Source organism: Pseudoxanthomonas wuyuanensis (assembly GCF_900215535.1).
GTDB classification, from domain to species: Bacteria; Pseudomonadota; Gammaproteobacteria; order Xanthomonadales; family Xanthomonadaceae; genus Pseudoxanthomonas_A; species Pseudoxanthomonas_A wuyuanensis.
Window position 1 is genome coordinate 1,088,242 of the sequence record NZ_OCND01000001.1, and the last position, 88,923, is coordinate 1,177,164.

Sequence of the window (88,923 nt, forward strand, 5' to 3'; positions counted from 1 at the left end):
TTGCAGGTATTTGGGGCTGGCGACCAGCAGTTCCTGGATCTGGCCGAAGCTGCGCATCACCAGGCTGCCGTCGTCGTCCAGCTTGGCGCGCACGCGCAATGCCACGTCGTAGCCTTCATTGATGATGTCGACGCGGCGGTTGTTGACGTGCAGTTGCAGGCGCACCTTGGGGTACTTGTCCAGGAACATCGGCAGGATCTTGGGCAGCTGCATCTGCGCCACCGCCACCGGCACGCTGACCCGCACCACGCCGCGCGGTTCGGCGCTCAGACGGTCCACCACCTCGCGCGCGGCCTGCGCCTCGGCCAGCATGGTCTGGGCGTGGCGGTGCACGCTCATGCCGACATCGGTCACCGCAAAGCGGCGGGTGGAACGCTGCAGCAGGCGCACGCCCAGGTCGGTCTCCAGCTGGCTGATGCGCCTGCTCAGCCGCGACTTGGGAATCCCCAGCGCGCGCTCGGCCGCGGCGAATCCGCCGTGGTCCACCACCATCGCAAAGTAGTACAGGTCATTGAGGTCATGCATGCCCATAGTTCCGAATTTAGAACAATCAGTGATATTTAATCGTATTTATTGCACAATCGCAACAATCTAACGTGGCATCCAACGCGGCAACGCCGCAGACCTGGACCTAGCCACCATGAAACTTCTTCATATCGACAGCAGCGCCCTGGGCGCCAACTCCATCAGCCGCGAACTTACCGCCGCCATCGTAGCCCGTTGGCAGGACAATGTGCCCGGGTTGGAGGTCACCTACCGCGATCTGGACAACAATCCCCTGCCCCACCTGACCGGACAGGTGCTGGCCAAGACCGACCCGGCGGTGGCCGAAGCCGGCGAGATTGCCATCCAGCAATTCCTGGAAAGCGATGTACTGGTCATTGGCGCACCGATGTACAACTTCTCGGTGCCGTCCACACTGAAGGCCTGGATAGACCGCATTGCCGTGGCAGGACGTACGTTTCGTTATACCGAAGCCGGCCCACAAGGTCTGGCCGGCGGCAAGAAGGTGGTCATCGCCAGCGCCCGCGGCAGCATCCACGGCGACAACGCACCGACCGATTTCCAGGAAGCCTACCTGCGCCAGGTATTCGGGTTCCTGGGCATCACCGACATCGAATTCGTCCGCGCCGAAGGCATCGGCTACGGGCCGCAGCAGCGCGCCGACGCCCTCCGCGGCGCATTGGCCGCCATCCCGGCGCCGCTGTTGCAGGCCGCCTGAACCCCATAACCAGAAAGCTGTCGTCTCTCTCCCCCTGGGCCTGCTTTGCAGGCCCTCTTTTTGCGGCGTGTGGTCCGGATCTTTTCCCGGCTGCCCGCCCGGTTGTCTCAACAAGCACCAAAGCATCCTGTGGGAGCGACGTCAGTCGCGACGTGCGCGTTGACGGTCGCGACTGACGTCGCTCCTACAACACAAGACGAACGCGCGGGCTCCTGCCACCGTTTCAAAACCCTGCGCAAGCGCACGCTACTCCGGCAGACAGCAACCACAGCCGGCAGTACCATGCGGGCATCCCGGGGGCGGAGAGCGGCGCATGTCCAGTGATATCACCCGCCTGTTGCAGCGGCATCATCAGGGCGACCGCGAGGCTTTCGACCGGATGGTGCCGCTGGTCTACGAGCGCCTGCGGGTACTCGCGCGCGGCCAGCTGGCGCGCGCCGGGCGCCGCACGCAGGCGCTGGACACCGTTGGCCTGGTCAACGAAACCTACCTGCAGCTGATCGACGAATACGGCGTGGACTGGCAGGACCGCGGACATTTCTTCGCCGTCTGCGCACGCGCCATGCGCCGCATCCTGGTCGATCACGCACGCCGCCGGCAGGCCGACAAGCGCGGCGGCGGGGCCACCCACCTGACCTTGCTGCCCGATGCCGTGGCCATGGAGCAACCCTCGGAACAGATTCTGGCCGTGGATGCCGCACTGGAAGGGCTGGCCGAATTCAACCCGCGGCTGGCGCAGGTGGTGGAGTGCCGCTATTTCGCCGGCATGACCGAGGAAGAGACCGCGCGGGCGCTGGACAGTTCGCTGCGCACGGTGCAGCGCGACTGGATGCGCGCGCGCGCCTGGTTGTTGAAGGCGCTGGCATGAACCGGCCCCCGCCGGAGGACCCGCGGGTACGCATCGATGCGCTGTTCGAACAGGCGCTGGACCTCGAAGGCGCCGCGCGGCAGGCATTCCTGGCCCAGGCCACCGCCGGCGAACCGGAACTGCGCGCCGAACTGGAACTGCTGCTGCAACTGGCAACCCAGCCGGCACCGCACCTGGATGCGGTGACCGGGAATCCGCTATGGCAGGCGCTGGCCGCCGAAGCCGAGCCCCAGCCGCCCGCGCTTGCAGGGCATCGCCGCATCGGCGCCTGGCGGTTGCTGCACGAGCTTGGCGCCGGCGGCATGGGCATGGTGTATCTGGCCGAACGCGTCGACGGCGGCTTTCAGCAGCACGGCGCGCTGAAACTGATCCGGACGGCGTTGGACTCGGACGAGTTTGCCCGCCGTTTCGCACAGGAACGGCAGATTCTGGCCACCCTCACCCACCCCGGCATCGCGCGCCTGCTGGACGGTGGCCGTGACGCCGATGGCCGCCCGTACCTGGTGATGGAATACGCGCAGGGGCTGCCGTTGGACCGCTACTGCGACGAACACCGGCTGAGCATCGAGCAGCGGCTGGAACTGTTTCTGCAGACCGCCGAAGCCGTCGCGCACGCGCACCGGCACCTGGTCGTGCACCGCGACCTGAAGCCTTCCAACATCCTGGTCACCGGCGAAAACACGGTAAAGCTGCTGGATTTCGGCATTGCCAAGGTGCTGGCGGTCGACGCTGCGCCGATGGAGCCGGTCACCCGCACCGCCGTGCGGCTGTTCACGCCCGAATACGCCGCACCGGAGCAGGTACTGGGGCAGCCGGTGGCCACCGCCGCCGATGTCTACCAGCTTGGCCTGCTGTTGTACGAACTGCTGTGCGGACAGCGCGCCCAGCAGGTGAGCGGCAGTTCGGCGGCGGAGATGGAACGGGCGATCTGCCACAACGAGCCGCTGCGTCCCAGTCTGCGCGTGCTTGCTGACATGGCCGCGCTGCGGCGCAGCAGTCCCGCCGCATTGCGACGCAAGCTGCGCGGCGACCTGGACAACATCGTGCTGAAGGCGCTGCGCAAGGCGCCGGAACGGCGCTACGCCACGGCCGCCGAACTGGCCGACGACATCAGGCGCTGGCAGCAGGGCCGGCCGGTGCGGGCGCGGCCGGAAACGTTGGGCTACCGCACCGGCAAATTCGTGCGCCGGCATCCGTTCGGCGTCACCGGCGCGGCAACCGCGCTCGCGTTGCTGATCGCCTATGCGGTCACCGTGACGGTGCAGGCAGACACCATTGCCCGCGAGCGCGACCGCGCGCGCGCCGAAGCGGTCAAGGCGCAACAGGTCAAGGCTCTGGTGCTGCGACTGTTCGAAGGCGCGGACCCGCAACAGTCCGGCGGCGCGCAACTGAGCGCGCGCGAACTGCTGGACCGCGGCTGGGCCAGCATAGAAACCGAACTGGCCGGCCAACCGGAAGTGCGGGTCGAATTGCTGGACACCGTGGGCGAAGCCTACCGCCAGTTGGGTCTGTACGACCGCGCGCAACCGTTGTTCGAACAGGCGCTGCAGCTGGCGACACCGCTGGCCGGCAGCGATCCGCTGAGGCTGGCGCACGCCCTGCGCAGCCGCGCCCGCCTGCATACCGACATGGGCGAGTACCCGCAGGCCGAAAAGTTGTTGCAGGACGCGCTGGAGAACTACCAGCGGCTACTCGGCAGCCCCCATGCGGAAGTGGCCGACACCATCAGCGACATGGGCATGCTGCGGTTCCGCATGAGCGATCTGGCCGCCGCCGAGCGCGAGCACCGCGACGCGCTGGCGATGCGCCGGCAGTTGTTCGACGAAGAGCACCCCGATGTGGCCGACAGCTTGGACAAACTGGGCACGGTACTGCGCCATCGGGGCGACTATGCCGCCGCGGAGCCGCTGCTGAGCCAGGCGCTGGCACTGCGCCGCCGGCTGTTGCCGCCCACCCATCCGCAACTGGCCAGTAGCCTGTCGAACCTGGCCGTGACCCGGGTCAATCTGGCCGAATACGATTCGGCCGATGCGCTGTACCGCGAGGCACAGACGGTGATGATCCAGGCCAGCGGCGCGCGCCACCCGGCGGTGGCACGGGTGATGAACAACCATGCCCTGCTGATGCAGGCGCGGCGCGATTTTTCTGCGGCCGAGCAACTGCTGCGGCAGGCACTGGCGATCCGCCGCGAGGCGCTGGGCGAACGCCACCCCGAAGTGGCGATGAACCTCAACGACCTGGGCCTGGCGCTGTACGGAAGCGGCGATATCGATGCCGCCGAAGCCCACTACCGGGAAGCGCTTGCCGCCTACCCGGACGATCATCCGTGGCGTTCGGCCACCGTGTTCAACCTGGGCGAACTGGCGGAAAAACGCGGCGATCTGAAGGCCGCCGAACAACACTACCGCGAGGCACTGGCGCGCCAGCGCAAAGACTATGGCGAGGAACACGAACGGGTCGGCATCGATCTCAACCGAATCGGCATTGTGCTGCATCGCCAGGGGCGCCTGGATGAGGCCGAAGCCTACTTCGAACAGGCACTGGCGATATTCCGCAAGCGCCTGCCCGAAGGCCATCCGCGCCTGGCCGTGGTGCTGGTGCCGATGGGCAATCTGCTGCTCGACCGCAGCCGTCCCAGCGAAGCCAGGGCGCTGCTGCAGGAAGCCTGGCAGGTGCGGCACGCCGCATTCGGCGCCAGCGACGCCCGCACCGTCGAAGCCGCCGAAGCGCTTGCCGCCGCCGGCGGCAAGCTGGCGAAGCAGGACGGCTAGGATGGGCTTCCCTGTAGGAGCGAGGTGAGTCGCGACAGAAACCCACACCGGTCCAGACACGGATAAAGGCAAAAAAAAGCGGATCAAAACATGAATGTCTTGATCCGCTTTCATCTGCTCCGAGCGGTGTCGAAACGCATTAGGTTTCTGTCGCGACTCACCTCGCTCCTACAGACACATACGCCATCGCCCTACCCGCACTTGCCCTCGACCGTCACCTTGACCCGGCGAAGATTGTTGGTCTCGTTGCTCTCGGCCACCGCCTGCGGGTCGTCGGCATGCACGTACAGCATCCAGGTGCCGGGCTTGAGCGACAGGTGGCCATCGGAAACGGAAGTCGCAGCCGGCGCCAGCGCCGGCAGGGGGTTGCTTGCCAGCACGGGTCCGTTCTGGATGTCGCGGCGGATACGGTTGGCCGAAGCGCCGGCCGCCACCCCGCCCTGGTTGGCGGTGAGGTACTTGTAGCGGAAGCTGCAAACGCCGTCCTTGCTGGACGAAGCATCGGCCGCCAACACCGTGGCGGCGGTTCCCCACGGAATGGTGGCATTGGCAAGCTGGAAGGCATCGACCAGCAGCAGATCGGGCATTGCCGCATTCGCCAGCGCTTGGCGGCCCTGTCCGCCGCCGCCGGGATCATCCTTTTGCGGTTTGGTCGGCGCCGCAATCGTCCCCTGGGCGGGCGACTGGGCGTCGATGGCCACCTGCGCGGCCTTCTGTTCGGCAGCGTCTGAAACGCGCGTCGTTTGCTCGGCAACCCGTTGCTGGGCGCCGGCCACGCCGGCGGCGGCAAAAAGGACAAGAGTGCTGGCCGCAACGGCCGTCATGGTTCTGGACATGCTGTTCTCCCTGAAAAGTTGGCAAACCGGCGCAATGGCGCGCCTCCCCCTGACAGTCGCAAAACCGTGCCGGATCCCGCCACGGCGCTTCCTGCCCTGGGTGTAACCCCGCCGGCACGGCCACGCAAGCCGTCACGTCCCGTTTCCGATGATTGGCGGGGTCTTCCGCGCAAATCCGACTTCAACGGTGCGGGCGGACATGCGTCCGTGTCCCGCTGGCGTCTCCAACCGAGGAACCCGACCATGGCCACACTGTCCCATCCCTACCGCCCCACTCCGTCCCTGCTTGCGGTCTGCGTGCTGCTGTTGAGCGGCCATGCCGCTGCCCAGACTCCGTCCAAGGGCGTTTACCGCATTCCCTACGCCGACGGCACCGATATCAAGGTCACCAACGACCACATCAAGCACGACCCGCCCGGCCGCATCGACATGAGCGGCAAGGGCGGCGGCCCGTACAGGATCGTTGCCGCCGCCGATGGCATCGTCCGCCATGTCGTCGATGGCTTCGACAAGCGCATCAGCGGTTGCAAGGACCTGGCCGCCAGCGAGAAGAAAAACAACTACGTCTGGATCGAACACCCCAACGGCGAATGGACCAAGTACACCCACATGACCAAGGGCTCGTCCAGCGGCAAGGCCAAACTCAAGGTGGGCCAGTCGGTGACCGCTGGAACCTATCTGGGCGATGAAGGCGATGTCGGCTGCGCCAGCGGCGATCACCTGCACTTCGAAGTGGGCGTGCCCAAGGCCAGCGGCGGCATCAGCACCGTCGGCGGTTTCCTGACCGACAACGACGGCAGCAAACGCAACCGGATCCCGCGCATCTGCGGCATCGGCGGCAACTATTTCGTCAGCGGCCAGAGCTATCAGGCACGCAAGGTACCGGGCAATCTCAAGCCCGGTGCCAAGGAAGTGGCCCGCCACGGCGTGCCGGCGCGCGACTACCAGTGCCTGTTCGATCAGGCGGTCAATGCCGGTTATGTGCTGGAGTGGATCGACGGTTTCGACGTGGGCGGCAACGTGTACTACAACGCCGTGTTCCGCCCCAAGGGCAACGCCGGCTGGGCCGCCTTCCATGGCCTGACCGCCGCGCAGCACCAGCAGCGCTTCAACGAATACACCGGCAAAGGCTACCGCCCGCATCAGGTCGAGAGCTATCTGGGCCAGGGCGGCGTGCGCTACGCGGCCATCTACCGCAAGCAGTCCGGGCCCGCCTACTCGGCCTACCACGGCCTGGATGCCAACGCCCATCAGGCCAGGATGGACGCGCTGACCAAGGATGGCTACCGCCCGCGCAATGTGTCGGTGGTGTCCAGCGGCGGCCAGCGGCGCTACACGGCGCTGTACGAAAAAGCCGATATCGGCAGTTGGCAGGCCAAATCGCAACTGAGTGCCGGCGAGTACCAGCAGGCCTTCAACAGCAACGCCCAGCAAGGCCGACAGGTCGTCTATCTCAATGCCTATGTGCATGGCGGCCAGCCGTATTTCTCGGCCATCTGGAGTTCCAAGGCCAACGGTCCATACAAGGCCAGGCACGGGCTGAGCAGCGATCAGTACCAGAGCGAGTGGCAGGGCAATACCAGCGCCGGACTGCTGACCCGCGACGTGACCGGTTACAGCAGCGGCGGCTCTGCCCGCTATGCGGCCATCTGGCGCAAGTAAGCCGCGCGCGGCGGATGGCTCCCGGCGCCGCCGGGAGCCATTGCGGCCGGGTGGCGGGATTGCGCCATTTCTTGCGACTACTTCAAACGAGCAGGAATTGCGGGTCGGCCGCAAACCGGATCGGCCAGGTTCCCGCTCCCCATATTCACTTTCAGGAGAGAAACCATGCCTTCAAGGACTACCGCGCATCCCGCGCAGCAGTCGCAGCGCCCGGCTCTGAACGGGCGCTGCACCTCCAGAACCTCCCCCTCCCTGGCCCGGTGCGCTTCGTTGGCGGCCAGCGCCTTGCTGACCGCCGGCCTTGCCTTGGGCAGCGCGTCGGCCATGGCGGCCGAATGGGCCGCACGGCATGGCCTGACCGGCGCGCAGTACCAGCAGGCATTCAACGACTACAGCAAGAAGGGCTATCGCCTGACCTCGGTCTCGGGTTACGAGAGCGGCGGCAGTGCCCGTTATGCCGCGCTGTGGAGCAAGCAGTCCGGCGCAGCCTGGGGCGCGCGTCATGGGCTGACGCCGCAGCAGTACCAGGCCGCGTTCGAGGATTTCGCCAAACAGGGTTACCGGCTGACCTTCGTCAACGGCTATGCCATCGGCGACAAGCCCTACTACGCCGCCATCTGGGAGAAGAAGGCCGGCCCCGCGTGGCAGGCCCGGCATGGCCTGACTGCCGAGCAATACCAGGCCGCGGTCACCGACATGTCCAAGCAAGGCTTTGGGCTGTCGCACGTCAGCGCGTTCAGCGTCGGCGGTTCACCGCGCTTTGCGGCAATCTTCGAGAAAGGGGGCCCGGCCTGGGTGGCGCGCCACGGACTGAGCCCGTCCGACTATCAGAAAGCCTTCGATGACTTTGCCAAGCAAGGCTACCGGCTGAAAGTGGTCAGCGGTTACAGGCAAGGCAGCGGCGACCGCTATGCCGCGCTCTGGACCAAGTCCAGCGGCCCGCAGTGGTCGGCCCGCCACGGCATCGCCGCCGGCAACTACCAGGCCGTCTTCGACAACTATCTCTACCAGAGCTGGCAACCGCGCTACATCGAGGCGTTCAATGGCGCCAGCGGCGTACGCTTCAACGGACTGTGGGAAAACACCACGTTCAAGGCCCAGGATCTGGCCCTGATCGAAAACAAGGTGCGCGCCTACATGAAGAAGAACGACATTCCCAGCATGTCGGTCGCCATCAGCAAGGACAAGCGGCTGGTCTACGCAGCGGCCTTCGGCAATGCCGACGTGGAAAAGAACGAACTGGCCGGCCCGAAGCACCGCTACCGCATCGCCAGCGTCGCCAAGCCCATCACCGTGGTGGCGGTGAAACGCGTCATCCAGGACACCACGCTGACCGACAGTTCCAAGGTCTTTGGCAGCAACAGCGTGCTCGGCAGCCAGTACGCCACCCCGTCCGACAACAAGCAGATCGAGGACATCACCGTCGATCACCTGATCCGGCACCGTGCCGGCTTCCTGCGGCTGGACATCGATGATGACGGCAAGGCCGACGACCCGATGTTCAAGTACACCGGAACCACCCATAAAGGACTGATCGAATGGGCGCTGAAGAACTATCCGCTCGGCTATGCGCCCGGCACCGACCCCGGCCTGCCGCCCGAGGAAACCTATTCCAACTTCGGCTACTCGCTGCTGGGCCGGGTCATCGAAGCCAGGACCGGCAAGACCTATGAGAACTATGTCCGCGACACCATCCTCAAGCCGGCCGGCGCCAGCGGCATGGTGATCGGCGGCGACAAGGAAGCCGACCGCAAGCCCAACGAAGTCAAGTATTACGGCCCCGGCGCCTATTCCAGCGTCAAACCGCAGCGGTTCGATTCGCATGGCGGCTGGATTGCCACGCCCATCGACCTGCTGCGCTTCATGCGCCATGAGACCGTGCTGAGCAAGTCGTATGCGCATTTCGGCTCGATGTCAGGCACCAACTCCGTCTACCGCCGCCGCAGCGATGGCCTGGGCTATGCGGTTACCGCCAATTCGAACAACGGCGATGTCAAGGAAATCGACGCGATGATGAAGGAGATTGTCGAAGGCGTTTCCAACTGGCCCAACGTCAATCTGTTCTGATTCCGCCAGTTTGAACCAGGACCGGCGGGGCCATCCCGCCGGTCCGCTAACCTTGGGTCCGCACACGCACAGCGCACGTCCCCCCACTGTGGGAGCGACGTCAGTCGCAACAGAGACCCGGACACTGATCATGCGGATGAGCGCGTGCAAACACCCGGTGCCCAATCCGCGCCTTGCCGCGGCAAGCTCATGCCACAGAGGTTTTGGCTGCTTTTCGTCGCGACTCACGTCGCTCCCACAGCAGCCGATCGACCTGGTCGATCAGGCGATGCTTTCCACGCCGCCCATATACGGACGCAGGACCTCGGGCACGGTGATGGAACCATCGGAGTTCTGGTAGTTCTCCATCACCGCAATCAGTGCCCGGCCCACGGCGGTGCCGGAACCGTTGAGCGTATGCACCGGCTCGGGCTTGCCGGTGGCCGGGTTGCGCCAGCGCGCCTGCATGCGGCGGGCCTGGAAGTCCCCGCAGTTGGAGCACGAGGAAATCTCGCGGTAGGTATCCTGCGATGGCAGCCAGACTTCCAGGTCGTAGGTCTTGCTGGCGGCAAAGCCCATGTCGCCGCTGCACAGCAGCATGCGCCGGTACGGCAGGCCCAGCTTTTCCAGCACCGCTTCGGCGGCGCGGGTCATGCGTTCGTGCTCATCGTCGCTCTCGGCCGGGCGTGCGATGGACACCAGTTCCACCTTCTCGAACTGGTGCTGGCGGATCATGCCGCGGGTATCGCGGCCATGGCTGCCAGCCTCGGCGCGGAAGCACAGCGAGTGCGCGCTCATGCGCAGCGGAAGTGCGTCGTCCTCGAGAATCTCGTCGCGGACGATATTGGTCAGCGACACTTCCGAGGTGGGAATCAGATAGCGCCTGGTTTCGCCCACGTCGGTGGAAAACAGGTCTTCCTCGAACTTCGGCAACTGCCCGGTGCCCTGCATCGATTCCTGGTTGACGATCAACGGCACATTGGTCTCTTCATAACCATGCTCGCCGGTGTGCAGATCCAGCATGAACTGCGCCAATGCCCGATGCAGGCGGGCCAGCTGGCCGCGCAGCACGGTGAAGCGCGCGCCGGACAGCTTGGCGCCGGCATCGCCGTCCAGCCAGCCGTGGCGTGCGCCCAGTTCCACATGGTCCTTGACCGGGAAATCGAATGCGCGCGGCGTGCCCCAGCGATGCTGTTCGACATTGCCGCGCTCGTCATCGCCAATGGGCACGCTGGCGTGCGGCAAATTGGGAATGCCCAGCGCGATGGCTTCGATTTCGGCGCGGATTTGCTCCAGCCTGGCTTCCGAAGCCTTCAGCTCGTCGCCGAAACCGGCCACTTCGGCCATCAGCGCCGAGACGTCTTCGCCCTTGGCCTTGGCCTGGCCGATGGCCTTGGAGCGGGTGTTGCGCAGGTTCTGCAGTTCCTGCGTGCGGGTCTGCAGTTGCTTGCGCGCCGATTCCAGCGACTCCAGCGAGGACACGTCCAGCTCGAAGCCGCGGCTGTCCTTCAGGCGTTGGGCGAGTTCGGCGGTCTGGGTGCGGAGCAGGACGGGATCGAGCATGAAAGCGGCTGCAAAGCGGAAGGAAGCCGGCATTATCGCCCATCCGCGCGGCGATGCCTCGCCCGGTTGACCGCGCCTGTGCCAGAATCGCACCGAGTCATCCGGTGAACCCCATGTCGAGCCCCAGCGAACGTTCCAGCTCCAGCGCTCCCTCCGAATTCGTGTTCCGCCTGCCGCGCCGCGCTCTGGTCATCGCCGGCATCGCCTTCGGCGTGGGCCTGCTGCTGTTTCTCGCGGTCTGGTGGGCCGGACGCGACAAGCGTTTCTATACCGCCGAACCGGTGGCCACCGGCACCCAGGACAGCATCGTCGAGGCCCTGCCCGAGCCGATGCCGGCAGGCGAAGGCGCCAGCGGCATGGAAGAACCGCGCCAGCCGCCGCCGGAGGAGGAACGTCCGCAACTGGTCGAAACTGCACCGCCGCCGGCGCCCCCTGTCGAACCTGCCACGACCGTTGCGCCGCCGGCTCCCGGAACTTCCCCGATAGCGTTGGCGCCGGGCGCCAGCCCGGTTCCCATCCCCGGGCAGACGCCGGCCCCGGCCTACCCGGCCTCGGCGATGCGCCGCGGCGAAACCGGCACGGTGCTGTTGCGGGTGGACGTGGATACCGACGGCATGCCGCGCAAGGTCAGCATCGAGCACCGCAGCGGCTCGCGCGCGCTTGACCGCGCCGCGGTCGATGCGGTCAAACGCTGGCGCTTCCATCCCGCCCAGCAGAACGGCCAGCCGGTGCCGGCCAGCCTGATTGTTCCGATCGATTTCAATACCCGTTAGCGCGTTTCCGCACTGGACCCCCCGCAGCCGGTGGCCAAAAACTGAACCGGCTTTCGACATCGATGAACCTTTGGCCATCGCTGACGCGGCCTTCACCGCGCGGTCACGCGCTGGCAACAAACCTCCATGCAAGACTCGACGCGTAGCAAAAACGCGTTCAGCGAAACAGGAGGTGGTTATGTCGCAGGTTCCCAACCAATACCATGTTGACGACACCGCCGCGGTCGAATCACGGCACGATTCCAGGCCGGTCCGGCCGCTGCTGTGGTGGCTGCTGGCGGTAGCGGCCGTGGCGGCCGCCGCCATCTGGTTCACCAGCCAGCGCAGCGCGGGCGATATTGCTCCGCTGGTGGAACAGGCGCCCGTCGAGGAAACCGTACCCGTCGATGAGCCCGCAGCGGCCACGGCACCGCGCCCCGCCGCAACCTCCACCGCAAGCAAGCGCACCGCCAAGCCGGCGGTCGCCCAGCACCGTCAGGCGCGCCCGCTGGCCAGCAACGTCACCCCGAAATACCCGCCGGCCGCGTTGCGTTCCGGCATTGGCGGCACGGTGCTGGTGCGCGCCGAAATCGACGCCAGCGGCAAACCGGTCGAGGTGAAGGTCGCCCGCCGCAGCGGCAATCGCGATCTGGATCGCGCCGCGCTCAATGCCGTGCGCAGCTGGCGCTTCGAACCGGCCATGCGCGACGGCAGGGCCACGACCAGCGTGGTACAGGTGCCGGTGGACTTCAAACCGATCTGACTCTCTCTCCGCCGCACCCTGTATGCCGGGGAAGCCGCTGGGCTTCCCCGGCTCTTTTTTTGCGTCAACTATCGTAGCGGACCGGAATCAACCGTTGCGCAGCGCAAACCCCGCGCCGGTCGCCAACGTATCGAAGCCCGGGAAGGAAGTCGCCACATTGGCGATATCGTCGACCCGGACCTCGCCGACGGCGCGCTGCGCGGCAACGGCGAACGCCATCGCGATGCGGTGATCGCCATGACTGTCGATGCTGCCGCCGTGCAGCGGGCCGGGAAAAACGGTCGCCCCATCGGCAGTTTCGTCCACCCGCAGGCCCAGCGCACGCAGGCCGTTGGCCATCGCTGCCAGCCGGTCGGATTCCTTGACCCGCAGCTCCGCCGCGCCACGCACCACGGTCGGGCCGTCGGCGCAGGCTGCGGCCACGAACAGCACCGGGAACTCGTCGATCATGTCCGGCACCAGCGCCTGCGGTACCTCGATGCCGCGCAACGGCGCATGGTTGACCACCAGGTCGGCGACCACCTCGCCGCCATGCTCGCGCCGGTTTTCCTCGCGGATGTCCGCGCCCATCATCCGCAGCGCGGTCAGCAGGCCGGTGCGGCGCGGATTCAGGCCCACCGCACGCAGGCGCAATTGCGAATCCGGCACGATGCTGGCGGCCACCAGAAAAAAGGCGGCCGAGGAAAAATCCGCCGGCACCGCGATATCGGCGGCGCGCAGGCGCTGGCCGCCGCGCAAGCGCGCGAAGCCCGGCGAGAATTCGATCTCCACGCCGAATGCGGCCAGCATACGCTCGGTGTAGTCGCGGGTCGGGTGCGGCTCGCGCACGATGGTTTCGCCTTCGGCATACAGCCCTGCCAGCAGCAGCGCCGACTTGACCTGCGCGCTGGCCACTTCCAGCGTGTAGTCGATGCCGTGCAGCGCCTGTCCGCCGTGGATGCGCAGCGGCGGCAACCCGCCTTCCCCGGTATCGATGCGCGCCCCCATCTTCGCCAGCGGCCCGGTGATGCGGCGCATCGGGCGCTTGGACAGCGACGCGTCGCCGATCAGCACGCTGTCGAAGCGCTGCGCCGCCAGCAGTCCGGCCAGCAGGCGCATGCCGGTGCCGGCATTGCCGCAGTCCAGCGGCTCGCTGGTCGCCTGCAGGCCATCGATGCCGACGCCATGCACGATGCGCTGCGAGGCCGACGGCGTTTCGATACGCACGCCCAACTTCGAGAAGATGGCCGCGGTGGCGCGGGTGTCCTCGCCTTCCAGGAAGCCGTCGATCTTCGAGACGCCGTCGGCCAGCGCCGCGAACATCACCGCCCGGTGCGATACGGATTTATCGCCGGGAATGTCCAACTCGCCGCGCAACGGGCTGCCGGGGGACGCTATCCAATCTTGCTTTGTCATTGGGAATCGGAAATAGGGAATGGGGAATGGAAAAAAGCGAGGCCAAAGGAACGCGGACGTCGGGATCGCTTTGCCGATTCCCTATTCACGCTTTCCTATTCCCGCCTCAAGGCACCGCCACCGGATACGAGCCCAGCACCTTGATCTGCGCCGAATGCGCCTTCAGCTCCGCCAGCGCCTGCTTCATGCCTTCGTCCTCGACATGGCCGGCCAGGTCGATGAAGAAGCCGTACTCCCATTTGGCATGGTGCGAGGGCCGCGACTCGATGCGGTTCATGCTGATGCCGTGCCGCGCGAACGGGCTGAGTACGTCGAACAGCGCGCCGGGCTTGTCGTGGATGAAGACCAGCACCGAGGTGCGGTCATGGCCGGACGGCGGGAAGATGCTGCGGCCGATGACCAGGAAGCGGGTGGTGTTGTCGGCATCGTCCTGGATAGGACTCATCACGACTTTCTTCAGGCCGTAGACATGGCCGGCGCTTTCGCCGCCGATGCTGGCGGCATCGTCGGCATTGCGGGCGCGGCGCGCGCCTTCGGCGTTGCTGGAGACCGCAATCTTCTCGACCTTGGGCAGGTTGGCGCGCAACCACGACGAGGTCTGCGCGAACGACTGCGGGTGCGAATAGATGCGCTCGATGTCCTCGATGCGGCCGCTGCGCGAGAGCAGGTACTGGTGCACGCGCAGTTCGACTTCGCCGCAGATCTTCAGGTCGGAAGTCAGGAACATGTCCAGCGTGACCTGGATGGTGCCCTGCCCCGAGTTCTCCACCGGCACCACACCGAAATCGGCGTTGCCGTTTTCCACTTCCTGGAACACTTCCTCGATGCTGGCCAGCGGCAGCCCGTGCGCGGAGCGGCCGAAGTGCTTGAGCACCGCCTGCTGGCTGAAGGTGCCTTCCGGCCCCAGGAAACCGATCTTCAGCGGCTCCTGCTGGGCCAGGCAGGCCGACATGATCTCGCGGAATACGTGCACCAGCACTTCGTCGCTGAGCGGGCCTTCGTTGCGATCCACCACCATCCGCAGCACCTGCGCCTCGCGCTCGGGGCGGTAGTAGTCCACCGCCGCGGCCAGCTTGCCCTTGGCCTTGCCGACCTGGTGGGCAAAACGGGCACGCTCGGCGATCAGCGCCTGGATCTGGCGGTCGATGCTGTCGATCTGGTTGCGCACGTCGGCCAGCGCCGGTGGTGGCACAACCGGCTGGGCGGTTTTTTTCTTCGCCGGTTTTTTGGGCTTTTCTGCCATGAGGCTTATGTTCCTTTCGATCTGCGTCCGTAGGAGCGAGGTAAGTCGCGATGTGGCTTTACCGGTAAATCCGGTCGCGACTCAGGTCGCTCCCACAATCCACATCCATCTCAACCATTGCGCTGCTGGAAATCGCGCATGAACGCCACCAGCGCCTGCGCGCCTTCCACCGGCAGCGCGTTGTACAGCGAGGCGCGGATGCCGCCGACCGCCTTGTGGCCCTTCAGCGCCAGCAGGCCGGCGTCCTTCGACTCGCTGACAAAGCGCGCGGTCAGCGTTTCGTCCGGCAGGAAGAACGGGATGTTCATCCGCGAACGCACCGCCGGCGCCACATGGTTGCGGTAGAAGCCGCCGGAGCCGTCGATGGCCTGGTAGACCAGCTGCGATTTCAGCGCATTGCGGCGGGCGAATTCCTCCACTCCGCCCTCGGCCAGCATCCACTGGAACACCAGTCCGGCCAGATACCAGTTCCAGGTCGGCGGCGTGTTGAGCATCGAATCGCGGGCCGCGTGCGAACGGTAGTCGAAGATGTCCGCGCGCGGCTGGCCGCTGCGCTCCAGCAGGTCGCGGCGGATGATCACCACCGCCACCCCCACCGGCCCCAGGTTCTTCTGCGCGCCGGCGTAGATCACGCCGTACCTGGACACGTCGAGCGGCTCGGAGGCGATGCTGGAGCTGAAATCGGCGAACAGCGGCGCGGTTCCCACGTCCGGCGTATCGCGGAATTCCACGCCGTGGATGGTCTCGTTGGCGGTGATATGCACATAGGCCGCGTCGGGACTGAGCTGCCAGCCGGCCCGCGGCGGAATGTCGCGAAAGCCGCCCGGCTCGCCGTCGGCGGCGACGTGGACGGTCACATACGGCTTGACCTGGCGGATCGCGGTCTTGCCCCAGTGCCCGGTGACCACATAGTCGACCACCTGGCCGGGCGCGGCGAAATTGAGCGCCAGCAGCGCCTGCTGGGTGGTGGCGCCGCCGGACAGGAACAGCACCGCATAGTCTTCGGGGATGCCGATGAGCTTGCGCAGGTCGGCTTCGGCCCGGCTGGCCACGGCGATGAACTCGGCGCTGCGATGGCTGATTTCGACGATGGACGCGCCGACGCCGTTCCAATCGAGCAGTTCGGCCTGGGCCTGGCGCAGCACCGGCTCGGGCAAGGTGGCGGGACCGGCACTGAAGTTGTACGCGCGCGTCATAAAGCACCTGAATGGGGACGCCGTAGTATGCCGCAGCGCATCAGTTGCAGGGGCAACCTTTCCCAACAATGCGCCGCCGGGCGGGCGATTGCGCAGGATCCGCGTCCTCGCCTCTCCGCTTCGGGATTAACCTTGCGTCAGCGGCCGGCAGCCGGCGCGAAACCTTTTGCCCTGCCGCTACCTCTATCCCAGGTCAGGGCCACCAGGAGACCCCCATGTCCATCCGCGATGCGCTACGGATTCCCGCCTCGGAAATCACCGACGAGGCGGTTTACCGCGACCGCCGCAACCTGTTGCGGCTGTTCGCGATGGCGCCGGCGCTGGGCCTGGCCGGCTGCGCCGATGCCGAACCCCCGCCAGCCCCCCGGCCAGCGGTCACGCCCGAACAGGCCCGCTCCGGCTTCCGCACCAGCGAGGAGCTGACCCGCTACGAGGACGTCACCACCTACAACAACTTCTACGAGTTCGGCACCGGCAAGGCCGATCCGTCCACCGCCCGCAAGACCCTGCGCACCTCGCCGTGGAACGTGGCGATCAGCGGCGAATGCGAGAAGCCCGGACGGATAGCGCTGGAGGACCTGCTGTCCGGGCTGGCCCCGGAGGAACGGATCTACCGGCTGCGCTGCGTGGAGGGCTGGTCGATGGTGATTCCGTGGCAGGGCGTGCCGCTGGGCGAGGTGCTGAAGAAGTTCGCACCCACTTCCAAGGCCAAGTACGTGGCCTTCACCACGCTGGCCGACCCGGTACAGATGCCCGGTATCCGCTACCGCTCGATCAACTGGCCGTACCGCGAAGGCCTGCGCATCGACGAGGCCATGCATCCGCTGACGCTGCTGGCCACCGGCCTGTACGGCAAGCCGTTGCCGCAGCAGAACGGCGCGCCGCTGCGGCTGGTCGTGCCCTGGAAGTACGGGTTCAAGAGCATCAAGTCGATCGTCGAGATCAGCTTCGTCGAGAAGATGCCGGAAACCGCATGGCACGATCTGCAGCCCTCGGAATACGGCTTCTTTTCCAACGTCAATCCATCCGTGGACCATCCGCGCTGGAGCCAGAAGACCGAACGCCGCATCGCCGGCACGTCAAGCAAGCTGTTCGCCGAGCGCATCCCGACCAAAATGTTCAATGGTTATGCGGACCAGGTGGGGTCGATGTATGCGGGGATGGATCTGAAGAAGTGGTATTGAGTGGAGGCATGGTGTTACTGGTGCAGTGATTCCACACCTCCTAGGACCGAATGATCTTGCGCGCCGCCTCCCCCCGCCTCATCGCCGCCAAAACCCTGGTCCATGCCCTGGCGCTGACGCCGCTGGGCATCCTGGCCTGGCAGTTCTACGACGTCTGGCAGACCGGCAGCGACGCCCTGGGCGCCGACCCGGTGGCGGAAATCGAGCATCGCACCGGCCTGTGGGCGCTGCGGCTGCTGATGATCACGCTGGCAGTAACGCCGCTGCGGCAGCTGACCGGGCAACCGGTGCTGATCCGGTTCCGCCGCATGCTGGGCCTGTATGCCTTCCTCTACGCCAGCCTGCACCTGAGCGCGTACCTGGTGCTCGATCTGCGCGGCTACTGGACGCAGATCTTCGAGGAAATCGCCAAACGCCCCTACATCACCGTCGGCTTCAGCGCCTGGCTGCTGCTGATCCCGCTGGCCGTCACTTCGACCCAGGGCTGGATCAAACGGCTCGGCCGCAACTGGGGCAGGCTGCACAAGCTCATCTACGCCATCGGCGCGCTGGCGGTGCTGCACTTCTGGTGGCTGGTGAAATCCGACATCCGCGAACCGCTGCTGTACGCGGCCATTCTTGCGGCGCTGCTGGGATGGCGCCTGTGGAAACGCCTCAGCGCGCGCCGAACAACAGCAGCGCGCTGAGCGCCGCCGCCAGCAGCGCTGCGGCCAGCAGCAACCACGGCCAACGCCTGGACGAAGCCGCGACCTGCGGCTCGGGCGCGGCCGGCGGGGCACTCGCATCGTCGTCTTCGGTCCTCTCCTGCGCGCTACTGGCCGACGCCAGCCAGGGGATTTCCACGACAAAGCGGTGTTGCGGGCCGAACACGACCTGATCGCCCGCCGCCAGCATCGCATCGCGCACGCGAACCCCGTTGACGGCGCTGCCTTCGCCCCCGGCCAGATCCCGCAGCAGCACCCGCTCGCCGCGCAATTCGAGCTGTGCGTGGCGTTCGGCGCACAACGGATCGTCGATGCGGATGTCGGCGTCGCGGGCGCGCCCGACCAGCAGCGGCTGCGACAGCGGGAAGCTGAGCCCATGGTAGGGTCCGCCGACCCCGCGCAATACGATGCGCGGGTCGCCGGCCTGCGCCGGATTGCGCTCGGGCACCGCGTCCACGTCCTGGTGCGAGGCCTGTACCAGGATTTCGGCGCCATCCAGGTAGACCGAATCGCCGGCGCGCAACAACGCCATCCGTTGTACCGGACGCCCGTTGACGTGGACGCCGCGCATGCCGTTGGCGACCTGCAGCCACAGGCCGCGGCGGTCCACGCAGATGCGCGCCATCAGCGCGCCCTGCGCCTGATCGCCCACGCCCAGGGTGCCGGCCGCTTCGCGGACGACGCGGTGCACGCCCGTATGCAGCGGACGATCGGGCTGTTGCCGGTTGACGAAATGGAGTCGCAGGTTTTCCACGCCGCAGCAGACTATCAGTTTGCGGGCAAACGTAAAGCCGGCCGTTGCCGCGCCGCGGCTTGGAGTCGGCGGTCCGGTTGCGCACAATACCGCCCCCGCTCCAGGAAACGGCCTCATGTCCCATATCGACATCCATCACCCGCACAGCAAGAGTCCGAGCCAGGCGCGCAAGGCCGTCGAGGATGTCGCCAGGAAGCTGGCGGAACGGTTCGAGATGAGCTACGAATGGCAGGGCGACACGCTCAACTTCAACCGCTCCGGCGTGGAGGGGCATATCGCGCTGCTGCCGAAGGCGCTGCACGTCACCGCCCGCCTGGGATTTCTGCTGTCGGTGATGAAGGGCCCCATCGAATCGGAAATCCGCCGGGTGCTGGACGAGAAGTTCGACTGAACCGGGGACAAATCAGGCGCTGACGGCGGCCGGGCCGCGTCTTCGATACGCGGCCGGGAATGCGCTAGAGCGTGTTATGGCCTTTGGGGTGAGTGCGAAGGCCATAACACGCTCTAGCCGGCGAAGGGATCGGCCTCGCCGGCAAACAGTCTTCGCGAGACCTCGCGCTCGGACCGCTCGATGTCCGCCACAAAGGCCTTGCCGTCGCCCAACGCGGAAAACGCGGCAAAGCCGCGCTCCAGAAATCCCTGCAGTTCGCCCAGGCCGGTGGCCTTGGCCGGGCCGCGCGACAGGCGCAGCAGGGTCGAAACTCCGGGCATGCGCACCGCCCTGGCCAGCCCGACGCCCAGGTGGGCGATCAGATCTATCTGATGGCCACGCAGGCGGGGATAGCCCACCTCCCGGTATGCGCGCGCGTACAGGTCCGGGTCCAGCCGCTTGCGGTTCGGCGCCAGCCGCTGCAAGGCCGCGGCCATGCGCAGGTCCAGCGCATGGGTCAATGCGCCCAGTTCGATGCCGTCGGCAACGGTCTCCAGCACCGTCGCCGGCAGCAACCGCTGCATCATCGGCACCACCTTGGCCACGTTGGCGTCGCGCCGGCTGAAATCGTGGTCGCCATAGACATCGGTCAGGAAGAACAGCGCAGCGGCGCGACGGCGCGGGTCGTTCAGGAAGTGCTCGAAACTGGCTTCCAGCCGCGCCGCCTGCCAGCGCCGCAGTTCCGGCAACCAGCGCAGGCCATTGCGGGGTTCGCATCGATGGTCGTGCAGGGTCCGGTGCCAGGCCAGCCGGCGTTCCAGCCGTTCGATCAGGGGGTTGTTGCGCGCCATGCCGCCATCATCCGGAGCCGCGCCCCCCGCCGCAAGCGCAACGGCAGGTCGGCTACACTCCGGCATCGGTCGGTCAACGGGTCATGCATGCTTTCGATTCACAGCGCCAGAAAACGCGGCAGCGGCGGCCGTATCGGACTGGCCGTCGCCGGCGGCGGCCCGATCGGCGGCATGTACGAACTGGGCGCCTTGCGCGCGATGGACGAAGCGCTGGACGGCCTGGATCCGACCCGCCTGGACTGCTACGTGGGGGTCAGCTCGGGGGCGTTCCTGGCCGCGGGCCTGGCCAACCGGATGGATACCGCCGAGATCTGCCGCATCTTCATCACCGGCACCAGCGACGACGCGCAGTTCCGGCCCGAGACGTTCCTGCGCCCCAACCTGGACGAATACCTGCAGCGCGCCGCCACCCTGCCCGGCCTCTATGCCGACTGGTTGCGGCGGCTGCTGCGCGACCCGCGCAAGGCCACGCGCTGGTCGGACCTGCTGCTGCGCTTCGGCGGGCTGGTGCCTACCGGGCTGTTCGACAACACCGGCGTCGAAAGCTTCCTGCGCGACATCTTTTCCCGCCGCGGACGCAGCAACGACTTCCGCAAGCTCGATGCCGATCTGTTCGTGGTGGCGGTGGATCTGGACAGCGGCGAAGCCGTGCGTTTCGGCGAACCCGGCTGGGACGAAGTGCCCATTTCGCAGGCGGTGCAGGCCAGTTCGGCGCTGCCCGGATTGTATTCGCCGGTGGAAATCAACGGCCGCCATTTCCTGGACGGTGCGCTGCGCCGCACCATGCATGGTTCCACCGTGCTGGATCGCGGCATCGATCTGATGATCGGCATCAATCCGCTGGTCCCGTTCGACGCCACCCATGCCGCGCCGCGGGCCGGCGAAGCCGAACAGATCCGGCTCACCAGCGGCGGATTGCCGGCGGTGCTGTCGCAGACGCTGCGCACGCTGCTGCAGTCGCGCATGCAGATTGGCATGGAGAAGTACCCGCGCCAGTACCCGAACATCGACCAGTTGCTGTTCGAACCCAACGCCCACGACAGCGAGCTGTTTTTCACCAATCTCTTCAGTTTTTCCTCGCGCCACCGCGTCTGCCAGCTGGCCTACCGCAACACCCTGGACGATCTGCGCAAGCGCGCCGATGTACTGCGGCCCATGCTGGCCGCACACGGCATCGGCCTGCGCGAGGACATCATCAACGATCGCCAGCGCTCGATTCTCGACGGCCTGGGCAGGCCGCCGCGGATGACCGAAACCACCGCGCGTCTGCGCCGCGCGCTCGACGATGTCGATAACCTGCTTGCGCAAAGACGCGCGCCGAAAGCCCGCCAGCAGCGTCATGCCTGATCCCCGCCGCTGGTGTGAAAGCTCTAGACAAGCCGCCGATTCTGGCGCCACATCTCCAACCGGCAACGGAAACCCATGGCCACTTTGAAAAAATCCGCACGCAAGAAGTCCGCCTCCTCGCAGAACGACAACCTGCAGGCGCAGGCCGAGCGTCTCTCCAAGAACCTGGGCGAATCCGCGCAGCAGGTATGGCTGGCCGGCGTTGGCGCTTTCGGCCGCGCGCAGGCCGAGGGCACCAAGCTGTTCGAAACGCTGGTCAAGGAAGGCCTGTCGCTGGAGCAGACCACCCGCAAGCTGGCCGGCGGTCGCGTCGATGCGGTTCGCGATGCGGTTGAAACCACGGTCGGGCAGGCGCGCGAACGCGCATCCGATACCTGGGACCGGCTGGAGAAAGTCTTCGAGGAGCGCGTGCAACGCGCCCTGCGCCGGCTGGAAGTACCCAGCCGCGAAGATCTTGGCGCCCTGCTCGACCGCGTGGATGCGCTCAACAGCGAACTGCGCAGGCTCGGCGGCGCAGCAGCGCCGAAGAAGCGTCCGGCCGCCAAGAAAGCCAGCAAACGCCCCGCCAAGAAAGCACCAGCAAAGCGCGCGGCGAAGAAATCGGCCCGCTAAACGCACTGTTCCGGTGCAGTCGCGGTTGCCGAGCAATTTGTTGTTGCAAGGCAACATGGAAAGCGTAACAATCGTTCTGGGCCCGCCAGTCCAGACGAAGTACGTATGCTCCCCTCCCCTTACGGCTTCGGACTGGCGGGCCTTTTTCGTCTGCGCTCGGCGAACCTGGCATGGCGCCGGCAGCAAGGTTTCGGCGCCCTTCGCGTAGTCATCCCCCCGACAGGCAGCGCCCTCGGCGGCCGGTTAGAATGGCCGGCTTTCTACCCTGCGTTTTTGCCTGCACCTTATGCTCGCCTGGCTCTCCGGATTGGCCGTTACGTTGCTGAGCGGCATCATCGCAACGCTTTATCTCTGGCTGTTCCGCCGCCGTAGCGACGAATTGGCCGCAGGCCTGAAGGCCCTGTCGGCTTTACGCTGGCGCGAGTTCTCGCGGCTCGTGCTGGCCGCCATGGCCAGCCGCGGCCTGCACCCGATCAATCCGCAGCAGGATGAATCGCGCGAACCGCAGTCCAGTTTCATGCTGGCCAAAGACGGCAAGCGCTGGCTGCTGGCCTGCAAGCATGGCTCGGCCTACCGCATCGGCGCCGCCCCCGTCGTCGAACTGGCCTCCAACATCCGCCTGCGCAGCGCCGCCGGCGGCATCCTGGCCACCGAAGGCCACGTCGAGAAGGAAGGCCGCGACGCCGCCCAGAACAACCACATCGAAGTGCTGGATGGGCCGCGCCTGTGGCCGGAAGTCAAATCGCTGCTGGACGAGCCGCTGCGCGAATCGACGGTCGGCGCGGCGGCCACCCGCGCCAAGCGCCATATCGCCATCGCCTGGCTGGCCGCGGTGGCCATCGGCCTGTTGGTCGCGGTGACGCTGGCCAGCCGGATGCCGGCAGAGCGGCAGGCCGCCGCCCCGGTCGGCAATGCCCTGCCTGCCGCCGCCGCTCCACCCGCTCCGGATGCGCCGGCGCCTGCGCTTGTAGAGGCCACCGAGGAAGAAATCGAGGGCCAGCGGCTGGCGGTATCGAAAGCGCTGGCCCGCGCGCCGGGCATCAAGCGAGGGGTATGGCAGACCAAGCTGACGCTGTCGGTGGACCGGGTTGCCTCCGAGGCGGAAGTCTGGCCCATCATCTGCCAGCAGGTCGAGCTGTATCCAGATCTGCGCACGGTGCGCATCCAGCTCAATCCGCCGCCTGGCAGCGACGAACCGACCCGCTGGCGCCAGTGCAAGACGATGTAGGCAGCGGCCTGCGACATTTCGCCGCTGTGCCGGGAGAGCGGCGGCGGCGATCATGGCCACTTCCTTTCCGCGCCGCTGGCATCGATGAAATCATCTTCCGCACTTCCCTATGAACGCATCGGTGGCGAAGCGGGGCTGCGCCGGATGACCCGGCGCATGTACGCGCTGATGGATACGCTGCCCGAAGCGGCGGCAGTACGCGCGCTGCACCCGGCCGATCTGTCCGGCAGCGAACAGAAACTGTTCGAGTTCCTCAGCGGCTGGCTGGGCGGACCGCCGTTGTTCGTGCAGCGCCACGGCGCGCCGATGCTGCGCGCCCGCCACCTGGACTTCGCCATTGGCATGGAGGAAGTCAACGGCTGGCTGCTGTGCTTCCACCAGGCGCTGCACGAAACCGTGGACGATCACGAACTTCGCGAGTTCATCTGGCCTCGCATCGAACCGCTGGCCCTGCATATGCGCAATACGCAGGCGCTGCCGGTCGGATGGAGCGCTGCGCCTTAGAAGGCGTCCACGATCTCCTGCGGCACGTCAATGGCTCCTTTTGTGGGAGCGACGTCAGTCGCGAGGAAGCAGCACGTCGCAACTGACCGGTACCGCACGTTGGCGCCACTCTCACAAAGAGCCTGCTCGTGGCCTTGTATGGCTAAAGATGGCTTCTCTCCCGGTGAGGGATGGTGGCGCCCCCGGCAGCCGGTCTGTGTGCGGGCTTCGGAAGCAGGCGGCGCCCCGACCGGAGCATGCTTTTCGGCTCGGTCAGCCATCCCTGGCTGACTCGCCGCCGCAGGCCATCGTGGCCTGCTTTCCGCATACCCCGGTCGGGACGTCGCATCGGCGATGGCGATTGGTTGTTGCCGCTCCTAGGGCCTGTCACCGAAGCGCCGATGGCAGGCCAAGCTGCGCTGTGTCCTGGGGGCCGCGCAGAGCGCGCCAGGGATGGCGCGCGCCCGAGTCAGGGCACGACGCCCTGACCGAGGGAAAAGCGGTTCCCGGCCGCCAGGATCCGGAGCCCCGCACGAGCCACCCGGTAATGCATCACCTTACTTGAGAGAAAAACCTCAAAAAAATAGGAAAAGCGACACAGAAGCCATCCCCGGTCCCGAGTCCCTGGTTCCTGGCCCACTACCAATGCACGCCGCGCATCAATGACGCGAAGGCGATCTGCTCGTGGCTGGGCGCCTCGTCCTTCAATGCCTTGCGGTCGCCCTTGGCGGCGGCCGAATCCGGAAACAGTTCGAACGCGGTGTTCATCACCACTTCGTAGGCCTTAGGCGCCACCGCGTTGAGCAATGCCGCGAAGATGCCCAGGCGGGTGGCGATGCGGCTGGGCTTTTCGATGATCGCCCTGACCAGCAGATCCGCCGCCTCTTCCGGGCTCAGCGTCGGCACGCTGTCGTACATCTTGGTCGGGGCGATCATCGGCGTCTTGACCAGCGGCATGTTGACGGTGGTGAAGCTGATGCCCTTGCCCGACAACTCGCCCTGCGCGCAGCGGCTGAACGCGTCCAGCGCCGCCTTCGACGCCACATAGGCCGAGAACCGCGGCGAATTGGCCAGCACGCCAATCGAACTGATGTTGATGATGTGGCCCTTGCGGCGCTGCGTCATCGCCGGCATGAAACCCATGATCAGGCGGATGCTGCCGAAATAGTTCAGCTGCATCGTGCGTTCGAAGTCATGGAAACGGTCGTAGCTGGCCTCGATGGAGCGGCGGATGGAACGGCCTGCGTTGTTGATCAGGATGTCGACCTGGCCGTGCTCGTCCAGCACCTTCTTGACCAGGCGGTCGCAGTCGGCCATGTCGGACAGATCGGCGGTGTAGGCGAACACCTTGCCGCCCCTGGCCTTCATCTCGTCGCGCGCCTTGAACAGTTCCTCCTCGCCGCGGGCGACGATGACGGTCACCGCACCGGCTTCGGCCACGCGCTGGGCGGTGGACAGGCCGATGCCCGAGGAACCGCCGGTGATGACCACCACCTTGTTGCGCACCTTGCCCTTGAGCGTGCGGTCGATGAACAGATCCGGATCCAGGTGGCGTTCCCAGTAGTCCCACAGGCGCCAGGCGTAGTCGTCCAGCCGCGGCACCGAAATCCCGCTGCCCTTGAGCGCGCGCTCGGCTTCGCGGCTGTCGAAACGGGTGGGATAGGTGATGAACTTCAGCACTTCCTTGGGAATCTTGAAATCGCGCAGCAGCATGCCGATGAAGCGCCGCACCGGCGGCAGGTTGCCGACCGCGGTACGGATGCTGCCGGGCACGAAGGCGAACATCCGCGCATCCAGCCGCATCGTCATTTCCGGCGCATGGCCGGCGCGGCAGAAGGCATTGAGCACCTCGCCGACCCGCATCGGTTCCGGATCGGTCAGATGGAACGTGTGTCCGTCCAGCTTGGGCTTGTGCGCGATGTGGTCCATCGCATCGGCGACGAAGTCGACCGGCACGATGTTGATACGCCCGCCCTCGATGCCCAGCACCGGCATCCATTGCGGCAGCAGTTCGCGCAATTTCTTGATCAGGGTGAAGAAGTAGTACGGCCCGTCGATCTTGTCGATCTCGCCGGTCTGCGAGTGCCCGACCACCATGCCCGGGCGGTAGATGCGCCATTTCAGCCTGGTTTCCGCGCGGACCATGCCTTCGGAATCGTGCTTGGTACGCAGATACGGATCGTCCAGGCCCTCGGCTTCCTCGAACATGTCCTCGCGGAAGATGCCCGGGTACAGGCCGGCGGCGGCGATCGAACTGGTGTGGTGGAACGTACCGGCCTTGATGGCCGCGGCCAGATCCAGCGCGTGCCGGGTGCCGTCGATATTGGCGGCCTGCTGCGCCTGCGCGGTCGCGGTCAGGTCGTAGATGGCGGCCAGGTGAAAGAAATGTTTCACCTTGCCGGACAGGGTGCGGATCTGCGCCGGCGTCAGGCCGCACCTGGGCTTGGTCATGTCGCCGTGCACCACGGCGATTTTCTTCATGTCCCAGCCGGCCTTCTTCGCGATGGCATCGAACTTCTTCTGCGAATCCTTGCGCACCAGCACATGAACGGTACCGCTGCGCTTCAACAGGTTGCCGACCAGATAGCGCCCGATGAATCCGGTGGCGCCGGTAACGAAGTAGCTCATGACCTTCCGTCCCTAGTTGTGCGGGCGCCGCCCCTCCGCCGCGCCCTGCCGGCCTAACTTGCCAGACCGGCCAGCATTCGACAATCCCGGGCCGATTGACCGCCAATGCCGCCCGTGGTGTGATGAAGCGGTCTCTCGGGAGGGAACATCCATGGCCGATCTGAAAACCGCGTTCGAGCAGGCATCAAAAGACATCCAGGGCCTGTCCGAACGCCCCGACAACGACACCCTGCTGCGGCTGTATGCGCTGTACAAGCAGGGCTCGGAAGGCGACGTCAAGGGCGACAAGCCGGGCTTCTTCGATTTCGTCGGCACCGCCAAGTACGAGGCCTGGAGCAAGCTCAAGGGCACCGCGCCGGAGGATGCGCAGAAAAAGTACGTGGATCTGGTGAAGAAGCTGACGGCGTGATCCTACGTTAGTGGCGCGCGATACCCGCCAGCGCATCCTCGATGCCTCGCTTGCGATGTTCAATGCGCAAGGCGAGCCTCACGTCACCACCAACCATATCGCCGATGAGCTGGAAATCAGCCCGGGCAATCTGTACTACCACTTCCGCAACAAGGACGACATCATCGAGCAGCTGTTCGCGCGCTATGAGGAGCGCATGGACGCCGCCCTGGCCACGCCCAGCGAGCGCCTGCCGGGTCTGGAAGACATCTGGCTGCAGCTGCATCTGATCTTCGAGTGCATCTGGGACTACCGCTTCCTGTACCGGGACCTGGTCGAAATCCTCAGCCGCAACCGCCGCATCCGCCTGCGTTTTGCCCGCATCCTCAAGCGCGCCGACGACAGCGCCCATGCGGTGATGCGCGGCATGGGACAGGCCGGGGTGATGCGCGCCACGGCCGACGAACTGGCCGCCACCGCCACCAATATCCTGGTCATCGCCACGTTCTGGCTCAACTATGCCGCCGCCCGCGGCGACAAGGACGAACAGATCGCGATACGCCGCGGCATCGTGCAGGTGATGATGCTGGTGGCGCCATTCCTGCGCGATGCCGAGCGCGTGCATCTGAATACGCTGACCCAGGCTTACCTGGACTGAAACGGCAATAGCCCCTAGCGCAGCAGCAACACCGGGATCTGACAGGTGCGCAGCACTTGGGTAGTGGTGCTGCCGACGATCATCGTGCGGATGCGCGAGTGGCCGTAGGCGCCCATCACCAGCAGGTCGATGGCGTACTCCTCGACCTGCTGCGGGATGACCGTGTCGGCAGCGCCAGCGACGATTCGCGCGGCCGGTTCGAAACCCGCTTCCTGCAGCCGCGCCTGCGCCCACTGCAGATGGCCCTGATGGGCGGCGTCATTTTCGCCGACCATCAACAGTTCGCAGGCCAGACCTTTCAACAACGGGCTGGCGCAGACCATCTCCACGCATTTGCGGGTGGTGGCGCTGCCGTCGAAGGCGACCATGAAACGCCGGATCGGCTTGAATGCGCGCGAAGCCACCAGCACCGGACGATGCACCGCACGGACCACACGCTCCAGGTTGCTGCCCAGATGTCCCTTGGCGAAATCGGCGTGCTCGCCGCGTTTGCCGACCACGAACAACCTCACCTCGGCCTCCGAATCCAGCAGGCTCTCCAGCACCGAACCATGGCGCTGGCGGACTTCGGCGCGCACACCGTGAGTGGCGGTGATCCGCTCGCGCAGACCTTCCAGCAAGGTGCGTCCGTGTTCCTGCGCCAGCTTGGCGCGGCGTTCATCCAGCACCGACAGTTCGGCCAGCAGCGCTTCCTGCGTGCCCAGCGACAGGCTGCCGCTGAGGTCGCGGGTTGCCGCTTCGCTGACGCGATCTATCGCATGCAGCAGCTCCAGCCCGGCCGACAGCCGGGACGCCGCCCAGCCTGCATGCTCGGCGACGCTGGGCGCGTACGGCGAGGCGTCGACGGCGGCCAGCACGCGGCCTTCGGTATGAATCAATGGCGTATTCATCGTGGTTTCCTCAGTGGCCGCCCATCAGGCGTTCAGCATCGGGCTTGTCGTGAACGCCCAGTCTGTCGACCAGGGTAGCGCTGGCCTCGTCAAGGCCCAGGATCTCGACCTGGGCGCCTTCGCGCCGGAATTTCAGCACCACCTTGTCCAGTGCGCCGACCGCGCTGAGATCCCAGAAATGCGCGCCGGACACGTCGATGGTGACGCGTTCCAGCACCTCCTTGAAATCGAACGCCGAGACGAAGCTGTCGGCCGAAGCGAAGAAGACCTGGCCGGTGACGGTATATGTCCGCGACAGGCCGTCGACGCCGGCAGTCGAACCGACGTGCAGCACGCGGCCAACCTTGCGGGCGAAGAACAATGCCGACAGCAGCACGCCGGTCAACACGCCCTTGGCCAGGTCGTGGGTGAACACCGTGACCGCTACGGTGCCGATCATCACGATGCTGGAGGTGCCCGGATGCGTGCGCAGGTGCTTGATCGAACTCCAGCTGAAAGTGCCGATGGACACCATGATCATCACCGCCACCAACGCCGCCATCGGAATCTGCTTGACCCACGGGCCGGCGAACACCACCAGCATCAGCAGCACGCTGCCGGCCACCAGCGCCGACAGGCGCCCGCGACCGCCGGATTTCACGTTGATCACCGACTGCCCAATCATCGCGCAGCCGGCCATGCCGCCAAGGAAGCCGGAGGCGATGTTGGCCACGCCCTGCCCTGCGCACTCGCGGTTCTTGTCGCTGGGGGTATCGGTCAGGTCATCGACGATCTGCGCGGTCAACAGCGATTCCAGCAGGCCGACCACGGCCATCGTTGCCGACACGGGCAGGATGATCCGCAGCGTTTCCAGGGTCAGGGGGACATCGGGCAGCAGGAATACCGGCAGGCTGTCGGGCAGCTCGCCCTTGTCGCCCACCGTGGGCACGATGATGCCGAAATACAGCGCCAGGCCGGTCAGCAGCACGATCGCCACCAACGGCGACGGTACCACCAGATCGCGGGTCCAGCGCCGCGACAGCAGCAGCGCCGCGATACCGATGGTCGAGACCCAGTACAGCATGCGCGCGTCGACGCTACCGGCGACCAGCGCGAATCCGACGACCAGCAGGTATAGCCCGATGCCCGGAAACAGCACGCGTCCCAGCCACGGCAGGCCGTAGATGATCAAAAGCCCCAGCGCCACCATCGGATAGACCAGCCACGGCACGCTGATCAGTTCCGGCAGCTGCGCCATGAAAATCAGGATGGCCAGCGCATTGACGAAGCCGGTGATGACCGAGCGCGAGATGAAGCGCATCAGCGAACCCAGTTTCATCGCGCCGGCGACAATCTGCAGCACGCCGGTCAACAGCGTCGCGGCCAGCAGATATTGCAGGCCATGGTCTTTGACCAGCCCCACCATCAGCAGCGCCATCGCGCCGGTGGCCGCGGAAATCATGCCGGGGCGGCCACCGGTAAAGGCGATGACCACGGCGATGCAGAACGAGGCGTACAGGCCAACCTTGGGGTCGACTCCGGCGATAATCGAAAAAGCGATGGCCTCGGGAATCAACGCAAGTGCGACCACCAGCCCGGCCAGAACGTCGCCACGGACGTTACCGAACCATTGCTGGCGCAGGGAAGACGAAATATTCAAGACAGGAGTTCCATACCGGGGCATGGCCCGGACGCGTTGGCAAAGAAAGAACAGCAGCTTCCCTGCCTCAGCGGAGGCAGGCATGGTCGGGCCAGCGCTAGGGTGGCGTAATCACAGGCAAACGGGAGCGCTCTGGGGGCGGTGCGACGGCATAGCCTTCGCAGGAGCGAAAATTGTAGCCGATTGCGCGAACTCAGGCCTGCGGAAAGCGCGATGGCAGAAGGCCACGCTGCAGTCCGTCCAGCGCATGCAGCAATGCATCGCCCAGTCCGCCGTCGTCGATCAGCTCGAAATCGATGCCCAGGAAAGCCAGTTGCGCCAGCAGTTCGCCGGCCGATTCGACGCCGGTTTCCAGCAGGCAATGGCCATCGTCCAACGCATGCAGCACCCCGCACCAGGCGGGAATACCCGGCGCCAGCGCTGCGGCCGCGCCCTTCAACCTGACCTGCACGCGATGGCGCGCCGGCGGCTGGGTGATGCTGCGCGACAGGTACTCGGCGACATCGCCGGGAAACGCGCGCGGCGGAAACTGCGCCGCGGTGGTTTCGATGCGCCGCATCCGGTCGATGCGGAAGATGCGCCAGTCTTGGCGCTGCAGGTCCCAGGCCAGCAGGTACCAGCGGCTGCCGCTATGGGCCAGGCGCAGCGGTTCCAGCGTGCGCTTGCTGGCCTTGCCGTCGCGGTCGCCATAGTCGATGCGCAGGCGGAATCCGTCGCGGGCGGCCACCGCTATCGCCGTCAGATCGTCGACCTGCGACGCGCTGGAAGCGCTGGGCAGCGACAGGGTGACCGAGTACAGCGCGCTGGCGCGGCGGCGCAGCCGCGCCGGCAGCCACTGATCCAGCTTGGCCAGCAGTCCGATTGCCGTTTCCTCCATGCCGGCCACGCTGGCGGCGGCGGTGCGCAGCGCCACCGCAACCGCCACGGCTTCGTCGTCTTCCAGCAATACCGGCGGCATCGAACTGCCCGAACCCAGCGCATAACCGCCACCGGGACCGGACGAAGCCTGCACCGGATAGCCCAGCTCGCGCAGGCGTTCGACATCGCGGCGCAGGGTGCGGCGGTCGACTTCCAGCTCGGCGCTGAGGTCGCCGCCAGTCCAGTGCCGCCGCGATTGCAGCAGCGACAGCAGGCGCAACAACCGGTGCGAGGTTCTCAACATGGGTGCCAGTATGCCGGCTATCGCGGACCGTTTCTGTCCTCGACAGCTGCGAGGCTTGTCGGCATTCCACCACCACGGAGAGCGCTCGATGGCTGTAAAGACCTACCAGGGAAGCTGCCACTGCGGACAAGTACGCTACCAAGCCGATATCGATCTGGCCGCCGGCAGCGGCCGCTGCAATTGCTCGATCTGCAGCAAGACCCGCTACTGGGGCACGATCATCAAGCCGGGCGCGTTCCGCCTGCTGGCCGGCGCCGATCAGCTGAGCGACTACCAGTTCGGCAGCAAGGTCGGCCATCACCTGTTCTGCCGGCATTGCGGCGTCCGTCCTTTCGGGCGCGGCGAGCTGGAGGTGCTGGGCGGCGAGTACTATTCGATCAACATCGCCTGTCTGGACGGCGTCGATCATGCCGAACTGGCCGCCACGCCGGTACGCTACTTCAACGGCCGCGACAACGACTGGTTTTCCGAGCCGGCGGTGACCCGGCACTTGTAGTTGGTTTGCCGCGGCAACGGAGCATCATCCCCAGGCTGCCGGCGAAGCGGCTGGCCCGTTGATGGCGTGCAGGAGCGCGTGCGCCCGTCAACGCTTCGAACTGCCGGCAGCACGCTTACGGCCGGCGGGCTTGGCGGCAGCAGACTTGGCAGCGGGCTTGCGCGCCGGGGCGCGGGTGCGCTTGGCGGCCGTCTTGCTGCCGGTTTTGCGGGTACGCGGCCTGGCCTTGGGTTTCGGCCGCAGGCCCAGCTTGACCAGCACAGGAGCCAGCCGCGCCTCGACCTCGGCGCTGAACTGGTCGGCCCGCGCCTCGCCCTGTTCGCGCGCACTGGCAATGCCGTCGCGCAGGTTGGCCTGGGTTTGGCTGACCAGCCTGCCGGCCTGCCGCTTCAGCGACTCGGCTTTGGCGGCAGCGTCGTTGGCGGCATTCAATGCTTCGCGGCGGACGATGGCGACGGCACCCAGACCGGCCAACCAGATGTGGCGCAGCGTGGTCTGCTGGGGCTGGGTACGGGTTGTCTTCTTGGTGGCCATGATGGGGGTCCTGACGCCGAACCGGAAGGTCGGCTTGCGGGATCGATGCTGCCCAGCGACGATGGAGTAAACACACTATTGACCCGGGAGCGAGCCAGCCCGCGCGCCACTGCCATGGTCCGGCGGCGGGACTTGCCAGTCGGGTTGCGCGCGGCCATGCTCGGCGCATTCCTTGGAGGGGATGCACATGGCAACGAAGACATCGAAGTGGGCGCCGTTTCCGCACGACGCCAAGGCCTACGCGTATGCGGGCGATGCGCTGAAGAAGGCCTGGCCGGCGTTGCATGCCGGCGACAACGAACCTTACCCGGACAACAAGCGCGCGCAGGCGCTGATCGATGCCGCCGGCAAGGCTGCCAAAGGGCTGGACGCGGCAACCATCGCCTCGCAGCTGCAACAGGCCTGGCGGGCCTTCCATCACGGCGACTTCCACGATGCGTTCGAAACCGGCCAGGCGCTGGGGCCGCTGGGGGCCTCGGTGGCGGTCAAGGCGCTGGGCATCCATGCCACCTATCTGGTCGAAGATGAAGGCGAGCGGCTCAAGCGCTTCGAACAGGCCGCCAAACTGGCCGAAGCGGCAATCAAGGCGCTGCCGGACGAAGCCAACAGCCACTACCGCCATGCCTTTGCGCTGGGCCGCTACAGCCAGGGCCTGAGCATCGCCAAGGCGCTCAAGCAGGGCATCGCCGGCAAGGTGCGCGAGGCGCTCAATGCCACCCTGGAACTGGCGCCCAAGCACGCCGAAGCGCACACCGCCCTGGCGCTCTACCACGCCGAAATCATCGGCAAGATCGGCGCGATGATCGGCGGCCTGACCTACGGCGCCAAGGCGACGGAAGCCGAATCGCATATCAGGACCGCATTGAAGCTCACCCCCGACTCGCCCATCGCCCACATCGAACACGGCAACGTGCTGTTGCTGCTGTACAGCGACAAGAAAGAGGACGCGGCGGCGGCGGCTTTCGAGAAGGCCGGCAAGCTCAAGCCCAGGGATGCGATGGAAGCGCTGGACGCGGCATATGCGAATTCGCAGCTGGAATAAGCGTCTGCATTGCGCACTGGCCGCAGCCTGCCTGCTGCCGGTCGTCGGCCTGGCGCAATCGGGCAGTGCCGCTGCCGCCTCCGCCGTCGCCGAACCGCCGTCGGCTGCGGCTGTCGATGCGGCTGTGGAACCTCCCGACACCCTGGTCGATGCATTGACCTGCCGCACTCCCAACGCCGCTCTGCCCGGCCTGCTGACAAGGCTGCGCCGCGAACGGCCGGCCGACTTCCGCCAGACCGAACGCCAGTACGCCACCCCCAGAATGGATCTGTACCGGCTGGCACGGCCGGTACGCGCCTGGGGTCATGAAAGCGACGCCGTCGTACTGACCGATCAGCGCGTGCTGCTGGCGGTCGACAACCCGCTGGAACAAGCGGTCGGTCTGCTCGAACAGGAACTGGAACAGACGCGCGCAGCGCCGCTGTCCGGCGCGCTGGACGACATGCATGCGCTGGTGATCTACCCGGGGGATCACCCCGGCCTGGAAAACCGTGTGCTGTTGGGCTGCGAATACCGCACTCCCGGACTCCTGCTGCTGGACGAACCGGCCGACGACTGGAATCCGGCCACGCCCTGATCCGCGATGCGGATGCCGGGTGCATCGTCAGGGGCAGCCAGCATTGTCCCGGCGGGCCGCACCCGCAAAACCGGCAACCGCTAAAGTTCCTGCGAATGTTGCCGACAGGCGCGTTCGCGCGCGCGCAATCAAATTGCCGCGCCGTCATCCATGACTGAAGAATCGGCTTGGAAACAGCTTTTTTCCGCGACTCCGCCAGCCTTCGGGATTTCCCCCTAGCACAAATTTCCGGTCCGGGCCTAAAGGTTTTTCCGGCAGCGCCGTTATCCATTTCGCAAGCAGAGGGCGACTAGCCACCAACACAAAAAACCGGCAGCACCCTCTTCCATCAACGCCGGGACCCATATAAGAGGAGACGACCCATGGCACAGGTAATCAACACCAACACGATGTCCTTGAACGCTCAGCGCAACCTGAGCACCAGTGGCGCTTCATTGGCCACCACCATCCAGCGCCTGTCTTCGGGCCTGCGCATCAACAGCGCCAAGGACGATGCGGCCGGTCTGGCCATTTCCGAACGCTTCAGCACCCAGATTCGCGGCCTGGACGTGGCCGTGCGCAACGCCAACGACGGCATTTCGCTGGCCCAGGTCGCCGAAGGCTCGCTGACCGAAATCGGCAACAACCTGCAGCGCATCCGCGAACTGTCGGTGCAGTCGGCCAATGCCACCAACTCGGCTTCCGACCGCGCCGCGCTGAACGCCGAAGTCAAGCAGCTGACCGCCGAAATCGACCGCGTCGCCAAGCAGTCCGACTTCAACGGCACCAAGCTGCTGGATGGTTCGTTCACCAGCCAGCTGTTCCAGGTCGGCGCCAACGCCGGCCAGGCGATCGCCATCGACAAAGTCGTCAATGCCAAGGCCGATACGCTGGGCAACGTCAATTTCGCCGCCGCGCAGACGGCCACCGCCGCCGCCGTCGACGCCACCGCCGACAACTCGCTGACCGGCATGGTCATCAATGGCGTGACCATTGCCGATGTCGAATGGAAGCAGGGCACGTCGGCTGCCAACGTCGCTGCGGGCATCGCGGGTGCGATCAATGCGCAGATTGGCGAAACCGGCGTCTACGCGTCGGTCGACAACGGCACCATCACCCTGACCTCGGTCAAGCAGGGCCAGGACTTCGCCTACACCGCAGGCACCTTGGCCGTGGCCGACGAAGTCGGCCTGGCCGGCATCGCCGCGACCGCCGATGCGGTCGATGGCACCACCGCCTTTGTCGACGGCCTGGATGTGACGACCTTTGCCGGCGCCCAGCAGGCGCTGGAAATCGTCGACGCCGCACTGACCTCGGTCAATGGCGCCCGCGCCGACCTGGGCGCCATCCAGAACCGCTTCACCTCGGTGGTGGCCAACCTGCAGGCCAGTTCGGAAAACCTGGCCGCCTCGCGCAGCCGCATCCGCGACACCGACTTCGCCAAGGAAACCGCCGAACTGACCCGTACCCAGATCCTGCAGCAGGCCGGCACGGCCATGCTGGCCCAGGCCAACCAGGTGCCGCAGAACGTGCTCAGCCTGCTGCAACGCTAACCCCCGCTTCCCCGGCGGCACGGCGGGGAACGTTCGGACCACTCACCCCCGTGCGACAAACGCCTAAGGAACTTTTTCAATGGCACAGGTAATTAACACCAACACCATGTCGCTCAATGCTCAGCGCAACCTGAGCACCAGTGGCGCCTCATTGGCCACCACCATCCAGCGGCTGTCGTCCGGCCTGCGCATCAACAGCGCCAAGGACGACGCCGCCGGCCTGGCCATCTCCGAACGTTTCAGCACCCAGATTCGCGGCCTGGACGTGGCCGTGCGCAACGCCAACGACGGCATCTCGCTGGCCCAGGTCGCCGAAGGTTCGCTGACCGAAATCGGCAACAACCTGCAGCGCATCCGCGAACTGTCGGTGCAGTCGGCCAACGCCACCAACTCGGCTTCCGACCGCGCCGCGCTGAACGCCGAAGTCAAGCAACTGACCTCGGAAATCGACCGCGTCGCCAAGCAGTCCGACTTCAACGGCACCAAGCTGCTGGACGGTTCGTTCACCAGCCAGCTGTTCCAGGTCGGCGCCAACGCCGGCCAGGCCATCGCCATCGACAAGGTGGTCGACGCCAAGGCCAATGCCCTGGGCAACGTCAAGTTCGCTGCCGACGTCACCGGCACCGCGATTGCCGACGCCACCGCCGATGGCAGCATCGAAGGGCTGACCATCAATGGCGTCGCCATCGACACCGTCGAGTACAAGGACGGCGCCACCGGCGCGGATATCGCCAAGGCACTGTCCAGCGCGATCAACGCCAAGCTGGGCGAAAGCGGCGTATTCGCTTCGGTCGACGGCGATCAGGTCACGCTGACCTCGGTCAAGGCCGATACCGATCTGGTGATTGGCGGCACGGTGACCGGCAGCGGCTTCACTGCTGCCACGACCGATGCGGCCGACAGCGATGCCAGCTTCGCCTCGGACCTGGACATCACCACGTTCGAAGGCGCGCAGAAGGCGCTGGAAATCGTCGATGCCGCGCTGACCGCCGTCAACGGCGCCCGCGCCGACCTGGGTGCGGTGCAGAACCGCTTCACCTCGGTGGTGGCCAACCTGCAGTCCAGCTCGGAAAACCTGGCCGCCTCGCGCAGCCGCATCCGCGACACCGACTTCGCCAAGGAAACCGCCGAACTGACCCGCACCCAGATCCTGCAGCAGGCCGGTACGGCCATGCTGGCCCAGGCCAACCAGGTGCCGCAGAACGTGCTCAGCCTGCTGCGTTAATCCGCTCAGGCGCCGGAACGGGCGCTTCCCGCGCCCGCTCCGGTCACGGCTTACACCACAAAGTCATCCCGCCAAAGGAAACAACTCATGGCACAAGTCATCAACACCAACACCATGTCGCTCAATGCTCAGCGCAACCTGAGCACCAGTGGCGCCTCGCTGGCCACCACCATCCAGCGCCTGTCTTCGGGCCTGCGCATCAACAGCGCCAAGGACGATGCGGCCGGCCTGGCCATTTCCGAACGCTTCAGCACCCAGATTCGCGGCCTGGACGTGGCCGTGCGCAACGCCAACGACGGCATTTCGCTGGCCCAGGTCGCCGAAGGCTCGCTGACCGAAATCGGCAACAACCTGCAGCGCATCCGCGAACTGTCGGTGCAGTCGGCCAATGCCACCAACTCGGCTTCCGACCGCGCCGCGCTGAACGCCGAAGTCAAGCAGCTGACCGCCGAAATCGACCGCGTCGCCAAGCAGTCCGACTTCAACGGCACCAAGCTGCTGGATGGTTCGTTCACCAGCCAGCTGTTCCAGGTCGGCGCCAACGCCGGCCAGGCGATCGCCATCGACAAGGTGGTCGACGCCAAGGCCAATGCGCTGGGCAACGTCAAGTTCGCAGAAGCCCAGGAAGCCACCGCCGCTGCCGCCGACGCCACTGCCGACGGCAGTCTGGCCGACATGCAGATCAACGGTGTGACCATCGATACCGTGGAGTGGAAGAACGGCGCCAGCGGCGAGGACATCGCCAAAGCAATCGCCTCGGCAGTCAACGCCAAGCTGGGCGAGACCGGCGTGTACGCTTCGGTCGACGCCGGCGTCATCACCATGACCTCGGTCAAGGCCGACACCGATTTCGACATCACGGCCGGCACCATCACCGGCGGCGCAACCGAAATCGGCCTGACCGGCATCGCCGACGCTGCAGCCGAGGACACGGCAACCGCCAGCTTCGCCTCGGACCTGGACATCACCACGTTCGAAGGCGCGCAGAAGGCGCTGGAAATCGTCGATGCCGCGCTGACTGCCGTCAACGGCGCCCGCGCCGACCTGGGTGCGGTGCAGAACCGCTTCACCTCGGTGGTGGCCAACCTGCAGTCCAGCTCGGAAAACCTGGCCGCCTCGCGCAGCCGCATCCGCGACACCGACTTCGCCAAGGAAACCGCCGAACTGACCCGCACCCAGATCCTGCAGCAGGCCGGTACGGCCATGCTGGCCCAGGCCAACCAGGTGCCGCAGAACGTGCTCAGCCTGCTGCGCTAGGTTTCGCGCTTCACCGCTTCACGCGTCTGGATCTACCGCTTCAACCTTTTCTCTGTCGTCACGGACGGATTCGTCTCCCTCCGTCTTGGCAGTACCCGGCCCCCTTCCGGCAACGGAAGGGGGCTTTTTTTTGTTCTTCTCCCAAGTGCGGGGGAAATCTATGTGGAATCCGGTGGCCAGGGCAGTGCGGGACACGCCGTAAATGCGTCCATGCAGGCTCTTACGCGGCATCCATGCCGCGTACGGTCCCGCACTGTCCTGGCCACCGGATTCTGGACACCTGGTCGGCGCTCGAAGAAAAGTCTTCCGAAGTCGCGACCTGTCATCTGCCCAAAGGCGACGGCCAGCGGGCTGGGGTGCGGAGAGCAGGCCATGGGTGAGCCAAGGCGGTTGGCGCGGCACTGCCGCGCGCCTTGGCGAACGCCCGGCGCGCTGCGCCGGGCCGGTTCGGGCCGCGAAGCGGAACGAGCCTGTGGCCCGACGTAAAGACACAACGTCGTCAGGAGGGCGGAGCCCCCCCAGCCTGACGGCCGGCGACTCCCGCCGAAGACGACATCACCGGAAACCGGAGAAGAGCCGTTTTTGAGCGGAGGTCAGGAGCCCGGGACCGGGAGTCAGAGGTCAGAGGTCAGAGGTCAGAGGTCAGAGGTCAGAGGTCAGAGGAATGATGTTCGGCCGCCGATGTAGAACGGTGGCTTTCGGCAGACGGACAAACTTCCCTGACCTCTGCCCCCTGACCCTCGCTCCACTGGCACAACAAATGCATCTACCCGTCCGCAGCCCGCATTTCTCACCAGACCACCGGCAAAGGTGGCGGTGGGAGACGGAGAAATGCGGGCTGGCACTAAAGAACGACGGCCCAAGGCCGTTATTCCATACACGGGTTGAGCCGCATCCCCTACCGGATGTCAGGACCAGCCCGACACTCCCGTTTCCGGATGCGCTCCGGAGCGGGACCATCAGGAGATCTGGCAGTGGCGGACTACAATCTTGGCTACGGCGGTATCGGCACCGGACTGGACATCAATGGCATGGTGTCGCAACTGGTCGCTGCCGATCGCGCCCCGGCCGACGCCAGCCTCAATCGCATCGAGACCGGCGCCAAGTTCAAGCTGTCGGCATTGGGAACGGTCAAATCCGCCTTCAGTGCGCTGGAAACCACGCTCAAAGCGCTCAAGGCCGCCGATGCGTTCGACACCCGCACCGTCAGATCCGGCACCGAAAGCGTATTGACCGCCAGCGCCGGCAAGGGCACGCCGACCGGCATCTATGCGATCGAGGTGCAGGCCCTGGCAACGGCCAGCAAATGGGTGGGAACCCAGGCAACGGCAGCCGACCAGACGTTCGGCGCCGGCAAACTGACGCTGGAGGTTGGCTCGGAGACGCTGACCATCGACATCGCCGAGGGCAGCACCCTGGCCGACATCCGCAGCGCCATCAACGGCGCCGCCGCCAGCAAGGGCGTACAGGCCAGCATACTGACCTCCAACGATGGCCAATACCTGTCGGTTGCCTCCAGCAAGACCGGCGCCGCCAATGCCATTTCATTGACGGTCGCCGAAGGCGGCAGCGATCTGCAGGGCCTGATCGGCGGCCTGGAAGAACGTACTCCGGCCGCCGATGCGCGCGTCTCCATCGATGGCCTGGTGATCACCGCCAGCGAGAACAAGATCAGCAATGCCGTCCCCGGCCTGGTCCTGGATCTGAAGACCGAAGGCACCAGTACCGTCGCCGTTTCCGGCGATGCCGCGGCCAGCCGCAAGGTCGTGCAGGACTTCGTCAACGCCTACAACGCCGCACTGACCGCCATCAACACCGCCACCAAATACGATGCGGAGAACAATACGCCGTCGGCATTGACCGGCGATGCGCAGATGCGCGGCGCTGCCGGCCAGTTGCGCAGCGTGATGGGCAGCCTGCTCGGAGAACTGTCTGCCGCCGGCCTGGACGCCAACACGCTGGGACTGCAAACCAAGGGCTATCCGAACTCGGACGGCACGCTGGTGCTGGACACCGCCAAGTTCGATGCGGCGATGGCGGCCAATCCTGAAAAGATTCGCAGCGCCTTTACCGGCAGCAGCGGCCTGGCCGCCAAGCTGGAAACCACGGTCGGCAGCTACCTGGGCACCGAGGGCGCATTCACCCAGCGCACCAACAGCCTCAACGCCCAGCTCAAGGACGTCGCGGCGCGCCGCACCGCGCTGGACCAGCGCATGGAGGCCGTCGGCAACCGCTACAAGGCGCAGTTCGTCGCGATGGATGCGATGGTCGCGCAGATGAGCAGCACCAGCGACTACCTAGCCCAACAACTTGCCGCCCTGGCGGCCCAAACCGGATAGCCGAGGATCCATACCGGCGCTGCACTACTGCGTTGGGGATCACAGGAGAAGATGGAATGTCACCGCATTCGTATGCCGCCCAATACCGCAATACCGGTCTGAGCAGTGCCGTCATGGATGCCGACCCGCACCGCCTGGTGGCGTTGCTGCTGGCCGGAGCCTGCGACCGCATCCGCCTGGCCGAAGTCTGCGTGGCGCGCGGCGATCTGGCGCGCAAAGGCAAGGCCATCGGCGAGGTCTGCGCCATCATCGGCCATCTCAACGGTTCGCTGGATCATGAAGCCGGCGGCGAAATCGCCAGCAGCCTGTCGGCGCTGTACGACTACCTGCAGGCCCGCCTGATCGAGGCCAATCTCAACAACGACGAATCGGCGCTGCGCGAGGCGCTGGATCTGCTGGGCGAAATAGAATCGGCCTGGAATGCGATCCCGGTCGAGCAGCGTCAGCAGCCTGCGGTTGCCGCTGGAGCCTGACATGAGGCTCGATCCGCTGCAGGCACTGTTCGAAGACCTGGCCGGCATCCGCGGGGCCTTGCAGAATGAGCAGTTGGAACAGGCGCATGCGCTGCTGGTCCGCCACGACCGCACGGTCCGCGATTTCATGCACAGCGCTGAAGGCCGCCAGGCCGGCTACGATGCGCTGGCGCATCTGCTGCGCGAACAGTTGGAAGTGCAGGCCATCATGACCCGCGCACGCGACGACGCCGCCCGCCAGATGCAGGCGGCACGGCAGGCCGATCGCGCCGCGCGCGCCTATCTGGCGCAGGCCGGAGGATAGAAGCATGAAGAACCTCGCCGTCCCCGTCATCAGCCACCCCGCCGAAACCTTGCTGTTCGGCGATGCGCTGACCTGCGAAGGGCTGTTGCCGGCGCGTTTCGAGCCCGGCGAGCGGCCGCTGCAACTGCAGGTCGCAGAAGCGTTGCTGCATGGTCTGGCGATCGCCGAAGACGTGCGCAGCGACGACAACGAAGAACGCGGCGAGTTGCCGCAATCGGTACAGCGCATGGAAGCCAAGCTGGACCTGATGCTGGGCCTGCTGGGCCGGCTGGCTCGCCAGCGCGACGGCGCCCTGCCCGTGCGCGGACTGCGCTGGTCGCATCGCGGCTTGCGGCTGGATCTGCCGGAACCTTCCGGCTTGAAGACCGGCACCGCCGGCGTGGTGCTGATCGAACCGGCTGGCTGGCTGGGCGACCATATCGAGCTGCCAGCGCAGATGTTGGCCGAACTGGCCGGCCCGTCAGGGGCCCATCACCTGTGGCTGCGCTTTGGCGCATTGTCGGCCGGACTGGAAGAAGCGCTGGAACGCCATCTGTTCCGCCTGCACCGCCGGCAGATTGCCGAAGCCCGCCAGGCCGCGCTCAACGCCGAAGGCTGATCGCTCAAACCGTTGCCGGTCCGGCTACTCGTCCATGCGCCGGAGCGGCCGGCGCCGGTGACCGGACGCATTCGGCCAGCGGCCGGCGCCCGGGTCGCGCCGCATCCGCCCGGTGTTGTCGACAAAGCCCGCCAGCGGATGGAACGCGCCGGTTTCTTGTCACCGTACCCGGATTAATGTGACACTCATCGGAAATCACAATTGCGCGAACATGGTCGGCTTGGCCTGGCCGGGCGGGGTCCGCTAAGGTGAGCCGACCCCGAGTGTCTACCGTATTGAAATCCCACGTGCGTGTCCTGATTGTCGACGACCATACCCTGGTGCGGGCCGGTATCACCCGTTTGCTCCAGGCCCTGCCGGATGTGGATGTCGTCGCGGAAGCTTCCGACGCGCAGCAGGCGCTCGACCTGGCCATCATCCACCGGCCCGACATCATCCTGCTGGATCTTTCGCTGCCCGACCGCAGCGGCCTGGAGGTGCTGCAACCGCTGAAGGAAGCGGTGCCGGGCGTCAAGGTCGTGATCATGTCCATGCACAACGATCCCGGCCAGGTCCGCAGCGCGCTGGATCGCGGCTGCGCAGGCTTTGTGGTCAAGGAAGCGGCACCGATGGAACTGGAACTGGCGATCCGCTCGGCCGTCGCCGGCCAGGTGTTCCTGAGTCCGCAGGTGTCGGCCAAGATGCTGGCGCCGCTGCTGGGCAACGGCAAGCCCACCGGCATCGCCGCGCTATCGCCGCGGCAGCGGCAGATCCTGCGCAAGCTGGGCGGCGGCATGAGCAGCAAGGAAATCGCCGCCCATCTGGGCATCAGCGTCAAGACCGTGGAAACCCACCGCGCCCGGATGATGGAATCGCTGGGTTGCCGCCGCGCCAACGACCTGCTGCTGCTGGCCGCCCGCCACCAGAGCGATTTGGCCTGAGGTTTGCATTAGCCCTGCCGTCACCGTCCCGGGTGACGAAAACCCGCTGCCGTTTCCCCCAAATCGCGTGACCGAAGTCCGGCGCTGTCGGTAAATCCCCGACAGCACGTCGGGAACAAACTGCGCGCGCGCGGAAATATCCTGATTTTTTTTCCGTCACCGGCGGCGCAAAGTTTCTCCAACCTGGCGTCAACACGATGCCGCGGCAACGGGAAACTGACATGAAGGCTGGACTGGCCGCCCAACTCGGGCAGCAACTGCACCTGACGCCACAACTGCTGCAGTCGATCCGGCTGCTGCAACTGGACGGCATGCAGCTGGAACTGGAGATCCGCCGCGCACTGGAACTCAACCCGGCATTGGAACTGGATGAGTCGCAACTGGCCGACGCCGACAGCCCGGCGCCGGAAACCGCCACCGCCGAAGCGGCCGCCCAGGATGTGGCCGCCTTCGACGAACTGCCCGAGTCGTCGCTGTGGGACATGCCTGCGGCCAGTTGGGGCGACGGCGACGACGACCGCATGCAGCACCTGCCGGCCGGCGAATCCAGCGACCCGCAGGTCCGCGCGCTGTCCAGCCTGGCGCTGGAGCTTTCCGAAAGCGAACTGGCGGTTGCCGCGTTCTGGCTCGAGCACACCGACGACAGCGGCTACCTGCAACAGGAACCGGCATCGCTGGCGCTGATTGCCGCCGCCCAGTTCGGCATCTCCGCCGCCCGGGCCGAGGCGCTGCGCCAGCGCATCGTGCATGGCGAGTTCGCCGGCCTGGCCGCGCGCGACCTGCGCGAATGCCTGCTGGCGCAGTTGGACGCCCTGCCCGGCCGCGTACCGGCCCGCGCGGTTGCGCGCAGGCTGCTGGGCGAATGCCTCGAACTGCTGGGCGCGCACGACTACGAAGCCATCGCCGCGCAGCTGGACCTGGACGGCGAACTGGTCCGCGAAGGCCTGCGCCTGATCCTGTCGCTGCAGCCGCGTCCTGGCGAAGCGCTGACCGCCGAAGCGTCCTCCTACATCGTTCCGGACGTGGTCGCCTGGCACGCCGACTGCGCCTGGCGGGTGGCATTGAATCCGGCCACCGCCCCGCGGCTGAGCGTGTCCCCCAGCTACGAGCGCGGGCTGGAACAGGCCGGCGCCGACGCCGCTTCGCAGAAGCTGCGCGAACTGCTGCAGGAAGCGCGCTGGCTGACCCGCGGCCTGTCGATGCGCTACGACACCCTGCTGCGCACCGCGCGCGCCATCGTCGAGCGCCAGGCCGGTTTCCTGGCCCATGGCGACGAAGCGATGGCGCCGCTGACGCTGAAGGAAATCGCCGACGAGATCGGCATGCACGAATCCACCGTCTCGCGCATCACCAGCGGCAAGTACATGCAGACCCCGCGCGGCACCTTCGAGCTGAAGCATTTCTTTGCGGTGCGGCTGGAAGGCGCCAGCGTTTCCGGCGCCGCGGTGAAGGCCATGGTGCGCCGGCTGATCGACTCCGAGCCGGCCGGGCGGCCGCTGGCCGACGAAGCCATCGCCGGCCTGCTGGCCCGCCAGGGCGTCCATATTGCCCGCAGAACTGTGGCCAAGTACCGGGAACAGCTCGATATCGCTCCCGCCCGGCAGCGCCGACGCGTTAACGTTACGGTTTTGGCTAAAGCCGGTTAACGGAGCGACGTAAAAATGACCAAGATCACAGTTTTGCTGGTGGACGACCACGAGGGCTTCATCAACGCCGCCATCCGCCATCTGCGCAAGCTGGAATGGCTGGACATCGTGGGCCGCGCCGGCAACGGGCTGGAGGCCATCGAGCGCTCCGAAACGCTGCGCCCGGACGTGGTGCTGATGGACCTGGCCATGCCGGAAATGGGCGGCCTGCAGGCCACCCGCCTGATCAAGACCCAGGACAACCCGCCGTTTGTCGTCATCGCAAGCCATTTCGACGACGCCGAACACCGCGAGCACGCCTCGCGCGCCGGCGCCGACGAATTCGTCAGCAAGCTTTCCTACATCCAGGAAGTCTTGCCCATCCTCGAAAAATTCAAAGAATCCCGCAGCCATGAGTGAATCCAGAATCCTCGTTGTCGATGCCGATACCGTCCGCGCCGAACGCCTGAGCGGCCTGCTCGAGTTCATGGACCTGACCCCGCGCTGGGTGACCAGCGCCGGCGACGTGGACCTGGGCCGGCACCGCAGCAGCGACTGGATGGCGCTGGTGGTCGGAAAACTCGACGACGAGGATGCGGCGCGGGCGCTGTTCGCCTGGCTGGCGCGTTCGCCGCTGCCGCCGCCGGTGCTGCTGCTGGAAGGCGAAACCGCCGCCTTCGCCGCCGCCCATGGCCTGCATGAGGCCGGCGTCTGGCCGCTGGAAACGCCGGTCCGCCACGCCCAGCTGGAAGCCTGCCTGCGCCGCGCCAGCCTGAAGCGGCTGGATACCGAACACCAGGCGCAGTCCGCGCAGACCAGCGGTCCCACCGGCAACAGCCCGGCCGTGGTCCGGCTGCGCCGGTTGATCGATCAGGTCGCCGCTTTCGACACCACCGTGCTGGTGCTGGGCGAATCGGGCACCGGCAAGGAAGTGGTGGCGCGCGCCGTGCACGAACAGTCGCCGCGCCGCGACGGCCCGTTCGTGGCGATCAACTGCGGCGCGATTCCGCCGGACCTGCTGGAAAGCGAGCTGTTCGGTCACGAAAAGGGCGCGTTCACCGGCGCGCTCAGCGCGCGCAAGGGCCGTTTCGAGATGGCCGAGGGCGGCACCCTGCTGCTGGACGAAATCGGCGACATGAGCCTGCCGATGCAGGTCAAGCTGCTGCGCGTGCTGCAGGAGCGCAGTTTCGAGCGCGTCGGCGGCAACCAGACCATCCGCTGCAACGTGCGCGTGATCGCCGCCACCCATCGCAACCTGGAAGAGCGCATCGCCGGCGGCCAGTTCCGCGAGGATCTGTTCTACCGCCTCAACGTGTTCCCGATCGAGATGCCGGCGCTGCGCGAGCGCAGCGAGGATCTGCCGGCGCTGGTGACCACCATCGCCGCGCAGCTGGCGCGCACCGGCCGCGGCGAAGTGCGCTTTGCCGACGAAACCCTGCGCGCGCTGCGCTTCTACCCCTGGCCGGGCAATGTGCGCGAGCTGACCAACCTGGTCGAACGGCTGGCGGTGTTGCACCCGGGCGGCCTGGTCCGCGCCCACGACCTGCCCAAGCGCTACCAGCCGGACGATTTGCCGGCGCCCGCCGAAACCGAAGCGGCCCAGCCGCAGCCGGCCGTCGCCAGCGCGTCGCACAGCGGCGTTGCGGCGGCGGAAACCGCACCGGCGCACGACCGCCTGCCGCAGGAAGGCATCGACCTGCGCGAACACATCGCCCGCATCGAAATGGGCCTGATCCGCGATGCGCTGGACCGCGCCGGCGGCGTGGTCGCGCACGCCGCGCAACTGCTGGGCCTGCGCCGCACTACGCTGGTGGAAAAGCTGCGCAAGTACGGCGTCGAACGCGACGAGGCGCTGGCGACGGAAAACTGACTGACGCGGGCCGGCGGTTTCGGCACGGGTCTTGCACGTAGTACCGCAAGACCCACCGACGCCAGCATAAGCAGCCCATGTCCGACTCGGTTTCCTCCATCCTCTCGCAGATCCGCAGCTATCAGAATCAGCTGGGCACGCGCGCGCTGGAGCCGCTGCCCAATCCCAACGCGGTGGATTTCGGCCGGCCGGCGGTCGACAAGCCGGCTAGCTTCAGCGAAACGCTCAGCAATGCGCTGCAAGGCGTCAACAACACCCAGAAGGAAGCCGGCGCACTGGCGCAGGCATTCGAACTGGGCGACCCGCGCGCGGACCTGGCGCGGGTGATGGTGGCCGCGCAGCAGTCGCAGGTGGTGTTCCGCGCCACCGTCGAAGTCCGCAACCGGCTGGTGCAGGCCTACCAGGACGTGATGAACATGCCGCTGTAGGTCTGCGCCGCGATGACACCGGATCGGTAGCCAAGAGGCCATCGCAACGGCAGGCGACAGCGAATGGCCAAGGAGCCGGGCAAGCCCGGCTCCACAAAGAAGCAAGCCGTAGAAAACAAGCCGTTTAACCCAGGAACCGCAAGCCGATGGCTCTCACCCTCTCCAAGGAATCGCTGAAGGAAACGCTCAACGCCGACAATGCCGGCGCGGCGCTGACGCGGCTGCAGAACATGCAGGTGTTCCGGCAGATGGGCACGCTGCTGCTGATCGCCGGCGCGGTGGCGGCGGGCCTGATGGTGTTCTTCTGGTCGCAGAAGCCCGACTACAGCCCGCTCTACACCGGCCTGGACGCCAAGGCCACCGCCGAAGCCGCCGACCTGCTGCGCGGCGCGCAGATTCCGTTCAAGCTGGATCAGGCCAGCGGCGCCATTTCGGTGCCGGAAAAGCATCTGCACGATGCGCGCCTGAAGCTGGCCAGCTCCGGGCTGGCCGAAAGCGGCCGCCTGGGTTTTGAAATGATGGAGCGCGATCCCGGCTTCGGGGTCAGCCAGTTCGTCGAGAACGCGCGCTACCAGCATGCGCTGGAAACCGAACTGGTGCGCACCATCAGCACGCTGCGCCCGGTCCGCGACGCGCGCGTGCACCTGGCCATTCCCAAGCCCAGCGCCTTCACCCGCCAGCGCGAAGTCTCCAGCGCCTCGGTGGTGCTGGATCTGCGCAGCGGCGCCATGCTGGAGCGCAACCAGGTCGACGCCATCGTGCACCTGGTGGCATCGAGCATTCCGGATCTGGCGCCGGAGCGCGTCACCGTGGTCGACCAGAGCGGCCGCATGCTGACCATCACCGACCCCAACAGCGAGGCGGCACTCAATGCCGCCCAGTTCGAACGCGTGCGCAAGCTGGAAACCTCGTTCAACCAGCGCATCCGTGAGTTGCTGGAACCGCTGGCCGGACCCGGCCGCATCAATGCCGAAGTCGCGGTGGACATGGATTTCTCGGTGATCGAGGAAGCCCGCGAGACCTTCGCCAACGATCCGGCCAAGATCCGCAGCGAGCAGGTCAGCCAGAACACCGTGACCAAGCCCGGCCCCGAAGGCGTGCCCGGCGCCACCAGCAACACCCCGCCCGGCCCTGGCGCCGCGGCCGATGCCAATCCCAACGCGCCCACCGAAACGGCCAGCAGCGCCACCCGCAATTTCGAAATGGACCGCACGCTGCAGCACACCCGGCAGCCGGCCGGACGCATCCGCCGGGTCACCGCCGCGGTGCTGGTCGACCATGTCCCGCGCACCGGCGAAGGCGGCAAGGTCACGATGGCGCCGCTGGACGCGGCCACACTGGCGCGGGTCGAGGCGCTGGTGAAGGAAGCGGTCGGTTTCGATGCCGCGCGCGGGGACTCGGTGTCGGTGATGAACGCGCCTTTCGTGCGCGAAGCCGATCCGGCCGCGGCCGAGACGCCGTTCTGGGAAAACCCGGTGCTGCAGAATCCGCTGTTGCGCGATATCGCCCGCTTCGCGCTGGGCGCGGTGGTGGTGCTGGCGCTGCTGTTCGGCGTGCTGCGCCCGGCCATCCGCCAGATCGCCAATCCCTCGAAAAAGCTGCCTGCCCCAGCCATCGACGTCAGCCTGGTGGACGAAGCCGACGAAGACCAGCAGATCGTCGCCGCCCTGCAGGACGGGCGGGTGGACCTGGCCCCGCGGGCATTGGCCTCCGACGCCTACGAAGACCGCCTGCGCCAGGCGCGCGAGGCGGTCCGCAACGACTCCAAACAGGTGGCGCAGGTGGTGAAGGACTGGGTGTCGGCCGATGAATAACAACGATCTCGCGTTGACCGGGGTACAGCGCGCCGCCGTGCTGCTGCTGTCGCTGGGCGAACAGGACGCCGCCGAAGTGCTCAAGCACATGAACGCCAAGGAGGTGCAGAAGCTCGGCATCGCCATGGCCACCATTTCCGGCATCAGCCGCGAGCAGGTGCTGCAGGTCATGGACACCTTCGGCGCGGCGCTGGACAAGCAGACCTCGCTGGGCATGGGCGCCGACGACTATGTGCGCAAGGTGCTGGTGCAGGCGCTGGGCGAGGACAAGGCCGGCAGCCTGATCGACCGCATCCTGCTGGGCCGCAACACCACCGGGCTGGACACGCTGAAGTGGATGGACCCGCGTTCCATCGCCGATCTGGTGCGCAACGAACACCCGCAGATCATCGCCATCGTGCTCTCGCACCTGGACGGCGATCAGGCCGCCGATGTGCTGAAGCTGCTGCCCGAGCGCGCCCGCGCCGACGTGCTGCTGCGCATCGCCACGCTGGACGGCATTCCGCCCAACGCGCTGAACGAACTCAACGAGATCATGGAGCGCCAGTTCGCCGGCAACCAGAATCTCAAGTCCTCCACCATAGGCGGGGTCAAGGTGGCGGCCAACATCCTCAACTTCATGGATTCGGGCCAGGACCAGACCATCCTGGGCAGCATCGCCCAGGTCGATGCCGACCTGGGCGCGCGCATCCAGGATCTGATGTTCGTGTTCGACAACCTCAACGACCTGGGCGACCGCGAACTGCAGGCGCTGCTGCGCGAAGTGCCCAACGACCGCCTGGGTCTGGCGCTGCGCGGCGCCGACGCCAAGGTGCGCGAGAAGATCACCCGCAACATGTCCCAGCGCGCTGCGCAGATCCTGCTGGAAGACATGGAGGCGCGCGGGCCGGTGCGCCTGTCCGATGTGGAAGCGGCGCAGAAGGAAATCCTGGCCATCGTGCGCCGGCTGGCCGACCAGGGCGTCATTGCGCTCAATGCCAATAGCGAGGAACTGGTATGAGCGAACCGATCCGCTGGCTGGCGCCGCCGCTGGGCTTTGTCGCACCGCGCTCGAAGGCCGAAGAAGTGCCGTTGCCGCGGCCGCCGAGCCTGGAGGAAATCCAGGCCATCGAGCAGGCCGCTTACCTGGAAGGACTGGAGCGCGGCCGCAGCGAAGGCCACGCCGAAGGTTTCGCGCAGGGCCAGCAGGACGTGCGCCGGCTGGCCGCGCAGATCGAAGGCATCCTGGACAACTTCTCGCGGCCGCTGGACCGGCTGGAAAACGAAGTGGTCGCCGCCTTGTCCGAACTGGCCGTGCGCATCGCCGGCAGCCTGATCGGGCGCGCCTACCAGGCCGACCCGATGCTGCTGTCGGAGCTGGCCAGCGCCGCGCTGGACACGGTGGGCGCGACCAGCCGCGAAGTGGAAGTGCGCATGCATCCGGACGACATCGCCGCACTGACTCCGGTGCTGTCGCTGATGCCGGCGACCCGGCTGAGCGCCGACACCTCGCTCAGCCGCGGCGACCTGCGCGTGCACGCCGAGAGCGTGCGCATCGACGGCACCCTGGAAGCGCGCCTGCGCGGCACGCTGGAAACCGTGCTCAGCCGCGGAGCGCAGCCATGAGCGCGCAACCGCTGGACTGGCTGCAGGCGCGGGATCTGCGCCTGGCCGCGCGGCTGTCGCAGATCCGCCCCGATGCCGGCGGCCGCGGGCTGATCCGCGAAGGCATCCTGCGCCGTGCGGTCGGCCTGACCCTGGAAGCGGTCGGCTGCGAAGCGCCATTGGGCGCCACCTGCAAGGTCGAGGTCGTCGACGGCGGCTGGGTCGATGCCGAAGTGGTCGGCTTTGCCGGCGAACGCACCTATCTGATGCCCAGCGCCGAACTGCACGGCCTGCTGCCCAACGCGCGGGTGGTGCCGCTGCGCCGCCGCGGCGGCGTCGAGGTCGGCGAAGGTCTGCTGGGCCGGGTCATCGACAGCGATGGCGTGCCGCTGGACGGCAAGGGCCCCATCCGCGCCGAAGGCACCGTCGGCATGGCCGGGGTGACCATCAACCCGCTGGCGCGCGAACCGATCACCCAGCCGCTGGACGTGGGCGTGCGCGCGATCAACGCGCTGCTGCCGATCGGCCGCGGCCAGCGCGTTGGCCTGTTCGCCGGTTCCGGCGTCGGCAAGTCGACGCTGCTGGGCATGATGACCCGCTACACCGCGGCCGATGTCATCGTGGTCGGCCTGATCGGCGAACGCGGCCGCGAAGTGCGCGACTTCGTCGAATCCACGCTGGGCCCGGCGGGCCTGGCACGGGCGGTGGTGGTGGCCAGTCCGGCCGACCGGCCGCCGCTGGCGCGGCTGCAGGGCGCCTACCGCGCCACCGCGATTGCCGAATGGTTCCGCGATCAGGGTTTGAACGTTCTGCTGCTGATGGATTCGCTGACCCGCTTCGCCCAGGCCCAGCGCGAGATCGGCCTGTCGGTGGGCGAACCGCCGACCACGCGCGGCTATCCGCCGTCGGTGTTCGCGCGCCTGCCGGCGCTGGTGGAACGCGCCGGCAATGGATCGGCCGGGCGCGGCTCCATCACCGCTTTCTATACCGTGCTGACCGAAGGCGACGACCCGCAAGACCCCATTGCCGATGCCGCCCGCGCCATCCTGGACGGCCACATCCTGCTCTCGCGCCGGGTCGCCGACAGCGGCCTGTACCCGGCCATCGACGTGGAGTCCTCGGTCAGCCGCGTGGTCACCGAAATCGCCGACGAAACCTGGCGCGATCGCATCCGCAAGCTCAAGCGGCTGCTGTCGGCCTACAACAGCAACCGCGATCTGATCGCCATCGGCGCCTACCAGCGCGGCAACGATCCCACCGTGGACGAGGCACTGGAGCGCTGGCCGGAGATCGTCGAATTCCTCGGCCAGGACGTGGCCCGCTCGGCCAACCTGCCCGACAGCCGCGATGCCCTGGAAAGACTGGTCGAGCGCAGCGCGCCCGAACGCAAGGAACCCCTGCCATGATGCACTCCCGCCGAATCGACCCGCTGCTGCGCCGCGCGCAGGAACACGAAGACAGCGTCGCCCGCGATCTGGCCGAGCGCCAGCGCGCGCTGTCGCTGCACGAATCGCGGCTGGAAGAACTGCGCGGTTACGCCGAGGAATACGCCAACAGCCAGATGGCCGCGACCAGTCCGGCGCAACTGGCCAACCGGCGCGCGTTCCTCGACCGCATCGATCAGGCCCTGAAGCAGCAGGCGCAGACCGTGGACCGCAGCCGCGCCAGCGTCGACATCGAACGCGACCGCCTGCTGCTGGCCAGCCGCGACAAGCAGGTGCTGGAACAATTGGCGGCCAGCTACCGCGTGCAGGAGCGGCAGGTGGTGGAACGCCGCGATCAGCGCGAGATGGACGACCTGGGCGCGCGCCGCGTGCGCCTGGCCGCTACCGCGCAGGACAGCGAGGACAACCGGTGAAGTCCGTATCGGCCGTACTCGCCAGCGCTGCTCCGCCCGCCTCCGCCGGCAGGGCCGGCGGCAATGGCGGAGGCAACGCCAGCGGCAAGCCGGCGTTCGACGAACTGCTGGACAAGCATGGCCGCGCGCCGACGGCCACCAGCGCGGAAAGCGCAGGTGCGAACGCCTCTGCGGCCAAGAAACAGAACGAGGCAACCGCCGCATCCACCGACAAGGCGTCCCCGCGCCAGCGCAAGCCTGCGCTGGCGGAGGACTGGATGATCCCGGCTGCAGGCATATGGGCGATTCCGGCAATGCTGGAGCCACCCAGCATTGCAGCGACAAGCGATTCCGATGCCGCCGACATGGCCGCGCCGCTGGCGTTGGCAACCGCACCCGCAAACGCGGCGCCCGGCACAGCGGCGGCGCCGGCAAGCCCGTTGCCGTCTGGTGCCAGTGCTGGCACCGCTTCCGCGTTCGCCACTGCAGGCGCCCCCTCCGTCGCAGCCACGCCGCTACTCGCCGCCGGCAGCGATAGCGCCCCCGCTGCTCAGACAACCGCGGCAGATTCCAGCGAGCCTGCCCAGGCAGCGACCACCGCCAAGCCGGCGCTGCAGAACCCATTGTCTTTCGTTCAACACATGGCCGCCGGCGCCGCCGCCATCGTCATGCCCGAAGCGTTGGGCCTGGCCAAAGACGCGGCCGACGCCTTGCGCCGGGATGGCGACGCCGATCCCGCCACTCCGACGATCAACGCACTGGCGTCGGCTGCGCCGGTGTCCAGCAACGGGCTGGCCCGCACCGCCACCGTCAATCCGCTGGAAGCGCCAACGCCGGACCTGCACAGCGAGCATTTCGACGAGGCCATCGGCAGCCGCCTGAGCTGGATGGCCGATCAGAAGATCGGCCATGCCCATATCAAGGTCAGCCCCGGCGAGATGGGCCTGATCGAGGTCCGCCTGCGCATGGACGGCGACCGCATCCACGCCGATTTCAGCAGCGCCCAGCCGGAAGTCCGGCAGGCGCTGGAAGCCAGCCTGCCGCGCCTGCGCGAGATGCTGGATCAGCAGGGGTTCCAGCTGACCCAGGCCGATGTCGGCCACCGCCAGGATCCGCAGGCATCGGCGCCGCGCGGCAATGGCACCGACGGCAACGATGGCGGCCTGGACAACCCCAGCGATGAAATCCAGTTACCGCGGCCAGTCATCACCCACGCGCGCGGGCTGCTTGACGCCTATGCCTGACGCCTGACGGCGCTACGGAATGTAAGGCCGTAGGAGCGACGTGAGTCGCGATGAGGCTTTACCGGTAAAGCCTCATCGCGACTCACGTCGCTCCTACAGAGATCCAACCGCCTGATCGCGGCTTGACCAGCCATCCGGCTGTTAAAAGCCGCCGCTGCTACAGCTTTAGAGGCCCTACGGGCCACCGTCAAAACCCCGGCGGCTCCCGCCGCCGCCAACGGCACAGCGCTTGCATCCGTCCATCTGCCCCCACAGGAGATCGACCGAGTGTCCGCTGTCGAGAAACCCGCCGTCAAAGCGGCCAAACCCGCATCCGCCAAGGCTGGCAAGCCCTGGCTGACCATCATTGCCGCAGCAGTGGTCGCCGCCGGCGCCGCCGGTGGCGGCGCCTGGTTCTACGCCAACCGTTCGGCAACCGAGCAGGTCCAGCAGGCCGAAGCCAAGGCCAAGGCCGGCAGCATTCCCGCGCCGGCGCAGTACTTCGCCCTCGAGCCGCCTTTCGTCGTCAATCTGATCGGTTCGGCCGGCGGCGCCCGCTACCTGCAGGTCGAAGTGCAGCTGATGACGCGCGATGCCGAATCGCTGAAGAGCATCGAGCAACACGCCCCGGCCATCCGCGCGCGTCTGCTGATGCTGTTCGCGCAGGAAAACGCCGATGAGCTGATCAGCCGCGCCGGCAAGGAAAAACTGCAGGCCGCGGCGCTGTCCGAGGTCAGGAAGCTGTTGACCGCCGAAACCGGCAAGCCGTGCGCCGAAGCCCTGCTCTTCACCAGCTTCGTAATGCAGTAAGGAACCCATGATGAGCGACCTGCTTTCGCAAGACGAAATCGATGCCCTGCTGCATGGCGTCGATTCGGGCGCGATAGAAACCGAGGAAGCGCCGCCGGATCCCAGCGTGGCGCGCACCTACGATTTCGCCAGCCAGGACCGCATCGTCCGCGGCCGCCTGCCGACCCTGGAGATGATCAACGAGCGCTTCATCCGCACCTGGCGGATCGGCCTGTTCAATCTGCTGAGGCGCTCGGCGGACCTGTCCGTGCGCGGCATCGAGACCATCAAGTTCGGCGAGTACCTGCATTCGCTGTACGTGCCGACCAACCTCAACCTGATCCGGCTCAAGCCGTTGCGCGGCGTCGGCCTGGTGGTATTCGAACCCAAGCTGGTCTACACCGTGGTCGACAACTTCTTCGGCGGCGACGGCCGCTACCCGGCGAAGATCGAGGGCCGCGAGTTCACCCAGACCGAGATGCGGGTGATCCAGTTGCTGCTCAAGCAGACCTTCGCCGATCTGGTCGACGCCTGGGCGCCGGTGCTGGCGGTGGATTTCGAATACATCAATTCCGAGGTCAACCCGCATTTCGCCAATATCGTCAGTCCGCGCGAGTACGTGGTGGTGAGCCGTTTCCATGTCGAACTGGACGGCGGTGGCGGCGATCTGCACATCACCCTGCCCTATTCGATGCTCGAACCGATCCGCGAACTGCTGGACGCCGGCATCCAGTCCGACCGCGTCCACGACGACGACTCCTTCCGCGACAGCATCAACGAGCTGCTGCGCACCGCCGAGGTCACCCTGTCCAGCGTACTGACCGAGAAGAACATCAGCCTGCGCGACCTGATCCGGCTCAAGGTGGGCGACATCCTGCCCATCGATCTGCCCAAGACAGTGCCGGTCTGCGTCGAACGCATCCCGGTCATGACCGGCGAGTTCGGCATCGCCAACGGCAACAACGCCGTCAAGATCGTGGCCACCCGCCCGCCCGGCGCCAATATTTCGCTACCGCCCCGCGTCACCGCGCTGGTCCCCGGCGCATCACAGGAAACCCAAGCATGAACCAGCCACTCTCCGAAGAAGCCAGCGCCGCGCAATTCGAAGCGCTGCAGGCAGAACAGGGCCACAGCGACAACGACATGAGCCTGGACGTCATTCTCGACGTTCCAGTCGTGCTGTCGCTGGAAGTCGGCCGCATCCGCATTCCCATCCGCAACCTGCTGCAGCTCAACCAGGGCTCGGTGGTGGAACTGGAACGCGGCGCCGGCGAACCGCTGGACGTGTTCGTCAACGGCACCCTGATCGCGCACGGCGAGGTGGTCACCGTCAACGACCGTTTCGGCGTGCGCCTGACCGACGTGGTCAGCCCCAGCGAACGCATCCGGCGCCTGCGGTGAGCCCGATGCTGGCCGCGTTCGCCACCGCTGCCGCGCCGGTGCAGAAGATCGGCTACGCCGCGCCGTCCACGCCGGGCATCGGCGGCGCATTCGTCGCGCTGATCCTGGTGCTGGGCCTGATCCTGGGCCTGGCCTGGCTGCTGAAGCGGATGCCGGGCTCCGGCCTGGGCCTGCGCCAGAACGACCAGCTGCGCGTGGTGACCACGCTGGCGGTCGGCGGCAAGGAACGGCTGATGGTGATCGAAATCGGCGGCGAACAACTGCTGATCGGCGTGGCCGCCGGCGGCATCCACACGCTGCACCGGCTGCCCGAACCGCTGCCGGCCCAGCCCGCCCCGCAACTTCCCAATTTCGCCGAACTGCTTGCCAAGCGTCTGCGCAAAGAGACCTGAATGATGCGTCGTTTTCTGCTTCCCCTGCTGGCCCTGCTGTGGCTGTGCGCGCCGGTACTGGCCATTGCCCAGACCGCGCCGGCTGCCGCCCAGACCGCGCCCGCGGCACCTGCCGCACCGACGCTGCCGGCGCTGCCGGATGTGACCGTCGGCCAGGTCGGCGACAGCAAGGTCAGCCTGCCATTGCAGACGCTGTTGCTGATGACGGCGATCACGCTGATCCCGTCCGCCCTGCTGGCGATGACCGCCTTCACCCGCATCATCATCGTGCTGGGCCTGCTGCGGCAGGCGCTGGGTACCGGGCAGACGCCCTCCAACCAGGTGCTGGTGGGATTGGCCTTGTTCCTGACCATGCTGGTGATGATGCCGGTCGGCGAGAAGGCGTGGGCGCAGGGCATGGCGCCGTATCTCAACGGCCAGATCGACTTCGCCACCGCCTGGCAGCTGACCACCGGACCGCTGCGCGACTTCATGCTGGCGCAGGTGCGCGAAACCGATCTGATGACCTTCGCCGGCCTGGCCGGACACGGCGCCTACGGCAGTCCGGCCGACGTGCCGTTCCCGATCGTGGTGGCCTCGTTCATCACCAGCGAACTGAAGACCGCGTTCGAAATCGGCTTCCTGGTGTTCATCCCGTTCGTCATCATCGATCTGGTGGTGGCCAGCGTGCTGATGTCGATGGGCATGATGATGCTGTCGCCGATGCTGGTGTCGGCACCGTTCAAGATCCTGCTGTTCGTACTGGTCGACGGCTGGGTGCTGATCGTCGGTTCGCTGGCGGCGAGCTTCAACTAGAAGAGGGGAGAGAAGTGAGGAGTGAGAAGTGAGAAAGAGCGCAGCACCTTCTCGCTTTGCACATTCCTGGCACTTCCCTTTTCCCCTCACCCGCTCACTCCTCACTCCTCACTCCCCGCTCTTCACATGACTCCCGAACTTGCCCTCACCGAACTGCGCGGCGGCCTTGAAATCGCATTGTGGGTCGGCGGTCCGTTGCTGCTGGTGGTGCTGGTGGTCGGCGTGGCGGTCGGCGTGATCCAGGCCGCCACCCAGCTCAACGAGCCCACCATCGCCTTCGTCGCCAAGGCCATTGCGCTGACCGCCGCGCTATTCGCCACCGGCAGCTATCTGCTGGGCACGCTGGTCGAGTACACGACCCAGTTGTTCCAGCGGCTGCCGCATTTGATTGGCTGAAGAGCGAGAAACGAGTGAAGAGGAACGAGAAACGAGAGAAAGGCATGGCTCGCGTGCCGCTTGCCCCTCCTCGTTTCAGTCGCCGCCCCCACTCGTTTCTCACTCCTCTTCACTCGTTCCTCGCTTTATGAACTCCGCCACCCAGATGGTCATCGACGGCCAGCAGGCCTTCGGCATGATCAATGCGCTGTTGTGGACGCTGCTGCGGACCGGTGCGCTGCTGATGGCGGCGCCGCTGATCGGCACCCGCGCGGTGTCTGTGCGGGTGCGGGTGATCATTGCCGGCGCGCTGTCGATGGCGCTGACGCCGATGCTGCCGCCGGGACCGGCGCAGATCCAGTTCGACGCCGCCACCGTGCTGAGCATCGCCCGCGAACTGGCGGTCGGCGCCAGCATGGGTTTCATGCTGCGGCTGGCGTTCGAAGCCGGCGCGATGGCCGGCGAACTGATTTCGCAAGGCACCGGCCTGGCGTTCGCTCAGATGTCCGATCCGCTGCGCGGGGTCAATTCCGGCGTGGTCGGGCAGTGGTTCTATCTGGCCTTTGGGCTGCTGTTCTTCGCTTTCAACGGGCATCTGGCGCTGGTCGCGCTGCTGGTCGACAGTTATCGCTCGCTGCCGGTCGGCACCGCGCTGCCGGACGTGACAGCGATGTTACAGGTGGCGCCGGCATTCTTCATGCAGGTGCTGCGCGCCGCGGTCAGCCTGGCGTTGCCGGTGATGGTGGCGATGCTGGCGGTCAACCTGGCCTTCGGCGTACTGGGCCGCGCGGCGCCCGCGCTCAACCCCATCCAGTTGGGTCTGCCGACCGCGCTGCTGCTTGGCCTGTTCCTGCTGGCGTTGCTGGCCGGAGAGCTCGGTCCGCCGGTGCAACGCATCTTCGAGTCGTCGTTCGACGCGGCCAGGCAGCTCGCTTCCTGACAATCGATCGCAACAAGTACTTCACGTAAATGCGTTTACAAGGTCAGAATGTGGGCACAGGGGATTCGACCAGCCGAAGCCAAGCCGTTCAGGTTTGGTCCGGCTCGCGTCCCCTGACCGAAGAGGCCCAGCGACAACGCAGAAGGAATCGGCGTGTATTCGACTTCATCCTTCAAACGACGTACCAGTCACGAAACCCGCGAAGCGGTACTGGCGGCAGCGCGCAAGCTGTTCTTCAGCAAGGGGTTCGAGCAGACCACGCTGATGGACCTGGGCAAGGCCACCGGTTTGAGCGCGCGCGGGGTAATCCTGCACTTCGAAACCAAGGCCGACATCATCGCGACCCTGCTGATCCGCGACTACAGCGCGCGCAAGCCGCCGACGTTGGGCAAGGGGCGCACCAGCGCCCAACGCATCCTCGACTTCTACCTGTGGGTGGCGCGCGGGGATGTGGCGACGTTCGTCGCGTTCCCGGCCCTGTGGGGGGTTTCAGCGCGCTGGTCGGCCGAGATGGAGGCTGACGTCAACGCCGTGGTGCGCGCGATGCGCGAACCGGTGCGGCAGGAACTGGCGCGCGGCATCGAGGCCGGCGAATTCCGCGCTGTCGACATCCGCCACGCCGACGATCTGCTGTGGCAGAGCTACCAGCACGGGCTGCGCGCGGTGGCGGTGACCGGCGGCACGCCGGCACTGGCGCTGCCGCAGGTCCATCGCACACTGGAAATCCTGGCCGCCTGACCGGCGGCGCGGCGACGACGGCGGCGCTGGTGCGCCGCCGCCTGCCCTGCCGCAAGCCGCGGTTACTTGTCGCGGCCCTGCTTGTTGCCGGGGTTGCCCTGCCCTTTGCCCTTGTCCTTGCCTTTATCGGCACCCTGGCCGGCATCGGGGCCGGACCGATCCGGCTTCTTGCCGGCCGCCGGCGGCGCCTTGCTCTTGCCGGGACCATGCTGCGACCAGTCCACCCGCACGTTCTGATCCACGCGCACCGGATAGCCCCAACGGCCGTAGGTCCCAGCGGCACCCTGCTTCAGCGCGTGAAAAGCCTGCGAGCCGGGCTTGATGCCGTAGCGCTTGGCCACCGCGCCCCAGCCCTGGCCCGGATTGCGGTCGTATTCGCGCACCACCTCCAGGCAGGGGACACCAACAGCCCGCGCAAGCGCGCAGGCGTAATAGACATCGGCCGGCGCCCAGCGCCGCTGATCCAGCAGTTCGACCACCAGCGAGCGCGGCGCGCCGTAATAGCCGGTCATCTCGCCGATGAACGGATCCCGGTAGCGGCGGCCATAGTCGTTGATTTCGCCCAGCCGCGAGTCGACCCAGACATCGCCGGTACGGACGTTGTAGCCCACGGTCTGCGCCGCCGAAGGCAGCGCGGCCGACATTGCGGTGGCCAACACCGCGCCCAGTACGATTGCCTTGAAAGTTCCCATATGCACGCTCCGGATTCGGTGGAGGGTTCAAGTGTCTGCGTCCTGCGATGAACAGCATATGAGGTCTTGCCTCCGCCCAAGCCTGGCAATGGAAGCGCGTTGCGCACCGTTCTGGCCGGAAAGTCCGCAGCGGCGCGGTCGCGGCGATTGACCGGCCATGAAAACGTTTTCATAATCCAGGGTTCGTGTCTGAAACCCCTGCCTAGCATTTCACCCGGAGTCACCGAATGGACCCGTTCGAACGCGTGGAAGCGCTGATCGCGCAGATGACGCTGGAGGAAAAAATCGGCCAGTTGGGCGCATTCGCCGACGCCTTGCGGCCATTCGCGTTCGAAGTGAACCCGGAAACTTTTGCCCGCGACGCCGAGGACGTGCGCCAGCAGATCCGCGCCGGCCGCGTCGGCACGCTGTTCAACGGGGTCGGCGCGGTGGAAGGACTGGAAGCGCAGCGCATCGCGGTGGAGGAAAGCCGGCTGGGCATTCCGCTGTTGCTGGGCGCCGACGTCATCCATGGCATGCGCACCGTGTTTCCGATTCCGCTGGGCGAAGCGGCCAGCTTCGAACCGGAACTGGCCGAACGCACCGCGCGCGCGACGGCGGTCGAGGCCACCGCCGCCGGCCTGCACTGGACGTTCGCGCCGATGGTCGATGTGGCCCGCGACCAGCGCTGGGGCCGGGTGGCCGAAACCTCCGGCGAAGACACCTTCCTGGCCTGCGCGTTCGCGGTGGCGCGGGTGCGCGGCTTCCAGGGCCCGGATCTGACCGCGGCCGATTCGCTGCTGGCCTCGCTGAAGCACTTCGCCGCCTACGGCGCGGTGGCCGCCGGCCTGGACTACAGTTCGGCCGACATGTCGCCGCAGATGCTGCGCGATGTGCACCTGCCGCCGTTCAAGGCCGGCATCGATGCCGGCGCGCTGACCCTGATGAGTTCGTTCAACGACATCAACGGCGTGCCGTCCTCGGCCAACCGCGAACTGCTGACCGGCATCCTGCGCGGGGAATGGCAATTCGGCGGTTTCGTCATCTCCGACTACACCTCCGATTTCGAACTGATCGCGCAGGGCTATGCCGAAGACGAACGCGATGCCGCGCAGCTGGCGTTGAATGCCGGACTGGACATCAGCCTGCAGAGCGGCGTGTACGCCAATCATCTGGCCGGGCTGGTCGAAAGCGGTGCGGTGGCGATGACGACACTGGACGAAGCGGTACGGCGGGTATTGCGGGTCAAGGCCGCGATTGGCCTGTTCGACACCCCCTACCGGTCGCTGGATCCGCAGCGCGAAGCCGATACCTCCTACCTCCCGGCCCACGATGCGCTGGCGCGCGAGGCCGCGCGCCGCTCGATCGTGCTGCTGAAGAACGAAAACGATCTGCTGCCGCTGAAGAAATCCGGCCAGCGCATCGCGTTGATCGGCCCGTTCGGCGAGGACCGCGACAACATCGGCGGCTGCTGGAACATCTTCGGCGACCGCAATCGCGACATCGACCTGGCCAGCGGCCTGCGCGCCGCGCTGCACGACCCGCATTCGCTGCGGGTCGTGCGCGGCTGCGATTTCGAAGCGCCGCTGGAGGGCGGCATCGAGGCCGCGGTCGCTGCCGCGCGCAGTGCCGACGTGGCGCTGCTGGCCATCGGCGAGCCGGAGAATTTCAGCGGCGAGGCGCAGTCGCGGCTGCAGATCGTGGTGCCGCCGGCGCAGCAGGCGTTGGCCGAAGCGGTGGCGGCGACCGGCACGCCGGTGGTCGTGCTGCTGCGCAACGGCCGCGCGCTGGCGCTGAGCGGCGCGGTGCGCGATGCCGATGCGATCCTGGTCACCTGGTTCCTGGGCACCCAGACCGGTCATGCGGTGGCCGACGTGCTGTTCGGCGACTACAACCCGTCGGCGCGGTTGCCGGTCAGTTTTCCGCAGGATTCGGGCCAGCAGCCGTATTTCTACAATCACACACGCAGCGGCCGCCCCGAGTTGCCGGAACAGTCGTGGGCATTCAAGAACCGCTGGCGCGAGATCCCCCACGCGCCGCTGTACCCGTTCGGGCACGGCCTGAGCTATACGCGCTTCGGTTACTCGGCACCGGCACTGGACAGCGCCGTGCTGGCCTGGGACGGCACCCTGACCGTTCGCTGCACGATCAGCCACCAGGCCGGCCCGGCCGGCGAGGAAGTCGCCCAGCTTTACATCCATGACCGCGTCGCCAGCCGGGTACGGCCGGTGCGCGAATTGAAGGGCTTCCGCAAGATCCGGCTGCAGCCGGGTCAAAGCGCCGAGGTGGCGTTCCAGCTCACCCGCCACGATCTGGCGTTCCACGGTGCCGACAATCGCCTGTCGGCCGAACCGGGCCGGTTCGATCTCTGGGTGGCGCCGTCGGCGCTGGCCGGCGAAGCGGTGGCGTTCGAGTTGCTGGGGCCTTGAGCCGGCAGGTTCCCTAGCCGTATCATCCCTAGGGGCTGTTGCCGTTTCCCCGCTGCCGAAGCCGCGCCGGCTCCTGCGGCAATCCGGCTGATGGCCCGGCACGCGGACCGCTTGGCGGCCCACCGGCCGTGGCCGGGGCACCGCCGCAGGTTCGAACAGTGCGCCGGATAACGCCATCGATCCTGCCGAATGCGCCGCAGCGCAACATCCGCTCCACCTCGATGGCACTAGACTTGCAGCGCTGCGCTCATGCGCCGACGACTACCGCCTTGCCGACCCCGCCTGCGGATTCCGATTCCGGATGAACTCTGAACCAAGCGATTTCCGCCTGGGAATCATCACCCTGCTGGGGCTGATCACCGCTTCGGTGATCGCCGTATTCGCGGTCTATCGCTGGACCCAGGGCGCCTACCAGACAGCGCTGTTCGACGCCGGCATTGTCGCCGCGCTGCTGGCACCGGTGATCTACGCGCGGCGGACCGGCGACAGCCTGCGCGGAGGAATGGCACTGTGCGTGCTCAATTCCGCGGCCTGCCTGGCCGCGTACTGGCTGATCGGCGCGGAGGCCCTGACCTGGACCTACCTGGTCCTGCTGAGCAATTTCTTCATCGCCAGCGCCCGCTTCGCGTTGATCGCCGATCTGCTGATACTGGCCGTGCTGTGCCTGCTGCTGGGCCGGTCCTCCAACGGCATCCAGTCGGTTTCGGCATTGTCGACGGCGGCGCTGACCATCCTGTTTTCGTACATCTTCGCCAGCCGCAGCCGCGATGACCGCGTGCAGCTGCAGGAAATGGCGACGATGGATCCATTGAGCGGCGTGAGCAACCGTCGCGAAATGGAAAAGAAACTGGCCCACGCGGTGGCCGAACGCCGCGCCAGCCATCGCCACTACGGCCTGATCCTGCTGGATGTCGATCGTTTCAAGGAGGTCAACGATCTGTACGGCCATGCCGCCGGCGACCACGCCATCGCCGATCTGGCGGCGATCCTGCGCTTCGAGATGCGCAGCGACGACCAGGTCTTCCGCTTCGGCGGCGAGGAGTTCGTGGTGTTGCTGGACGTCGCCAACCGCGACGATCTGGAAACGGCCACCGAACGCCTGCGCAAGGCGGTGCGCGACAGCCTGCGCGGGCCCGGCGGACGCATCACCATTTCGCTGGGCGCGGCGATGCTGGGCCAGGAGCGGGACTGGCACGACTGGTTTTCGCGCGCCGACGCGGCGCTGTACCGGGCCAAGTCCAATGGCCGCGACAGCTATGTGATTGCCGACGATCTGTTCTAGCGCCGGGCGCGAACGCATTCAGCCGGACACCGCGGTTTCCTCGCGCCCGCGGTGCAGCCGGCGATACAGCGCCGGCAGCACCAGCAGCGTCAGCAGCGTCGACGACACGATCCCGCCAATCACCACCGTCGCCAGCGGGCGCTGCACCTCGGCGCCGGCGCCGACATTGAACGCCATCGGCAGGAAGCCCAGCGATGCCACCAGTGCCGTCATCAGCACCGGGCGCAAACGTCCCAGTGCGCCCTCCACCACCGCTTCATCCAGGCTGGCGCCCTGCGCGCGCAGCCTGCGGATGAAGGAAATCATCACCAGTCCGTTCAATACCGCAACGCCGGACAACGCGATGAAACCGACGCCGGCCGAGATCGACAGCGGAATGCCGCGCAGCGCCAGCGCTATCACCCCGCCGGTCAGCGCCAGCGGCACGCCGCTGAACACGATGGCCGCATCCCGGGCCGACCCGAACGCCATCAGCAGCAGCCCCAGGATGATGACCAAGGTTACCGGCACCACGATCGCCAGGCGCCGGCTGGCCGAGATGAGCTGTTCGAAGGTGCCGCCGTAGTCGACCCAGTAGCCGGCCGGCAGTTCGACTTCCGCCGCAATCTTGCGCTGCAGTTCCTCGACGAATCCGCCCAGGTCGCGCCCGCGCACGTTGGCGGTGATCACGGTCCGGCGCTTGCCGTTTTCGCGGTTGATCTGGTTGGGCCCCAGCCGGGTTTCCAGCCGCGCCACCTCGCGCAGCGGCAAGGTGCGCGGCGTGCCCACGGCCCAGTCGCTGTCGCGGCTGGATTCGTCGGCATTGCGGTTGCCGCCTGCAAGCGGAATCGGCAGATCCGCCAGCGCGGCCGGATCCTGGCGCAGCGGTTCGGGCAGGCGCACGACGATGTCGAAACGCCGGTCGCCTTCGAACAGCTGCCCGGCCACCTGGCCGCCGACGGCGGCGGCCACGGTGTCCTGCACCACGCCGGGATTCAGGCCGTAATGCGCCAGCGCCTGGCGGTCGGGGATCACGCTCAGCAGCGGCAGGCCGTCTGTCCGCTCCAGCTTCACATCGGCCGCTCCCGGCACCGCGGCGACCACCGCCTCGATGCGTTCGCCCGCTTCCATCAGCGTGTCCAGATCGTCGCCATAGACCTTGACCGCCACATCGGCGCGCACGCCGGAGATCAGTTCGTTCATGCGCATCCGGATCGGCTGGGTGAACTCGTAGTTGTTGCCGGGAAGACGTTCCACTTCAGCCTCGATTTCGGCGATCAGCGCCGCCTGCGGCTTGCGCGGATCCGGCCACTGCGAGCGCGGTTTCATCATCAGGAAGGTGTCGGCCACCGACGGCGGCATCGGATCGTTGGCCACCTCGGCCGTGCCCAGCTTGCCGAACACCCGCTCGACTTCCGGGAAGCGCTTGATGCGCTGCTCCAGCGTGGCCTGCATCTTCAGCGCCTGTTCCAGGCTGGTGCCGGGGATGCGCAGCGCATGCAGGGCGATGTCGCCCTCGTCCAGGTTGGGGATGAACTCGCTGCCCAGGCGCGTGGCCAGCCATCCGCTGCCCAGCACCAGCACCAGCGCGCCAGCCATCACCCAGGTCCCGCGCCGCAATGCCCAGTGCAGCACCGGCGCGTAGCGGCGCCTGGCCCACTGCATCACCCGGTTCTCCTTTTCCTCGACCTTGCCGCCCAGGAAAATGGCGGTAGCCGCCGGCACGAAGGTCAGCGACAGCATCATCGCGCCGGTCAGCGCCAGCACCACGGTGATCGCCATCGGGTGGAACATCTTTCCCTCGATGCCGGTCAGCGCGAAGATCGGCAGGTACACCGCGGCGATGATGCCCAGGCCGAACAGGCTGGGCCGGATCACTTCGGCGGTGGCCGAGGCAGTGATCTCGAAACGCTCCTGCTGGCTCATTTCCCGGCCCAGCCGCTGCTGCATTTCGCCGAAACGGCGCAGGCAGTTTTCGATGATGATCACCGCGCCATCGACGATCAGGCCGAAATCCAGCGCGCCCAGGCTCATCAGGTTGCCGGAGACGCCGCCGCGGACCATGCCGAACACGGTGAACAGCATCGCCAGCGGGATCACCGCGGCGGTGATCAGGGCGGCGCGGAAATTGCCCAGCAGCAGGAACAGCACCGCGATGACCAGCAATGCGCCTTCGATCAGGTTGGTCGACACCGTCTTGATGGTGCGGTCCACCAGCGCGGTGCGGTCGTAGACCGGGCTGGCCTTGACTCCCGCCGGCAGGCTGGCGTTGGCGGCTTCCAGCCTGGCGGCGGCGGCCTGCGCGACCTGGCGGCTGTTGGAACCGACCAGCATGAACACCGTGCCCAGCACCACTTCGCGGCCGTCCTGGGTTGCCGCGCCGCTGCGCAGTTCCGGTCCCTCGCCGACCGCGGCCACGTCGCGCACGCGGATCGGCACGCCTTCGCGCCGATCCAGCACGATGTTGCCGATGCCGTCGAGATCGTCCACCTGGCCGGGCACGCGCACCAGCAGTTGCTGGCCATTGCGTTCGATATAGCCGGCGCCGACATTCTGGTTGTTGGCCGCCACCGCCGATGCGACGTCGCCCAAGGTGAAGCCCAGCGCGACCAGCCGCGCCGGATCCGGGGTGATGTGGATCTGGCGGGCAAAGCCGCCAATCGTGTTGACCTCGGTGACGCCGCGGGTATTGCGCAACTGCGGCCGCACCACCCAGTCCTGCAATGTGCGCAGATCGGTGGCGGTCCACGGTGTGCCATCGGACTTGCGCGCGTCGGGGGCCGCATCCACCGTGTACATGAAGATTTCGCCCAGGCCGGTGGCGATCGGCCCCATCTCCGGTTCCAGTCCGGCCGGCAACTGCGCCTTGGCCTGCTGCAGCCGCTCGGCCACCTGCTGGCGGGCGAAATACAGATCGGTGCCGTCCTCGAACACCACGGTCACCTGCGACAGGCCATAACGCGACAGCGAGCGCGTGTAGTCCAGGCCCGGCAGGCCGGCCATCGCGGTTTCGATGGCGAAGGTCACGCGCTGCTCGGATTCCAGCGGCGAATAGCCCGGCGCTTCGGTGTTGATCTGCACCTGCACGTTGGTGATGTCCGGGGTGGCGTCGATGGGCAACCGGGCCAGACTCCACGCGCCCACCACGACCAGCGCCAGCGTCAAGGCCAGCATCAGCCAGCGACGGCGGATGGCGAAACGGATGATGCGTTCGAGCAGGCCGGCGCCTGCGTCCGGGCGGCGGTCAGTGGTCATGGGACGCACCGGATTTTTCGATATCGGCCTTCACCAGATAGCTCTGTTCGACCACGACCTGGTCGCCTTCGCGCAGGCCCGACAACACCTCTACGCGCGTGCCGTCGCGCTTGCCCAGTTGCAGCGGCCGCACCTCGTAGGTATCGCCAACCCGTACGAATGCCACGTCCCAGTCGCGGAAACGCTGCAATGCCGACAGCGGCACCACCAGCGCCGCCGGCTGCTGTTCGACGGTGATGCGCGCGCGCACCGCCGACCCCGGCCGCCACAGGCCATCGCCGTTGTCGAGAATGGCGCGGGCGACCGTGCTCTGGCTTGCCGTCGCAGTGCCCGGCAACACGCGTTCCAGCGTGGTTTCCACGCTGACGCCATCGCTGAGCCGGGTGACCCTGACCGCGGCGCCGGGACGGATGTGTCCGGCATCGGCGCCGAAGATATGCAGATCGACCCACAGCTGCGACAGGTCGGCCACTTCGAACAGCGGCGCGCCTTCTCCAGCCATCGCGCCGACGCTGGCGTTGCGCGCCAGCACGACGCCGGCGATGGGTGTGGCAACGGTGTAATCGGTGAGGCTGAGATTGCTTTCGACCGTGGCCAGAACCTGCCCGGCCCGCACCGGGTCGCCGACGTTGGCGTTCAAGCGGCGAATCGGGCCCGGGAAGCGCGCCGTGACCTGGACCGCACGCCCTTCCAGCGGGGTCAGCAGGCCTTGCACCTCGTGTTCGTCGGCGATCACGCCGGCTGCGGCCGGCGCCACCCGGATACCGGCCTCGTCGGCAATGCCGGCGTCGATGCGGGTGCGGCCTTCGTAGCTGGGGTAGCTCCAGCGCAGCGCCTTGCCGCCAATCTCCGCCCGCAATTGGACATCGAACGAATGCGGTTCGCCGACGACGCTGGCGGCCAGCAGGCTGCCATCGGGTTGTGGCGTCAGCGTGTGGCGTTCCGCGATTCCGCCCAGGCGCTGCAGTTGCACTTCGACACTGCCGGCGCTGGCGGGCAGCGGCTTGCCCTGCCGGTACAGCCAGGCCTGGAACTTTGGCGGCGTGCCGTCTTCTGCGACGGCCAGCTCGACGCCGTAGCCGTCCTGCTGCAGCAGGCGGCCGCCGTGCTGGCCTTTGGCGGCTTCCTCGCTGCCGGCGGTTTCGCCCGGCTCATCGGCGTGGTTGTCGGCATGGCCGTCGCCAAGGCCCTCTTTCGGCGAAGATGCGCCGCCGCAGGCGGAAACCAGCAGTGACAGCGCAAGCGCGCTCAACATGAGTTGCGGCTTCATGGGGTGGTTCCTTCGGTCGGTGCGGCGGGGCCGGCGACGAACGCCTGGCCGGTCAGCCGCTGGATTTCGATCAGGGCGCCTTGCGCTTCCAGTGCCGCTTCCAACTGCTGGCGGCGCACGCTGGTGCGTTCGGACTGCAGCTGCGCCCATTCCAGATAGCTGCTGGCGCCGGCGCGGTAGGCGCGTTCGGCGGCGGCCTCGGCCTTGCCCAGCCGCGGCAGGATGTCGGCCCGCAATCGCGCCGTTTCCAGTTGCGCGGCGCGGTAGCGGCCGTGCGCATCGGCCAGGGTCGAATACAGGGCCAGCCCCTGCGCTTCGCGTTCGATGCCCAGCATCGCCAGCTCGGCTTCGGCAGCGCGGATGTCGGGTTGTGCGCGCCGCGCGCCGCCCAGCGGTATGGCAAGGCTGCCGATCAATGCGACCTCGTCCCCGGCCTGCAGCCGGCGAATGCCGACCTGCCAATCCAGATCCGGCACGGCCTGGCGGCGCGCAAGTTGCAGCCGGGCTTCGCGCAGGCGCTGTTCGTCGGCAAAGCGGGCCAGTTCCGGGGTTTCATCCAGCAACTGGGCCAGCACGGCGAAATCCGCGATGGCCGGCAGCGCCAGCGGATCGCCGGCGACGACTTCGAACAGCGGCTCGCGTTCGCCCCACAACGCGGCCAGGTGCTGTCGCGACGACAGCCAGCGCTGGCTGGCACGATCGCGATCCAGTTCGGCGCGCGCCAGCGCCGCCTGCGCGGTCAGCAGCACCGATTCGGGCGAGGCGCCCGCGGCCAGCCGCTGGCGGGCGGCCGCCGCGGTGCGTTGCCGCTGCGCGATATCCAACTCGGCGATCCGGCGCAGTTGCTGGGCGGCAGTGACGGCCAGATAGCGGCGGGCGACTTCGGCCAGCAGGTCCAGCCGGCGGGTTTCGCGCTGCAGCGCCAGCGCATCGATCCGGGTCTGCGCCAGCGTGCGCCGCGCGTCCAGCTTGCCGCCGCGCTCCAGTACGCCGGCCAGGGTCAGGCTGATCTCGGCTTCGTCGAAGCCACGGGTGGCGCCGCTACCCAGCGCGTTCTCGATGGCCAGCCCGGCCACCAGCGGTGGGCGCAGGTGGGCGCGGTCGGATTCGGCGGCCAGTACCGTACGCTGGCCGTCGAACAACCGCAGGTCGGGATGGGACCTGGCGACGCGCGCGAACGCATCGTCCAGGGTCAGGATTTCGCGCGACTGCGCCAGCGCTTGCATGCACGGCGCAGCCGCGAAGACGGCAATCGCCGCCAGACGCAACCACATGGGGATTCTCCAATCGGATCAATGACGAAGGACCGGCACGATGCCGGCGGCGACGTCAGGCCGCGATCGGAGGACGGAAAAGATCCGAAGCGATGCCCGCTTGCGGGGCCTGCGCTTGCCGTACCGGCACGGCGTCGGCCAGCGGGACGATGGATGCGACGACCATGTATGCCGGTAGCGCGGTCGGGTGGCCGCAGCAATGGCTGGCGTGCATCAGCGCGTGCAGCAGATCGCCGTCGCCATCGTCGTGCTCTTGCGGCGTGCCGTCGCCATGTCCATTTTCCGGCGTAGCGCCGTGGTCGCCGACATCGTGCAGATGCGCCGCGCCGGAACCGGTTTCGTGCAAATCGCCCACCGCCGCCAGCACCGGGTTGATCAGCACCGCCAGCACCAGCAGGGCCAACGCCGGGAAGCGCAGCAATCGGGCAAGACGGTAGCCGGGGGAGCGGTGCATACCCACCGGATGCTAGCGGAGCGGTCGGCTGTTAGGCAATCACAGCAGGCAGCGCAGGCGTCGCCGGCTCTGCTAACCAGTTTGGTTCTCTTCTCAGGTGAGGCGACGTCTACCTGGAAGCCGGCGGCCAGGGTATTGCGGGACACGCCGTAAACACCCGCTGCGCGGGCCCGGCCCGCCATCGCAGATGGCGGGCGTTCGGCTGCGCGCGAAGCGGTGCTTCGCAAACGCTTGCCTCACCCTTGTGGGCTCTTGCGCGGCATCCATGCCGCGTACGGTCCCGCACCACCCTGGCCACCGGCTTCTGGACACCTGATCGGCGCTCGAAGAAAGGCCTTCCGAAGTCGCAACCTGTCCTCTCATCAAAGGCGACGGCCGACGGGCTGGGGGTGCGGAGAGCAGGCCAGGAATGGACTGCGGCCCGACGTAAAGACACGACGTCGTCAGGAGGGCGGAGCCCCCCCAGCCTGACGGGCGGCGACTCCCGCCGAAGCCGATATCCCCGGAAACGGGAGAAAAACCGGAAAAAAAGCCATCCGAAGCCGCGGTGTAGGAGCGCCGTCCCGGCGTGAGCTCCTGCGTCTGCGCCAGGACCGGGGAAGAGCTCGCGGCCGGGAGGCCGCTCCTGCATAAGGACTCCGGTTTTCCGGCGCGTTCTGGAACAGGACTTGCAGCCATGTCCCCGACCCCGTCGGAAATGCGCCATGGCAGAGCAGGACCAAAGCGGCGAACGCACAGAACAGCCTACCGAAAAACGTCTGCGCGAGGCCCGCGAGAAAGGCAACATCCCGCGTTCGCGCGAACTGGCGACCGCGGCGGTGTTCGGTGCCGGCGTGCTGGCGATGGCCGCCATGACGCCGGCGCTGGCCCGCAACGCGCTGGGCTGGATGAAGATCGCGCTGACCCCGTCGCCGGAGCTGCTGCAGCGGCCGGATGCCTTGTTCGGGCATACCGGGCAGCTGCTGCTGGGCCTGCTGACGGTGGTCGCGCCGGTGGCGGCAATCTGCGTGCTGGCCGGGTTCGCTGGCCCGCTGCTGATGGGCGGATTGCGCTTTTCCTCCAAATCGCTGATGCCGGACTTCAAGCGGCTCAGCCCGCTGGCCGGCATCAAGCGCCTGTACGGCCCGGAAAGCATCGCCGAACTGCTCAAGTCGCTGCTGCGCGTGGCGCTGGTCGGCGGCGCGGCGGCGCTGTGCCTGAAGTTCGGCCTGAACCAGTTGCGCGCGCTGCTGGACATGCCGCTGGAACAGGCCGCGCGCAGCGGCCTGGGTTTCACCGGCGTGCTGCTGCTGTCCACCGCCGGCGCATTGATGTTGCTGGCGGCCATCGATGCGCCGTACCAGAAGTGGAACCACACCCGCAAGCTGAAGATGACCCGGCAGGAGCTGCGCGATGAACTGAAGGAAAGCGAGGGCCGCCCCGAGGTCAAGGGCCGCATCCGCCAGTTGCAGATGCAGATGTCGCAGCGGCGGATGATGGAAGACGTGCCCAGCGCCGATGTGATCGTGGTCAATCCCACCCACTACGCGGTTGCGCTGAAGTACGACAGCGGCAAGATGGGCGCGCCGCGGGTGCTGGCCAAGGGCGTGGACGAACTGGCCTTCCGCATCCGCGAAGTGGCGCAGATGCACAAGGTCGCCATCGTTTCGTCGCCGCCATTGGCACGCAGCTTGTATCGCGAAGGCGAAATCGGCCGGGAAATCCCCGTGAGACTGTATTCGGCTGTCGCCCAGATCCTGTCCTACGTCTACCAGTTGCGCGCCTGGCGCCATGGCGCGGCGGCGTTGCCGACGCTGCCGGACATCGACGTCGATGAAGGGAAGCCGCTGCGATGAACACAGCATCCGCCTCCCCCGCCATGCGCATGATGGACCTGCTGCGGCACGGTCTGGGTGCGCCGCTGATCGTGCTGGCGATGCTGGCGATGGTCATCATTCCGCTGGCTGCACCGGTGCTGGACGCGCTTTTCAGCTTCAACATCGCCATATCGATGGTGGTGCTGCTGGCGGTGGTCTATGTACGCCGGCCGCTGGACTTCACCATCTTCCCGATCGTGCTGCTGATGACCACGATGCTGCGGCTGGCGCTGAACGTGGCCTCGACCCGGGTGGTGCTGCTGAACGGCCAGGACGGTCCCGGCGCGGCCGGCAAGGTCATCGAGGCCTTCGGCGATTTCGTGGTCGGCGGCAACTACGCGGTCGGCATCGTGGTGTTCGCCATCCTGACCATCATCAACTTCGTGGTCATCACCAAGGGCGCCGGGCGCATCTCCGAGGTATCGGCGCGCTTCATCCTGGACGCCATGCCCGGCAAGCAGATGGCCATCGATGCCGACCTCAACGCCGGCCTGCTCTCGCGCGAGGAAGCCAAGGCCCGCCGCGAGGAAGTCCGCGAGGAAGCCGACTTCTACGGCGCGATGGACGGCGCCAGCAAGTTCATCCGCGGCGATGCCATCGCCGGCATCCTGATCCTGGTCATCAACCTGGTCGGCGGCCTGGCCATTGGCGTGATGCAGCACGACATGGGCGTGGCCGATGCGGCCAAGGTCTATACGCTGCTGTCGATCGGCGATGGCCTGGTCGCGCAGCTGCCGGCGCTGCTGGTATCCACCGCGGTGGCGATGCTGGTCACCCGCGCCTCGCGCTCGCAGGACATGGGCCATGCGATGGTCGGCCAGGTGTTCGGCCAGCACAAGGCGCTGGCGGTCACCGCGGCGGTGCTGGGCATCGTCGGGCTGGTGCCGGGCATGCCCAATGCCGTTTTTTTGACGCTGTCTGCAATCATCGGCTACATCGCCTGGCGGTTGTGGAAAAAGGGCCTGGAACGCGCGGCAGACAAGCCCGATGCCGCCCTGCCCGCGCCTTCCGCCAGCAATCCGGCAGCCGAACTGACCTGGGACGAACTGCGTCCGATCGACCCGCTGGGCCTGGAAGTGGGCTACCGGCTGATCCCGCTGGTCGACAAGGCCCAGGGCGGCGAGCTGATGTCGCGGATCAAGGCGGTGCGGCGCAAGTTGACCCAGGACCTGGGCTTCCTGATACCGCCGGTGCACATCCGCGACAATCTGGAACTGCCTTCCAACGGCTACCGGCTGCTGGTGCACGGCGTGCCGGTGGCCAGCGCCGAGATCCACCCCGACCGCGAACTGGCGCTGGACCCGGGCGGCGCCTTCGCGCCCATCGACGGCATTGCAGGCAAGGATCCCGCGTTCGGTCTGGACGCGGTGTGGATCCAGCCGCACCAGCGCGCGATGGCCGAGTCGCTGGGCTATACCGTGGTCGACGCCGCCACCGTGGTGGCCACCCATCTGTCGCACCTGATCCGCGAACACGCGCCGGAACTGCTGGGCCATGAGGAAGTGCAGCAGTTGCTGGCCAACCTGGGCAAGAGCGCGCCCAAGCTGGTCGAGGACCTGACGCCCAAGGCATTGCCGCTGTCCACCGTGGTGCGGGTGATGCAGAACCTGCTCAACGAGCGCGTACCGATCCGGCAGCTGCGCCGCATCGTCGAATCGCTGGTCGAACACGCCCCGCAGAACCCGGACCCGGCCGCGCTGACCGCCGCCGTGCGCAACGCGCTGGGCCGCTTCATCGTGCAGGAAATCTCCGGCATGGCGCCGGAACTGCCCGTCTATACCTTGGCGCCGTCACTGGAACGGGTCTTGCAGGACAGTACCCAGGGCACCGGCGCCGCGCTGGAACCGGGACTGGCCGAACGCCTGCACCAGAGCCTGGCCGACTGCGTCAGCAAGCAGGAAGCCAAGAGCGAACCGGCGGTGGTGCTGGTGCCAGGAACGGTTCGCGCCGCGCTGGCGCGGCTGGTACGGCACAGCGTTCCCTCGCTGTCGGTACTGGCCTACAGCGAGGTGCCGGAGGACAAGCGGCTGAAGCTGGTGGGAACCATCAGCTGAGCCGGGAATGGGGAATCGGGAATCGTTAGAAGCGATTTTCCGCAGCGGAGAAAGACAATGAAGACGAACATATTGAAAACAAGGCAAAAACGCAGGCTCCGCTTCCAGCCCATTCCCTATTCCCGATTCCCCATTCCCGGCTTCCCATCATGAAAATCAAACGCTTCGTCGCTCCCGACATGCGCACCGCGTTTGCGATGGTGCGGCAGGAACATGGTCCGGACGCGGTCATCCTGTCCAACCGCATGACCGACGACGGCATCGAGATCGTCGCCGCCAGCAATTACGACGAAGCGCTGGTGCAGCACACCTTGCAGGCGATGCGTGGCGAACGCGGCCAAAGCGTTCACGCTGCCGCCGTCCACGCGGACGTGCAGAACCCGGCGCCGCCGCAACATCCGGCCGCCGCGCGGGACGAGCGCGCTCCGTCGCCGGCCGAACAGGCGGCCGCCTATTTCCGCCCCAGGAGCAACCAGGTGGCAGCGCCCGCCCCCGTTGCAGTTGCAGCCGCCGCTGCAACCCGCACCCAGCTGCCGGCCGCGGAAGCATCCATCGAACCGGTCTCGTTCGCCGCCAAGCTGGCCGCCTGCCTGCCGCCGAATCCGCTGGAAGCCGATCTGGACGGACTGCCGCCGCTGCCGAAGATCGCCCCGCCGCTGCCGTTGCCGCCGGAAGAGCCGCCGGTGGCAGCCAGCCCGGCGCCGCTGCTGAGCGCCGTCGCCGGCCCCGCCGCGCCCGCACCGGAAAACGACGAACAACTGCTGCAGATGCGCGCCGAGCTGGCCTCGATGCGCGAGATGATCGAACGCGAGATGAGCCGGTTGACCGACGAACGCCTGCGCGGCTCGCCGGTGCGCGCGCAGGCGCTGGACCTGATGGACGACTACGGTTTCGACGCCGGGCTGACCCGCGATATCGCCCTGCAGATCCCCGCCGATACCGAGCTGCATCGCGGCCGCGGGCTGATGCTGGGACTGCTGTCCAAGAAGCTGCCCATCGCACCGACCGACCCGCTGGAAGAAGGCGGCATCATCGCCCTGGTCGGGCCCACCGGCGCCGGCAAGACCACCACCATCGCCAAGCTGGCGGCCGCCTACGCGGCCAGGCACAACGCCCGCGACGTGGCCCTGGTCACCACCGACACGGTCCGCGTCGGCGGCCGCGAACAGTTGCACAGCTACGGCCGCCAGCTCGGCATCGCCGTGCACGAGGCCGACAGCGACACCGGCCTGGCGCAGACGCTGGAGCGGTTACGCGACTACAAGCTGGTGCTGATCGACACCGCCGGCCTGGGCCAGCGCGACAGGAATCTGGTCGGCCAGCTCAACTGGCTGCGCTCGGCAGGCCAGGTCCGCACGCTGCTGGTGCTGCCGGCCAATTCGCACTTTGGCGATCTGGATGAAGTGGTGCGCCGCTTCAGCGGCGCCCGTCCGCAGGGCGTGGTGCTGACCAAGGTCGACGAAACCGGCCGCCTGGGCAGCGCGCTTTCGGTCATCGTCGACCACCAGCTGCCGATGGTGTGGCTGGCCGACGGACAACGCGTACCGCAGGACCTGCATCGCGCCAACGGCGCCAACCTGGTGCTGCGGCTGGACCAACTGCGGCGCGAAGCCGACCAACCCTGCACCCCGGAGACGATCCATGTCGCCTGATCACCTGCTGCAGACCAACCCGCGCAGCACTCCGCCGCTGGCCGGCGCGTTCCATCCGGTCCGCGTGGTCGCCGTCACCGGCGGCAAGGGCGGCGTCGGCAAGACCAACCTGTCGGTCAACCTGGCCGTGTCGCTGGCCGAAATGGGCAAGCGCACGCTGCTGATGGACGCCGACCTGGGCCTGGCCAATGTCGACGTGCTGCTGGGGCTGTCGCCCAAGTTCACGCTGGCGGATCTGGTCGCCGGCCGCTGCGGGCTGGAGGACGTGCTGGTGGAAGGCCCGGACGGCCTGCTGATCGTGCCGGCCTCTTCCGGCTTCCGCCACATGGCCGAGCTGCAGCCGGCCGAACACGTCGGCCTGGTCAACGTGTTCTCCGAGCTGCAGCGGGCGCTGGACGTGATGGTGGTCGACACCGCCGCCGGCATCACCGACAGCGTGCTGACCTTCTGCCAGGCCGCGCAGGACACCGTGGTGGTGGTCTGCGACGAGCCGGCTTCGATCACCGACGCCTACGCGCTGATCAAGGTGCTCTCGCGCGAGCGCGGCGTCGACCGCGTGCATGTCGTCGCCAACATGGTCCGCGACCCCAACGAGGGCCGCCGGCTGTACGAAAAACTCGCCCGCGTCTGCGAACGCTTCCTTGGCGATGTCGCCCTGCACTACCTGGGCGCGGTGCCGCAGGACGACTGGCTGCGGCGCGCGGTGCAGCGCCAGCAGGCCGTGGTCAAGGCCTATCCGGGCAGCCCCTCGGCGCGCGCCATCGGCGAAATCGCGCGGATGACCGCGCGCTGGCAGCCGCCGTCCGGTGCGCGCGGCAACGTCGAATTCTTTGTCGAGCGCATGATCGGTGCGCGCGGAGTGGCCGCATGAATACCGCAGCAGCCCAATACAAGGCGGTGCAACGCAGCAGCGCCAACGACTGCGTGGCCCAGCACGCGGACCTGGTGCGCCGCATCGCCCACCATCTGGCCGCACGGCTGCCGGCCAGCGTGGAGGTCGACGACCTGATCCAGGCCGGCATGATCGGCCTGCTGGAAGCCTCGCGCAGCTACGACGCCGAACAGGGCGCCTCGTTCGAGACCTTCGCCTCGATCCGCATCCGCGGCGCGATGATCGACGAAATCCGCCGCGGCGACTGGGTGCCGCGCTCGGTCCATCGCCGCGCCCGCGAAGCGGCTGCGACCGTACGCGAGATCGAACAGCGCACCGGCCGCGCCGCCATCGCCACCGAAGTGGCCGCGGCGATGGAGATGCCGCTGCCCGAATACCTGCGCCTGCTGGAGGACGCCGCCCGCGGCCAGGTGCTGAGCCTGGATTCGCACATCGACGACCACGGCGAGCCCAACACCGCCCGCACCGGCGGCCCTTCGCCCGAGCAGACGCTGGAACGCGCCGAGTTCCGCCAATCGCTGGTCAAGGCCATCGGCCAGTTGCCCGAACGCGAACAGCTGGTGCTGTCGATGTACTACGAAAAGGAACTCAACCTGAAGGAAATCGGCGCGGTGCTGGGAGTCAGCGAGTCGCGGGTCTGCCAGATCCACGGCCAGGCGATGCTGCGGCTGCGCGGCCGGCTGGACATCTTCGAACGCGCCGACGCCGGGCTGGAGGATGAGTGATGGGAAGCCGGGACCGGGGACCCGGGACCGGTCAAAAGCCATGTGTGAAGCGCCTTTCCGGGTCCCCGGTCCCCGGTCCCCGGTCCCGATCTCTAAACATTTCCGTCCGCCGGCCGATACCGCCTCTAGACCAGCCTTGCTTCACCGGAGCACTTCGTGACTGCCAACAAGAACATGCGGATCCTGATCGTGGACGACTTCTCGACGATGCGCCGCATCATCAAGAATCTGCTCAACGATCTGGGTTACACCAATACCGCCGAAGCCGATGACGGATCGACCGCGCTCACCGCGCTGGCCCAGGGCAGCTTCGAATTCGTCGTGACCGACTGGAACATGCCCGGCATGACCGGCATCGAGCTGCTGCGCGCGATCCGCGCCGACGAGCGTTACAAGACCCTGCCGGTGCTGATGGTCACCGCCGAGGCCAAGCGCGAGCAGATCATCGAAGCGGCGCAGGCCGGCGTCAACGGCTACATCATCAAGCCGTTCACCGCGCAGACGCTGGAAGAAAAGCTCGGCAAGATTTTCGAACGCCTGGGAGCCGCGGCCTGATGAACGCGACCGTGGAAGCCGCTGGCGCCCGCGCTGCACTGGCGGAAAAACTGCAGCACGCGCTGGACGCCCTGGAACAGGGCGACGAAGCCGCCTGGCGGCGGGAACTGGACGCCATCGCCGCCTGGCGTACGCAGCCGATGATGCAGGGCCTGGGCCGGCTGGCCAGGGAACTGGCGCAGACCCTGGGCGAGCTGCCGCCGACCCACAACGCCGAAGAACTCGACGACGCCTGCGCGCGCCTGGACCACGTCGTGGCGATGACCGAACAGGCCAGCCACAAGACGCTGGACCTGGCCGAACAGTGCCGCGGCTACGCCGATCAGCTGAAAGCGACCACCCTGCTGTCCGAACAGATCGTGCTGGTCGACCGGATCCGCAACGGCCTGTCGGAAATGGCGCTGGCGCAGAGCTACCAGGACCTCACCGGCCAGATCATCCGCCGCGTCGCCGGCATCGTCCGCCGGGTGCACGAAGGCTTCGGCGCGCTGGGCCTGCCGCCGCCGGAAAAGAAAGGCGCTTCAGATCTGGCCGGCCCGGCCGTTGCCGGTCTTGACCGCAATGCGTTCTCGCAGGATGACGCGGATGACCTGTTGTCGGGACTGGGGCTGTAGGGACCGGGGACCGGGGACCGGGGACCGGGGACCGGGGACCGGGGACCGGGGAAAGCTTCGCTTTTTCCTCCCCTTTCATAAAGGGGGACTGAGGTGGATTTGCTTTTGCTCTTCAAGAAAAAAGCGAACGCTGCCTCCCATCGTCCGCCTGCACCGTCCCGCCCTCTTGACTAGCCTTTGGGTCGTTGAGAAGCGCTCCCAAACGGCATTGCCTATCTCCCCTCCACAAGCAGTCTAGTTCCAGCCAGCAACAACACAGCAAGCGTAAAACCTCAACCGCCACGCACTTCATCACGGAATTCCCAACACCCCTCATGTCCGCTGTCACTCCCGAAATCGCTGCCGACTTCCTGATCGAAGCTCAGGAAATCCTCGACCGTCTGGGAGAGCAGTTGGTGACGCTGGAACAGGACCCGGCCGACAGCGCGCAGCTCAATGCGGTGTTCCGCGGCTTCCACACGCTCAAGGGCGGCGCCGGATTTCTCGGCATCCACGCCATGGTGCAGCTGTGCCATGCCGCCGAGGAAGCCCTTGGCATCGTCCGCGCCGGCAAGGCCACGCTGGAACCCCATCATTTCGACGCCGCCCAGCAATCGCTGGACTGGCTGCAGCAGATGCTGGATTCGGTCGCCGTCGGCGAACAGGCCGCGCATGCGCCGGCGGCGCTGATCGAGCAGTTCGACGTGCAGCCGGCAGCGGTGCAGCGCGTCGCCGTCCCGGTCGCGCGGCCCGCCGCCGCTGGCGCCGGCGACGACATGATCGATGACGACGAGTTCGAAGCGCTGCTCGATCAACTGCACGGCAAGGCCGCGCCGACCACACCGCCGATCGCCGCCGCCACGCCGGCCAAGCCGGCCGACGATCTGATCGGCGACGACGAATTCGAGGCGCTGCTGGATCAGTTGCACGGCGGCGCGGCGCCCGGCCAGGCCGCCGCTGCCGGCGTGCGGCCGGCCGTTGCGGCCACGCCTGCGCCCAGGCCCGCCGCACCGCGCAGCGCGCCTGCGGCGGCGTCCGCAACGGCCGCCAAGCCGCCTGCGCGCAGCAACGGCGAGGCCGAACAGACCATCCGCGTGGACACCAAGCGGCTGGACGCCATCGTCAATCTGGTCGGCGAACTGGTGCTCTCGCGCAACCGCCTGAAGACGCTGCGCGCGCGCATCCGCGACGAGGAGCTCGACCGCGCGGTCAGCGGCCTGGACATCGCCACCGCGCGCCTGCAGTCGGCGGTGATGCGCACGCGCATGCAGCCGGTGGGCAAGGTGTTCTCGCGCTTTCCCAAGGTCGCGCGCGATGTGGCGCGCTCGCTGCAGAAGGAAGTCGACCTGGAACTGGTCGGCGCCGACACCGAGCTGGATCGCAATCTGGTCGAGGCGCTGGCCGACCCGCTGGTGCACCTGGTCCGCAACGCCATCGACCACGGCATCGAGCTGCCGGACCTGCGCGAAGCCTGCGGCAAGCCGCGGGTAGGCCATGTGCGCTTGTCGGCGCAGCAGGAAGGCGACTACGTCACCATCGAAATCCGCGACGATGGCGCCGGCATCGACCCCGAGCGCCTGCGCGCCAAGGCGCTGGAAAAAGGCCTGCTGGATCCGGAAGCCGCGGCCCGGCTATCGGCCGACGAGTGCCTGCAGCTGGTGTTCCTGGCCGGCTTCTCCACCAAGACCGAGGTGACCGACATCTCCGGCCGCGGCGTCGGCATGGACGTGGTGCAGTCGCGCATCCGCGAGCTCAGCGGCCAGATCCAGATCCATTCCGAACTGGGCCGCGGCAGCCGCTTCGTCATCCGCGTGCCGCTGACCCTGGCGATCCTGCCGACCCTGCTGGTGCAGGCGGGCGAACCGGTCTATGCATTGCCGCTGGCGCGGGTGATGGAAGTGCTGCACGCGCCTTCCACCAGCCTGCGCTGGTTCGACGGCCAACCGGTGCTGGACCGCAACTCCAATACGCTGCCGCTGGTGGACCTGCGGCGCTGGCTGGGCGTGGAGCCGGCAATGCCGCCGCTGCTGACGATCGTGGTGCTGCAGATCGCCGACCAGCGTTTCGGCCTGATCGTCGACCAGGTCCGCGGCCGCGAGGAAGTGGTGATCAAACCGCTGCCGCGCGCGGTGCGCGGGCTGCCCGGCTATGCCGGCGCCACCTTGATCGGCGACGGCCGGATGGCGCTGATCCTGGATGTGGATGGCCTGCGCGAATCCGCCGCCTAGCGGCGACGCTTGCGGGAGCGGCTTTCCGTGCCGGCATGCCGGCGCACTCCCACGGTCTGCGTCTCAAGAATGCCTCCACTACGCCGATACCAACGCATATGGACATCTTCAGCCTTATCGGAATCATCCTTGCCCTGGTCGCCCTGGTCGGCGGCAGCATCCTCAAGGGTGCCGGCCTGTCGTCGCTGTGGTCCTCGGCCGCCTTCGTCATCGTGATTCTGGGGACGGTCGCGGCGATCATGGTGCATACGCCGCCGGCGGTGTTCAAACGCGCCGCCTCGATCGTGATGTGGGTGTTCCGGCCGCCGACCAGCGAACGCGCCGAACTGGTCGCCCGCATCGTGGAGTGGAGCAATATCGCCCGCAAGCAGGGGCTGCTGGGACTGGAGCCGCTGGTCAACGATCAGAACGATCCGTTCCTCAAAAAGGGCCTGCAGATGCTGGTCGACGGCCTGGAGCCGGAAGCCATCCGGCACATGCTGGAAATCGACCTGAGCGGCCAGGAACACGAGGATCTGGCCGCCGCCAAGGTGTTCGAGGCGATGGGCGTGTACGCGCCCACGCTCGGCATCATCGGCGCGGTGTTCGGCCTGATCGCGGTGATGAAGAACCTGGCCGACCCCAGCAAGCTGGGCCACGGCATCGCCGCCGCGTTCACCGCCACCATCTACGGCATCGCCTCGGCCAACCTGTTCTTCCTGCCGATGGCCAGCAAGCTCAAGAGCGTCATCAATGGCCGCAGCCGCGAGCGCGAGATGATCATCGAAGGGCTGATCGCCATCGCCCAGGGCGAGAACCCGCGCAACATCGAATCCAAGCTGGCCGGTTTCCTGCACTAGGGCAATCGCGGACATGGCACGCAAGCGGGCGCACGAAGAGCACACCAATCACGAGGCATGGGCCATCCCCTATGCCGATCTGATGACGTTGCTGCTGGCCTTCTTCGTGGTCATGTACGCCATTTCCACGCTCAACGAAGGCAAGTACCGGGTCATGGCCGATGCGCTGACCGCCGCGTTCGGCGGCGCGCCGCGCACCATCAATCCGGTGCAGGTCGGCAACCACCAGTTGCAGGGCGCCGACTACGACCGTCCTTCGCCAATCAAGTCCGGCGCCAAGCAGGGCCCGTCCGCGCCCTCGCCCGCCCCCAACGTGACGCTGCTGGCGGCGATGGCCTCGCAGATGAACATGACCGTGGATCAGCGCGGCCTGCAGAACGCGCAACGCCAGCTGGAGTCGATTGCCGCGGATCTGGAACACGCCCTGGAACCGCTGATCGAGAAGAAGCTGGTCGTGGTCCGCCGTGCCGATCTGTGGCTGGAAGTGCAGATCAACAGCGACATCCTGTTCGCCACCGGCTCGGCCGCGCTGGACCCGGCCGCGGTCCAGACCATCGCCAAGCTGGCCGAGGTGCTGGGCGATGTGCCCAACTCGGTGCGGGTGGAAGGCTATACCGACAACCGGCCAATCAACACCTACCAGTTTCCGTCCAACTGGGAACTGTCGGCCGCGCGCGCCGCCAGCGTCGTGCATCTGTTCATCCGCGACGGCATCTCGCCCGACCGGCTGGCGATGATCGGCTACGGCGAATACCGTCCCATCGAAGACAACGCCACCGACAGCGGTCGCAACGCCAATCGCCGGGTGCTGCTGATCATCCTGGCCAGCGAGGCCGGGCAGTCGCCGGCGCCGCTGCCGGCGCTGGCGACCCCGGCCCCGATAACGCCGGCCATAGACCTGCCGCCGGTCGCCGACTCGGCGGCGCCCGCCATGGCCGGCCCGCTGCCGGCGCCGGAAAGCTACCAAGGAGTCAACTGATGCGCGTCTGGGCAATCGCCAACCAGAAAGGTGGCGTCGGCAAAACCACCACCACGCTGGCGCTGGGCCGCGGGCTGGCCATGCGCGGCTCGCGCGTGCTGCTGATCGATCTGGATCCGCACGCCTCGCTGACCCGCGCCTTCGGCGTGCCCGGCGAACCTGCGCCCAGCGGTGTCCTGGATCTGTTCAACGACCCGGCGCTGGAGCTGTCCAGCGTGGTTCGGCCCACCGAAGTGGACAACCTCCACCACATCGCCGCGCAAACCGCACTGGCCACGCTGGAGCGCCGCAGCGCCAGCCAGCCCGGGCTCGGCCTGGCCCTGGCCAATGCGCTCTCGCGCAGCGGTTCGGCATACGACTACGTGCTGTTCGACTGCCCGCCGCAACTGGGGCTGCTGATGGTCAATGCGCTGGCCGCGGCCGATCATCTGGTCGTGCCGACCCAGACCGAACCGCTGGCGATGCACGGCCTGGCGGGCATGTGCCGCACCGCAGAGATGATCGAGCGCTCGCGCCGGCGCCCGCTGCCGGTCTCGATCCTGCCGACCCTGTATGACCGCCGCACCCGCGCCGGCGCCGAGACGCTGAAGCAGATGCAGCAGGAACACGGCGCACGGGTGTGGAGCGATGCCATTCCCAACGACACCCGCATCTGCCAGGTCGATGCGCTGACCCGTCCGCCAGCGCCCGCCCTGTACCCGGGCCGTGGTCTGGCGGCGTACCGGCGCGCATTGGACTGGATCCTGCATACCGAAAAGTTGATGACGGAACAGGCCGCATGACCGCCAGCCCTGCCCTCGACGACTACCTGCTGGAACTGCTGGAAAGCGCGCCGGACGGTGGAGCCGTTCCCGTGCGGACGGCCGTCGCTGCCACGCCGCCGCAACCGGCCGATCCGGCGGCACCGGCCGATGTCGCGGCAGGCGCTGCCACAACCGCTGCTGCCGCAACCGCCCTTGCCAGCCCCAGCGCCGCGCCGGCTACCGCTGTCGGGTCCGCGCCTGCCGCTGCGCCCGAAGCCAACCGGCCCATGCCGGCATTGCCGGCAAAACCTGCCCCACCCCGGCCGGCCCCTGCCGCCAACGCCGCGCCGCGCTACGTGGCGCCGCCACCGCTGCCGCTGGAGCAGCGTCAGCACCACGGCCATGAGGAACGCCGCCGCGCCAGCGAACGCACCACGCGCTGGTTGCGGATGCGCTGCGACGAGCAGCACTACGCGCTGGAGCTGTTGAAGGTGCAGGAGGTGGTGCTGCCGGGCACGCTGCTGCCGCTGCGCGGCGGCCCGCGCCACCTGCTGGGGGTCATGAATCTGCGTGGCCAGGTGGTGCCGGTGCTGGATCTGGGCCTGTATCTGGGCCGCGCCGCCATTGTGGCGGACAGCGCCACCCGCATCGCGGTGCTGGAAGAGAACGGCGAAGTGCTGGGATTGCGGGTTTCCGCCGTGGAGGACGTCACCAATCTGACCGATCAGCAGATCGAACCGCCGGACAACAGCCGCATGTGCCGCATCACCGATCAGCTGTTCCGCGGCGTCGCGCGTCAGGGCGGACGCACGGTGATTCTGCTGGATGCTTCGCAGTTGTTGAAGTAGCGGGAAGCGGGAAACGAGAAACGAGAAACGAGTAATGAGGAGTGAGAAACGAGTAAAAGCAACCGCGCCTTTCCTCATCTCTCACTCCTCATCTCTCACTCCTCATCTCTCGTTTCTCGTTCCTCGTTTCTCGTTTCTCGTTCCTCGTTCCTCGTTTCTCGTTCCTCCCGCAATTTCCAAACTCCGTCACACATTCACCTCCAGCCCTCAAGTCCGGGCACCACCGGCCGATACCACGTACGAACCGACTTTTCGGAGACATGATGAGCGCAGTGCCCCTGGGCGCCGACCTTGGTATCGAGGCGGCCACCGATCTCAAACAGCAGTTGGCGCCGCACCTGGCGCAGCCGCAGCTGGCGCTGGACGCCAGCGCGGTGCAGCGGGTGCATACCGCCAGCCTGCAGGTGCTGTGCACTTTCGTCCGCGAACGCCAGCAGGCCGGCCATCGCACCGAATTCTCCGAAACCAGCCCCACCCTGCGCGATGCCGCACGCCTGCTGGGCGTGGCCGAACAACTGGGGCTTCCCTCTTCCGAAAACAACAGACAAGCAGTGGAGAACGCCGCATGAGCGCACGGATTCTGGTAGTGGACGACTCGGCCTCGATGCGCCAGATGGTCGCTTTCGCCCTCACCTCGGCCGGTTACTCGGTGGACGAAGCCGAAGACGGCCAGGTGGCGCTGGGACGTGCGCAGGGACAGAAGTTCAACGCCGTGGTCACCGACGTCAACATGCCCAACATGGACGGCATCTCGCTGATCCGCGCGCTGCGCGGATTGCCGGACTACAAGTTCACGCCAATGCTGATGCTGACCACCGAGTCGGCGGCGGACAAGAAGTCCGAAGGCAAGGCCGCCGGCGCCACCGGTTGGCTGGTCAAGCCGTTCAATCCGGAACAGCTGGTCGCCACCATCCAGAAAGTCCTGGGCTGATCGCCCTCCTTATCCTTCAGCACGCAGGTCGCACCCGATGAGCATGGACATGCAGCGCTTTCACGCCACCTTCTTCGAGGAGAGCCGGGAAGGCCTGGAAGCAATGGAGTCGGGTCTGCTGCTGCTGGAACAGGGCAATCGCGACGGCGATCTGATCAATTCGATCTTCCGCGCCGCGCATTCGATCAAGGGCGGTGCGGCCACGTTCGGCTTCGAGTCCGTCGCCGGACTGACCCATGTGCTGGAGACGCTGCTGGACGAACTGCGTGCCGGCAAGCGCGCCGTCAGCGCGCCGGCCATCGATGCGATGCTGGCGTCGGTGGACGTGCTGCGCAGCCTGCTGGCGGAGGCCGAAACCGGCCAGCCTGCCGATCCGCAGGCGGTCAGGGCCATCCACGACAGCCTCAACCAGGTGCTGTCCGGGCAATCGGCCGAAACCGCAGCAAGCAGCGCCGCAGCCGGTGCAGCCGCGGCCAATGAGGCCCCTGAAGGCTGGCGCATCGGCTTCACGCCGGCGCCGTCGCTGTTCATGAGCGGCAACGATCCGCTGCGCATCCTGCGCGAGTTGGAGCACCTGGCACCGCTGGAAGTGGCGTGCCGGCTGGACCGGCTGCCGGGCTTCGAGCAGATGGACCCGCTGGAGGCCTACCTGGCCTGGGACCTGGGACTGATTGGCCAGGTCCCGCGTGCCGCCGTCGACGAGGCCTTTGCCTGGGTCGTCGACGACTGCGAACTGGACATCCAGCCCATCCAGCGCGCCCTGCCCGCCGCCGAACCGGCACCGCTTGAGGCGGCGGTCGGCCCGGTCGCGACAGCGGCGGTGGCCACGCAGTCGGCCAATGGCGACAGCGCCGAAAGCTCCATCCGCGTCAGCGTCGACAAGATCGACGGCCTGATCAATCTGGTCGGCGAACTGGTCATCACCCAGGCCATGCTGAAGCAGGTCTCCGCAGCGCTGGACCCGGCCCAGTGCGAGCGCCTGGTCGCCGGCCTGGACCTGCTGGAACGCAACACCCGCGATCTGCAGGAAGCGGTGATCGGCGTGCGCATGCTGCCGGTCGACGCGGTGTTCCGCCGCTTCCCGCGCCTGGTCCGCGACCTGTCCGCCCGGCTGGGCAAGCAGGTGCGCCTGCGCACGATTGGCGAGGGCACCGAACTGGACAAAGGGCTGATCGAACGCATCGCCGACCCGCTGGTGCACCTGGTCCGCAATTCGATCGATCACGGCCTGGAAATGCCCGATGCCCGCCGCCAGGCCGGCAAGGACGAAACCGGCACGATCACGCTGGCGGCTTCGCACCAGGGCGGCCATATCGTCATCGAAGTCAGCGACGACGGCCGCGGCCTGAACCGCGAACGCATCCTGGCCAAGGCCGCCGAACGCGGGCTGGCCGTACCCGACAACCCCAGCGATGCGCAGGTCTGGGACCTGATCTTCCAGCCCGGCTTTTCCACCGCCGAAGCGGTCACCGATCTGTCCGGCCGCGGAGTCGGCATGGATGTGGTCCGCCGCAACATCCAGGCGCTGGGCGGCGAAGTGCAGTTGGAAAGCGCCTTCGGCAGCGGCACCCGCGTGGTGATCCGTCTGCCGCTGACGCTGGCCATCCTGGACGGCATGACCGTGCAGGTCGGCAGCGAAACCCTGATCCTGCCGCTGTCGCATGTGCTGGAGGCCTTGCAGCCGCAGCCCGAGGACATCCGCAGCATGGCCAACGAAGGCCGCGTGCTGCGCGTGCGCGGCGACTACCTGCCGATGGTGTCGCTGACCGAGTACTACCGCTATGGCGAGCGCGGCAGCGGGGAGTCGCTGGTGGTCGTGGTGGAAGGCGATGGCCACAAGCTGGCGCTGGAGGTCGACGAGTTGCTCGGCCAGCAGCAGGTCGTGGTCAAGAACCTGGAAAACAACTACCGCCGCATCGACGGCATTTCCGGCGCCACCATCCTTGGCGATGGGCGCGTCGCGCTGATCGTCGATGTCGGCGGGCTGGTACGATCGCTGCGGGTGCCGCAGGCAGCCTGAGCCGGCCCGCTCGAACCTTGTCTACCCGCCTCGCGGTCTCCCGCACCGCGCCCGCGCGGGCGGCGGCAGCGAAGCTTCGCCCTTGCAGGACCTTCCGAATGAAACCCGTTTCCGCTCTGACCCTGGCGCTGCTGGCGCTGCCTGCCTGCGCCGCCGCCCAGGACGCCGGCTCCGCGGCCGCGCACGGCAGCATCTGGCCGCCCAAATACACGTTCGGCAACGGCACCGAACTGGCCGCCACCGGCAACTTCGGCTACGACTTCAACGCTTTTTCCGGCAATGGCTACGGCAATGCCGCCCTGGATGACGATCACGACTGGCGGCGCCGGGAATTCGGCCTCACCCTCAAGCGCAAGGGCGTCTACGATTTCGTCGCGGTGTTCGACTTCCAGCCCAAGACCTGGAGCGATGTGGCGCTGCGGCTGGAAAGCAAAGCCCTGCTGGGCCGCGATGCCGGCAGATTCCGCATCGGCCAGATGAAGCTGCCGCTGGGATTCGAAGGCAATACCTCGACCCGCAACGGCAGTCTGATGGAAAACTCGCTGCCGACCCAGGCCTTCTACCAGGGCCGCCGCATCGGCGTGGACTGGGCGTTCGAACGGCCGCGCTACCTGCTCAACGCCGGCTACTACGGCCAGGATCTGCAAGGCAACAACAACGGCAGCACGGCCGCCGCGCGCGCGGCCTGGATCCCGTTCAACGCCGCCGGACAGGTGCTTCATCTGGGCGTGTCGGCCAGCGAGGAACGGCCGGAAAGCGAAATCAACGGACTGGGCGTGCGGGTGCTGCCCAGCGTGCGCTGGCGGGCCAAGCCGGAAGCGTCGCTGACCGCGGTGCGGCTGGTCGATTCGGGCACGCTGACCCAGGTCGACCGCATCCGCCGCAGCGGACTTGAAGCGCTGTGGATCCGGGGGCCGTACTCGCTGCAGGGCGAATACCTGCGGCAGAGGACCCAGCGCGATGCCGGCCTGCCGTCCTATTCGGCCGATGGCTTCTATCTGTTCGGCAGCTGGCTGCTCACCGGCGGATCGCGCCCCTATTCCGGCGGCAATGTCGGCAATCCCAAACCCGCCGGCAAGCACGGCGCGCTGGAGCTGCTGGCCCGCTACAGCAGCATCGATCTGGACAGCGACGGCATCGCCGGCGGGCGCCAGCGCAACTGGACGCTGGGCGCCAACTGGTACCTGCACCAGAACTTCAAGTTCCAGGCCAACTATGTGCGGGTCGACGCCGAGCGCGGCCAGGCATCGGCCGATCCGCACGCGTTCGAACTGCGCGGCCAGTTCAGTTTCTGAGCGTTTGCCGGGGCGTTCGGCCGCTCCGGGAACGGTGCTTGTGCGGGCGCGGCCCGGAAGGAGTTGTCGACGTCCGGGACAAGTCCGCCGCCGGCAATACGCAGGCGATTGCCGCGCAACGCGTGGCGACTGCGGCAGGCTATCCAAGGGCTGCCACCGAATGCGCGCGGCATCGCCGTGCAAGCCTTCCTGCGCCGCATGGCGAATATCCCGTATTCGCCTGCACCGGGCGCAAGTAAATGCAATTACCTTTTTGCTGAACAAGCATCAAGAATGCATTTCGCACGCCGCTAATTCGAGTGCAGACCAATAGCGGCCGGTCTGAAACAGGTAGCCATGGGGCAGGACTCCCGATCGGCAGCGTCCGCGAACGGCACCCGCCGCGCGCCTCCACGACCTGCCCGCCTAGCGCCGCGACCTTTGGGGATTCCTCACATGAAATGGTTCCAGAACATCTCCATCGCCAGAAAGCTGGCCGTGGCCTTCACTATCACCTCGCTGATGACGATCGGCCTGGGTTTGTTTGCGATGGCGCAGATGCGCGCTTCCGACCAGTTGGCCGAAGATATCCGGACCACCTGGATGCCGGCGGTCGAGCAGCTCGGCGAAATGCGTGCCCAGCTGGGCGAACTGCGCACCTACGAGCTGGCGCAGCTGGCGCGCACCGATGAGCCCGAAGCGGTGGAGGATTATTTCAAGCGCATGGATAAGACCCGCGAGGCGATCGCCGCGGCCGAAGCGGCCTATGCGCGCACCACCACCCAGGGCGAAGAAGCCAAACTCTATGACCAGGTCCGCAAGCAGCGGGAACTCTATCTGTCCGCCAACACCCGGATGGGCGATGCGATACGGGCCGGCGACGTTGCCGCTGCCCAGAAGGTGTCCGACGACGAATCGCGTCCGGCCCGGCGCGATCTGTTCACCGCGCTGGTGGCGTTGACCGAATTCAACGCCGACCACCTGCACCAGAACCTGGACGCCTCCAGCGCCCGCCACAAGCGGGCAATGACCGGGATGATCGTCTGCCTGCTGTTGTTGACGTCCATCGCCGCGGCAGCGGGCTGGCTGGTCTCGCGCGTCATCTCCCGTCCGCTGGCGCTGGCCACGCGTATCGCCGGCGCCATCGCCGCGGGCAGGCTGGACAGCGCAATCCACATCCATGGCAGCGACGAAACCGGTCAGCTGCTGGACAGCATGCGGCAGATGCAGTCGCGCCTGCAGGCCGTGTCCGCCGCGCAGATGGAAATGGCTACGCGCCACGATGCCGGCGAAATCAGCTACCGCATGGACGAGGCGGCCTTCCCCGGCGACTACGGCCGCATGGTGCGCGACACCAATGCGCTGGTGGCCTCCCACATTGCGGTGAAGATGCGGCTGGTGGAAATCATGCAGCGCTATGCCGTTGGCGATCTGTCGATGGACATGGACCGCCTGCCCGGCGAGAAGGCGGTGCTGACCGAAGCCATGGACACCACCAAGGCCAATCTGGCTGCCATCAACAACGAAATCCGCCACCTGGTGGACGCCGCGGCCAGCGGCGACTTCAGCGTGCGCGGCAACGCGCAGGCGTTCGAGCACGATTTCCGGGTGATGGTCGAAGGCCTGAACCGGCTGATGGCCAGCACCGACGAAAACCTGGCCGAGACCTCGGCGCTGCTGCAGGCCATTGCCCAGGGCGACTTGACCGCGCGCATGGACGGCGATTTCCACGGCGTGTTCGCCCGCATGCGCGATGACGCCAACGCCACCGTGGCCCAGCTCACCGACATCGTCGGC

At 67.1% G+C, this 88,923-nt stretch carries 81 protein-coding genes and 1 pseudogene (1 of these 82 only partly in view); 64 read left to right on the forward strand and 18 right to left on the reverse strand.

Annotation, left to right across the window (positions count from 1 at the left end):
* Window positions 1–525, reverse strand: the 5' portion of a protein-coding gene (locus CRO39_RS04605) for a LysR family transcriptional regulator (RefSeq protein WP_097120799.1). It extends 480 nt beyond the left edge of the window; only the first 525 of its 1,005 coding nucleotides appear in the window; its start codon is at window positions 523–525; its stop codon lies beyond the left edge, outside the window.
* A 115-nt stretch (window positions 526–640) separates the two neighbouring features.
* Between CRO39_RS04605 and CRO39_RS04610 the strand changes: the two genes are divergently transcribed.
* From CRO39_RS04610 to CRO39_RS04620, 3 genes are all read left to right on the forward strand, one after another.
* A complete protein-coding gene (locus tag CRO39_RS04610; RefSeq protein ID WP_097120644.1) occupies window positions 641–1,222 on the forward strand; it encodes an FMN-dependent NADH-azoreductase in 582 nt (193 codons plus the stop codon).
* Between the two features lie 313 nt (window positions 1,223–1,535).
* Window positions 1,536–2,090 (forward strand): ECF-type sigma factor, encoded by a 555-nt coding sequence (locus CRO39_RS04615; protein ID WP_097120645.1) that lies wholly within the window; start codon window positions 1,536–1,538, stop codon window positions 2,088–2,090.
* Window positions 2,087–4,861, forward strand: coding sequence for a serine/threonine-protein kinase (locus tag CRO39_RS04620; protein ID WP_097120646.1), 2,775 nt, complete (start codon window positions 2,087–2,089; stop codon window positions 4,859–4,861). Before CRO39_RS04615 ends, CRO39_RS04620 begins: the two co-directional genes overlap by 4 nt.
* Window positions 4,862–5,052: 191 nt before the next feature.
* Here the strand turns inward: CRO39_RS04620 and CRO39_RS04625 are convergent, their stop codons facing one another.
* Window positions 5,053–5,697: a CARDB domain-containing protein gene (locus CRO39_RS04625; protein WP_141400713.1), complete on the reverse strand. Its 645-nt coding sequence runs from the start codon at window positions 5,695–5,697 to the stop codon at window positions 5,053–5,055.
* A 243-nt stretch (window positions 5,698–5,940) separates the two neighbouring features.
* Here CRO39_RS04625 and CRO39_RS04630 point away from each other — a divergent pair, with 243 nt between their 5' ends.
* Together CRO39_RS04630 and CRO39_RS04635 are read left to right on the forward strand one after the other, a co-directional pair.
* Window positions 5,941–7,359, forward strand: coding sequence for a peptidoglycan DD-metalloendopeptidase family protein (locus CRO39_RS04630; protein WP_097120648.1), 1,419 nt, complete (start codon window positions 5,941–5,943; stop codon window positions 7,357–7,359).
* A gap of 165 nt (window positions 7,360–7,524) precedes the next feature.
* Window positions 7,525–9,426 carry a serine hydrolase gene (locus tag CRO39_RS04635; RefSeq protein WP_097120649.1) on the forward strand — a complete coding sequence of 634 codons (1,902 nt, stop codon included), beginning with the start codon at window positions 7,525–7,527 and terminating at the stop codon, window positions 9,424–9,426.
* A 261-nt stretch (window positions 9,427–9,687) separates the two neighbouring features.
* Here the strand turns inward: CRO39_RS04635 and serS are convergent, their stop codons facing one another.
* Window positions 9,688–10,968, reverse strand: coding sequence for a serine--tRNA ligase (gene serS / locus CRO39_RS04640; RefSeq protein WP_097120800.1), 1,281 nt, complete (start codon window positions 10,966–10,968; stop codon window positions 9,688–9,690).
* 113 nt (window positions 10,969–11,081) lie between these two features.
* Here serS and CRO39_RS04645 point away from each other — a divergent pair, with 113 nt between their 5' ends.
* Both CRO39_RS04645 and CRO39_RS04650 read left to right on the forward strand, forming a co-directional pair.
* Window positions 11,082–11,741 (forward strand): energy transducer TonB, encoded by a 660-nt coding sequence (locus CRO39_RS04645; protein WP_097120650.1) that lies wholly within the window; start codon window positions 11,082–11,084, stop codon window positions 11,739–11,741.
* A gap of 178 nt (window positions 11,742–11,919) precedes the next feature.
* On the forward strand, window positions 11,920–12,483 hold the full coding sequence (locus tag CRO39_RS04650) for an energy transducer TonB (RefSeq protein WP_097120651.1): 564 nt from the start codon (window positions 11,920–11,922) through the stop codon (window positions 12,481–12,483).
* Window positions 12,484–12,570: 87 nt separating this feature from the next.
* Here the strand turns inward: CRO39_RS04650 and aroA are convergent, their stop codons facing one another.
* The 3 genes from aroA to serC form a co-directional block, all read right to left on the reverse strand.
* The gene (aroA, locus tag CRO39_RS04655) at window positions 12,571–13,878 is read right to left on the reverse strand and encodes a 3-phosphoshikimate 1-carboxyvinyltransferase (protein ID WP_097120652.1); all 1,308 of its coding nucleotides are present in this window, start codon (window positions 13,876–13,878) and stop codon (window positions 12,571–12,573) included.
* 106 nt (window positions 13,879–13,984) lie between these two features.
* Window positions 13,985–15,121: a prephenate dehydratase gene (pheA, locus tag CRO39_RS04660; RefSeq protein WP_097120653.1), complete on the reverse strand. Its 1,137-nt coding sequence runs from the start codon at window positions 15,119–15,121 to the stop codon at window positions 13,985–13,987.
* Between the two features lie 110 nt (window positions 15,122–15,231).
* Complete coding sequence (gene serC, locus CRO39_RS04665; protein WP_097120654.1) at window positions 15,232–16,317, reverse strand: phosphoserine transaminase; 1,086 nt, start codon at window positions 16,315–16,317, stop codon at window positions 15,232–15,234.
* A 215-nt stretch (window positions 16,318–16,532) separates the two neighbouring features.
* Between serC and msrP the strand changes: the two genes are divergently transcribed.
* Both msrP and msrQ read left to right on the forward strand, forming a co-directional pair.
* Window positions 16,533–17,501 (forward strand): protein-methionine-sulfoxide reductase catalytic subunit MsrP, encoded by a 969-nt coding sequence (gene msrP, locus CRO39_RS04670; RefSeq protein ID WP_097120655.1) that lies wholly within the window; start codon window positions 16,533–16,535, stop codon window positions 17,499–17,501.
* 50 nt (window positions 17,502–17,551) lie between these two features.
* On the forward strand, window positions 17,552–18,187 hold the full coding sequence (msrQ, locus tag CRO39_RS04675) for a protein-methionine-sulfoxide reductase heme-binding subunit MsrQ (RefSeq protein WP_097120656.1): 636 nt from the start codon (window positions 17,552–17,554) through the stop codon (window positions 18,185–18,187).
* On the opposite strand, the gene CRO39_RS04680 is transcribed toward msrQ, so the two are convergent.
* Window positions 18,156–18,959 carry an FHA domain-containing protein gene (locus CRO39_RS04680; RefSeq protein WP_097120657.1) on the reverse strand — a complete coding sequence of 268 codons (804 nt, stop codon included), beginning with the start codon at window positions 18,957–18,959 and terminating at the stop codon, window positions 18,156–18,158. The genes msrQ and CRO39_RS04680 overlap by 32 nt on opposite strands.
* A gap of 115 nt (window positions 18,960–19,074) precedes the next feature.
* Here CRO39_RS04680 and CRO39_RS04685 point away from each other — a divergent pair, with 115 nt between their 5' ends.
* On the forward strand, window positions 19,075–19,350 hold the full coding sequence (locus CRO39_RS04685) for a polyhydroxyalkanoic acid system family protein (RefSeq protein WP_097120658.1): 276 nt from the start codon (window positions 19,075–19,077) through the stop codon (window positions 19,348–19,350).
* Between the two features lie 113 nt (window positions 19,351–19,463).
* Here the strand turns inward: CRO39_RS04685 and CRO39_RS04690 are convergent, their stop codons facing one another.
* Window positions 19,464–20,180, reverse strand: a complete 717-nt coding sequence (locus CRO39_RS04690; protein WP_097120659.1) for a DUF8198 family protein — start codon at window positions 20,178–20,180, stop codon at window positions 19,464–19,466.
* Window positions 20,181–20,267: 87 nt separating this feature from the next.
* On the opposite strand from CRO39_RS04690, the gene CRO39_RS04695 reads away from it, so the two are divergent.
* From CRO39_RS04695 to CRO39_RS04710, 4 genes are all read left to right on the forward strand, one after another.
* On the forward strand, window positions 20,268–21,527 hold the full coding sequence (locus CRO39_RS04695) for a patatin-like phospholipase family protein (RefSeq protein ID WP_097120660.1): 1,260 nt from the start codon (window positions 20,268–20,270) through the stop codon (window positions 21,525–21,527).
* Between the two features lie 75 nt (window positions 21,528–21,602).
* Window positions 21,603–22,139, forward strand: coding sequence for a phasin family protein (locus CRO39_RS04700; protein ID WP_097120661.1), 537 nt, complete (start codon window positions 21,603–21,605; stop codon window positions 22,137–22,139).
* A 286-nt stretch (window positions 22,140–22,425) separates the two neighbouring features.
* On the forward strand, window positions 22,426–23,367 hold the full coding sequence (locus CRO39_RS04705) for a restriction endonuclease (protein WP_097120662.1): 942 nt from the start codon (window positions 22,426–22,428) through the stop codon (window positions 23,365–23,367).
* Between the two features lie 84 nt (window positions 23,368–23,451).
* Window positions 23,452–23,871 (forward strand): group II truncated hemoglobin, encoded by a 420-nt coding sequence (locus CRO39_RS04710; protein ID WP_097120663.1) that lies wholly within the window; start codon window positions 23,452–23,454, stop codon window positions 23,869–23,871.
* 618 nt (window positions 23,872–24,489) lie between these two features.
* Here the strand turns inward: CRO39_RS04710 and CRO39_RS04715 are convergent.
* Window positions 24,490–26,478: an SDR family oxidoreductase gene (locus CRO39_RS04715; RefSeq protein WP_097120664.1), complete on the reverse strand. Its 1,989-nt coding sequence runs from the start codon at window positions 26,476–26,478 to the stop codon at window positions 24,490–24,492.
* Window positions 26,479–26,629: 151 nt separating this feature from the next.
* On the opposite strand from CRO39_RS04715, the gene CRO39_RS04720 reads away from it, so the two are divergent.
* Together CRO39_RS04720 and CRO39_RS04725 are read left to right on the forward strand one after the other, a co-directional pair.
* Window positions 26,630–26,887, forward strand: a complete 258-nt coding sequence (locus CRO39_RS04720; protein ID WP_097120665.1) for an acyl-CoA-binding protein — start codon at window positions 26,630–26,632, stop codon at window positions 26,885–26,887.
* A gap of 10 nt (window positions 26,888–26,897) precedes the next feature.
* Entirely contained in the window at window positions 26,898–27,524 is a 627-nt protein-coding gene (locus CRO39_RS04725; RefSeq protein ID WP_097120666.1) for a TetR/AcrR family transcriptional regulator, read from the forward strand.
* Between the two features lie 14 nt (window positions 27,525–27,538).
* Here CRO39_RS04725 and CRO39_RS04730 read toward each other — a convergent pair whose 3' ends face one another.
* The 3 genes from CRO39_RS04730 to CRO39_RS04740 form a co-directional block, all read right to left on the reverse strand.
* A complete protein-coding gene (locus tag CRO39_RS04730; protein WP_176520155.1) occupies window positions 27,539–28,414 on the reverse strand; it encodes a universal stress protein in 876 nt (291 codons plus the stop codon).
* A gap of 10 nt (window positions 28,415–28,424) precedes the next feature.
* Complete coding sequence (locus CRO39_RS04735) at window positions 28,425–30,035, reverse strand: SulP family inorganic anion transporter (RefSeq protein WP_425479657.1); 1,611 nt, start codon at window positions 30,033–30,035, stop codon at window positions 28,425–28,427.
* A 211-nt stretch (window positions 30,036–30,246) separates the two neighbouring features.
* Window positions 30,247–31,215: a helix-turn-helix transcriptional regulator gene (locus CRO39_RS04740; RefSeq protein WP_097120668.1), complete on the reverse strand. Its 969-nt coding sequence runs from the start codon at window positions 31,213–31,215 to the stop codon at window positions 30,247–30,249.
* A gap of 88 nt (window positions 31,216–31,303) precedes the next feature.
* Between CRO39_RS04740 and CRO39_RS04745 the strand changes: the two genes are divergently transcribed.
* Window positions 31,304–31,711, forward strand: coding sequence for a GFA family protein (locus CRO39_RS04745; protein ID WP_097120669.1), 408 nt, complete (start codon window positions 31,304–31,306; stop codon window positions 31,709–31,711).
* Between the two features lie 87 nt (window positions 31,712–31,798).
* On the opposite strand, the gene CRO39_RS04750 is transcribed toward CRO39_RS04745, so the two are convergent.
* Window positions 31,799–32,245, reverse strand: coding sequence for a phasin family protein (locus tag CRO39_RS04750; RefSeq protein WP_141400714.1), 447 nt, complete (start codon window positions 32,243–32,245; stop codon window positions 31,799–31,801).
* Window positions 32,246–32,432: 187 nt separating this feature from the next.
* On the opposite strand from CRO39_RS04750, the gene CRO39_RS04755 reads away from it, so the two are divergent.
* The 28 genes from CRO39_RS04755 (at window position 32,433) to CRO39_RS04890 (ending at window position 58,323) form a co-directional block, all read left to right on the forward strand.
* Window positions 32,433–33,287, forward strand: a complete 855-nt coding sequence (locus CRO39_RS04755; protein WP_097120802.1) for a tetratricopeptide repeat protein — start codon at window positions 32,433–32,435, stop codon at window positions 33,285–33,287.
* Entirely contained in the window at window positions 33,265–33,864 is a 600-nt protein-coding gene (locus CRO39_RS04760; protein WP_097120670.1) for a hypothetical protein, read from the forward strand. Before CRO39_RS04755 ends, CRO39_RS04760 begins: the two co-directional genes overlap by 23 nt.
* A gap of 362 nt (window positions 33,865–34,226) precedes the next feature.
* The gene (locus CRO39_RS04765; RefSeq protein WP_097120671.1) at window positions 34,227–35,396 is read left to right on the forward strand and encodes a flagellin; all 1,170 of its coding nucleotides are present in this window, start codon (window positions 34,227–34,229) and stop codon (window positions 35,394–35,396) included.
* Window positions 35,397–35,475: 79 nt separating this feature from the next.
* A complete protein-coding gene (locus CRO39_RS04770; protein ID WP_097120672.1) occupies window positions 35,476–36,621 on the forward strand; it encodes a flagellin in 1,146 nt (381 codons plus the stop codon).
* A gap of 87 nt (window positions 36,622–36,708) precedes the next feature.
* On the forward strand, window positions 36,709–37,878 hold the full coding sequence (locus CRO39_RS04775) for a flagellin (protein WP_097120673.1): 1,170 nt from the start codon (window positions 36,709–36,711) through the stop codon (window positions 37,876–37,878).
* A 974-nt stretch (window positions 37,879–38,852) separates the two neighbouring features.
* Window positions 38,853–40,217: a flagellar filament capping protein FliD gene (gene fliD / locus CRO39_RS04780; RefSeq protein WP_097120674.1), complete on the forward strand. Its 1,365-nt coding sequence runs from the start codon at window positions 38,853–38,855 to the stop codon at window positions 40,215–40,217.
* Window positions 40,218–40,273: 56 nt separating this feature from the next.
* Complete coding sequence (gene fliS / locus CRO39_RS04785) at window positions 40,274–40,690, forward strand: flagellar export chaperone FliS (protein ID WP_097120675.1); 417 nt, start codon at window positions 40,274–40,276, stop codon at window positions 40,688–40,690.
* 1 nt (window position 40,691) lies between these two features.
* Window positions 40,692–40,994 (forward strand): hypothetical protein, encoded by a 303-nt coding sequence (locus tag CRO39_RS04790; RefSeq protein ID WP_097120676.1) that lies wholly within the window; start codon window positions 40,692–40,694, stop codon window positions 40,992–40,994.
* A 4-nt stretch (window positions 40,995–40,998) separates the two neighbouring features.
* Window positions 40,999–41,592: a PilZ domain-containing protein gene (locus CRO39_RS04795; protein WP_097120677.1), complete on the forward strand. Its 594-nt coding sequence runs from the start codon at window positions 40,999–41,001 to the stop codon at window positions 41,590–41,592.
* 287 nt (window positions 41,593–41,879) lie between these two features.
* The gene (locus CRO39_RS04800) at window positions 41,880–42,512 is read left to right on the forward strand and encodes a response regulator (protein WP_097120678.1); all 633 of its coding nucleotides are present in this window, start codon (window positions 41,880–41,882) and stop codon (window positions 42,510–42,512) included.
* 221 nt (window positions 42,513–42,733) lie between these two features.
* Window positions 42,734–44,158, forward strand: coding sequence for an RNA polymerase factor sigma-54 (gene rpoN, locus CRO39_RS04805; RefSeq protein WP_097120679.1), 1,425 nt, complete (start codon window positions 42,734–42,736; stop codon window positions 44,156–44,158).
* Between the two features lie 15 nt (window positions 44,159–44,173).
* Window positions 44,174–44,557, forward strand: a complete 384-nt coding sequence (locus CRO39_RS04810) for a response regulator (protein WP_097120680.1) — start codon at window positions 44,174–44,176, stop codon at window positions 44,555–44,557.
* Window positions 44,550–46,007: a sigma-54 dependent transcriptional regulator gene (locus tag CRO39_RS04815; RefSeq protein WP_097120681.1), complete on the forward strand. Its 1,458-nt coding sequence runs from the start codon at window positions 44,550–44,552 to the stop codon at window positions 46,005–46,007. Before CRO39_RS04810 ends, CRO39_RS04815 begins: the two co-directional genes overlap by 8 nt.
* A gap of 77 nt (window positions 46,008–46,084) precedes the next feature.
* The gene (gene fliE, locus CRO39_RS04820; RefSeq protein ID WP_097120682.1) at window positions 46,085–46,435 is read left to right on the forward strand and encodes a flagellar hook-basal body complex protein FliE; all 351 of its coding nucleotides are present in this window, start codon (window positions 46,085–46,087) and stop codon (window positions 46,433–46,435) included.
* A gap of 146 nt (window positions 46,436–46,581) precedes the next feature.
* Window positions 46,582–48,249 (forward strand): flagellar basal-body MS-ring/collar protein FliF, encoded by a 1,668-nt coding sequence (gene fliF / locus CRO39_RS04825; protein ID WP_097120683.1) that lies wholly within the window; start codon window positions 46,582–46,584, stop codon window positions 48,247–48,249.
* Between the two features lie 13 nt (window positions 48,250–48,262).
* Window positions 48,263–49,249 carry a flagellar motor switch protein FliG gene (gene fliG, locus CRO39_RS04830; protein ID WP_097120803.1) on the forward strand — a complete coding sequence of 329 codons (987 nt, stop codon included), beginning with the start codon at window positions 48,263–48,265 and terminating at the stop codon, window positions 49,247–49,249.
* Entirely contained in the window at window positions 49,246–49,854 is a 609-nt protein-coding gene (locus CRO39_RS04835) for a FliH/SctL family protein (protein ID WP_097120684.1), read from the forward strand. The genes fliG and CRO39_RS04835 overlap by 4 nt, the downstream gene beginning before the upstream one ends.
* A complete protein-coding gene (gene fliI, locus CRO39_RS04840) occupies window positions 49,851–51,239 on the forward strand; it encodes a flagellar protein export ATPase FliI (protein ID WP_097120685.1) in 1,389 nt (462 codons plus the stop codon). Before CRO39_RS04835 ends, fliI begins: the two co-directional genes overlap by 4 nt.
* A complete protein-coding gene (gene fliJ / locus CRO39_RS04845) occupies window positions 51,236–51,691 on the forward strand; it encodes a flagellar export protein FliJ (RefSeq protein ID WP_097120686.1) in 456 nt (151 codons plus the stop codon). Before fliI ends, fliJ begins: the two co-directional genes overlap by 4 nt.
* Window positions 51,688–52,914 (forward strand): flagellar hook-length control protein FliK, encoded by a 1,227-nt coding sequence (locus tag CRO39_RS04850; protein WP_244904251.1) that lies wholly within the window; start codon window positions 51,688–51,690, stop codon window positions 52,912–52,914. The genes fliJ and CRO39_RS04850 overlap by 4 nt, the downstream gene beginning before the upstream one ends.
* Before the next feature lie 267 nt (window positions 52,915–53,181).
* Window positions 53,182–53,703 carry a flagellar basal body-associated FliL family protein gene (locus CRO39_RS04855; RefSeq protein WP_097120687.1) on the forward strand — a complete coding sequence of 174 codons (522 nt, stop codon included), beginning with the start codon at window positions 53,182–53,184 and terminating at the stop codon, window positions 53,701–53,703.
* 10 nt (window positions 53,704–53,713) lie between these two features.
* Window positions 53,714–54,748: a flagellar motor switch protein FliM gene (fliM, locus tag CRO39_RS04860; protein WP_097120805.1), complete on the forward strand. Its 1,035-nt coding sequence runs from the start codon at window positions 53,714–53,716 to the stop codon at window positions 54,746–54,748.
* Window positions 54,745–55,083: a flagellar motor switch protein FliN gene (fliN, locus tag CRO39_RS04865; protein ID WP_097120688.1), complete on the forward strand. Its 339-nt coding sequence runs from the start codon at window positions 54,745–54,747 to the stop codon at window positions 55,081–55,083. The genes fliM and fliN overlap by 4 nt, the downstream gene beginning before the upstream one ends.
* A gap of 5 nt (window positions 55,084–55,088) precedes the next feature.
* The gene (gene fliO / locus CRO39_RS04870) at window positions 55,089–55,475 is read left to right on the forward strand and encodes a flagellar biosynthetic protein FliO (RefSeq protein WP_097120689.1); all 387 of its coding nucleotides are present in this window, start codon (window positions 55,089–55,091) and stop codon (window positions 55,473–55,475) included.
* Window positions 55,476–56,270, forward strand: coding sequence for a flagellar type III secretion system pore protein FliP (gene fliP / locus CRO39_RS04875; RefSeq protein ID WP_097120690.1), 795 nt, complete (start codon window positions 55,476–55,478; stop codon window positions 56,268–56,270).
* 126 nt (window positions 56,271–56,396) lie between these two features.
* The gene (locus tag CRO39_RS04880) at window positions 56,397–56,666 is read left to right on the forward strand and encodes a flagellar biosynthetic protein FliQ (RefSeq protein WP_097120691.1); all 270 of its coding nucleotides are present in this window, start codon (window positions 56,397–56,399) and stop codon (window positions 56,664–56,666) included.
* Between the two features lie 127 nt (window positions 56,667–56,793).
* Window positions 56,794–57,585 carry a flagellar biosynthetic protein FliR gene (gene fliR, locus CRO39_RS04885; protein WP_097120692.1) on the forward strand — a complete coding sequence of 264 codons (792 nt, stop codon included), beginning with the start codon at window positions 56,794–56,796 and terminating at the stop codon, window positions 57,583–57,585.
* 153 nt (window positions 57,586–57,738) lie between these two features.
* Window positions 57,739–58,323 (forward strand): TetR/AcrR family transcriptional regulator, encoded by a 585-nt coding sequence (locus CRO39_RS04890; protein WP_162125694.1) that lies wholly within the window; start codon window positions 57,739–57,741, stop codon window positions 58,321–58,323.
* 62 nt (window positions 58,324–58,385) lie between these two features.
* Here the strand turns inward: CRO39_RS04890 and CRO39_RS04895 are convergent, their stop codons facing one another.
* Window positions 58,386–59,015, reverse strand: coding sequence for a hypothetical protein (locus CRO39_RS04895; protein WP_097120694.1), 630 nt, complete (start codon window positions 59,013–59,015; stop codon window positions 58,386–58,388).
* A 227-nt stretch (window positions 59,016–59,242) separates the two neighbouring features.
* Here CRO39_RS04895 and bglX point away from each other — a divergent pair, with 227 nt between their 5' ends.
* Complete coding sequence (gene bglX, locus CRO39_RS04900; RefSeq protein WP_097120695.1) at window positions 59,243–61,423, forward strand: beta-glucosidase BglX; 2,181 nt, start codon at window positions 59,243–59,245, stop codon at window positions 61,421–61,423.
* A 301-nt stretch (window positions 61,424–61,724) separates the two neighbouring features.
* Complete coding sequence (locus CRO39_RS04905) at window positions 61,725–62,705, forward strand: GGDEF domain-containing protein (protein WP_097120696.1); 981 nt, start codon at window positions 61,725–61,727, stop codon at window positions 62,703–62,705.
* Between the two features lie 18 nt (window positions 62,706–62,723).
* Here CRO39_RS04905 and CRO39_RS04910 read toward each other — a convergent pair whose 3' ends face one another.
* From CRO39_RS04910 to CRO39_RS04925, 4 genes are read right to left on the reverse strand one after another with little or no spacing between them, the layout of a single operon-like run.
* Window positions 62,724–65,903: an efflux RND transporter permease subunit gene (locus CRO39_RS04910; RefSeq protein ID WP_162125696.1), complete on the reverse strand. Its 3,180-nt coding sequence runs from the start codon at window positions 65,901–65,903 to the stop codon at window positions 62,724–62,726.
* A gap of 25 nt (window positions 65,904–65,928) precedes the next feature.
* Window positions 65,929–67,209: an efflux RND transporter periplasmic adaptor subunit gene (locus CRO39_RS04915; protein WP_097120698.1), complete on the reverse strand. Its 1,281-nt coding sequence runs from the start codon at window positions 67,207–67,209 to the stop codon at window positions 65,929–65,931.
* On the reverse strand, window positions 67,206–68,483 hold the full coding sequence (locus CRO39_RS04920; RefSeq protein ID WP_097120699.1) for a TolC family protein: 1,278 nt from the start codon (window positions 68,481–68,483) through the stop codon (window positions 67,206–67,208). Before CRO39_RS04920 ends, CRO39_RS04915 begins: the two co-directional genes overlap by 4 nt.
* A 55-nt stretch (window positions 68,484–68,538) precedes the next feature.
* The gene (locus CRO39_RS04925; RefSeq protein WP_141400715.1) at window positions 68,539–68,937 is read right to left on the reverse strand and encodes a hypothetical protein; all 399 of its coding nucleotides are present in this window, start codon (window positions 68,935–68,937) and stop codon (window positions 68,539–68,541) included.
* Window positions 68,938–69,641: 704 nt separating this feature from the next.
* On the opposite strand from CRO39_RS04925, the gene flhB reads away from it, so the two are divergent.
* The 17 genes and pseudogenes from flhB to CRO39_RS05010 form a co-directional block, all read left to right on the forward strand.
* Window positions 69,642–70,772, forward strand: a complete 1,131-nt coding sequence (gene flhB, locus CRO39_RS04930) for a flagellar biosynthesis protein FlhB (protein ID WP_097120701.1) — start codon at window positions 69,642–69,644, stop codon at window positions 70,770–70,772.
* Window positions 70,769–72,847: a flagellar biosynthesis protein FlhA gene (gene flhA, locus CRO39_RS04935; RefSeq protein WP_097120702.1), complete on the forward strand. Its 2,079-nt coding sequence runs from the start codon at window positions 70,769–70,771 to the stop codon at window positions 72,845–72,847. Before flhB ends, flhA begins: the two co-directional genes overlap by 4 nt.
* 197 nt (window positions 72,848–73,044) lie before the next feature.
* The gene (gene flhF, locus CRO39_RS04940) at window positions 73,045–74,499 is read left to right on the forward strand and encodes a flagellar biosynthesis GTPase FlhF (RefSeq protein ID WP_425479658.1); all 1,455 of its coding nucleotides are present in this window, start codon (window positions 73,045–73,047) and stop codon (window positions 74,497–74,499) included.
* Window positions 74,489–75,370: a MinD/ParA family protein gene (locus CRO39_RS04945; protein ID WP_097120704.1), complete on the forward strand. Its 882-nt coding sequence runs from the start codon at window positions 74,489–74,491 to the stop codon at window positions 75,368–75,370. Before flhF ends, CRO39_RS04945 begins: the two co-directional genes overlap by 11 nt.
* Window positions 75,367–76,116: an RNA polymerase sigma factor FliA gene (locus CRO39_RS04950; protein ID WP_097120705.1), complete on the forward strand. Its 750-nt coding sequence runs from the start codon at window positions 75,367–75,369 to the stop codon at window positions 76,114–76,116. Before CRO39_RS04945 ends, CRO39_RS04950 begins: the two co-directional genes overlap by 4 nt.
* A gap of 174 nt (window positions 76,117–76,290) precedes the next feature.
* Complete coding sequence (locus CRO39_RS04955; RefSeq protein WP_097120806.1) at window positions 76,291–76,671, forward strand: chemotaxis response regulator CheY; 381 nt, start codon at window positions 76,291–76,293, stop codon at window positions 76,669–76,671.
* The gene (locus CRO39_RS04960; protein ID WP_097120706.1) at window positions 76,671–77,285 is read left to right on the forward strand and encodes a protein phosphatase CheZ; all 615 of its coding nucleotides are present in this window, start codon (window positions 76,671–76,673) and stop codon (window positions 77,283–77,285) included. Before CRO39_RS04955 ends, CRO39_RS04960 begins: the two co-directional genes overlap by 1 nt.
* Window positions 77,286–77,599: 314 nt before the next feature.
* On the forward strand, window positions 77,600–79,492 hold the full coding sequence (locus CRO39_RS04965; protein WP_097120707.1) for a chemotaxis protein CheA: 1,893 nt from the start codon (window positions 77,600–77,602) through the stop codon (window positions 79,490–79,492).
* 98 nt (window positions 79,493–79,590) lie between these two features.
* A complete protein-coding gene (locus CRO39_RS04970) occupies window positions 79,591–80,331 on the forward strand; it encodes a flagellar motor protein (RefSeq protein WP_097120708.1) in 741 nt (246 codons plus the stop codon).
* 13 nt (window positions 80,332–80,344) lie between these two features.
* Entirely contained in the window at window positions 80,345–81,310 is a 966-nt protein-coding gene (motD, locus tag CRO39_RS04975) for a flagellar motor protein MotD (protein WP_097120709.1), read from the forward strand.
* Window positions 81,310–82,092 carry a ParA family protein gene (locus CRO39_RS04980; RefSeq protein ID WP_097120710.1) on the forward strand — a complete coding sequence of 261 codons (783 nt, stop codon included), beginning with the start codon at window positions 81,310–81,312 and terminating at the stop codon, window positions 82,090–82,092. The genes motD and CRO39_RS04980 overlap by 1 nt, the downstream gene beginning before the upstream one ends.
* 125 nt (window positions 82,093–82,217) lie before the next feature.
* Window positions 82,218–82,901: pseudogene (locus tag CRO39_RS04985) on the forward strand (chemotaxis protein CheW); the annotation flags it as partial.
* A gap of 263 nt (window positions 82,902–83,164) precedes the next feature.
* On the forward strand, window positions 83,165–83,470 hold the full coding sequence (locus CRO39_RS04990) for an STAS domain-containing protein (protein WP_097120807.1): 306 nt from the start codon (window positions 83,165–83,167) through the stop codon (window positions 83,468–83,470).
* Window positions 83,467–83,832 carry a response regulator gene (locus CRO39_RS04995; RefSeq protein ID WP_097120712.1) on the forward strand — a complete coding sequence of 122 codons (366 nt, stop codon included), beginning with the start codon at window positions 83,467–83,469 and terminating at the stop codon, window positions 83,830–83,832. The genes CRO39_RS04990 and CRO39_RS04995 overlap by 4 nt, the downstream gene beginning before the upstream one ends.
* Window positions 83,833–83,869: 37 nt before the next feature.
* Window positions 83,870–85,852, forward strand: a complete 1,983-nt coding sequence (locus CRO39_RS05000; RefSeq protein ID WP_097120713.1) for a chemotaxis protein CheA — start codon at window positions 83,870–83,872, stop codon at window positions 85,850–85,852.
* 98 nt (window positions 85,853–85,950) lie between these two features.
* Entirely contained in the window at window positions 85,951–87,147 is a 1,197-nt protein-coding gene (locus CRO39_RS05005) for an OprO/OprP family phosphate-selective porin (RefSeq protein WP_097120714.1), read from the forward strand.
* A 435-nt stretch (window positions 87,148–87,582) separates the two neighbouring features.
* A partial coding sequence (locus CRO39_RS05010) for an MCP four helix bundle domain-containing protein (RefSeq protein WP_141400716.1) occupies window positions 87,583–88,923 on the forward strand: 1,341 nt, incomplete at its 3' end.

What these genes read in the sequence shown, in the direction of transcription:
- CRO39_RS04610 (WP_097120644.1), top strand. Translation starts at nt 641, where the DNA reads ATGAAACTTCTTCATATCGACAGCAGCGCCCTGGGCGCCAACTCCATC.
- CRO39_RS04615 (WP_097120645.1), top strand. Translation starts at nt 1,536, where the DNA reads ATGTCCAGTGATATCACCCGCCTGTTGCAGCGGCATCATCAGGGCGAC.
- CRO39_RS04620 (WP_097120646.1), top strand. Translation starts at nt 2,087, where the DNA reads ATGAACCGGCCCCCGCCGGAGGACCCGCGGGTACGCATCGATGCGCTG.
- CRO39_RS04625 (WP_141400713.1), bottom strand. Translation starts at nt 5,697, where the DNA reads ATGTCCAGAACCATGACGGCCGTTGCGGCCAGCACTCTTGTCCTTTTT.
- CRO39_RS04630 (WP_097120648.1), top strand. Translation starts at nt 5,941, where the DNA reads ATGGCCACACTGTCCCATCCCTACCGCCCCACTCCGTCCCTGCTTGCG.
- CRO39_RS04635 (WP_097120649.1), top strand. Translation starts at nt 7,525, where the DNA reads ATGCCTTCAAGGACTACCGCGCATCCCGCGCAGCAGTCGCAGCGCCCG.
- serS (WP_097120800.1), bottom strand. Translation starts at nt 10,968, where the DNA reads ATGCTCGATCCCGTCCTGCTCCGCACCCAGACCGCCGAACTCGCCCAA.
- CRO39_RS04645 (WP_097120650.1), top strand. Translation starts at nt 11,082, where the DNA reads ATGTCGAGCCCCAGCGAACGTTCCAGCTCCAGCGCTCCCTCCGAATTC.
- CRO39_RS04650 (WP_097120651.1), top strand. Translation starts at nt 11,920, where the DNA reads ATGTCGCAGGTTCCCAACCAATACCATGTTGACGACACCGCCGCGGTC.
- aroA (WP_097120652.1), bottom strand. Translation starts at nt 13,878, where the DNA reads ATGACAAAGCAAGATTGGATAGCGTCCCCCGGCAGCCCGTTGCGCGGC.
- pheA (WP_097120653.1), bottom strand. Translation starts at nt 15,121, where the DNA reads ATGGCAGAAAAGCCCAAAAAACCGGCGAAGAAAAAAACCGCCCAGCCG.
- serC (WP_097120654.1), bottom strand. Translation starts at nt 16,317, where the DNA reads ATGACGCGCGCGTACAACTTCAGTGCCGGTCCCGCCACCTTGCCCGAG.
- msrP (WP_097120655.1), top strand. Translation starts at nt 16,533, where the DNA reads ATGTCCATCCGCGATGCGCTACGGATTCCCGCCTCGGAAATCACCGAC.
- msrQ (WP_097120656.1), top strand. Translation starts at nt 17,552, where the DNA reads ATGATCTTGCGCGCCGCCTCCCCCCGCCTCATCGCCGCCAAAACCCTG.
- CRO39_RS04685 (WP_097120658.1), top strand. Translation starts at nt 19,075, where the DNA reads ATGTCCCATATCGACATCCATCACCCGCACAGCAAGAGTCCGAGCCAG.
- CRO39_RS04690 (WP_097120659.1), bottom strand. Translation starts at nt 20,180, where the DNA reads ATGGCGCGCAACAACCCCCTGATCGAACGGCTGGAACGCCGGCTGGCC.
- CRO39_RS04695 (WP_097120660.1), top strand. Translation starts at nt 20,268, where the DNA reads ATGCTTTCGATTCACAGCGCCAGAAAACGCGGCAGCGGCGGCCGTATC.
- CRO39_RS04700 (WP_097120661.1), top strand. Translation starts at nt 21,603, where the DNA reads ATGGCCACTTTGAAAAAATCCGCACGCAAGAAGTCCGCCTCCTCGCAG.
- CRO39_RS04705 (WP_097120662.1), top strand. Translation starts at nt 22,426, where the DNA reads ATGCTCGCCTGGCTCTCCGGATTGGCCGTTACGTTGCTGAGCGGCATC.
- CRO39_RS04710 (WP_097120663.1), top strand. Translation starts at nt 23,452, where the DNA reads ATGAAATCATCTTCCGCACTTCCCTATGAACGCATCGGTGGCGAAGCG.
- CRO39_RS04715 (WP_097120664.1), bottom strand. Translation starts at nt 26,478, where the DNA reads ATGAGCTACTTCGTTACCGGCGCCACCGGATTCATCGGGCGCTATCTG.
- CRO39_RS04720 (WP_097120665.1), top strand. Translation starts at nt 26,630, where the DNA reads ATGGCCGATCTGAAAACCGCGTTCGAGCAGGCATCAAAAGACATCCAG.
- CRO39_RS04730 (WP_176520155.1), bottom strand. Translation starts at nt 28,414, where the DNA reads ATGAATACGCCATTGATTCATACCGAAGGCCGCGTGCTGGCCGCCGTC.
- CRO39_RS04740 (WP_097120668.1), bottom strand. Translation starts at nt 31,215, where the DNA reads ATGTTGAGAACCTCGCACCGGTTGTTGCGCCTGCTGTCGCTGCTGCAA.
- CRO39_RS04745 (WP_097120669.1), top strand. Translation starts at nt 31,304, where the DNA reads ATGGCTGTAAAGACCTACCAGGGAAGCTGCCACTGCGGACAAGTACGC.
- CRO39_RS04750 (WP_141400714.1), bottom strand. Translation starts at nt 32,245, where the DNA reads ATGGCCACCAAGAAGACAACCCGTACCCAGCCCCAGCAGACCACGCTG.
- CRO39_RS04755 (WP_097120802.1), top strand. Translation starts at nt 32,433, where the DNA reads ATGGCAACGAAGACATCGAAGTGGGCGCCGTTTCCGCACGACGCCAAG.
- CRO39_RS04760 (WP_097120670.1), top strand. Translation starts at nt 33,265, where the DNA reads ATGCGAATTCGCAGCTGGAATAAGCGTCTGCATTGCGCACTGGCCGCA.
- CRO39_RS04765 (WP_097120671.1), top strand. Translation starts at nt 34,227, where the DNA reads ATGGCACAGGTAATCAACACCAACACGATGTCCTTGAACGCTCAGCGC.
- CRO39_RS04770 (WP_097120672.1), top strand. Translation starts at nt 35,476, where the DNA reads ATGGCACAGGTAATTAACACCAACACCATGTCGCTCAATGCTCAGCGC.
- CRO39_RS04775 (WP_097120673.1), top strand. Translation starts at nt 36,709, where the DNA reads ATGGCACAAGTCATCAACACCAACACCATGTCGCTCAATGCTCAGCGC.
- fliS (WP_097120675.1), top strand. Translation starts at nt 40,274, where the DNA reads ATGTCACCGCATTCGTATGCCGCCCAATACCGCAATACCGGTCTGAGC.
- CRO39_RS04790 (WP_097120676.1), top strand. Translation starts at nt 40,692, where the DNA reads ATGAGGCTCGATCCGCTGCAGGCACTGTTCGAAGACCTGGCCGGCATC.
- CRO39_RS04795 (WP_097120677.1), top strand. Translation starts at nt 40,999, where the DNA reads ATGAAGAACCTCGCCGTCCCCGTCATCAGCCACCCCGCCGAAACCTTG.
- rpoN (WP_097120679.1), top strand. Translation starts at nt 42,734, where the DNA reads ATGAAGGCTGGACTGGCCGCCCAACTCGGGCAGCAACTGCACCTGACG.
- CRO39_RS04810 (WP_097120680.1), top strand. Translation starts at nt 44,174, where the DNA reads ATGACCAAGATCACAGTTTTGCTGGTGGACGACCACGAGGGCTTCATC.
- CRO39_RS04815 (WP_097120681.1), top strand. Translation starts at nt 44,550, where the DNA reads ATGAGTGAATCCAGAATCCTCGTTGTCGATGCCGATACCGTCCGCGCC.
- fliE (WP_097120682.1), top strand. Translation starts at nt 46,085, where the DNA reads ATGTCCGACTCGGTTTCCTCCATCCTCTCGCAGATCCGCAGCTATCAG.
- fliF (WP_097120683.1), top strand. Translation starts at nt 46,582, where the DNA reads ATGGCTCTCACCCTCTCCAAGGAATCGCTGAAGGAAACGCTCAACGCC.
- CRO39_RS04835 (WP_097120684.1), top strand. Translation starts at nt 49,246, where the DNA reads ATGAGCGAACCGATCCGCTGGCTGGCGCCGCCGCTGGGCTTTGTCGCA.
- fliI (WP_097120685.1), top strand. Translation starts at nt 49,851, where the DNA reads ATGAGCGCGCAACCGCTGGACTGGCTGCAGGCGCGGGATCTGCGCCTG.
- fliJ (WP_097120686.1), top strand. Translation starts at nt 51,236, where the DNA reads ATGATGCACTCCCGCCGAATCGACCCGCTGCTGCGCCGCGCGCAGGAA.
- fliM (WP_097120805.1), top strand. Translation starts at nt 53,714, where the DNA reads ATGAGCGACCTGCTTTCGCAAGACGAAATCGATGCCCTGCTGCATGGC.
- fliN (WP_097120688.1), top strand. Translation starts at nt 54,745, where the DNA reads ATGAACCAGCCACTCTCCGAAGAAGCCAGCGCCGCGCAATTCGAAGCG.
- fliO (WP_097120689.1), top strand. Translation starts at nt 55,089, where the DNA reads ATGCTGGCCGCGTTCGCCACCGCTGCCGCGCCGGTGCAGAAGATCGGC.
- fliP (WP_097120690.1), top strand. Translation starts at nt 55,476, where the DNA reads ATGATGCGTCGTTTTCTGCTTCCCCTGCTGGCCCTGCTGTGGCTGTGC.
- CRO39_RS04880 (WP_097120691.1), top strand. Translation starts at nt 56,397, where the DNA reads ATGACTCCCGAACTTGCCCTCACCGAACTGCGCGGCGGCCTTGAAATC.
- fliR (WP_097120692.1), top strand. Translation starts at nt 56,794, where the DNA reads ATGAACTCCGCCACCCAGATGGTCATCGACGGCCAGCAGGCCTTCGGC.
- CRO39_RS04895 (WP_097120694.1), bottom strand. Translation starts at nt 59,015, where the DNA reads ATGGGAACTTTCAAGGCAATCGTACTGGGCGCGGTGTTGGCCACCGCA.
- bglX (WP_097120695.1), top strand. Translation starts at nt 59,243, where the DNA reads ATGGACCCGTTCGAACGCGTGGAAGCGCTGATCGCGCAGATGACGCTG.
- CRO39_RS04905 (WP_097120696.1), top strand. Translation starts at nt 61,725, where the DNA reads ATGAACTCTGAACCAAGCGATTTCCGCCTGGGAATCATCACCCTGCTG.
- CRO39_RS04915 (WP_097120698.1), bottom strand. Translation starts at nt 67,209, where the DNA reads ATGAAGCCGCAACTCATGTTGAGCGCGCTTGCGCTGTCACTGCTGGTT.
- CRO39_RS04920 (WP_097120699.1), bottom strand. Translation starts at nt 68,483, where the DNA reads ATGTGGTTGCGTCTGGCGGCGATTGCCGTCTTCGCGGCTGCGCCGTGC.
- CRO39_RS04925 (WP_141400715.1), bottom strand. Translation starts at nt 68,937, where the DNA reads ATGCACCGCTCCCCCGGCTACCGTCTTGCCCGATTGCTGCGCTTCCCG.
- flhB (WP_097120701.1), top strand. Translation starts at nt 69,642, where the DNA reads ATGGCAGAGCAGGACCAAAGCGGCGAACGCACAGAACAGCCTACCGAA.
- flhA (WP_097120702.1), top strand. Translation starts at nt 70,769, where the DNA reads ATGAACACAGCATCCGCCTCCCCCGCCATGCGCATGATGGACCTGCTG.
- flhF (WP_425479658.1), top strand. Translation starts at nt 73,045, where the DNA reads ATGGTGCGGCAGGAACATGGTCCGGACGCGGTCATCCTGTCCAACCGC.
- CRO39_RS04945 (WP_097120704.1), top strand. Translation starts at nt 74,489, where the DNA reads ATGTCGCCTGATCACCTGCTGCAGACCAACCCGCGCAGCACTCCGCCG.
- CRO39_RS04950 (WP_097120705.1), top strand. Translation starts at nt 75,367, where the DNA reads ATGAATACCGCAGCAGCCCAATACAAGGCGGTGCAACGCAGCAGCGCC.
- CRO39_RS04955 (WP_097120806.1), top strand. Translation starts at nt 76,291, where the DNA reads ATGCGGATCCTGATCGTGGACGACTTCTCGACGATGCGCCGCATCATC.
- CRO39_RS04960 (WP_097120706.1), top strand. Translation starts at nt 76,671, where the DNA reads ATGAACGCGACCGTGGAAGCCGCTGGCGCCCGCGCTGCACTGGCGGAA.
- CRO39_RS04965 (WP_097120707.1), top strand. Translation starts at nt 77,600, where the DNA reads ATGTCCGCTGTCACTCCCGAAATCGCTGCCGACTTCCTGATCGAAGCT.
- CRO39_RS04970 (WP_097120708.1), top strand. Translation starts at nt 79,591, where the DNA reads ATGGACATCTTCAGCCTTATCGGAATCATCCTTGCCCTGGTCGCCCTG.
- motD (WP_097120709.1), top strand. Translation starts at nt 80,345, where the DNA reads ATGGCACGCAAGCGGGCGCACGAAGAGCACACCAATCACGAGGCATGG.
- CRO39_RS04980 (WP_097120710.1), top strand. Translation starts at nt 81,310, where the DNA reads ATGCGCGTCTGGGCAATCGCCAACCAGAAAGGTGGCGTCGGCAAAACC.
- CRO39_RS04990 (WP_097120807.1), top strand. Translation starts at nt 83,165, where the DNA reads ATGAGCGCAGTGCCCCTGGGCGCCGACCTTGGTATCGAGGCGGCCACC.
- CRO39_RS04995 (WP_097120712.1), top strand. Translation starts at nt 83,467, where the DNA reads ATGAGCGCACGGATTCTGGTAGTGGACGACTCGGCCTCGATGCGCCAG.
- CRO39_RS05000 (WP_097120713.1), top strand. Translation starts at nt 83,870, where the DNA reads ATGAGCATGGACATGCAGCGCTTTCACGCCACCTTCTTCGAGGAGAGC.
- CRO39_RS05005 (WP_097120714.1), top strand. Translation starts at nt 85,951, where the DNA reads ATGAAACCCGTTTCCGCTCTGACCCTGGCGCTGCTGGCGCTGCCTGCC.